This window comes from Pseudomonas sp. (assembly GCF_030683065.1).
GTDB lineage: Bacteria > Pseudomonadota > Gammaproteobacteria > Pseudomonadales > Pseudomonadaceae > Aquipseudomonas.
Window position 1 is genome coordinate 1 of the sequence record NZ_JAUXMX010000031.1, and the last position, 115,343, is coordinate 115,343.

General features: G+C 61.2%; 89 protein-coding genes, 4 tRNA genes and 4 pseudogenes (1 of these 97 running past the window's edge). 68 read left to right on the forward strand and 29 right to left on the reverse strand.

What is annotated here, in order from left to right:
* The first annotated feature begins 217 nt into the window (after window positions 1-217).
* The 6 genes from Q8K09_RS09155 (at window position 218) to Q8K09_RS09180 (ending at window position 6,213) form a co-directional block, all read left to right on the forward strand.
* Entirely contained in the window at window positions 218-1,306 is a 1,089-nt protein-coding gene (locus Q8K09_RS09155; protein WP_305254663.1) for an ABC transporter ATP-binding protein, read from the forward strand.
* Window positions 1,306-2,418: an ABC transporter ATP-binding protein gene (locus Q8K09_RS09160; protein ID WP_305254664.1), complete on the forward strand. Its 1,113-nt coding sequence runs from the start codon at window positions 1,306-1,308 to the stop codon at window positions 2,416-2,418. Before Q8K09_RS09155 ends, Q8K09_RS09160 begins: the two co-directional genes overlap by 1 nt.
* On the forward strand, window positions 2,415-3,281 hold the full coding sequence (locus Q8K09_RS09165) for a carbohydrate ABC transporter permease (RefSeq protein ID WP_305254665.1): 867 nt from the start codon (window positions 2,415-2,417) through the stop codon (window positions 3,279-3,281). The genes Q8K09_RS09160 and Q8K09_RS09165 overlap by 4 nt, the downstream gene beginning before the upstream one ends.
* A 10-nt stretch (window positions 3,282-3,291) precedes the next feature.
* Entirely contained in the window at window positions 3,292-4,092 is an 801-nt protein-coding gene (locus Q8K09_RS09170) for a carbohydrate ABC transporter permease (protein WP_305254666.1), read from the forward strand.
* A gap of 12 nt (window positions 4,093-4,104) precedes the next feature.
* The gene (locus tag Q8K09_RS09175; protein ID WP_305254667.1) at window positions 4,105-4,377 is read left to right on the forward strand and encodes a DUF2160 domain-containing protein; all 273 of its coding nucleotides are present in this window, start codon (window positions 4,105-4,107) and stop codon (window positions 4,375-4,377) included.
* Between the two features lie 93 nt (window positions 4,378-4,470).
* The gene (locus Q8K09_RS09180; RefSeq protein WP_305254668.1) at window positions 4,471-6,213 is read left to right on the forward strand and encodes an ABC transporter substrate-binding protein; all 1,743 of its coding nucleotides are present in this window, start codon (window positions 4,471-4,473) and stop codon (window positions 6,211-6,213) included.
* A 136-nt stretch (window positions 6,214-6,349) separates the two neighbouring features.
* Here the strand turns inward: Q8K09_RS09180 and folD are convergent, their stop codons facing one another.
* On the reverse strand, window positions 6,350-7,204 hold the full coding sequence (gene folD, locus Q8K09_RS09185; RefSeq protein ID WP_305254669.1) for a bifunctional methylenetetrahydrofolate dehydrogenase/methenyltetrahydrofolate cyclohydrolase FolD: 855 nt from the start codon (window positions 7,202-7,204) through the stop codon (window positions 6,350-6,352).
* Window positions 7,205-7,474: 270 nt separating this feature from the next.
* Between folD and Q8K09_RS09190 the strand changes: the two genes are divergently transcribed.
* The 10 genes from Q8K09_RS09190 (at window position 7,475) to Q8K09_RS09235 (ending at window position 16,421) form a co-directional block, all read left to right on the forward strand.
* A tRNA-Arg gene (locus Q8K09_RS09190) sits at window positions 7,475-7,551 on the forward strand.
* Between the two features lie 33 nt (window positions 7,552-7,584).
* Window positions 7,585-7,660: transfer RNA gene (locus Q8K09_RS09195), tRNA-His, on the forward strand.
* Window positions 7,661-7,716: 56 nt separating this feature from the next.
* Window positions 7,717-7,801: transfer RNA gene (locus Q8K09_RS09200), tRNA-Leu, on the forward strand.
* 127 nt (window positions 7,802-7,928) lie between these two features.
* Entirely contained in the window at window positions 7,929-9,239 is a 1,311-nt protein-coding gene (gene tig, locus Q8K09_RS09205) for a trigger factor (protein WP_305254670.1), read from the forward strand.
* Between the two features lie 92 nt (window positions 9,240-9,331).
* Complete coding sequence (gene clpP, locus Q8K09_RS09210) at window positions 9,332-9,973, forward strand: ATP-dependent Clp endopeptidase proteolytic subunit ClpP (RefSeq protein WP_238041199.1); 642 nt, start codon at window positions 9,332-9,334, stop codon at window positions 9,971-9,973.
* A 109-nt stretch (window positions 9,974-10,082) separates the two neighbouring features.
* A complete protein-coding gene (gene clpX, locus Q8K09_RS09215) occupies window positions 10,083-11,363 on the forward strand; it encodes an ATP-dependent Clp protease ATP-binding subunit ClpX (RefSeq protein ID WP_305254671.1) in 1,281 nt (426 codons plus the stop codon).
* 152 nt (window positions 11,364-11,515) lie between these two features.
* Entirely contained in the window at window positions 11,516-13,912 is a 2,397-nt protein-coding gene (gene lon, locus Q8K09_RS09220; protein WP_305254672.1) for an endopeptidase La, read from the forward strand.
* 138 nt (window positions 13,913-14,050) lie between these two features.
* Entirely contained in the window at window positions 14,051-14,323 is a 273-nt protein-coding gene (locus tag Q8K09_RS09225) for an HU family DNA-binding protein (protein WP_079201857.1), read from the forward strand.
* 49 nt (window positions 14,324-14,372) lie between these two features.
* A tRNA-Asp gene (locus Q8K09_RS09230) sits at window positions 14,373-14,449 on the forward strand.
* 97 nt (window positions 14,450-14,546) lie between these two features.
* The gene (locus Q8K09_RS09235) at window positions 14,547-16,421 is read left to right on the forward strand and encodes a SurA N-terminal domain-containing protein (RefSeq protein WP_305254673.1); all 1,875 of its coding nucleotides are present in this window, start codon (window positions 14,547-14,549) and stop codon (window positions 16,419-16,421) included.
* A 277-nt stretch (window positions 16,422-16,698) separates the two neighbouring features.
* Here the strand turns inward: Q8K09_RS09235 and Q8K09_RS09240 are convergent, their stop codons facing one another.
* Both Q8K09_RS09240 and Q8K09_RS09245 read right to left on the reverse strand, forming a co-directional pair.
* On the reverse strand, window positions 16,699-18,285 hold the full coding sequence (locus Q8K09_RS09240) for an ABC-F family ATPase (RefSeq protein ID WP_305254674.1): 1,587 nt from the start codon (window positions 18,283-18,285) through the stop codon (window positions 16,699-16,701).
* Between the two features lie 116 nt (window positions 18,286-18,401).
* Window positions 18,402-18,680 carry a peptidylprolyl isomerase gene (locus Q8K09_RS09245; RefSeq protein WP_079202230.1) on the reverse strand — a complete coding sequence of 93 codons (279 nt, stop codon included), beginning with the start codon at window positions 18,678-18,680 and terminating at the stop codon, window positions 18,402-18,404.
* A 148-nt stretch (window positions 18,681-18,828) separates the two neighbouring features.
* Between Q8K09_RS09245 and Q8K09_RS09250 the strand changes: the two genes are divergently transcribed.
* Window positions 18,829-20,040, forward strand: a complete 1,212-nt coding sequence (locus tag Q8K09_RS09250; RefSeq protein WP_305254675.1) for a PilT/PilU family type 4a pilus ATPase — start codon at window positions 18,829-18,831, stop codon at window positions 20,038-20,040.
* Window positions 20,041-20,208: 168 nt separating this feature from the next.
* Here Q8K09_RS09250 and bglX read toward each other — a convergent pair whose 3' ends face one another.
* Window positions 20,209-22,503, reverse strand: a complete 2,295-nt coding sequence (bglX, locus tag Q8K09_RS09255) for a beta-glucosidase BglX (protein ID WP_305254676.1) — start codon at window positions 22,501-22,503, stop codon at window positions 20,209-20,211.
* Window positions 22,504-22,698: 195 nt separating this feature from the next.
* A complete protein-coding gene (locus tag Q8K09_RS09260; protein WP_305254677.1) occupies window positions 22,699-23,160 on the reverse strand; it encodes an isoprenylcysteine carboxylmethyltransferase family protein in 462 nt (153 codons plus the stop codon).
* A gap of 236 nt (window positions 23,161-23,396) precedes the next feature.
* On the opposite strand from Q8K09_RS09260, the gene hemN reads away from it, so the two are divergent.
* The 5 genes from hemN (at window position 23,397) to Q8K09_RS09285 (ending at window position 30,692) form a co-directional block, all read left to right on the forward strand.
* Window positions 23,397-24,785: an oxygen-independent coproporphyrinogen III oxidase gene (hemN, locus tag Q8K09_RS09265; protein ID WP_305254678.1), complete on the forward strand. Its 1,389-nt coding sequence runs from the start codon at window positions 23,397-23,399 to the stop codon at window positions 24,783-24,785.
* A 501-nt stretch (window positions 24,786-25,286) separates the two neighbouring features.
* Window positions 25,287-26,645 (forward strand): coproporphyrinogen III oxidase, encoded by a 1,359-nt coding sequence (locus tag Q8K09_RS09270; RefSeq protein WP_305254679.1) that lies wholly within the window; start codon window positions 25,287-25,289, stop codon window positions 26,643-26,645.
* Between the two features lie 209 nt (window positions 26,646-26,854).
* A complete protein-coding gene (gene moaB, locus Q8K09_RS09275) occupies window positions 26,855-27,412 on the forward strand; it encodes a molybdenum cofactor biosynthesis protein B (protein WP_305254680.1) in 558 nt (185 codons plus the stop codon).
* Window positions 27,409-28,641, forward strand: coding sequence for a gephyrin-like molybdotransferase Glp (glp, locus tag Q8K09_RS09280; protein ID WP_305254681.1), 1,233 nt, complete (start codon window positions 27,409-27,411; stop codon window positions 28,639-28,641). The genes moaB and glp overlap by 4 nt, the downstream gene beginning before the upstream one ends.
* A 455-nt stretch (window positions 28,642-29,096) precedes the next feature.
* Complete coding sequence (locus Q8K09_RS09285; protein WP_305254682.1) at window positions 29,097-30,692, forward strand: methyl-accepting chemotaxis protein; 1,596 nt, start codon at window positions 29,097-29,099, stop codon at window positions 30,690-30,692.
* A gap of 76 nt (window positions 30,693-30,768) precedes the next feature.
* Here the strand turns inward: Q8K09_RS09285 and Q8K09_RS09290 are convergent, their stop codons facing one another.
* A complete protein-coding gene (locus Q8K09_RS09290) occupies window positions 30,769-31,446 on the reverse strand; it encodes a Crp/Fnr family transcriptional regulator (protein WP_305254683.1) in 678 nt (225 codons plus the stop codon).
* 195 nt (window positions 31,447-31,641) lie between these two features.
* On the opposite strand from Q8K09_RS09290, the gene can reads away from it, so the two are divergent.
* Window positions 31,642-32,268, forward strand: a complete 627-nt coding sequence (gene can / locus Q8K09_RS09295) for a carbonate dehydratase (RefSeq protein WP_305254684.1) — start codon at window positions 31,642-31,644, stop codon at window positions 32,266-32,268.
* Window positions 32,269-32,375: 107 nt separating this feature from the next.
* On the opposite strand, the gene narL is transcribed toward can, so the two are convergent.
* Together narL and Q8K09_RS09305 are read right to left on the reverse strand one after the other, a co-directional pair.
* A complete protein-coding gene (gene narL, locus Q8K09_RS09300) occupies window positions 32,376-33,014 on the reverse strand; it encodes a two-component system response regulator NarL (RefSeq protein ID WP_305254685.1) in 639 nt (212 codons plus the stop codon).
* Entirely contained in the window at window positions 33,011-34,810 is a 1,800-nt protein-coding gene (locus Q8K09_RS09305; protein ID WP_305254686.1) for a HAMP domain-containing protein, read from the reverse strand. Before Q8K09_RS09305 ends, narL begins: the two co-directional genes overlap by 4 nt.
* A 236-nt stretch (window positions 34,811-35,046) precedes the next feature.
* Here Q8K09_RS09305 and Q8K09_RS09310 point away from each other — a divergent pair, with 236 nt between their 5' ends.
* The 23 genes and pseudogenes from Q8K09_RS09310 to Q8K09_RS09420 all read left to right on the forward strand — a co-directional run bounded on the left by Q8K09_RS09310 (window position 35,047) and on the right by Q8K09_RS09420 (window position 63,953).
* The gene (locus tag Q8K09_RS09310; protein WP_305254687.1) at window positions 35,047-36,330 is read left to right on the forward strand and encodes a nitrate/nitrite transporter; all 1,284 of its coding nucleotides are present in this window, start codon (window positions 35,047-35,049) and stop codon (window positions 36,328-36,330) included.
* Between the two features lie 2 nt (window positions 36,331-36,332).
* Window positions 36,333-37,748: a NarK family nitrate/nitrite MFS transporter gene (locus Q8K09_RS09315; RefSeq protein ID WP_305254688.1), complete on the forward strand. Its 1,416-nt coding sequence runs from the start codon at window positions 36,333-36,335 to the stop codon at window positions 37,746-37,748.
* Window positions 37,749-37,817: 69 nt separating this feature from the next.
* On the forward strand, window positions 37,818-41,603 hold the full coding sequence (locus tag Q8K09_RS09320; RefSeq protein ID WP_305254689.1) for a nitrate reductase subunit alpha: 3,786 nt from the start codon (window positions 37,818-37,820) through the stop codon (window positions 41,601-41,603).
* An 11-nt stretch (window positions 41,604-41,614) separates the two neighbouring features.
* A complete protein-coding gene (gene narH, locus Q8K09_RS09325; protein ID WP_305254690.1) occupies window positions 41,615-43,153 on the forward strand; it encodes a nitrate reductase subunit beta in 1,539 nt (512 codons plus the stop codon).
* A gap of 2 nt (window positions 43,154-43,155) precedes the next feature.
* A complete protein-coding gene (gene narJ, locus Q8K09_RS09330; RefSeq protein ID WP_305254691.1) occupies window positions 43,156-43,911 on the forward strand; it encodes a nitrate reductase molybdenum cofactor assembly chaperone in 756 nt (251 codons plus the stop codon).
* Window positions 43,904-44,704 carry a respiratory nitrate reductase subunit gamma gene (gene narI, locus Q8K09_RS09335; protein ID WP_305254692.1) on the forward strand — a complete coding sequence of 267 codons (801 nt, stop codon included), beginning with the start codon at window positions 43,904-43,906 and terminating at the stop codon, window positions 44,702-44,704. Before narJ ends, narI begins: the two co-directional genes overlap by 8 nt.
* Window positions 44,705-44,795: 91 nt before the next feature.
* A pseudogene (locus tag Q8K09_RS09340) lies at window positions 44,796-45,768 on the forward strand (peptidylprolyl isomerase).
* Window positions 45,769-45,952: 184 nt separating this feature from the next.
* A complete protein-coding gene (moaA, locus tag Q8K09_RS09345; RefSeq protein WP_305254694.1) occupies window positions 45,953-46,945 on the forward strand; it encodes a GTP 3',8-cyclase MoaA in 993 nt (330 codons plus the stop codon).
* A 254-nt stretch (window positions 46,946-47,199) separates the two neighbouring features.
* Window positions 47,200-47,355 (forward strand): annotated as a pseudogene (locus tag Q8K09_RS09350) (CopG family transcriptional regulator); the annotation flags it as partial.
* Window positions 47,355-47,630 (forward strand): type II toxin-antitoxin system RelE/ParE family toxin, encoded by a 276-nt coding sequence (locus Q8K09_RS09355; RefSeq protein WP_305254695.1) that lies wholly within the window; start codon window positions 47,355-47,357, stop codon window positions 47,628-47,630. The pseudogene Q8K09_RS09350 and the gene Q8K09_RS09355, both read left to right, overlap by 1 nt.
* A gap of 301 nt (window positions 47,631-47,931) precedes the next feature.
* A pseudogene (locus Q8K09_RS09360) lies at window positions 47,932-50,148 on the forward strand (ribonucleoside triphosphate reductase); the annotation flags it as partial.
* A gap of 14 nt (window positions 50,149-50,162) precedes the next feature.
* The gene (locus tag Q8K09_RS09365) at window positions 50,163-50,861 is read left to right on the forward strand and encodes an anaerobic ribonucleoside-triphosphate reductase activating protein (protein WP_305254696.1); all 699 of its coding nucleotides are present in this window, start codon (window positions 50,163-50,165) and stop codon (window positions 50,859-50,861) included.
* A 41-nt stretch (window positions 50,862-50,902) separates the two neighbouring features.
* Entirely contained in the window at window positions 50,903-51,343 is a 441-nt protein-coding gene (locus Q8K09_RS09370; RefSeq protein WP_305254697.1) for a CopD family copper resistance protein, read from the forward strand.
* Between the two features lie 253 nt (window positions 51,344-51,596).
* Window positions 51,597-52,844 (forward strand): acyl-CoA dehydrogenase family protein, encoded by a 1,248-nt coding sequence (locus Q8K09_RS09375; RefSeq protein WP_305254698.1) that lies wholly within the window; start codon window positions 51,597-51,599, stop codon window positions 52,842-52,844.
* A 471-nt stretch (window positions 52,845-53,315) separates the two neighbouring features.
* Window positions 53,316-55,475, forward strand: a complete 2,160-nt coding sequence (nosR, locus tag Q8K09_RS09380) for a transcriptional regulator NosR (RefSeq protein ID WP_305254699.1) — start codon at window positions 53,316-53,318, stop codon at window positions 55,473-55,475.
* Between the two features lie 101 nt (window positions 55,476-55,576).
* Window positions 55,577-57,463: a TAT-dependent nitrous-oxide reductase gene (gene nosZ, locus Q8K09_RS09385; RefSeq protein WP_305254748.1), complete on the forward strand. Its 1,887-nt coding sequence runs from the start codon at window positions 55,577-55,579 to the stop codon at window positions 57,461-57,463.
* A 122-nt stretch (window positions 57,464-57,585) separates the two neighbouring features.
* Complete coding sequence (locus Q8K09_RS09390) at window positions 57,586-58,860, forward strand: nitrous oxide reductase family maturation protein NosD (protein ID WP_305254749.1); 1,275 nt, start codon at window positions 57,586-57,588, stop codon at window positions 58,858-58,860.
* Window positions 58,857-59,783: an ABC transporter ATP-binding protein gene (locus tag Q8K09_RS09395; RefSeq protein ID WP_305254700.1), complete on the forward strand. Its 927-nt coding sequence runs from the start codon at window positions 58,857-58,859 to the stop codon at window positions 59,781-59,783. Before Q8K09_RS09390 ends, Q8K09_RS09395 begins: the two co-directional genes overlap by 4 nt.
* Window positions 59,780-60,610, forward strand: a complete 831-nt coding sequence (locus Q8K09_RS09400) for an ABC transporter permease (protein WP_305254701.1) — start codon at window positions 59,780-59,782, stop codon at window positions 60,608-60,610. Before Q8K09_RS09395 ends, Q8K09_RS09400 begins: the two co-directional genes overlap by 4 nt.
* Before the next feature lie 81 nt (window positions 60,611-60,691).
* Window positions 60,692-61,234 (forward strand): nitrous oxide reductase accessory protein NosL, encoded by a 543-nt coding sequence (locus Q8K09_RS09405; RefSeq protein ID WP_305254702.1) that lies wholly within the window; start codon window positions 60,692-60,694, stop codon window positions 61,232-61,234.
* 47 nt (window positions 61,235-61,281) lie between these two features.
* Window positions 61,282-61,455 carry a twin-arginine translocase TatA/TatE family subunit gene (tatA, locus tag Q8K09_RS09410; protein ID WP_305254703.1) on the forward strand — a complete coding sequence of 58 codons (174 nt, stop codon included), beginning with the start codon at window positions 61,282-61,284 and terminating at the stop codon, window positions 61,453-61,455.
* A 432-nt stretch (window positions 61,456-61,887) separates the two neighbouring features.
* A complete protein-coding gene (locus tag Q8K09_RS09415; RefSeq protein ID WP_305254704.1) occupies window positions 61,888-63,078 on the forward strand; it encodes an NnrS family protein in 1,191 nt (396 codons plus the stop codon).
* 131 nt (window positions 63,079-63,209) lie between these two features.
* Window positions 63,210-63,953, forward strand: coding sequence for an SDR family NAD(P)-dependent oxidoreductase (locus Q8K09_RS09420; RefSeq protein WP_305254705.1), 744 nt, complete (start codon window positions 63,210-63,212; stop codon window positions 63,951-63,953).
* Between the two features lie 90 nt (window positions 63,954-64,043).
* On the opposite strand, the gene Q8K09_RS09425 is transcribed toward Q8K09_RS09420, so the two are convergent.
* Window positions 64,044-64,358 (reverse strand): c-type cytochrome, encoded by a 315-nt coding sequence (locus Q8K09_RS09425; RefSeq protein ID WP_305254706.1) that lies wholly within the window; start codon window positions 64,356-64,358, stop codon window positions 64,044-64,046.
* A gap of 372 nt (window positions 64,359-64,730) precedes the next feature.
* Between Q8K09_RS09425 and Q8K09_RS09430 the strand changes: the two genes are divergently transcribed.
* The 6 genes from Q8K09_RS09430 to Q8K09_RS09455 all read left to right on the forward strand — a co-directional run bounded on the left by Q8K09_RS09430 (window position 64,731) and on the right by Q8K09_RS09455 (window position 70,325).
* Window positions 64,731-65,510 (forward strand): CbbQ/NirQ/NorQ/GpvN family protein, encoded by a 780-nt coding sequence (locus Q8K09_RS09430; RefSeq protein WP_305254750.1) that lies wholly within the window; start codon window positions 64,731-64,733, stop codon window positions 65,508-65,510.
* Window positions 65,494-66,081, forward strand: coding sequence for a cytochrome c oxidase subunit 3 (locus Q8K09_RS09435; protein WP_305254707.1), 588 nt, complete (start codon window positions 65,494-65,496; stop codon window positions 66,079-66,081). The genes Q8K09_RS09430 and Q8K09_RS09435 overlap by 17 nt, the downstream gene beginning before the upstream one ends.
* A 14-nt stretch (window positions 66,082-66,095) precedes the next feature.
* Complete coding sequence (locus Q8K09_RS09440) at window positions 66,096-66,353, forward strand: cytochrome C oxidase subunit IV family protein (RefSeq protein WP_305254708.1); 258 nt, start codon at window positions 66,096-66,098, stop codon at window positions 66,351-66,353.
* A gap of 164 nt (window positions 66,354-66,517) precedes the next feature.
* Entirely contained in the window at window positions 66,518-66,958 is a 441-nt protein-coding gene (locus tag Q8K09_RS09445) for a cytochrome c (protein WP_305254709.1), read from the forward strand.
* Window positions 66,959-66,961: 3 nt separating this feature from the next.
* Entirely contained in the window at window positions 66,962-68,392 is a 1,431-nt protein-coding gene (locus Q8K09_RS09450) for a cbb3-type cytochrome c oxidase subunit I (protein WP_305254710.1), read from the forward strand.
* A 91-nt stretch (window positions 68,393-68,483) separates the two neighbouring features.
* Complete coding sequence (locus tag Q8K09_RS09455; RefSeq protein ID WP_305254711.1) at window positions 68,484-70,325, forward strand: nitric oxide reductase activation protein NorD; 1,842 nt, start codon at window positions 68,484-68,486, stop codon at window positions 70,323-70,325.
* Window positions 70,326-70,421: 96 nt separating this feature from the next.
* Here the strand turns inward: Q8K09_RS09455 and Q8K09_RS09460 are convergent, their stop codons facing one another.
* The 7 genes from Q8K09_RS09460 to Q8K09_RS09490 all read right to left on the reverse strand — a co-directional run bounded on the left by Q8K09_RS09460 (window position 70,422) and on the right by Q8K09_RS09490 (window position 75,465).
* Complete coding sequence (locus Q8K09_RS09460; protein ID WP_305254712.1) at window positions 70,422-70,613, reverse strand: DnrP protein; 192 nt, start codon at window positions 70,611-70,613, stop codon at window positions 70,422-70,424.
* A gap of 30 nt (window positions 70,614-70,643) precedes the next feature.
* Window positions 70,644-71,327, reverse strand: a complete 684-nt coding sequence (locus Q8K09_RS09465; RefSeq protein WP_305254713.1) for a Crp/Fnr family transcriptional regulator — start codon at window positions 71,325-71,327, stop codon at window positions 70,644-70,646.
* 133 nt (window positions 71,328-71,460) lie between these two features.
* Window positions 71,461-71,973, reverse strand: coding sequence for a DnrO protein (locus Q8K09_RS09470; protein WP_305254714.1), 513 nt, complete (start codon window positions 71,971-71,973; stop codon window positions 71,461-71,463).
* A 202-nt stretch (window positions 71,974-72,175) separates the two neighbouring features.
* On the reverse strand, window positions 72,176-72,622 hold the full coding sequence (locus Q8K09_RS09475) for a putative zinc-binding protein (protein WP_305254715.1): 447 nt from the start codon (window positions 72,620-72,622) through the stop codon (window positions 72,176-72,178).
* A 92-nt stretch (window positions 72,623-72,714) separates the two neighbouring features.
* A complete protein-coding gene (locus Q8K09_RS09480; RefSeq protein ID WP_305254716.1) occupies window positions 72,715-73,392 on the reverse strand; it encodes a Crp/Fnr family transcriptional regulator in 678 nt (225 codons plus the stop codon).
* Window positions 73,393-73,536: 144 nt separating this feature from the next.
* Window positions 73,537-74,907 carry a 4Fe-4S binding protein gene (locus Q8K09_RS09485; RefSeq protein WP_305254717.1) on the reverse strand — a complete coding sequence of 457 codons (1,371 nt, stop codon included), beginning with the start codon at window positions 74,905-74,907 and terminating at the stop codon, window positions 73,537-73,539.
* Window positions 74,908-74,931: 24 nt separating this feature from the next.
* On the reverse strand, window positions 74,932-75,465 hold the full coding sequence (locus Q8K09_RS09490) for an iron transporter (RefSeq protein ID WP_305254718.1): 534 nt from the start codon (window positions 75,463-75,465) through the stop codon (window positions 74,932-74,934).
* Window positions 75,466-75,742: 277 nt separating this feature from the next.
* Here Q8K09_RS09490 and Q8K09_RS09495 point away from each other — a divergent pair, with 277 nt between their 5' ends.
* The 3 genes from Q8K09_RS09495 (at window position 75,743) to Q8K09_RS09505 (ending at window position 77,509) form a co-directional block, all read left to right on the forward strand.
* On the forward strand, window positions 75,743-75,961 hold the full coding sequence (locus tag Q8K09_RS09495) for a hypothetical protein (protein WP_305254719.1): 219 nt from the start codon (window positions 75,743-75,745) through the stop codon (window positions 75,959-75,961).
* Window positions 75,962-76,139: 178 nt separating this feature from the next.
* A complete protein-coding gene (locus Q8K09_RS09500) occupies window positions 76,140-76,817 on the forward strand; it encodes a phosphoribosyltransferase (RefSeq protein ID WP_305254720.1) in 678 nt (225 codons plus the stop codon).
* A gap of 26 nt (window positions 76,818-76,843) precedes the next feature.
* Window positions 76,844-77,509, forward strand: a complete 666-nt coding sequence (locus tag Q8K09_RS09505) for a dienelactone hydrolase family protein (RefSeq protein WP_305254721.1) — start codon at window positions 76,844-76,846, stop codon at window positions 77,507-77,509.
* A gap of 24 nt (window positions 77,510-77,533) precedes the next feature.
* Here the strand turns inward: Q8K09_RS09505 and fnr are convergent, their stop codons facing one another.
* Entirely contained in the window at window positions 77,534-78,289 is a 756-nt protein-coding gene (fnr, locus tag Q8K09_RS09510) for a fumarate/nitrate reduction transcriptional regulator Fnr (protein ID WP_305254722.1), read from the reverse strand.
* Between the two features lie 246 nt (window positions 78,290-78,535).
* Between fnr and cfa the strand changes: the two genes are divergently transcribed.
* A complete protein-coding gene (gene cfa, locus Q8K09_RS09515) occupies window positions 78,536-79,708 on the forward strand; it encodes a cyclopropane fatty acyl phospholipid synthase (RefSeq protein ID WP_305254723.1) in 1,173 nt (390 codons plus the stop codon).
* 58 nt (window positions 79,709-79,766) lie between these two features.
* Here cfa and Q8K09_RS09520 read toward each other — a convergent pair whose 3' ends face one another.
* The 3 genes from Q8K09_RS09520 to Q8K09_RS09530 form a co-directional block, all read right to left on the reverse strand.
* Window positions 79,767-80,891, reverse strand: a complete 1,125-nt coding sequence (locus Q8K09_RS09520) for a CapA family protein (RefSeq protein WP_305254724.1) — start codon at window positions 80,889-80,891, stop codon at window positions 79,767-79,769.
* Window positions 80,892-81,080: 189 nt separating this feature from the next.
* Window positions 81,081-82,046 (reverse strand): ribose-phosphate pyrophosphokinase, encoded by a 966-nt coding sequence (locus Q8K09_RS09525; RefSeq protein WP_305254725.1) that lies wholly within the window; start codon window positions 82,044-82,046, stop codon window positions 81,081-81,083.
* 19 nt (window positions 82,047-82,065) lie between these two features.
* Window positions 82,066-83,088 (reverse strand): phosphotransferase, encoded by a 1,023-nt coding sequence (locus Q8K09_RS09530; RefSeq protein ID WP_305254726.1) that lies wholly within the window; start codon window positions 83,086-83,088, stop codon window positions 82,066-82,068.
* A 319-nt stretch (window positions 83,089-83,407) separates the two neighbouring features.
* On the opposite strand from Q8K09_RS09530, the gene Q8K09_RS09535 reads away from it, so the two are divergent.
* Entirely contained in the window at window positions 83,408-84,307 is a 900-nt protein-coding gene (locus Q8K09_RS09535; protein ID WP_305254727.1) for a universal stress protein, read from the forward strand.
* Window positions 84,308-85,000: 693 nt separating this feature from the next.
* On the opposite strand, the gene Q8K09_RS09540 is transcribed toward Q8K09_RS09535, so the two are convergent.
* Complete coding sequence (locus Q8K09_RS09540; protein ID WP_305254728.1) at window positions 85,001-85,543, reverse strand: Hsp20/alpha crystallin family protein; 543 nt, start codon at window positions 85,541-85,543, stop codon at window positions 85,001-85,003.
* A 193-nt stretch (window positions 85,544-85,736) separates the two neighbouring features.
* On the opposite strand from Q8K09_RS09540, the gene fdhF reads away from it, so the two are divergent.
* The 10 genes from fdhF to Q8K09_RS09590 all read left to right on the forward strand — a co-directional run bounded on the left by fdhF (window position 85,737) and on the right by Q8K09_RS09590 (window position 104,454).
* Entirely contained in the window at window positions 85,737-87,830 is a 2,094-nt protein-coding gene (gene fdhF, locus Q8K09_RS09545; RefSeq protein WP_305254729.1) for a formate dehydrogenase subunit alpha, read from the forward strand.
* The gene (locus tag Q8K09_RS09550; protein ID WP_305254730.1) at window positions 87,817-88,836 is read left to right on the forward strand and encodes a 4Fe-4S dicluster domain-containing protein; all 1,020 of its coding nucleotides are present in this window, start codon (window positions 87,817-87,819) and stop codon (window positions 88,834-88,836) included. Before fdhF ends, Q8K09_RS09550 begins: the two co-directional genes overlap by 14 nt.
* Window positions 88,833-89,672 (forward strand): FAD/NAD(P)-binding protein, encoded by an 840-nt coding sequence (locus Q8K09_RS09555; RefSeq protein WP_305254731.1) that lies wholly within the window; start codon window positions 88,833-88,835, stop codon window positions 89,670-89,672. The genes Q8K09_RS09550 and Q8K09_RS09555 overlap by 4 nt, the downstream gene beginning before the upstream one ends.
* Before the next feature lie 32 nt (window positions 89,673-89,704).
* A complete protein-coding gene (gene acsA, locus Q8K09_RS09560; RefSeq protein WP_305254732.1) occupies window positions 89,705-91,468 on the forward strand; it encodes an acetate--CoA ligase in 1,764 nt (587 codons plus the stop codon).
* Window positions 91,465-92,463, forward strand: coding sequence for a pyruvate dehydrogenase (acetyl-transferring) E1 component subunit alpha (pdhA, locus tag Q8K09_RS09565; protein ID WP_305254733.1), 999 nt, complete (start codon window positions 91,465-91,467; stop codon window positions 92,461-92,463). The genes acsA and pdhA overlap by 4 nt, the downstream gene beginning before the upstream one ends.
* Window positions 92,460-93,434, forward strand: a complete 975-nt coding sequence (locus tag Q8K09_RS09570; RefSeq protein ID WP_305254734.1) for an alpha-ketoacid dehydrogenase subunit beta — start codon at window positions 92,460-92,462, stop codon at window positions 93,432-93,434. Before pdhA ends, Q8K09_RS09570 begins: the two co-directional genes overlap by 4 nt.
* 54 nt (window positions 93,435-93,488) lie before the next feature.
* Window positions 93,489-94,649, forward strand: a complete 1,161-nt coding sequence (locus Q8K09_RS09575) for a dihydrolipoamide acetyltransferase family protein (RefSeq protein WP_305254735.1) — start codon at window positions 93,489-93,491, stop codon at window positions 94,647-94,649.
* An 11-nt stretch (window positions 94,650-94,660) separates the two neighbouring features.
* A complete protein-coding gene (locus tag Q8K09_RS09580; RefSeq protein WP_305254736.1) occupies window positions 94,661-94,918 on the forward strand; it encodes an acyl carrier protein in 258 nt (85 codons plus the stop codon).
* A gap of 108 nt (window positions 94,919-95,026) precedes the next feature.
* Window positions 95,027-96,046 carry a universal stress protein gene (locus tag Q8K09_RS09585; protein ID WP_305254737.1) on the forward strand — a complete coding sequence of 340 codons (1,020 nt, stop codon included), beginning with the start codon at window positions 95,027-95,029 and terminating at the stop codon, window positions 96,044-96,046.
* Window positions 96,043-104,454 (forward strand): GH36-type glycosyl hydrolase domain-containing protein, encoded by an 8,412-nt coding sequence (locus tag Q8K09_RS09590; RefSeq protein ID WP_305254738.1) that lies wholly within the window; start codon window positions 96,043-96,045, stop codon window positions 104,452-104,454. Before Q8K09_RS09585 ends, Q8K09_RS09590 begins: the two co-directional genes overlap by 4 nt.
* Window positions 104,455-104,692: 238 nt before the next feature.
* Here Q8K09_RS09590 and Q8K09_RS09595 read toward each other — a convergent pair whose 3' ends face one another.
* The 6 genes and pseudogenes from Q8K09_RS09595 to gorA form a co-directional block, all read right to left on the reverse strand.
* Window positions 104,693-105,253: a phosphoribosyltransferase family protein gene (locus tag Q8K09_RS09595; protein WP_305254739.1), complete on the reverse strand. Its 561-nt coding sequence runs from the start codon at window positions 105,251-105,253 to the stop codon at window positions 104,693-104,695.
* 22 nt (window positions 105,254-105,275) lie between these two features.
* Entirely contained in the window at window positions 105,276-107,081 is a 1,806-nt protein-coding gene (gene ftsH / locus Q8K09_RS09600) for an ATP-dependent zinc metalloprotease FtsH (RefSeq protein WP_305254740.1), read from the reverse strand.
* Window positions 107,082-107,405: 324 nt separating this feature from the next.
* Window positions 107,406-108,698: a site-specific integrase gene (locus Q8K09_RS09605; RefSeq protein ID WP_305254741.1), complete on the reverse strand. Its 1,293-nt coding sequence runs from the start codon at window positions 108,696-108,698 to the stop codon at window positions 107,406-107,408.
* Between the two features lie 167 nt (window positions 108,699-108,865).
* A pseudogene (locus tag Q8K09_RS09610) lies at window positions 108,866-109,230 on the reverse strand (VOC family protein).
* Window positions 109,231-109,232: 2 nt separating this feature from the next.
* Window positions 109,233-109,856, reverse strand: coding sequence for a trimeric intracellular cation channel family protein (locus Q8K09_RS09615; RefSeq protein ID WP_305254742.1), 624 nt, complete (start codon window positions 109,854-109,856; stop codon window positions 109,233-109,235).
* A gap of 7 nt (window positions 109,857-109,863) precedes the next feature.
* Window positions 109,864-111,225 (reverse strand): glutathione-disulfide reductase, encoded by a 1,362-nt coding sequence (gene gorA / locus Q8K09_RS09620; RefSeq protein ID WP_305254743.1) that lies wholly within the window; start codon window positions 111,223-111,225, stop codon window positions 109,864-109,866.
* A gap of 94 nt (window positions 111,226-111,319) precedes the next feature.
* Here gorA and Q8K09_RS09625 point away from each other — a divergent pair, with 94 nt between their 5' ends.
* A complete protein-coding gene (locus tag Q8K09_RS09625; protein ID WP_305254744.1) occupies window positions 111,320-111,742 on the forward strand; it encodes a VOC family protein in 423 nt (140 codons plus the stop codon).
* Between the two features lie 45 nt (window positions 111,743-111,787).
* On the opposite strand, the gene galU is transcribed toward Q8K09_RS09625, so the two are convergent.
* Window positions 111,788-112,627, reverse strand: coding sequence for a UTP--glucose-1-phosphate uridylyltransferase GalU (gene galU, locus Q8K09_RS09630; RefSeq protein ID WP_305254745.1), 840 nt, complete (start codon window positions 112,625-112,627; stop codon window positions 111,788-111,790).
* Window positions 112,628-112,841: 214 nt separating this feature from the next.
* Window positions 112,842-115,343, reverse strand: the 3' portion of a protein-coding gene (locus Q8K09_RS09635) for a bifunctional diguanylate cyclase/phosphodiesterase (protein WP_305254746.1). It continues 438 nt past the right edge of the window; 2,502 of the gene's 2,940 nt are visible here — the last part of the coding sequence; its start codon lies off the right edge, out of view — the gene reads right to left on this strand; its stop codon occupies window positions 112,842-112,844.

Sequence of the window (115,343 nt, forward strand, 5' to 3'; positions counted from 1 at the left end):
GCGGGCCGTGGGCGCGCACTTCGTCGAGCAGTTCGGTGTGGCGGGGGTTGAGGTTCATCGGAGGTAGCGGAAAACGGGGCTACCCGAACATAACGGAATTCTTTTTGGCCTCGATCAGGGTAAATACCGAATAAAAACGAACATAAACGAACAATAAAATCCAGCAAACGAAATGCCATCCGATCATGGGTGTGCGGTTTTTCACGCTGGGAGTCGAATGCAGTTGTCTCTGGAGCAGGTGGGCAAGACCGTTGGGCCCGCCGTGCACCTTTATCCCCAAAGCCTGAGCCTGGTGAGCGGCGCAGTCACTGTGTTGCTGGGCGCCACGCAGGCCGGCAAGACCAGCCTGATGCGCGTGATGGCGGGCCTGGACGTGGCCACCACCGGCCGTGTGCTGGTGGACGGTGCGGACGTGACGCGCATGTCGGTGCGACAGCGCAACGTGGCCATGGTCTACCAGCAGTTCGTCAACTACCCGTCGATGACGGTGGCGCAGAACATCGCCTCGCCCATGCGCCTGCGGGGGGACCGCGATGTGGACCGAAAGGTGCGCGACATTGCTGCCCGCCTGCACATCGACATGTTCCTGGACCGCCTGCCGGCCGAGCTCTCGGGCGGGCAGCAGCAGCGCGTGGCGCTGGCGCGTGCGCTGGCAAAACAGGCACCACTGATGCTGTTCGACGAACCTTTGGTGAACCTGGACTACAAGCTGCGCGAAGAGCTGCGCCAGGAAATGCGCGAGCTGTTCAAAACCCGCCATACCATTGCCATTTACGCTACCACCGAGCCTAACGAGGCACTGGCACTGGGCGGCACCACCACCATTCTCCACGAAGGTCGGGTGATTCAGAGCGGCAAGACGGCCGAGGTCTACCACCGTCCAGAGCAGATGCTGGCAGCCGAACTGTTTTCCGAGCCGGCGATCAACCTGATGGACGGGCGGATCAGTGACACCGAGGTGAGTTTCGAGGACGTTGTGCACTTTCCGCTCAACCAGGACCTGCGCGTGCTGGGCGAGGGCGCTTACCGTTTCGGTGTGCGCCCCAGTCATATCGGTTTAGTGCCGTCCAACGACGATGACCTGGAGCTGGCCGTGACAGTGGAGCTGGCGGAAATCAGCGGCTCGGAAACGTTTCTACATGTGCGCAATGAGCATTTTGTGCTGGTGTTGCATCTGCCAGGGGTGCACGAGTACGACGTCGACGCCTCCATCCTGATCTATATCCCGACCCACAAGCTGTTCGTCTTTGACGCCCAAGGCCGGCTGGCCCAGGCGCCCAGCAGGCGTCTGGCGAGGAGCGCCTAATGGCCGAGATCCGTCTGCAGAACCTGGCGCACAGCTATAGCGCCACGCCAAAGGGCCCTGAGGATTATGCGATCCGGGCCATGACCCATGTCTGGGAGCAGGGCGGGGCCTATGCTCTGCTAGGCCCCTCGGGCTGCGGAAAGTCGACCCTGCTCAATATCATCTCCGGCCTGCTCAAACCTTCCGAAGGCCAGGTGCTGTTCGATCAGCGCGAGGTCAACGACTTGTCACCGCAGCTGCGCAATATCGCCCAGGTGTTCCAGTTTCCGGTGGTCTACGACACCATGTCGGTGTTCGACAACCTGGCCTTTCCGCTGCGCAATCAGGGTATGACCGAGGCCAAGATCCTCAGCAAGGTGCACGAGATCGCCGAGGTGCTGGAGTTGCATCCGTTGCTGCACAGACGGGCCAGCAACCTGACCGCCGACGAGAAACAGAAGGTTTCCATGGGCCGCGGCCTGGTGCGCGATGACGTGTCGGCGATCCTCTTCGACGAGCCGCTGACGGTTATCGATCCACACCTCAAGTGGAAGCTGCGGCGCAAGCTCAAACAGATTCACGAGCAGTTCAATATCACCATGGTCTATGTCACCCACGATCAGTTGGAGGCCTCCACCTTCGCCGACAAGATTGCGGTGATGTACGGCGGCCAGATCGTCCAGTTCGGCACCCCACGCGAGTTGTTCGAGCGACCCAGCCACACCTTTGTCGGCTATTTCATCGGCAGTCCCGGCATGAACCTGATCGAGGTGCAGGCCTGCCCCGGCGGCGTGCGCTTCGGCGACACCGTGCTGCCCCTGAGCGATGGCCTGAACCGTCGGCTCGCTGCTCTGACAGGTAAGTCCCTGAAGGTCGGCATCCGTCCGGAGTTTGTGCATGTCTGGGATGCCCCCAACGAAGACGCACTGTGCTGCGAGGTGAGCCACCTTGAGGACCTGGGCACCTACAAGATTCTCACCCTGAGCCTGGGTCAGCAGATCATCAAGGTGCGCTTGCAGGAGGACCATGCGGTACCGCAAAAACAGGCGCATATCAGCTTTCCAGCGCAGTGGCTGATGCTTTATGCCGATGAGTACCTGGTCGAAAGCGTCCAGCCGGAGGTGGTGGCATGAACAAGGTCTACAACAACAAGGCCTGGTGGCTGGTACTGCCGGTGTTTTTGCTGGTGGCCTTCAGCGCCATCGTGCCGATGATGACGGTGGTCAACTATTCAGTGCAGGACATCTTCGACCAGTCGACCCGTACCTTCGTCGGCTTCGAGTGGTACAAGCAGGTGCTGCAGGACACGCGGTTGCACGACTCACTGCTGCGCCAGTTCATCTTCTCCGGTTGCGTGCTGCTGATCGAGATACCCCTGGGGATAGCCATCGCCCTGACCATGCCGACCAAGGGTCGCTGGGCCTCGCTGATTCTGATCGTCATGGCCATTCCGCTGCTGATTCCCTGGAACGTGGTGGGGACCATTTGGCAGATATTCGGTCGCGCCGACATCGGCCTGCTGGGTTGGGGCCTGAACGAGCTGGGGATCGACTACAACTATGCGTCCAATACCCGTGATGCCTGGGTCACGGTACTGGTGATGGATGTCTGGCACTGGACCTCGCTGGTGGCGCTGCTGTGTTATTCGGGGCTGCGGGCGATTCCCGATGTGTACTACCAGGCCGCACGAATCGATCGCGCCTCGGCTTGGGCGGTGTTCCGGCATATCCAGCTGCCCAAGCTGAAAAGCGTGCTGCTGATCGCCGTGTTACTGCGCTTTATGGACAGTTTCATGATCTACACCGAGCCCTTCGTACTCACTGGCGGCGGGCCGGGCAATGCCACCACCTTCCTCAGTCAGACCCTGACGCAGATGGCCATCGGGCAGTTCGACCTGGGCCCGGCCGCAGCCTTCTCGCTGGTGTACTTCCTGATCATTCTGCTGGTGTCCTGGCTGTTCTATACCGCCATGACCCATGCCGACAAACAGCGCTGAGGAGTTGGTCATGACACTGCGTAAACAGATAGTGCTAGGACTGTACCTGCTGTTCCTGCTGGTACCGATCTACTGGCTGCTGAACATGTCGTTCAAGAGCAACACCGAGATTCTTGGCGGCCTGACGTTCTGGCCACGGGATTTTACCCTGGCCAATTACCGGGTGATCTTCACCGATCCCAGTTGGTATACGGGCTACCTCAACTCGCTGTACTACGTGTGCCTGAACACCATCATCTCCCTGGCAGTAGCTCTGCCGGCGGCCTATGCGTTCTCGCGTTACCGCTTTCTGGGCGATAAGCACTTGTTCTTCTGGCTGCTGACCAACCGCATGGCACCGCCAGCTGTGTTCCTGCTGCCGTTTTTTCAGCTTTACTCCTCAATCGGTCTGTTCGACACCCATATTGCCGTGGCCCTGGCCCATTGCCTGTTCAGCGTGCCGCTGGCGGTGTGGATCCTGGAAGGCTTTATGTCCGGGGTGCCGAAGGAAATCGACGAGACGGCCTACATCGACGGCTACAGTTTTCCGAAGTTCTTCGTGAAGATTTTTATCCCGCTGATCGGCTCCGGCATCGGCGTCACCGCCTTCTTCTGCTTTATGTTCTCGTGGGTCGAGTTGCTGCTGGCGCGCACCCTGACCTCGGTCAACGCCAAACCCATCGCGGCGGTGATGACCCGTACCGTGTCGGCCTCGGGTATCGACTGGGGAGTGCTGGCCGCTGCAGGGGTGCTGACTATCCTGCCGGGCATGCTGGTGATCTGGTTCGTTCGCAATCATGTGGCCAAGGGCTTTGCCCTCGGTCGCGTCTGAGGAGGTAAGACAATGGACTGGATGGCTTGGACCCTGCCCACGGCGCTGTTTTTCGGCGTCATTGCCCTGGTGCTGGTGAGCATGACGGTATGGGAGCTGCGCTCGCCCTGCGCCGAACGCCGGGGATTTTTGCCGATCACCACCACCCGTGGTGATCGGCTGTTTATCGGCCTGCTCGGTAGCGCCTACCTGCACCTACTGGTGGTGGGTGTGACTGATTGGCACAGCTGGACCGCCTCTCTGGTATCCGTGCTGTGGCTGGTTGCAGTAATGCGCTGGGGTTGAGCGATGCGCACGGCTTTTAACGGTTGTTGCAGCAAGGGTGTCGCGTGGTCTGCCGAACACCGATACCCATTTAAATCATCAAAGGAGATGTCTATGTTCAACAATAACAACAAGACCCGACATAGCACGGCACTGGCCGCCTTGTTGGCCCTGTCCGGGCTGAGTGGCGCTGCCTGGGCCGATGCCTATGAAGACGCCGCGAAGAAATGGGTAAGCGCCGAATTCGCCCCCTCAACCTTGACCCCCGAGCAACAGCTCGCCGAGTTGCAGTGGTTTATCAAGGCGGCCGAACCCTTCCGCGGCATGGAAATCAACGTCGCCTCGGAAACCATCGCCACCCACGAGTACGAGTCCAAGGTGCTGGCAAAAGCCTTTAGCGAAATCACCGGGATCAAGCTCAAGCACGACCTGATGCAGGAAGGCGATGTGGTCGAGAAGCTGCAAACCCAGATGCAGTCCGACAAGAACATCTACGACGGCTACATCAATGACTCCGATCTGATCGGCACCCACTTTCGCTACGGCAAGGCCGTGGCGATCAGCGACATGATCGCCGGCGACGGCAAGGACTTCACCTCGCCAACCCTCGATCTACCGGACTTTATCGGTCTTTCCTTTACCACTGGGCCGGACGGCAAGCTCTATCAGCTGCCTGACCAGCAGTTCGCTAACCTCTACTGGTTTCGCGCCGACTGGTTCGAGCGCCCGGAGCTTAAGGCCAAATTCAAGGAGCTCTATGGTTACGAGCTGGGCGTGCCGGTCAACTGGTCTGCCTATGAAGACATCGCCGAGTTCTTCTCGGAAAAGGTCAAGGAAATCGATGGCAAACGTATTTTCGGCCATATGGATTACGGCAAGAAGGACCCGTCCCTGGGGTGGCGCTTCACCGATGCCTGGTTCTCCATGGCCGGTGGCGGCGACAAGGGTCTGCCCAACGGTTTGCCGGTGGACGAGTGGGGCATTCGCGTCGATGGCTGCCGTCCAGTGGGTTCAAGCGTTTCCCGTGGCGGCGATACCAACGGCCCGGCAGCGGTCTATGCGACCACCAAATACGTCGACTGGATGCGCCAGTTCGCGCCGCCGGAAGCGCAGGGCATGACGTTCTCCGAGGCCGGCCCGGTGCCAGCTCAGGGCAGTATCGCCCAGCAAATATTCTGGTACACCGCCTTTACCGCCGACATGACCAAGCCCGGTCTGCCGGTAGTCAACGAAGACGGCACGCCTAAATGGCGTATGGCGCCGTCGCCCAAAGGCCCGTATTGGGAAGAAGGCATGAAGCTGGGCTATCAGGATGCGGGTTCCTGGACCTTCCTCAAGTCCACCCCCGATAAGCAGCGCCTGGCGGCCTGGCTCTACGCCCAGTTCGTCACCTCCAAGACCGTGTCGCTGAAGAAGACCCTGGTGGGATTAACGCCGATTCGCGAGTCGGACATCAATTCTCAAGCCATGACCGACGCCGCGCCAAATCTCGGCGGCCTGGTGGAGTTCTACCGCAGTCCTGCCCGGGAGCAGTGGACTCCTACAGGCACCAACGTACCGGACTACCCACGCCTGGCGCAGCTTTGGTGGCAATTCATCGCCGAGGCAGCCAGTGGCGACAAGACTCCACAGCAAGCGCTTGATGGTCTGGCGGCCGCACAGGACACCATGATGGGTCGCTTGGAGCGTTCGGGCGTGCAGGGCGATTGTGGGCCTAAGCTAAATGAGGCGCGTGATCCGCAATACTGGCTAGATCAGCCTGGAGCGCCTAAGCCGAAACTGGCTAACGAGAAGCCGAAAGGCGAAACCATCAATTACGAGGAGCTATTGAAATCCTGGGAGCAGGCGCGCAATTGAGGTGATCGATCGGTGACGAGAAGCTGTGTTGCCGGGTTGATGGGTATGTCGAGCGCCCCACGGTGCGCTCGATAACTAACGGCGCATAGGCATAAAAAACGGCACCCTCGGGTGCCGTTTTGTCTTGTGGTCGCTTTTATTGATGCAGGTGTTCCGCCGCATGCAGGGTATTTTCCAGCAGGCAAGCGCGGGTCATGGGGCCGACGCCGCCAGGTACCGGAGTGATCCAGCCGGCACGGGGCAGGGCGGCGTCATACTCGACGTCGCCAATCAGTTTGCCGTCCGCCTGGCGGTTGATCCCGACATCAATGACGATGGCGCCTGGCTTGACCCACTCGCCTTTGACCAGTCCTGGTTTACCTGCAGCCACCACCACAATGTCGGCCTGCGCCACATGGTTGGCCAGGTCCTTGGTGAAGCGATGAGTGATGGTGACGGTGCAGCCCGCCAGCAGTAACTCCATAGCCATAGGGCGGCCGACGATGTTCGAGGCACCAACTACCACGGCATGCAGGCCATAAAGATCCACGCCAGTGCTGTGCAGCAGAGTCATGATGCCTTTAGGTGTGCAGGGGCGCAGCAGCGGCATGCGCTGAGCCAGGCGGCCTATATTGTAGGGGTGGAAGCCGTCGACATCTTTGTCCGGACGGATGTGCTCCAGTAATAAAGAAGCATCCAGGTTTTCCGGCAGCGGCAACTGCACAAGAATGCCATCAATGCTCGGGTCATCGTTCAGTCGCTCGATCAGTGCCAGAAGCTCGCCTTGGCTGGTGCTGGCGCTGAGGTCATAGGCTTGGGAAACGAAGCCGACTTCTTCGCAGTCTTTGCGCTTGTGCGAGACGTAGACCTGAGAGGCAGGGTCGCTGCCGACCAGAATCACCGCGAGGCCGGGGGCGCGCAGGCCTTGCTGGCGCCGTTCGGCGACCCGTTTGGCGATCTGCTGGCGGAGGCTGGCGGCGATCGCTTTACCGTCGATCAGTTGTGCGGTCATTGCGCTTGGTTAACCATTACAAAGGGGTGAAAAAGAAGGCGCATTCTCGCATGGCGGAACCCCGGGGCAAAGGCGCACTCGAGGGTTTTCGCGTAACTCCTTTATATAACTCAATTTTTTTAGCTTTCCCTGTTGACGTGCTGGCGGCACCTCTATAACATTCGCCCCGCTTGTCGAGCACAGCCAGTCGCTGGGTAAGACGGAAAACGCAGAAGTCGTAAGGCCTCTGCTGAAGCCGAAAGCTTTAAATCTGCTTATGCAGATGGATAGGTGCCCGTAGCTCAGCTGGATAGAGCATCCGCCTTCTAAGCGGATGGTCGCAGGTTCGAGTCCTGCCGGGCGCGCCATTTGGCAGCTTTGGCACAAGTAAAAGCAATATGGTGGGCGTAGCTCAGTTGGTAGAGCGCAGGATTGTGACTCCTGTTGTCGTGGGTTCGATCCCCATCGTCCACCCCATATTAAGAAAGGCGCCAGGTCCAAAGCCTGGCGCTTTTGTTTGAAAGCCTTACCACGCGGACGTGGTGGAATTGGTAGACACACTGGATTTAGGTTCCAGCGCCGCAAGGTGTGAGAGTTCGAGTCTCTCCGTCCGCACCATCTTTTAGCTCCCTCCCGTTTGCCGCTAGCATCTAGGGTGACTTCTGCAAATTGACCCTCTAGAATGCATGCCCTTGATTCGGGGCCGGTAAACGGCCGGCCTATGTCTGTGCAACGAGGATTACCCATGCAAGTTTCTGTTGAAAGCACCTCTGCTCTTGAGCGTCGCATGACCGTCGGCGTCCCCGTCGAGCGCATCGAGACTGAAGTCAACAAGCGTCTGCAGCAGACTGCCCGCAAGGCTAAAGTTGCTGGCTTCCGTCCTGGCAAAGTACCGATGAGCGTCATTCGCCAGCGCTACGAAGACGCCGCTCGCCAGGAAGCCTTGGGCGATCTGATTCAGGCTACCTTCTACGAAGCCGTAGTTGAGCAGAAGCTCAATCCGGCAGGTTCTCCGGCCGTTGAGCCGAAAACCTTCGAGAAGGGCAAGGACCTGGAATACGTCGCAACTTTCGAAGTCTTCCCAGAATTTCAAGTGGCCGGTCTAGAGACGATTGCCATTGAGCGCTTTCAGGCTGACGTAGCTGATGCCGACCTCGACAATATGCTGGAAATTCTGCGCAAGCAGAACACCCGCTTCGAAGCAGTTGAGCGCGCGGCCGAAAATGGCGACCAGCTGAATATCGATTTCGTCGGCACAATCGACGGCGAAGCCTTCGCTGGCGGCTCTGCCACTGGCTCCCAGCTGGTCCTCGGCTCCGGTCGTATGATTCCTGGCTTTGAAGACGCCCTGGTTGGCGCCAAAGCGGGTGACGTGAAGGTCATCAATCCGGTCTTCCCGGAGGATTACCAGAACTTGGACCTGGCAGGTAAAACTGCTGAGTTCACCGTCACCGTGAACAGCATTTCCGCCCCTCAATTGCCTGCGCTGAATGACGAGTTTTTCGCTCAGTTCGGCGTCAATGAAGGTGGCTTGGAAGGCTTCCGCGCTGAAGTTCGCAAGAATATGGAGCGCGAGCTGCGTCAGGCTATCAAGTCCAAGGTGAAGAATCAGGTGATGGACGGCTTGCTGGCTGCCAATCCGATCGAAGTGCCAAAGTCCTTGATCGGCAACGAAGTCAACCGTCTGCGCGTGCAAGCCGTGCAACAGTTCGGCGGTAACATCAAGCCCGAGCAACTGCCGGCGGAGCTGTTCGAAGAACAAGCCAAGCGTCGCGTGGTGCTGGGTCTGATCGTTGCAGAGGTGGTCAAGCAGTTCGAACTCAAGCCTGACGACACCCGCGTGCGTGAAATGATTCAGGAAATGGCTTCGGCTTACCAAGAGCCTGAGCAGGTTGTAGCCTGGTACTACAAAAACGACCAGCAAATGAACGAAGTCCGTTCGGTTGTGCTGGAAGAGCAAGTTGTAGATACTGTTTTGCAGAAGGCTAACGTGACCGATAAATCGGTCTCTTACGAAGAAGCTGTCAAGCCGGTAGAAGCTCCGCAAGCCGACTGATTTCTTTACCTCGTTCGAGCACACCATAAGCCAGCCACCGTGCTGGCTTATGCGTATTTGATACATGACTGTTTAGGGAGCGAGTGCAAGAAATGTCCCGCAATCCTTTTATGCAACAAATGCCAGACATTCAAGCCGCTGGCGGCTTGGTGCCCATGGTCATCGAACAGACAGCCCGCGGTGAGCGTGCTTATGATATCTATTCGCGCCTGCTTAAGGAGCGCGTGATCTTCCTGATTGGTCCAGTCGAAGACTACATGGCCAACCTGGTAGCTGCGCAGCTGTTGTTCCTTGAGGCGGAGAACCCGGACAAGGATATTCATCTGTACATCAACTCGCCTGGGGGTTCAGTAACCGCCGGCATGTCGATCTACGACACCATGCAGTTCATTCGGCCAGATGTGTCGACTATCTGCATCGGTCAAGCGTGCAGTATGGGTGCCTTGCTGTTGACGGCGGGCGCTGCGGGCAAGCGTTTCTGCCTGCCGCATTCGCGGATGATGATCCATCAGCCATTAGGTGGTTTTCAGGGGCAGGCCTCGGATATCGAGATCCATGCCCGTGAAATTCTGACTATTCGTGATCGCCTGAACAATGTGCTGGCCAGTCATACCGGTCAGCCGCTGGATGTAATTGCCCGCGATACTGATCGCGACAATTTCATGAGCGGTGAAACGGCAGTTGCCTATGGCCTTATCGACAAGGTTCTCGATAAACGCCTGGCTTCCAGCTAATTATTGCTGATCGCGCGCGGCCGACATGCAGTCGGTCGCATTGCGGGCTTGAAAATGCTCGCATTTGCCTCCATCTTGTTTTTCAAGCCTATCGTATTGGATTGATCGAATGACTGACACCCGCAATGGCGAGGACAACGGCAAGCTGCTTTATTGCTCCTTCTGCGGCAAAAGCCAGCATGAAGTACGCAAATTGATTGCCGGCCCCTCGGTCTTTATCTGCGACGAGTGCGTCGACCTGTGCAACGACATCATCCGCGAGGAGGTGCAGGAAGCCCAGGCCGAAAGCAGCGCACACAAGCTGCCTGCGCCAAAGGAAATCAGCACCATCCTCGATCAGTATGTGATTGGTCAGGAGCGGGCTAAGAAAGTCCTGGCGGTGGCGGTATACAACCACTACAAGCGTCTTAATCAGCGCGAAAAGAAGGACGATGTCGAGCTTGGCAAGAGTAATATCCTGCTGATTGGTCCCACCGGTTCGGGTAAAACCCTGCTGGCAGAAACCCTGGCGCGCTTACTCAATGTTCCGTTCACTATCGCTGACGCTACCACGCTGACCGAAGCCGGTTATGTAGGTGAGGACGTCGAGAACATCATCCAGAAGCTGCTGCAGAAGTGCGATTACGATGTGGAGAAGGCCCAGATGGGCATTGTCTATATCGACGAAATCGACAAGATTTCGCGCAAGTCTGACAATCCTTCTATTACCCGCGATGTATCGGGCGAAGGTGTGCAGCAAGCCCTGTTGAAGCTGATCGAGGGCACTGTTGCCTCGGTTCCTCCGCAAGGGGGCCGCAAGCATCCTCAGCAGGAGTTCTTGCAGGTCGATACGCGCAATATTCTGTTTATTTGTGGTGGTGCTTTTTCCGGTTTGGAAAAAGTCATCCAGGGTCGCTCCACCAAGGGTGGTATCGGTTTCAATGCCGAGGTGCGCAGCAAGGATCTGGGTAAGAAAATCGGCGAGTCTCTGCGCGCCGTTGAGCCGGATGATTTGGTCAAGTTTGGCTTGATTCCGGAGTTCGTTGGCCGGCTGCCGGTTATCGCCACCCTCGACGAGCTGGACGAAGCTGCGCTCATGCAGATTCTGACTGAGCCGAAAAATGCGCTGACCAAGCAATACGCCAAGCTTTTCGAGATGGAAGGTGTCGACCTGGAGTTCCGTCCCGATGCACTGCGGTCTGTTGCACGCAAGGCTTTGGAACGGAAGACAGGCGCTCGTGGTTTGCGCTCGATCCTTGAGGGGATTCTGCTTGATACCATGTTCGAAATTCCCTCGCAGTCGGAAGTCAGCAAGGTTGTTATCGACGAGAGCGTGGTGGACGGTACGTCCAAGCCCTTGTTGATTTACGAGAACAACGAACCTGCTGCAAAGGCTGCACCTGACGCTTAGGTCTGCCTGTTACATGTTGAAAGCAAGGGGCCTGCGGGCCCCTTTGCTTTTGCTGTCGAAACGCTTGTTTTTTGCTGGGGCTGCCCCCATCTTAGGGTTAAGGGTTATCCCATCTATCTAAGGCCTGACAGGCCGCTGTAGAGCCAGAAATCATGAAGACAACCATCGAATTGCCACTCCTTCCGCTGCGCGATGTCGTGGTCTACCCGCACATGGTCATTCCGCTATTTGTTGGCCGAGAGAAATCCATCGAAGCCCTTGAGGCCGCGATGACCGGTGAGAAGCAGATTCTGCTAATCGCCCAGAAAAATCCTGCCGACGATGATCCGGGTGAAGACGGGCTGTACCGCATTGGTACCGTCGCCACGGTATTGCAATTGCTGAAGCTACCCGATGGCACCGTAAAGGTGTTGGTCGAGGGCGAGCAGCGCGGTGAGGTCGAACGGTTTATTGAGGTGGATGGTCACTGCCGCGCTGAAGTGCAGCTGATCGACGAAGTCGATGCGCCTGGGCGTGAGTCCGAAGTATTTGTCCGTACCCTGCTCAGCCAATTCGAGCAGTACGTGCAGCTAGGCAAAAAGGTTCCGCCAGAAGTACTTTCCTCGCTCAACAGCATCGATGAGCCGAGTCGCTTGGTCGACACGATGGCAGCGCATATGACGCTGAAGATCGAGCAGAAACAGGAAATCCTTGAGATCACTGATCTGTCGGCGCGGGTTGAGCATGTGCTCGCACTGCTGGATGCTGAGATCGATCTGTTGCAGGTCGAAAAGCGCATCCGTGGCCGGGTCAAGAAGCAGATGGAGCGCAGCCAGCGCGAGTACTACCTGAATGAGCAGATGAAGGCCATTCAGAAAGAGCTCGGCGACAGCGAGGAAGGTCACAATGAACTCGATGAGTTGAAGAAACGCATCGAGAACGGTGGGTTGAGCAAAGAGGCCTATGCCAAGGCCCAAACCGAGCTCAACAAGCTCAAGCAGATGTCGCCGATGACGGCAGAAGCCACGGTGGTGCGTTCCTATATCGACTGGCTGGTGAATGTGCCATGGACCGCGCGGAGCAAGGTGCGCCTGGATCTGGCACGCGCCGAAGCCATTCTGGATGCGGATCACTATGGGCTCGATGAGGTCAAGGATCGTATCCTCGAGTACCTCGCTGTGCAGAAGCGAGTGAAGAAGATCAAGGGGCCGGTACTGTGCCTGGTCGGGCCGCCGGGCGTGGGCAAGACTTCGCTGGCAGAGTCCATCGCTCATGCCACCAATCGCAAGTTCGTACGCATGGCACTTGGCGGCGTGCGCGATGAAGCCGAAATTCGTGGTCATCGTCGTACTTACATTGGTTCTATGCCGGGTCGTCTGATCCAGAAAATGACCAAGGTAGGCGTGCGCAATCCGCTGTTCCTGCTCGATGAAATCGACAAGATGGGGCAGGACATGCGTGGCGATCCTGCTTCCGCGCTGCTTGAGGTGCTCGATCCAGAGCAGAATCATAATTTCAATGACCATTATCTGGAGGTCGATTACGATCTTTCGGATGTAATGTTTCTGTGCACTGCCAACTCGATGAATATCCCGGCAGCGTTGCTTGATCGCATGGAGGTAATTCGTCTCCCCGGCTACACGGAAGACGAAAAGATCAATATTGCCGTCAAGTACCTGGCGCCCAAGCAGATTGAGGCTAATGGGCTGAAAAAGGGTGAGCTTGCATTCGAGCGAGAAGCCATTCGCGACATCATTCGCTACTACACCCGTGAAGCCGGTGTGCGCAGCCTGGAGCGTCAGATTGCCAAGGTCTGCCGCAAGGCAGTCAAGGAGCACAGTCTAGAAAAACGTTTCGAGGTATTGGTAACGGCGGATTTGCTGGAGCACTTCCTTGGTGTGCACAAGCATCGTTACGGCTTGGCAGAACAGCAAGACCAGATTGGTCAAGTCACAGGACTGGCTTGGACTCAGGTAGGTGGTGAGCTACTCACCATCGAAGCCGCCGTGGTGCCTGGCAAAGGTCAGTTGATCAAGACGGGCTCGCTGGGTGACGTGATGCTTGAATCCATTACAGCAGCGCAGACGGTTGTACGCAGTCGCGCAAAGAGCCTGGGAGTCCCTCTGGACTTCTATGAGAAGCGCGACATCCATATCCATATGCCTGAGGGGGCAACCCCGAAAGATGGCCCGAGCGCAGGCGTAGGCATGTGCACGGCCTTGGTCTCGGCCTTAACTCAAATCCCGGTGCGCGCGGATGTGGCTATGACCGGAGAAATTACCCTTCGCGGTCAAGTGTTGGCCATCGGTGGCTTGAAAGAGAAACTGCTGGCCGCCCATCGCGGCGGAATCAAAACCGTGATCATTCCAGAAGAGAATGTGCGCGATTTGAAAGAGATCCCGGAGAACATTAAGCAAGACCTGCAGATTAAACCGGTTAAATGGATTGACGAAGTCCTGCAAATTGCGCTGCAATACGCCCCTGAGCCCTTGCCTGATGCGGCTCCGGAGCTAATAGCAAAGGATGACAAGCACGAGACTGATTCGAAGGAGCGAATTAGCACGCATTAGCTGTGAGGCTTCCTTGACACAATTTTAGAGCCCTTGTTATAAAGCGGCTCTTAATTGTGTCGGAAGGCTATTTCACACTCGTTTTGCCTACACAAAAAATCAAGAAACAAACTCAACAGAAATTTAAGGGGACTTAGAGTGAACAAGTCGGAACTGATCGATGCCATCGCTGCATCTGCTGATATCCCGAAAGCTGTTGCTGGCCGTGCGCTGGATGCAGTGATTGAATCTGTCACTGGCGCTCTGCAGGCTGGTGATTCCGTTGTACTGGTTGGTTTCGGTACCTTTGCCGTTAAAGAGCGCGCTGCACGCACTGGTCGCAACCCGCAAACTGGCAACCCGATCAGCATCGCTGCTGCCAAGATTCCAGGTTTCAAAGCCGGCAAGGCTCTGAAAGACGCCGTTAACTAAGCGTCTCTTAGGTATTGCCCCAGGTCAGCTTAATCGCTGACCTGGCAGCGGAGCGGTAGTTCAGTCGGTTAGAATACCGGCCTGTCACGCCGGGGGTCGCGGGTTCGAGTCCCGTCCGCTCCGCCAGTTACGAGAAGGCGCATCCTCGGATGCGCCTTTCTTCTATCCGGATTTTACCCACACTGCACGACTGCTTTTTTTGTACAGTCGTTCTGGGGGAAGCATGCTGCAAAACATCAGGGACAATTCACAAGGTTGGATTGCCAAAACCATCATTGGTCTCATCGTGGTACTTCTCGCGCTGACCGGTGTTGAAGCCATTTTCACTGGTACCAGCAATAGCCAGAATGCCGCTGAAGTCAACGGCGAAAAAATCACGGTCAACGACCTCGGCCAGGCTGTCGAGATGCAGCGACGTCAGTTGTTGCAGCAGCTTGGGCGCGATTTTGATGCTTCCTTGCTGGACGAAAAACTACTGCGCGAAGCTGCACTGAAGGGGCTGATAGAGCGCACCTTGTTGCTGCAGGGCGCCACTGATGCCAAATTTGCTTTTTCTTCGCAGGCACTTGATCAGCTGATTCTGCAAACACCCGAGTTCCTGGTGGATGGCAGGTTCGATGCCAGTCGTTTCGACCAGGTAATCCGTCAGCTCGGCTACACGCGTATTCAGTTCCGTCAGATGCTCGAGCAGGAAATGCTGATCGGTCAGTTACGCGCAGGTTTATCCGGTAGCGCCTTTGTGACGGACACCGAAGTAACCGCTTTTGCGCGACTGGAAAAGCAGACCCGTGACTTCGCAACCCTGACCCTCAACGCAGATAGCGATACGGTTCAGCTCAGTGATGACGACATCCAGGCCTACTATGCGTCACAGGCTAGCCAGTTCATGAGTCCCGAGCAGGTCGTGCTCGAATATGTCGAACTGAACAAGGATGCATTCTTCGATCAGGTTGAGGTCAGTGATGAGGACCTGCAGAACGCCTACGAAAATGAAATTGCCAATCTGGCTGAACAGCGTCAGGCCGCACACATTCTGGTCGAGGTAAGTGCTTCGCTTGACGATGAGCAGGCCAAGGCCAAGATTGATGAAGCGCAGCAACGCCTGCAGGCAGGCGAAGATTTTGCCGCGCTGGCCAAGGAGTATTCAGATGACCCGGGTTCTGCTGCCAATGGTGGCGATCTTGGGTATGCCGGTCCTGGCGTATACGACCCGGTCTTTGAAGAGGCGTTATATGCCTTGAGCGAAGGTCAGGTTTCCGCCCCAGTACGCAGTGATTTCGGCTGGCACCTCATCAAGCTGTTGGCTGTTCAGGCGCCAGAAGTACCGAGTTTCGTGAGCCTGCAAGACAAGCTGGTTCGCGATCTGAAGACGCGTAAGCTTGAGCAGCGGTTTGTCGAGGTAAGCAAGCAACTTGAAGATGCCGCGTTCGAAGCGTCGGACTTGATTCAGCCAGCTCAGGAGCTTGGCCTGGAGATAAAAGTCGCCGAGCCTTTTGGGCGTGAAGGGGGCGAGGGTCTGGCTGCTAACCGTCAAGTGATTCAAGCGGCATTCAGCGCCGAGGTGCTGGAGGACGGCAGTAACAGCAACGCCATTGAACTTGATCCGAATACCGTCGTGGTAGTGCGCGTCAAGGAGCACAAGAAGCCTGAACAGCTGGCACTCGAGCAGGTCCAAGAGGGCATTCGTGCGCAACTGACCACGGTTCGGGCTACTGAGGCTGCCAAGGCTGAAGGTGAGGCGCTTCTGACAAGCCTGAGTGATGGCAAGACGCCGATTGAGCAGGCAGGTTCGGAGCAGTCCTGGAAAGTGGTTGAGGCGGCTACCCGTAGTCAGGATGGGGTCGAGCCTGCCGTGCTGCAGGCTTTGTTCCGCATGCCCAAACCAGGTGCTGTAGGTCAGTCGACGTTTGCTGGCGTGAGTCTCGGCAATGGTGACTACGTGGTTGTGCGCCTTAATGGTGTCAGCGAACCTGAGGCGCCACTGGCGGATGAGGAAAAGCTCATGTACAGCCGTTTCCTTGCCTCGCGTAGCGGGCAACAAGACTTTGCCGCATTCCGCAAACGACTGGAAGCTGAAGCGGATGTAGAGCGCTTTTGATGGCTCGTTAGCACAGCACACCGATATTCGGCGGCCTTCGTAAAATTCAGTCGCCGAAAAATAAAATGCCCGTATCGAAAGATAGGGGCATTTTTTTGCATTGCACTCAAGGTCGCGTGGCTTGTTTACCGGCAGGCTGAGCTGCTCGTGGCACGCGTTGAATGATGGGGTAGCCAGGTTGTTTATACCCGTAAATGCAAACGCCCCAACTTAGTCGGGGCGTTTTTATTTATCTCGCGGTATCTACACAGTGTGCTTTTTGATGGGCGGCTGCTGGCTAGATTAAGCCTTGGCTACGCAGGTAGTCATCGTAGGTACCGCTAAAGTCGATTACGCCGCTGGCGGAAAGCTCGATAATGCGCGTGGCCAGGGAACCTACGAACTCGCGGTCGTGGCTGACGAAAATCAGCGTGCCCGGGTAGTTCTCCAGTGCCAGGTTGAGTGCCTCAATGGATTCCATATCGAGGTGGTTGGTCGGTTCGTCCATTACCAGCACGTTGGGCTTTTGCAGGATCAGCTTGCCGAATAGCATGCGCCCTTGCTCGCCACCGGAAATCACCTTCACCGACTTGAGGATCTCGTCGTTGGAGAACAGCATGCGGCCCAGTGTGCCGCGCACCAGCTGCTCGCCGCCTTGGGTCCAGCGGCCCATCCAGTCGAACAGGTTGCTCTCGTCTTCGAAGTCGGAGGCGTGATCCTGCGCGTAGTAGCCCAGCTCGGCGCTTTCGGTCCACTTGACGGTGCCGGCGTCCGGGTGCAACTCGCCGACCAGGGTGCGGAGCAGGGTGGTCTTGCCGATACCGTTGGGGCCGATAATTGCCACGCGCTCGCCGGCTTCAACTGTGAAACTGAAGCTCTTGAACAGTGGCTTGCCGTCGAAGCCCTTGGCCATGTTGTCGACTATCACCGCTTGGCGGTGCAGCTTCTTGTTTTGCTCGAAGCGGATGAACGGGCTGATCCGACTGGATGGCTTGACCTCGGCCAACTGAATCTTGTCGATCTGCTTGGCGCGCGAAGTAGCCTGCTTGGCTTTCGATGCGTTAGCCGAGAAGCGACTGACGAAGGACTGCAACTCGTTGATCTGGGCTTTCTTCTTGGCGTTATCCGACAGCAGTTGCTCGCGCGACTGGGTGGCCGCGGTCATGTATTCGTCGTAGTTACCTGGGAACAGGCGCAATTCGCAGTAATCCAGATCCGCCATGTGAGTACACACACTGTTGAGGAAGTGGCGATCGTGGGAAATGATGATCATGGTGCTGTTGCGCTGGGTCAGGATATTTTCCAGCCAGCGGATGGTGTTGATATCCAGGTGGTTAGTCGGCTCGTCGAGCAGCAGCACTTCTGGATTAGAGAACAGTGCCTGGGCTAGCAGCACGCGCAGCTTCCAGCCCGGAGCGACTTCGCTCATCGGGCCAAAGTGCTGGGCAACCGGGATACCGAGGCCCATCAGCAGTTCGCCAGCGCGGGACTCAGCGGTGTAACCGTCCATCTCTGCGAATTCGGTTTCCAGCTCGGCCACAGCCATGCCGTCGTCTTCGCTCATTTCTGGTAGCGAATAGATGCGGTCGCGCTCGGCTTTGACGGCCCAGAGTTCTTCATGGCCCATGATCACGGTATCGATCACGCTGAACTCTTCATAGGCAAACTGATCCTGGCGCAGTTTACCCAGGCGCACGTTCGGCTCCAGCATCACCTGGCCACCGCTTGGCTCCAGGTCGTCGCCAAGAATTTTCATGAAGGTCGACTTGCCGCAGCCGTTCGCCCCGATCAGGCCGTAGCGGTTGCCACCGCCAAACTTGACGGAAACGTTCTCGAACAGGGGTTTGGCCCCGAATTGCATGGTGATATTGGCGGTGGAGATCACGAATCGTTGTCCAGGAAGCGAGCGCGCGAGCGCGAAAGGGGCAAGATTGTACAGCTTTCTGGCCTGGCAAGGCAGCCGGGAGGACGGAAGGGATGGTTTTGCCAGGCGATCTGCTTTTAGTCGCGGTAAAACACCTGTACCAGGTGATAGCCGAACTGGCTCTTTACCGGGCCATGCACCTCGCGCAGCGGTTTCTTGAAAATGACTTGGTCGATCGCCCGGACCATCTGTCCGGGTCGCACCTCACCGAGATCGCCGCCGCGTTTGCCGGACGGGCAGGTGGAATACTGGCGCGCGAGCAGGTCGAAGGCTTCGCCGGCGGCGATGCGCTTCTTCAATGCGGCGGCTTCTGCTTCGGTTTTCACCAGAATATGGCGGGCCATTGCTTTTGCCATGACGAGTTCCTCATTTCTACCGGGCGCGTATTGTGCCAGTGTTTGCTGCGCCATCAGAATGACGTCACCTTGCAAGTTTGCTGATTCGCCAGGGACATGGACGAATCCTGACCTGACGTATTAAATCCAATCGACGGAAGCGCTGCTCATGGATATCCACTCAATGCTGAAAGTCCTGGCCAGCCAGGACGGTTCCGACCTCTATCTATCCACGGGCGCGCCGCCGTGCGCCAAGTTCAATGGCGTGCTCAAGGCGCTCAGCCAGGAGCCTTTGAAGTCCGGTGAGGTGGCCGCCATCGCCGACGCGGTAATGGACAGCGCGCAGCGTGAAGAATTCGAGCGCGAGCTGGAGATGAACCTGGCAATTTCCCTGGCCGGGGTCGGGCGCTTTCGCATCAACATTTTCAAGCAACGTAACGAGGTGTCGATCGTCGCGCGCAATATCAAGTTGGACATCCCCAAGTTCGAAGACTTGAAACTGCCCGAGGTGTTGCTCAGTACCGTGATGGAGAAGCGTGGCCTGGTGCTGTTCGTCGGCGGCACCGGCTCGGGTAAATCCACCTCCCTGGCGGCGCTGATCGACTACCGCAACCGCAATAGCGGTGGCCATATCATCACCATCGAGGACCCGGTGGAGTACGTCCATCGGCACAAGAAATCGATCATCAACCAGCGTGAGGTGGGGGTCGATACGCGCAGCTTTCACGCCGCGCTGAAGAACACCCTGCGCCAGGCCCCCGATGTGATCCTGATCGGCGAGATTCGTGACCGCGAGACCATGGAGCACGCCCTGGCCTTCGCTGATACCGGCCACCTGGCGATCTCCACGCTGCATGCCAACAACGCCAATCAGGCGCTGGACCGCATCATCAATTTCTTCCCTGAAGATCGCCGTCCACAGTTGCTCAACGACCTGGGTAACAACCTCAAGGCTTTCGTCTCTCAGCGCCTGGTCAAAACCATCGACGGCAAGCGCCGCGCTGCGGTGGAAGTGCTGCTCGGTACGCCAACCATTCGTGACCTGATCAAGCGCAATGAGTTTTCCGAAATCAAGGAAATCATGGAGAAGTCAAAGAACCTGGGTATGCAGACCTTCGACCAGGCGCTGATCGACCTGGTCAATGAAAACGTCATCGATGAAGAGGAGGCGGTGAAGAATGCCGACTCGGCGAACAATGTCCGCCTGAAACTCAAGCTGTATCGCGACGCTCCGGCGACATCCAGTCCGGCGCCAGTAATGCCAGCAGGGGCCATATCATCAGCGGTCAAAGCGGATGCCGGCGACTGGGGGCTGGAATTGAAGCTGGAAGAGATTGAAGTCGACTTACCTGCGGAAGACCCGGGCCGCCAAGGTATATGAGTTTACCGAGCACTTGGCTGCGCCTGCGGTAACGACTCACCTAAGCCGCTACCTCTATTAGATGGCCGAGCACATGCCACGCAGGGCGTTCGGGAGGGTAACTAAGGGCTCTCTTTTGACTGGAAAGCGGCGTACTCCTTCGCGAGTACGCCTTGGACACTGATCCCTCTAGCGCAGCTCAAACCGACGTGTCTGTACGGCTTGCGAATCCAGGCCGACCTGCACCTCGAACTCACCCAGTTCAGCGACGTGCTGCAACTGCGCGTTGAAGAACTTCAGGTCCTCCTGATTGATGCTGAAGCGCACCTGAGTTTGTTCGCCGGCTTTCAGCGTGACTTTTTCAAAGCGCTTCAACTCCTTGACCGGACGCACCACAGAAGCCGCGATGTCGCGGATGTACAGTTGAACGACAGTCGCGCCGTCACGCGCCCCGGTGTTTTTCAGGGTCAGGCTGACGTCGAGGGTGCCGTCGCGCGCCAGGCTGCGGCTCGAAAGCTGCAAATCGTCAAGACTGAAATCGGTGTAGCTCAAGCCATAGCCGAACGGATACAGCGGTCCGTTGGGTTCCTCGAAGTACTGCGAGGTGTAGTTTCCCGGATGACCCTCGACAAAGGGACGACCGAGCCGCAAGTGGTTGTAGTAGGTCGGAATCTGCCCGACCGTTCGCGGGAAGGTGATGGGCAGCTTGCCGGACGGGTTGTAATCACCGAACAACACGTCAGCAATCGCATTGCCGCCCTCGGTGCCACTGAACCAGGTTTCCACTATTGCGTCGGCATTGGCCTGCTCCCAGTTGAGGGCCAGCGGCCTGCCGTTCATCAATACCAGCACCAGCGGTTTACCGGTTTTCTTCAGCGCGCGCAGCAACGCCTGCTGGCTGGGGGGAATGTCCAGGCGTGTGCGGCTCGAGGACTCGTGTGACATGCCGCGCGCCTCGCCAACCGCCACGACAATCACATCGGCCTGTTCGGCGGCTTGCAGCGCTTCGGCAATCAGCTCGGCGGGCGGGCGTGGGTCCTGCACCACCACCGGTTTGTCCTCCTTGAGGAAGTTCAGGTAGTCGATGATGCGCTGATCATCGGTGACGTTCGCCCCGAGGGCATAGACCACTTGCGCGCGCTCGCCCAGCGCTGCGTTCAGGCCCTGGCGCAGGGTGACCGACTGCGCGGCGTTACCGGCTGCCGACCAGCTCCCCAGCATGTCGATGGGCGAATCGGCCAGGGGGCCAACCAGGGCAATGCGCGCGGTCTTTTGCAGCGGGAGGGTCTGCTGACGGTTTTTCAGCAAAACCATCGACTGGCGTGCCACGGCCCTGGCCTCGGCACGGTGCAGGCGGCTTTCGGCCTGGACGTCGGCCGGGTCTTCGGCAGCGATACCGATGCGCCGGTACGGATCATGGAACAAGCCCATGTCGTATTTGGCCCCGAGCACTTCGCGCACGGCATTGTCGATTTCCGCCACCCTGACCTCACCCGAGCGCACCAGTGCGGGCAGCTCCTGGCGATACAGCGAGTCGGCCATGCTCATGTCGATACCGGCCCTGATCGCCAGCTTGGCAGCCTCGCGTCCATCCTTGGCAATCCCGTGACTGACCAGTTCGGTGATCGCCCCGTGGTCGCTGATCGTGACCCCAGTGAAGCCCCAATCGCGGCGCAGCAGATCCTGCATCAGCCAGGTGTTGGCGGTGGCGGGCACGCCGTTGATCGTATTCAGGGCGACCATCAAGCCGCCCGCACCGGCGTCGATGGCAGCACGGTAGGGCGGCAGGTAATCCTGATACATGCGCATCGGGCTCATATCCACCACGTTGTAGTCGCGCCCGCCCTCGACCGCACCATACAGGGCGAAGTGCTTGACGCTGGCCATCACACTGTCGGCGGCGCTGGGGGTTGGTCCTTGCAAGGCCTTGACCATGCTGCGGGCAATCTGCGAAACCAGATACGGGTCTTCGCCAAAGCCTTCCGAGGTGCGGCCCCAGCGCGGATCGCGGGTGATATCGACCATCGGTGCGAACGTCATGTCGAGGCCGTCGGCGCTGGCCTCGATGGCGGCGATGCGACCGCTCAGGGCAATCGCCTGCAAGTCCCAACTCGACGCCAGCGCCAGGCTGATCGGGAAAATGGTGCGGTGGCCATGGATCACGTCGTAGGCGAAGAACAGCGGAATCTTCAGCCGACTGTTCTGCACCGCGGCGTCCTGCATGGGGCGGTTGTCGCTGCGCGTCACCGTATTGAAGGTGCCACCGATGTTGCCGGCGGCGATCTCCTCGAGGATACGCGGGCGCGGCATATCCCCGCCGATACTGATCAAGCGCAACTGGCCGATTTTTTCCTCAAGAGTCATCTGCGTCATCAAATCGGCGATGAAGGCCTGTTTATTGTCCAGCAGGGGGGGAGAAGTCCCGGCCAGAGTTGCGGTCGTCGCAAAGCAGGCTATGAGGCCAAGCAGATACAGCCTGTTCATTCGATGGTATTCCTGAGTGATGCATACATGGACGCTAGGGAGGGCAGATTGGCTGGGCTGTGCCCACGCCAGATGTTGGCACGGCTCAGGCGCCTGGCATGATTCGCGTAGGCTGCGCTGTGCGCACCGGCCAATAACGCCATGCCTGACCGGCCGGGCAACGGCAGGCTCCGACTGGCAGCCCGGCAGTATGGCTTACAACCAGCGGCGAACTCTGGATTTATAGTGATCAAACTCAGCGCCGAACAGTGCCTCAAGCGCACGTTCTTCGGCAGTAATCTGAAAACGGTTCATATAGAGAGCGAAGCCAAGCACTCCCGCCAGCGACCAGGGCGATGCAAGAAAGACCGCCCAGGCAACGAGAAACAGGACAAAGCCAAGGTACATAGGGTTGCGCGAAACTCGATAGATCCCCGAACGCACCAGCGCCGATGCTTTCTCCGGTTTCAGCGGATTGACCGTGGTCTTGGCCTGGCGGAACACCAGTACACCGGCCAGACAGAAGACCGCGCCAAGCGACAGCATGACCAGGGTGATGACTATGCGCAGCCAGTCGCTTACCTCGACATGTGGCACAGCGCGTGAAAGCGCCCACATAAACAGCGCGAACAGGGTCGCGACCAGTGGTGGTGGAATCCTCTTTTCAAGTGCGTGCATAGGGTGTCCTTGCAGTGGGTGGCAACGTGCGTGGCGGGGCTCATTCTGGTCCAGAAAAGCGTCGGCCCGCTACAGTGCCGAACCAGGTTGTGCGCGAGCATTGACCCTCGTCATGTGCTGCGCCCGCGCAGCACCCTACAATCGCGGCATTATTGCCGGCGACCGGCGCAGGCAAGGCGGGCGCTCCGCTAGCCGCAGCTGCGGTTTTCCTATTTATGCTATCGAGGTGGTCGAACATGGACCAATCGCTGAACTTCAATCGCGCGCTGGTCGAGAAGTATGATCGCCCAGGGCCGCGCTACACCTCCTATCCCACCGCGCCGCAATTCCATCAGGCGTTTGCCATGGACGATTATCAGAGCGCCGTTGCCGCGAGCAATCGGGCGGTCGCGCCCAGGTCGTTGTCGCTGTACATCCACATTCCGTTTTGCCAGAGCCTTTGTTACTACTGCGCCTGCAACAAGATCATCACCCAAAAGACCCATCGCGCCGTGGAGTACCTGAGCTATCTCAAGCGTGAAATCGCCATGCAGGGCGCGTTGTTCGACAGCACGCGCAAACTGACCCAGTTGCACCTTGGCGGCGGCACGCCGACCTACCTGACCAGCGAGCAGTTGGCCGATCTGATGGCTACCTTGCACCAGGCATTCAACCTGGATGACAGCGACGACCACGAATTCTCCATCGAGGTCGATCCACGGACCATCAGCATCGAGCAGATTCAGCACCTGCGTGCACTTGGTTTTAACCGCCTGAGTTTCGGCGTGCAGGACTTCGACACGCACGTGCAGGCGGCGGTCAACCGGGTGCAGAGCGAGGAACAGGTCTACGCGCTGGTCGCCGCCTCGCGCGAGGCGCGCTTCAAGTCGGTCAGCGTCGACCTGATCTACGGCCTGCCGCTGCAGACGGTGGCCAGTTTCGACGTGACCCTGAGCAAGATCATCGACCTGCGTCCGGATCGCATCGCCGCTTACAGCTATGCCCACCTGCCGGAAATGGTGCGCGCGCAACGGCTGATCCGCCGCGAAGACATGCCGCCGCCGGAGCGCAAACTGGAGCTGCTGGAACTGACCATCAAGCGCCTGACCGACGCCGGCTACGTGTATATTGGCATGGATCACTTCGCCCTGCCGGACGACGAACTGGCCTTGGCCCGCGCCAACGGCACCTTGCAACGTAATTTCCAGGGTTACTCCACCCATGCCGATCGCGACCTGATTGGCCTGGGTGTGTCCTCGATCGGCAACGTCGGCGACAGCTACAGCCAGAGCGTCAAGGAGCTCTCGCAGTACTATGCGCGCCTCGACCAAGGCATGCTGCCGGTGCACCGCGGTTACAGCCTGAACGCCGACGACTTGCTGCGCCGCGAAGTCATCAGCGCCTTGATGTGCCATGGCCGGATCGACTTCGCCAGTGTCGAAGCGCGCCACGGGATTAACTTCAAAGACTACTTCGCCGAATCCCTCTCTATGCTCAAGGAGCATGTGGCGGATCGTCTGGTGGAAATCCACGACGACGCCTTGGTGCTGTTGCCGCAGGGGCACCTGATGATGCGCAGCGTGGCTATGGCGTTCGATGCCTATCTGGGCGACGCGCAGAAAGGTCGCTTCTCACGCACGGTTTGAATTGTGCAGCCTCTTGCCCTGATTAACTCCGGGGTGCACGCACGGCGCCGCTGCGCAGCTGACGCGGAGCGCCGCTCCACCAACTGACATGAGTTGATCTGGCCAAGGCTGGAGGCACTGATACGTCTGGACTCAGCGATTCAGGGCAAGCCGCTCCACTCATGCGAGCCCTGGTCTTGGTTTTGTATGCTCTGTCAGTGACACGCAGCCTCGCCGGCATGTCCATTAGCCTCGCCTGCTCAAACTATACAGATGCAATTTGGCGGAGTTCTGGCGCTTGGCGAGTGTGCCGGATTGTCTGCTGGCTACACAGTGGACTGAGCGCTTGTGGAAACTCTCGCCTTATGGCTTTTGATTTTTTCACATCTGCTAAATCAACGAGAGCTTGAGCCAATCGGGTCGTTTCAGGCGCGCGGTTTTTCGTCGAGGTTGACTCAGGTCAATGAGGTTTGCTGGCTACCCCTCGACACTTATACCGATTGTCATTCAGGAGATAACCTGATGCGTGAAACCATCAACTGGGACCACAAATTGCTCGGTCGCTATGCCCACAGTGATGTTAGCCATGGTTGCTATCCCGATACCACCGCCTTCCATCGCGGTATTGGCTCGCTGGACCTGTTGCGCGCCTTGCGCGGCAGTCGGCAGGCCCAGCGCGCCCTATCGCTGGCGGTGCAGTTGCCAGCCAACCGTACCTTCGGTCAGCCGCGTGCGAGTTGTTCGCCAAGTGTCTTCACCACCTACCTGGAGCGCCTGAAGCGGGAGGTCGACACGATCAGTTGCCACCTGGGGGCTCAACAGCGCGTCGAGCAATTCCACCTGGCCGGCGGCAGTACGCCCAGCGCTGATCAGCTGCACGGGCTGATCAGTCATTTACGCCAACGCTGCAATTTTCTCGATTACGACGAGGGCGACTACAGCATCGATATCCAGTTGCCTCACTCGGATTGGGCAACCATGGGCCGGTTGCGCGAGCTGGGCTTCAACCACGTCAGTATCGGTGTGCCTGATATCGCCGCGGTCAGTAGCGCAGCGCAGGCCTGGCAGGACCCAAGGAAAATTCGCTCGCTGATCGATGCCGCCCGCACACTCAACTATCGCTCGGTGAATATCGACATCGGCTATGGCCGTGCCTGGCAAACCCGGGCAAGTTTCGCGCGCAAGGTGGCGGCCATCATCGAGCTGCAGCCGAACCGGGTGACGGTTTTCGACTATGCCGATCTGCCACAGCGCTATCGGCCGCTGGTGCGGTTGGCCGCTAGTGGCCTGTCCGACCGGGAGGACAGGCTGGCCATGCAGCGACAATACGTAGAGCAGCTCAGCCAAGCGGGCTATCGCTATATCGGTATGGGCTTGTTCGCCCTGGCGGATGACGACCTGGCCATCGCCCAGGAAACCGCCAGCTTGCAGCTCAACTGCCAGGGTTTCAGCCAGCACGCGGGCTGCGACCATATCGGTCTGGGGGTCGCGGCCATCAGCCAGATCGACGGCCTTTACGTGCAGAACAGCTGCGATCTTCAGGGCTATCAGGCGCAACTGGACAGGGGCCAGTTGGCGACTTGCCGCGGCTTTCGCTGCGGGCCTGACGACTGCCTGCGTGGCGAGGTAATCGAGCGCCTGATTTGTGACTGCAGCCTGGATATCCGCCGTATTGAGGCACGTTTCGGCCTGCTGTTTCGCGAGTATTTCGCCGATGCGTGGCCGGCCCTGGAGCAGATGCAGCGCGATGGTCTGCTCAGGTTCGATGAGGCCTCCATCGCCATTCTTCCCGCCGGGCGTTTGCTGGTGAACGCGGTGTGCCGGTTGTTCGATCGCTACAGCGGGGTGGCGCCTGTGCCATCCGTTTTTAAGGCGGTTTAGCAGGCTGTTTTTCTACGGCCAGCTAGTCGTGCGCAAGACACCTGCGACCCCGGGTCGCAGTCGCTGCATTAGCAGCGTAAAGCCCCTGGCCGTAGGGCTTGAAGCTTGTCCAGAGCGCCTTGCTGCCCGAGGCATACCTCCAACGAGGAATGGGCTGCAGCAACGTAGCGGTGCAGTCTGCAGCCAGACATTCTATGGAGGCTTCCAGCATGGCTCATCTGTCCAGTGCCGATTTCCAGACATTACGCATCGCTGTCCTGACCGTCAGCGACACCCGCAGTCTAGCTACCGATACCTCGGGGCAGACCCTGATCGAAGGACTGGAGTCGGCCGGCCACGCGCTGGTTGAGCGCGCCCTGGTGATCGATGATATCTGGCAGATCCGCGCGCGGGTCTGTGCCTGGATCGCCAACCCACTGGTGCAGGTGATACTGATCACCGGCGGCACCGGTTTCACCGCACGGGACAATACCCCGCAAGCCGTAGCGCCCTTACTGGATAAACTGGTCGATGGCTTCGGCGAACTGTTCCGCCAGGTCTCGCTGGCAGAGATCGGCACCTCATGCCTGCAGTCGCGTGCCGTGGCCGGGATCAGTAATGGCGTGCTGGTCTGCTGCCTACCCGGCTCGCCCAACGCCTGCCGCACGGCCTGGGAGAAGATCCTGCGCGAGCAACTGGACAGCCGCACTGGGCCATGCAACTTCGTCGCCCATCTCAAACGCCTGGCCGATCAGCCGCAGACCCTGCTCTGCGGAGCCCGCTCGTGAGCGCCTGCGGCTGCGACGGCAACAATCTGCGCCCTGTTGACCAGGCCATCGCTGAACTGCTGGCGCGTGCCCCCGCACCGCCACCTGTGGAACGTATCGGCCTGAGCCTGGCACTCGGTCGGGTGCTGGCCGAGCCATTAATCGCGCCGTTCGAGGTGCCAGCCTGGGACAACAGTGCGATGGACGGTTATGCCCTGCGCGCCGCCGATCTGCCAGCCGCCGGTGGTTACCTGCCGCTGGCTGGACGGATCGCGGCTGGCGATTCGGCGGCGCAGGTTTTGTCCGCCGGCCATGCGGTGCGCATTTTCACCGGCGCACCCTTGCCGCCGGGTGCCGACAGTGTGGTGATGCAGGAGCAATGTCGGCTTGAGGAGGGTCGGGTGTGGCTGCCGCCGGTCAGTGGTGGCGAGCATGTGCGCCGGCGTGGCGAGGAACTGGCCGCGGGTACTCAGGTGCTGAGCGCCGGGCAGCGCCTACGTCCCCAGGAGTTGGGTCTGCTGGCCAGTTGCGGCATCGACCAGGTGGCGGTATATCGGCGCCTGCGGGTCGGCTTGCTAAGCAGCGGTAATGAGTTGCGCGAGCCGGGTGAGGCGCTGCAACCCGGACAGATCTACAACGCCAACCGCTACAGCTTGGCTGGGGTACTGAGCAGCCTTGGTCTGGAGGTTCATGACTACGAGATAATGGCCGACGAATTGGCGGCCAGCCGCGATGCCCTGAGCCTGGCGGCTTCGGAGTGGGACATGCTGATCACCTCTGGCGGGGTGTCGGTCGGCGAGGAGGATCACCTCAAACAGGCAATCCGCGAGCTGGGCGAATTGCACCTGTGGCGCCTGGCGATCCAACCGGGCAAGCCGCTGGCCTTCGGCGAGGTGGGCGGCAAACCCTGGATCGGCTTGCCGGGCAATCCGGCGGCGGCCTTGATCACTGCGCTGGTGGTGGCGCGGCCCTTTTTGCTCCGCGCCCAGGGTTGCCAGGACGTAGTGCCGCAGGCCCTGCGCCTGCCCGCTGGTTTCGCCTGGCACAAGACTAATGGTCGTCGCCAGTACCTGCGTGCACGGCTGGAAGCGCGGGACGGACAGCTGCGCGTGTGCCTGCACCCGCGGCAGGGCTCGGCGATGCTCACTGCGGCCTGTTGGGCCGACGGCCTGGCGCTGGTCGAGGTAGGCCAGACCCTAGAAGAGGGCGATCTACTCGACTACCTGCCGTTCAGTGCGTTGCTGCATTAAGTGGTGTAGGAGCCAGCTTGCTGCGGCCCGGCGATCCGGCGATCCGGCGGCCCGGCGATCCGGTATGGCGACGATCCGCTATCTGAAAGTCGGCTATCAGGCCGCAGATCGCCAGCAAGGACTCGGTGTCCCCCGGTCTCTTACAAGTCAGGCGCTGTACTGAAGATTCGGCTCGACCAAGTAATCCAGGGTTGGACCGAGCGGTGCTCCGTTTTAGCCGACCAAGGCGCCAATTCAGCGGCGGTGGGCTAATTGGCTGGTCTGGCGAGCCGAGGCTTGTTGACCGTGATGACTCGTTGCAGCGCTTTGTTTCAGGGCCTCAGTCATCCGAACTTGGGTTAATCAGCTAACTGTACAGGCCGCTAGACGGCCCGCCGGGCGTCAAGTGGGATTGCAATGATGTTGCGCGCTTTTGACGATGATCAATTTAATTGCAAGAAGCAAAAGGACTCGATATGTCTGACACCTTGGCGCACGGAATTCAGCGGCTACTACGCGGTTTTGGCCTACGCACCCTCAACACCCAGTTCTTCTTTTCCTACAGCCTGATCTTTCTCTGCGCGGCACTTACTGCCGGGGTGCTGTTCACCTCCGACCAGGATGCCCGGCAGCTGGATATGGCCGGCGCGCAACGCATGCTCAGCCAGAAAATGGCCAAGGAGAGCCTGCTGGTCGCGCAAGGGGCGCTGCCGCTGGCGAGCCTGGAGGAGACCCTGCAACGCTTCGAACGTGCCCATCGCCTGCTGGTGCAAGGCGATTCGGGGCAAGGCGTCGCCGCGGTAGAACTGCCGTCTGCCCAGGAGCGTCTGCGTCAGGTCGATCAGGCCTGGAGCCGTTACCGTACCTTGGTGCTGGCTGTGGCCCAGGGCGACAGCGCGGCGTTGCCAACACTGGCCAGCGACTCGCAATCCCTGCTCGCGGCAAGCAACGAGGTGGTGCTGTTGATGTCGGCCGCGGCCAACCGCAGCGCCACGATACAGCTCTGGGTGGCGCTGGGCTCGACCCTGGCCATCCTGGTGCTGGTGATACTCGGGCGGGTGACCGGGATGAGCTGGCTGATGCGCCAGCTCGATGAACTGCGCGGCAGGCTCGAACGGGTCAGCCAGGGCGATTTCTCCCAGCCGTTGGCGGTGGGTTACGCCGACAATGAATTGGGGCAGATCTGCACCGCCTACAATCTATTGCTGCAACAGGTCGGCGACATGATTCGCGCGGTGCGCCTGGCCGCCAATCAGGCCGATGGTCACTGCAGTCACATGGCAGCGGTTGCCGGTGAAAGTGCGCGCAGCGTGGTCGGTCAGCAAGCCGAGATCGATCAGGTGGCCACCGCCATGCAGGAAATGCTTGCCACCGCCCAGGAGGTAGCACGCAGCACCGTGGCGGCTGCGACAGCGGCCGATACCGCCGACGACGAGACCAGCAATGGTCGCGAAGTCATGCGCAGTTCGGTCGCTGCCATTCGCGATCTGTCCGGGCATGTCGATGGATTATCCGAGCTGATGTTGCAGCTGGCCGCCGACAGTCAGGAAATCAGTCGGGTGCTGGAAGTGATCAGTGCGATTGCCGACCAGACCAATCTGCTCGCGCTGAATGCCGCCATCGAGGCGGCCAGGGCCGGTGAACAGGGCCGCGGCTTTGCCGTGGTTGCCGACGAGGTGCGCAGCCTGGCTGCACGAACCCAGAGCTCAGCCGGCGAGATCAGCGGCCTGATCGGCCGCCTGCAGCAGCAGACCGGACGCGCCGGTCGGGCCATGGACGAATCACGGCGGGGCAGCGACGCCACCTTGCTGCAGATCGAAGCCGCGCAGGGCGCGCTGGAAAACATCGTCGGTGCGGTGCAGACCATTCGCGGCATGACCAACCAGATCGCCACGGCGGCCGAGGAGCAGTGCCAGGTGGCCGACGACATGCACCGTTCGCTGACCCATATCGCTGGCGTCGCCGATCAGGCAGCGGTGTCCACCCGCGATACTGCGTCGACCAGCCAGGCGATCACCCGCAGCATGGATGGACTGCAAGCGTTGACCGGGCGTTTTCGGTTACAGGGTTGAGGGGGCGAACGATGGGCAGAGCACTCACGCCAAAGCGGTGATGGCGAATAGGCGGCAGATGATCCTGCGGCCTATTTCATTCGCAGTAGCTGGTCAATCTGAGTGTATTGATGATGCGAATGTTGCGCTGCTCCATGGCGATCAGCCCTGCATCAATCAGCCGATGCAGGATGCGCGAGAAGGTTTCCGGCTGGATCCCCAATTGCGAGGCGATCAGGCGTTTTGGCACGCTGAGCTTGATCTGCCCATTGCCGGCTGCCTGTTCCTGACAGAGGAAACGCACCACGCGGCGGCTGGCATTGGCCACGGCGAGGGTGTCGATTTCAGCCAGCCGCTGGTCAAGGCGGGTACTGAGGCTGGCCAGCAGTTTCAGGCAGATACTCGGTTGCACTTCAAGCAGGTGGCGGTAGTGGGCACCGTCGATGCTCACCAGGCAGCTGGGTTTCAGTGCGCTGGCGGTTACCTGATAGAGGCGGGTATCGCAGAACAGCAGGGACTCGGCAAAAACCTGCCCCGGCTGGATGACCTCGACCAGTTTTTCGTTACCCTCCGCCAGCACGCGGGTCAGGATGATCTGTCCTTCCAGTAGCAGATAGAAACGCTCCGCCAGATCACCCTGGTGGAAGAGAACGTCGAGGCTGTGCAAGCGTCGATGAATCGCCAGGTTGCCGACTTCCTGGAAAGCGCTGTCGGGCAGCCTGTCGAATAATTGGTGCTCGCGCAAAATGGCAAGGGTCGTAGAGTCGCTCAGCATAGGTCACCTCAGTAGGCACCATCTTAGGCGTGCCAGCCGAGCGGCAATATTCCTCCTCGGCACTACCTCTTTGGTGGCAGTTCGATGAAGAGGAGGCAGGCCGATACATTCTTGACCGCCGACAATTCTGCCCTGGGCGGAGCATGGCTATCCTTCGCCATGCCCTTGCCGTCGCCGGGGATATCGGGAGCTTCGATGGACGTTGAACAACTGTTGGCCAATAACCGTTTCTGGGCCGAGTCGCTCAAGGCCAGGGATCCCGAGTTCTTTGCCCGTCTGGCCCGGCAGCAGCGACCGGAGTTTCTCTGGATCGGTTGCTCGGACAGCCGGGTGCCGGCCAACGAGGTGGTCGGTCTGATGCCGGGTGAGCTGTTTGTGCACCGCAACGTGGCCAATATGGTGGTGGCCACCGACATGAATTTTCTCTCGGTGCTGCAATACGCAGTCGATGTGTTGCAGGTCAAACAGGTGATCGTCTGTGGCCACTATGGCTGTGGCGGGGTGCGCGCGGCCTTGGGGCATGAGGCGCTGGGGCTGATCGACAACTGGCTGCGCGCGCTCAAGGCGCTCTACCACCAGAATCTGGAACGTTTCCGCGGCTTGGAAGCCGAAGCCCGGGTCAATCTGTTGTGCGAGCTGAACGTGCAGCGCCAGGTGCGTAACGTCTGCCACACCACTATCGTGCAGAACGCCTGGAAGCGCGGCCAGCCGCTGGCAGTGCACGGCTGGATCTACGGGCTTACCGACGGTCTGGTGAATGACCTGGAGGTGACGGTCAACGGGGCGGATCAGCTCGACGACAGCTTTCTTTACGATCAGTGAACGTGGGGATGTTGGTGCGCACGGCGCACCCTACCTGGGGCCACTGCGGGCATGCTTCACGGGCCGCCTAGGCCGTGCGCACCAGGGGCATTAGGCGATACACAGGCTTAACGCAAATGCTCCATCGCCCAAACCGCGGCCTCGACCCGCGAGCGCAGGCCGAGTTTGTGCAGCAGGTTTTTCACGTGAACCTTGACCGTGCCTTCGGTGATGCCGAGCTTACGGCCGATAACCTTGTTGCTGTGACCGGCGGAGATGGTCTTCAGTACCTGACGCTCGCGGTCGGTGAGGTCGACTTGCGAGCTGGTGTGAGGTGAGCGTAGCGCCTGGGCAAGGATCCGGGTCAGGGTAGGGCTGACTACCAGGCTGCCTTGCAGAGCATCGCGGATAGACTGGATCAGCAATTCTGGCTCCATGTCCTTGAGCAGATAACCGTCGGCATCCAGGCGCATGGCGTCGCGGATGTCGTCCTCGGAGTCAGACACGGTAAAGATCAGGATCTTGCCAGTAAAATTCAGTTCGCGCAGACGTTTGAGTGTCTGCAGGCCGTTCATCTGCGGCATGTTGTTGTCCAGCAGGATCAGTTCGGGCTGGAGCTGGCCGACCATATCCAGAGCCTCTTGGCCATGCCCGGCTTCGCCGACGACTTCCAGGTCTTCCTCAAGTTCTAGCAGCTGGCGCATGCCACGACGCATCATCGGGTGGTCGTCGACCAGCAGAATACTGTGGCGAATCGGTGGCTTCATGCGGCACTACCTTCTTCTTGACGCCCGAGAAACTCGGGGCGGAACTGTAAATGGATGCGCGTGCCCTTGGGCGCACGGGGTTCGATGTCAAGGCGGCCCTGCAGGCTGCGGGCTCGTTCCTGCATGATGGTCAGGCCGTGGTGCTGGTGCGGATCGAAGCCCGAAACCAGGCCGCAGCCATCGTCTTCAATCGTCAGCTCGACCTGCTCGCCGTGCTGGCTCAGACGCAGCCAGGTGTGCTTGGCCTGGGCATGCCGGGCGCAATTGGACAGTGCCTCGCGGGCAATTTGTAGCAGGTGAATCTGCTCGCTGGCCGAGAGCTGAAAGGCCAGGCGGTCGATCTGCAACTCGGCACTGAAGTCGCCACGCTTGGCAAATTCCTGCACCGTGTCCTGAAGCTCCTGGTCGAGGCCGCCATCCTGGATCTGCAGGCGGAAGGTGGTCAGCAGTTCACGCAGTTGTCGGTAGGCGGTGTTCAGGCCGTCGCGCAGCTCGTCGCTGACGGTTTCCAGGGTTTGTGCGTTTTCACCGCGGCGAATCAGGGTCTGCAAGCGGCTGACTTGCAGCTTCATGTAAGACAGCGCCTGAGCCAGCGAGTCGTGTAACTCGCGGGCAATGATGGTGCGCTCGTCGAGCAGTAGCAGGCGATTCTCCTGCTCGCGCTGGCGCTTGAGTGACAGCGCCGTGCCGATCTGATTGGCCAGGGCCTGGATCAGTGCGGTTTCCCAGGCCTGCGGCTTATGCCCGTCACGGTAGTAGGCTTTCAGTTCGCCCAGGTCATTGCCCTGGTTGCTGATGCTGAAGGTGGACTGGCTGGGGTTGGTCTTGCGTTCGCAGGTATCGCAATCGCTGCGGGCGCAGATTTCCCGGGTTTCACTGCCATGCAGCGCCAGCAATTGCTCGGCGGGCGCATGCACATTGTCCTGCAGGCACAGGGTCAGGCGCAGGCCTGGCAGGCGCTGCTGGAAGCGGCTGATCAACTCGTCGAGGCGCTCGGCATTGGCCTGGCGGGTGGCCAGGCTGCGGCTGCTCTGGTAGAGCAGTTCCAGGGCGGCATTGGTTTGTGCCAGGGTCTGGGTCTTCTGCGCCACCCGGCTTTCCAGGGTGCGGTGCGACTCCTCGATGGTCTCGGCCATGGCGTTGAAGCTCTCGGCCATCTGCCCCAGCTCGTCAGCCGAGCGAAACTCGACCCGTGCACCGTGATCCCCGCTGCGAAAACGCTCGGCTGCCCTGACCAGCTCCTGCAGCGGGCTGATCACATTGAGCTGCAGTTCGTACATGCCCACCAGCAGGATGACCACGGTAATCAGCAGGGCCGCGCCCTGGATGCTCTGTTGCCAGCCCTGGCGGCGTTCGCTCTGCTTCTGCAGGAGCATGACGAAGTGCTCCAGTTGGGCGACGAAGCTCTCGCTGTGCTGCTGGAAAGCGACCTTGTCGCCGCGATCCAGGGCCGGGCGCAGCTGTTCCTGCCAGAGCAGATGAAGATCACGGTAGGCGCTGGGCAGCGGGGCGTTCGGGCCGCCGCTGAGGTGTTGTTGCAGGCTGCCGTCCAGCCGCAGCTGCAAGTCATCACGCAGTGCGGCGATGCTTTCCGGGGGCGCACCGGCCTCGAGTTGCCAGTTCAGTCGATAGGTGGCCATGCGCAGCGAGCCTGCGGTATTGATCGCCGCCGCATCGTCCTCGCTGAACCAGGCAATCAGGCCGGCGCTGAGGGAGCTGCCCAGGGCCAATATGGCAATCAGGGTCACTGCCAAACCGGCTCTGACCGGCAGTGAACTGCGCATCCATCTCAACATCGCACGGACTACCTCTAAAGAACTCGGACTGCCCGCAGTCTCGTGAGCAATGATTTTTAATATTTATAACTATATGTTTTTAAAGGCATTTTTAACATGAATAAGAACTACCACTTAAGGGGTAGACGGGGGGAGGGCAGGCCTGGGCCACTCTGAATTAATTGACCCAGGTCAAGTGAACCGCCCCCTTGCCTATCTAGTGTGCCGCCCATGGTTCAGGAATTAGGGGGTTCGCTATGGCAAGTCTGAGAGCACAACAGGGCCTGGTTCTGGGCATGAGCACCCTGGCGTTCACCATCTGCTTCATGGTCTGGATGATGTTCGCCGTACTCGGCGTTCCGATCAAGGAGTTACTGCAACTCAACGATACCCAGTTCGGCTTACTGGCCGCCACGCCGGTGCTCACCGGCTCCCTGGTGCGCCTGCCGCTGGGCATGCTCACCGACAGGTTTGGCGGGCGCATCGTGTTCTTCCTGCTGATGCTGGTCTGCGTGCTGCCGATCTACATGATCAGCATGGCCACCGAGTACTGGCACTTTCTGGTTCTTGGCCTGTTCGTCGGCCTCGCCGGTGGCTCGTTCTCGGTGGGTATCGCCTACGTCGCCAAATGGTTCGAGCGGCAGAACCAGGGTTTTGCCATGGGCATCTTCGGTGCCGGCAACGCCGGCGCCGCGCTGACCAAGTTCGTCGCGCCGGCGATCATCGCTGCAGCCAGCTGGCAGATGGTGCCCAAGGTCTACTCGGCGATCATGTTCATCACCGCGCTGCTGTTCTGGTTCTGCACCTACGAGAACAAGGGCCATCGGGTACGCAGCAACGTGTCCCTGGCCGATCAGTTGCGCACCTTGAAAGATCCCAAGGTGATGCGCTACTGCCAGTACTACTCGATCGTCTTCGGCGGCTACGTGGCCCTGGCCCTGTGGATGACCAAGTACTACGTCGAGGAATACGGCTTCAACCTGCAGAGCGCTGCCTTGCTGGCCGCCTGCTTCTCCCTGCCGGGCGGCATCCTGCGGGCCATGGGCGGCTGGATGTCGGACAAGTGGGGCGCGCAGAGCGTGACCTGGTGGGTGATGTGGGTGAGTTGGGTGTGCCTGTTCCTGCTGTCCTACCCGCAGACCGAACTGATCGTGCAGACCATCAACGGCCCGCAGACCTACAACATCGGTCTCAATGCCTGGGCCTTCACCGTGCTGCTGTTCATCGTCGGCATCGCCTTCGCCTTCGGCAAGGCCTCGGTATTCAAGTACATCTCCGATGACTACCCGGACAACATGGGCGCCATCTCCGGCATCGTCGGTCTGGCCGGCGGCCTCGGCGGCTTCATCCTGCCGATCATGTTCGGCGTTCTGGTCGACCTGACCGGCGTGCGCTCCTCCAGTTTCATGCTGATGTACGGCGTGGTCTGGGTCTCCCTGATCTGGATGTACTTCAGCGAAGTTCGCAAAACTCCCGTTATGGGTCTGACGACTCCAGAAAAGTCCAAGGCTCCTGCTTTCCTGCCGCTTGAAGGAGAATGAGCATGTCCGCAACCAAGAATCCCCCTGTCGCCGGACAGCCTAGCCAGGGGCCGGTTATTCACGACTGGCGCCCGGAAGATCCGCATTTCTGGGGCAGCACCGGCAAGCAGGTTGCAACACGCAACCTGTGGATCTCGATCCCCGCGCTGCTGTTGGCTTTCGCTGTGTGGATGGTCTGGAGCGCGGTGACCGTGCGTCTGAACAGCATCGGTTTCACCTTCACTAACGACCAGTTGTTCTGGCTGGCGGCGCTGCCGGGGTTGTCCGGGGCCACCCTGCGGATTTTCTACTCGTTTATGGTGCCGATCTTCGGTGGCCGTAGATGGACCGCCCTGAGCACCGCCTCATTGCTGCTACCGGCCCTGTGGATGGGCTTCGCCGTGCAGGACACCAGCACCACCTACAGCGTGTTCGTGATCATTGCGCTGCTGTGCGGCTTTGGCGGCGGCAACTTCGCCTCAAGCATGGCCAATATCAGCTTCTTCTATCCCAAGTCGCAGCAGGGTACGGCCCTGGGCCTGAATGCCGGCCTGGGCAACCTCGGCGTCTCGGTGATGCAGTTCAGCGTGCCGCTGGTGATTGGCGTCGGCCTGTTCGGCGCAGTCGGCGGTCAGGCCCAGGAACTGGGCGAAGGCAGCCAGCTGTGGTTGCAGAACGCCGGCTTTATCTGGGTGCCGTTCATCATTGCGGTGGCCGTGGCCGCCTGGTTCGGCATGAATGACCTGAGCAGCGCCAAGGCCTCCTTCAGCGAGCAGGCGGTGATCTTCAAGCGTAAGCACAACTGGTTGATGTGCTGGCTGTACCTGGCCACCTTCGGCTCCTTTATCGGCTTCGCTGCCGGCTTCCCGATGCTGATCAAGACCCAGTTTCCTGGCGTCGATCCGCTGCAGTTCGCCTTCCTCGGCCCTCTGGTCGGTGCCCTGGTGCGCCCATTGGGCGGCTGGCTGGCAGACAAGCTGGGCGGCGCGCGGGTCACCCTGTGGAACTTCGTACTGATGATCGCGGCGGTGTTCGGCGTACTCGCCTTCATCCCGGTTGCCGGCACCGAAGGCAACTTCTACGGCTTCCTGGCCATGTTCATGTTGCTGTTCGTCACCACCGGCATCGGCAACGGCTCCACCTTTCGCATGATTCCGGTGATCTTCCGCACCCTGCATGAGCGCGGCAGCATCGGCCAAACCGCAGCGGTCAACGAGCAGGCGATCAAGAACGCCGGCAAGGAAGCGGCCGCGGTACTGGGCTTCAGTTCGGCGGTGGCGGCCTACGGCGCCTTCTTCATCCCCAAGTCTTTCGGCACCTCGATGGCGCTGACCGGCGGCCCGCAAATGGCCCTGTACGTGTTCATCGGCTTCTACGTCAGCTGCATCGGGGTGACCTGGTGGTGGTACTCGCGCAAAGGCGCGGAAGTCCCCTGCTAACCGGCAAAAAATTCGAATCATTGCGTGTGCGGGACGCAGATCCCGCAGCAAGCCTGAGAGGAAAAAGAGATGAGTCATCTACTCGACCAATTGCGTTTCTTCAACCGTAAGCAGGGTGAGTTCGCCGAGGGTCATGGCGAAACCCGCATCGAGTCGCGCGATTGGGAGAACGTCTACCGTTCGCGCTGGCAGTACGACAAGATTGTGCGTTCCACCCACGGTGTGAACTGCACTGGCTCCTGCTCGTGGAAGATCTACGTGAAGAACGGCCTGATCACCTGGGAAACCCAGCTGACCGACTACCCGCGTACCGGCAACGACCTGCCCAACCACGATCCGGGCGGCTGTCCGCGTGGTGCCAGCTACAGCTGGTACATCTATAGCGCCAACCGCCTTAAATACCCCAAGGTGCGCAAGCCGCTGCTCAAGCTCTGGCGTGAAGCGCGGGCCAGTCTGAATCCGGTCGAGGCCTGGGCGAGCATTGTCGAGGATCCGGTCAAGGCGGAGTCCTACAAGAGTAAGCGCGGCATGGGTGGCTTCATTCGTTCTAACTGGAACGAAGTCAACGAGATCATTGCCGCAGCCAACGTCTACACGGTCAAGGAGCACGGCCCGGACCGCGTGGTTGGCTTCTCGCCGATCCCGGCCATGTCGATGGTCAGCTACGCGGCAGGTAGCCGTTACCTGTCGCTGATCGGCGGCGTGTGCCTGAGCTTCTACGACTGGTATTGCGACCTGCCACCGTCCTCACCTCAGGTGTGGGGCGAGCAGACCGACGTGCCGGAATCGGCCGACTGGTACAACTCCAACTACATCATCGCCTGGGGCTCCAACGTGCCGCAGACGCGCACACCCGATGCGCACTTCTTCACCGAAGTCCGCTACAAGGGCACCAAGACCGTGGCCATCACCCCGGATTACTCCGAGGTGGCCAAGCTGACCGACCTCTGGCTGAACCCCAAGCAGGGCACTGATGCGGCGCTGGCCCAGGCGTTCAACCACGTCATCTTCAAGGAATTCCACCTCGACAAGCCGAGCGCCTACTTCACCGATTACGTGCGCCGCTACACCGACTTCCCGGTGCTGGTGCTGCTGAAAGATCACGTCGGCGCCACGCCTGAACTGAACGGCTACCAGCCGGATCGCTTCCTGCGCGCTGCGGATCTTGCCGACAACCTCGGCCAGGAAAACAACCCCGAGTGGAAAACCATCGCCCTGGACAGCGAAACCAATCAACTGGTCTCGCCACTGGGTTCGATCGGCTATCGCTGGGGCGAGAAGGGCAAGTGGAACATCGAGGCCCGCGAGGGCGGTGACGGCCGTGAGGTCAAGCTGCAGCTGAGCCTGATCGGAGAGGATGTGGCCGAGGTGGCCTTCCCGTACTTCGGTGGGCAGACCCACGAGCACTTCCAGCATGTCGCCGGTGAAGCCGTGCAGCTGCGTCGCGTACCGGTGCGCAGCATCACCCTGGCTGACGGCACACAAGCCAAGGTCGCCACCGTATTCGACCTGTCGGCGGCCAACCTCGCCATCGACCGCGGCCTGGGTGGCGGTAACGTCGCCAAGGACTACGACGACGCCACTGTGCCGGGCACCCCGGCCTGGCAGGAACTGATCACCGGCGTGTCGCGCGAGAAGGCGATCCAGATTGCCCGTGAATTCGCCGACAACGCCGACAAGACCAAGGGCCGTTCCATGATCATCGTCGGTGCGGCGATGAACCACTGGTACCACATGGACATGAACTACCGCGGCCTCATCAATATGCTGATGATGTGCGGTTGCGTCGGTCAAACCGGCGGCGGCTGGGCCCACTACGTCGGCCAGGAAAAACTGCGTCCGCAGTGCGGCTGGCTGCCCCTGGCGTTCGGCCTGGACTGGAGCCGTCCACCACGGCAGATGAACGGCACCAGCTTCTTCTACGCCCACTCGTCCCAGTGGCGTCATGAAAAGATGAGCATGCACGAACTGCTGTCGCCGCTGGCCGACAAGTCGCAGTTCCCCGAGCACGCGCTGGACTACAACATCCGCGCCGAACGCGCCGGCTGGTTGCCGAGCGCCCCGCAGATGAACCGCAACCCGCTGCAGATCACCCGTGACGCCAAGGCCGCCGGCATGTCGCCAGTGGATTACGTGCTCAAGTCGCTGCAGGACGACTCCCTGCGTTTCGCCTGCGAGCAGCCGGACAACCCGGCCAACTTCCCGCGCAACATGTTTATCTGGCGCTCCAACCTGCTGGGCAGCTCGGGTAAGGGCCACGAGTACATGCTCAAGTACCTGCTCGGCACCAAGAACGGCGTGATGAACGAAGACCTCGGCAAGCGCGGCGGCTTCAAACCGAACGATGTCGACTGGGTGGACGAAGGCGCGATCGGCAAGCTCGATCTGGTCACCACCCTGGACTTCCGCATGTCCTCTACCTGCGTCTACTCGGACATCGTTTTGCCGACGGCGACCTGGTATGAGAAGGACGACATGAACACCTCGGACATGCACCCCTTTATCCACCCGCTGTCCGCGGCTATCGATCCGGCTTGGGAATCGCGTTCCGACTGGGAAATCTACAAGGGCATCGCCAAGGCCTTCTCCGAGATGTCGGTCGGTCAACTGGGCGTCGAGCAGGACCTGGTCACCGTACCGATGCTGCACGACAGCCCCGGCGAACTGGCCCAGCCGTTCGGCGGCATCGACTGGAAAACCGCCGGCGAAACTCCGGTGCCGGGCAAGAACTGCCCGAACATGACCGTGGTCGAGCGCGACTACCCGAACGTCTACAAGAAGTTCGCCTCCCTCGGCCCCTTGCTCGACAAGCTGGGAAACGGCGGCAAGGGCATCAACTGGAACACCGAGCATGAGGTCGAATTCCTCGGCGAGCTGAACCACAAGGTCAAGGCCGAAGGCGTCAGCCAAGGTCGGCCACAGATCGAATCGGCCATCGATGCCTGCGAGGTGATCCTCACCCTGGCCCCGGAAACCAACGGCCATGTGGCGCTCAAGGCCTGGGCGGCGCTGTCCGAGTTCACCGGCCTGGATCACAGCCACCTGGCGATCAGCAAGGCGCACGAGGCGATTCGCTTCCGCGATATCCAGGCGCAGCCGCGCAAGATCATCTCCAGCCCGACCTGGTCGGGTCTCGAAGACGAGAAGGTCAGCTACAACGCCGGTTACACCAACGTTCACGAGTTCATCCCGTGGCGCACCATCACCGGCCGCCAGCAGTTCTACCAGGATCACCCGTGGATGCAGGCGTTTGGCGAGCAGATGATGAGCTACCGGCCGCCGATCAACACCCGCACCATTGATTACGTCAAAGGCAAGCGGCCCAACGGCAACACCGAGATCGTCCTCAACTGGATCACTCCGCACCAGAAGTGGGGCATTCACAGCACCTACTCGGACAACCTGATCATGCTCACCCTGAGCCGTGGCGGGCCGATCATCTGGCTCTCGGAAAACGACGCCAAGCGCGCCGGCATCGAGGACAACGACTGGGTCGAATGCTTCAACGCCAACGGCGCCCTGACCGCCCGTGCGGTGGTCAGCCAGCGGGTCAAGGACGGCATGGTGATGATGTACCACGCCCAGGAACGCATCGTGAACGTGCCCGGCAGCGAGACCACCAAGACCCGCGGCGGCCACCACAACTCGGTAACCCGCGTGGTGCTCAAGCCCACCCACATGATCGGTGGCTACGCCCAGCAGGCCTACGGTTTCAACTATTACGGCACGGTCGGTTGCAACCGCGACGAGTTCGTCGTGGTGCGCAAGATGGACAAGGTCAACTGGCTTGACAGCACCGATGTCGGCGGCCTGGGCGACGAAGCCCTGCCACAACCCCTGCCACAAGACATTTGAGGAGCATTGCCATGAAAATTCGTTCGCAAGTCGGCATGGTCCTCAACCTGGACAAGTGCATCGGTTGTCACACCTGTTCGATCACCTGCAAAAACGTCTGGACCAGCCGCGAAGGCATGGAATACGCCTGGTTCAACAACGTCGAGACCAAGCCCGGGATCGGCTACCCCAAGGAGTGGGAAAACCAGGAGAAATGGCGCGGCGGCTGGATCCGCAACAAGGACGGCTCGATCAATCCGAAGATCGGCGGCAAGTTCCGTATATTGGCGAACATCTTCGCCAACCCGGACCTGCCGACCATCGACGACTACTACGAGCCGTTCGATTTCGACTACCAGCACCTGCACACCGCGCCGCTCGGCGAGCACCAGCCGGTCGCACGGCCGCGTTCGGTGATCACCGGCAAGCGCATGCAGAAGATCGAGTGGGGTCCGAACTGGGAAGAAATTCTCGGCACCGAGTTTGCCAAACGGCGCAAGGACAAGAACTTCGACCAGATCCAGGCCGACATCTATGGCGAGTATGAAAATACTTTCATGATGTACCTGCCGCGTCTGTGCGAGCACTGCCTCAACCCGACCTGCGCGGCGGCCTGCCCGAGCGGGGCGATCTACAAGCGCGAAGAAGACGGCATCGTCCTCATCGACCAGGAAAAATGCCGCGGCTGGCGCATGTGCATCAGCGGCTGCCCGTACAAGAAGATCTACTTCAACTGGAAGAGCGGCAAATCCGAGAAGTGCATCTTCTGCTACCCGCGTATCGAGGCCGGCATGCCGACCGTGTGTTCGGAAACCTGCGTCGGTCGGATCCGCTACCTCGGCGTGTTGCTGTATGACGCCGACCGCATCCTTGAAGTGGCCAGCACGCCGAACGAGCAGGACCTGTACCACAAGCAACTGGAGATCTTCCTCGACCCCAACGACCCGCAGGTCATCGCCCAGGCCCTGGCCGACGGCGTGCCGCAATCGGTGATCGACGCCGCGCAGAAATCCCCGGTGTACAAACTGGCGGTCGACTGGAAGCTGGCGCTGCCGCTGCACCCGGAATACCGCACCTTGCCGATGGTCTGGTACGTGCCGCCACTGTCACCAATCCAGAACGCCGCGACCGCGGGCACCGTGGGCATGAACGGGGTGATCCCGGATGTCGACAGCCTGCGCATACCGCTGCGTTACCTGGCCAACCTGCTGACCGCTGGCGACATCATTCCGGTCAAGTTGGCACTCAAGCGACTGCTGGCCATGCGCGCCTACAAGCGTTCCGAGCAGGTCGACGGCGTGCAGGACCTGCAAGTGCTGGCCGATGTCGGCCTGAGCGTGGCCCAGGTCGAAGACATGTACCGCTACCTGGCCATCGCCAACTACGAAGACCGCTTCGTCATCCCCAGTGCGCACCGCGAGGAGGCGAGCAGCGATGCCTTCGCCGAGCGTTCCGGCTGTGGCTTTAGCTTCGGCAGCGGTTGCAGTGGTTCCTCCGACACCAACATGTTCGGGGCGAAGAAGGCCAACCAGCGCGACATTCTTAAAACCGTACAGTTGTGGGAGGACTGAGCATGCAAATTCTCAAGGTGATTTCCCTGTTGTTGGATTACCCGACCGAGCAGTTGCTGGAGGGCCGCGACGAACTGGCCCAGGCCATCAGCGCCACTCGCGAGATCAGCCCGCAGCAACGCAGCGCGCTGCACGAACTGCTGGCGCTGATCTGTGACAACGACCTGATGGACGGCCAGGAGCACTACGGCGCGCTGTTCGGTCGTGGTCGCTCGCTGTCGCTGCTGCTGTTCGAGCATGTGCACGGCGAGTCGCGTGACCGTGGTCAGGCCATGGTCGACATGATGGCGCAGTACGAAGAGGCCGGTTTCGCCATCGGCATCAAGGAACTGCCGGACTATATCCCGCTGTACCTGGAGTTCCTCTCCACCCGCGAAGACCTAGAGGCCCGCGAGGGCCTGGCCGATGTCGCACACCTGCTGGCGTTGTTGGCCACTCGTCTGGATGAGCGTGAAAGCGCTTACGCCAGCTGCTTCCGCGCGCTGTTGCAGATTGCCGGCGTCGAGCCGCAGGTGGCCATGGCCGAGGTGCGCGAACAGGTTGCCGCCGAGGTGCGCGACGACTCGCTCGAAGCCCTCGACAAGATCTGGGAGGAGGAGGCCGTGGACTTCCTCCAGGCCGAGCAGCAAGACCGCTGCCCGAGCCAGACCACTTTGCCGGGCAAGGCCCGTGAAGAGTCGGCGGTGCCGCTGCACTGGGTTGATTTCAATCAGGATGGGTTAGCCACCGAGCTGATCCAGGAGGTGCGCAATGTCTAACATCAATCTGTTGGCGTTCGGGGTGTATCCCTATGTTGCCCTGGCCATCTGCATCATCGGCAGCTGGGCGCGTTTCGATCTGTCGCAGTACAGCTGGAAGGCCGGTTCGAGCCAGATCTTCGCCCGCTCGGCGTCCGAGCAGCGCTACATGCGCATCGCCAGCAACCTGTTCCACGTCGGCGTGCTGTTCGTCCTGGCCGGTCACTTCGTCGGCCTGCTGATGCCCGAGGCGCTCTACCACTCGGTCATCAGCACGCAGAACAAGCAGCTGCTGGCCATGGTATCGGGGGGCTTCTTCGGCGTGCTCTGCCTGATCGGTTTGCTGATGCTGCTCAAGCGCCGCCTCGGCGATCCACGGGTGCGGGCCAGTTCCAGCACCTCGGACCTGCTGGTGCTGGTGGTGCTGCTGGTGCAGCTGGTCCTGGGCCTGCTGACCATCGTTGCCTCGACCAGCCACATGGATGGTTCGGTGATGGTGATGCTGGCCAACTGGGCGCAATACACCGTGACCCTGCAACCGATGGCAGCCGCTGCGGCCATCGAGCCGGTGGGCCTGGTCTACAAGCTGCACGTATTCCTCGGCCTGAGCCTGTTCGTGCTGTTCCCCTTCACCCGCCTGGTGCACATCATCAGCGCACCGGTGTGGTACCTGGGGCGGCGCTACCAGATCGTTCGGCAGAAGGGTGTGCAACGGCCGCAGGTTCGTCCGCTGGCCCAGCCTGTGCGTGAGAAACCTGTGCCAGCACCGCAGCCTGGCTATGCCATGGGCGCGGTCAAGGCCAAGGATATTTAAGCGGTCAGTGGTGGGCCGGGCGGCGATCCGTTTTAGCCCACCACGTACCGGCACTTGAATGAATGATTCAAGCATTAACGAGGAACTTGTCATGGGATGCGGATGTGGTGGTGGCAATGCAGGGCAGGGTGGTTGCGGCGCAGAGAAGCCGCCAGTCGACCTGATGGTCGACGCACCTGGCGTACAAGAGGTAACTCCGGAGTCGCGGCCCTCGGACGATGAGCCAGAGGCACTCGCCGAGCAGCTCGAGTCAGCTCCCACGCTGATTGCCAGCAGCGAGCAGGAGTGGCCACGGGTCACGGTCAACGGCGTGACTATCGCGCCTGAGGCCATGGCCCAGGAGCTGCAATATCACCCGGCGGGCAGTCGCGAGGAAGCGGTGTTTCTTGCCGCCCAGGCCCTGGTGATTCGTGAGTTGCTGCAACAGCGCATCGTCGAGCTGGGCTTGTCGGTGCAGGTCGAACCTGGCGAAAGCGCGGAGGAGGCCGCCACCCGCCAGCTGATCGAGCTGGAAGTGGCCCTACCGGAGTGCGACGAGCAAAGCTGTCAGCATTATTACCAGAGCAACCGGGCGCGCTACGTCACCGCGCCCTTGTTGGCGGCGCGGCATATTCTGCTCGAGTGTGCCCCGGACGATGGCGAGGCCCGCAGCCTGGTGCGCGAGAAAGCCGATCAGTTGCTTGAGCTGCTGCGCGTCGATGGCGGTCGCTTCGCCGAATTGGCCATGGCCCACTCGGCCTGTCCGTCCAAGGCCCAGGCTGGCGCGTTGGGGCAACTGAGCAAAGGCCAGACCGTGCCCGAGTTCGAGCGGCAACTGTTCAAACTGCCTGCCGGGTTGGCCGGCCAACCGCTTGAAAGCCGCTACGGCTGGCATGTAGTCAGCGTCGACCAACGCATTGAAGGCAAGCAATTGCCCTACGACGTGGTCGCCGGCTCGATCCGCACCCTGCTGCAACAAGGCGTATGGCAGAAGGGGGTGGCGCAGTACCTGCAAACTCTGATTGGCGCGGCGGATATCGTCGGCATCCGCTTGCAAGGCGGCCGATTCACCGTTGCTGCAGTAGAGCGCAGCAAGCGAAGAGCACTCGGGCTACGGGAGCGCACGCCGCCTGTAGGAGGGGCCTTGGCCGCGATTAATGTTCCCACCGTCCGCGTGGGAACCCAGTGGCTGAGGCTCTAGGGCCGAGCGAACCATGGACGCAGAGGGTGGGCACGACCGAAAATAGGTCGCCCGTTATCGGAGGAATGATGGACACACAACTGCAGGATGGCTTCGGCCGCACTATCGATTACCTGCGCATGTCGGTCACCGACAGATGTGATTTTCGCTGTGTCTATTGCATGGCCGAAGACATGACCTTCCTGCCGCGTCAGCAGGTGCTCGGGATCGAGGAGCTGTACCGGCTGGCGGCGCTGTTCGTCGGCCTGGGCGTGAAGAAGATCCGCCTGACGGGCGGCGAACCGCTGGTACGCAACGGTATCGTCGAGCTGTGCCAACGCATCGCCGCCTTGCCCGGCCTGCGCGAGCTGGTGATGACCAGCAACGGCTCGCAACTGGTCAAGCTGGCCAGGCCGCTGGCCGACGCCGGGGTCAAACGCCTGAACATCAGCCTCGACAGCCTGGATGCCGGCAAATTTCGTGGCATCACCCGTACCGGCAGCCTGCGCCAGGTGCTGGACGGCATCGAAGCGGCGCGCGATGCCGGCTTCGAGCGGATCAAGCTCAACGCGGTGGTGATGAAAGGGCGCAACTTCGACGAAGTGCTCGACCTGGTCGATTACGCCATCGCCCGGCAGCTGGATATCAGTTTTATCGAAGAAATGCCCTTGGGCGATGTCGGCCGTTCACGCGGCGAGTCGTACTGCTCCAGCGAAGAAGTACGCAACCTGATCGCCACTCGGCATGCCCTGCTCGACAGCGCCGAGCACAGCGGCGGGCCGGCGCGCTACGTGCGCCTGAAGGAACATGCGGCTACCCGCATCGGCTTTATTTCACCGAATTCGCACAACTTCTGCAGCACCTGCAACCGTGTGCGCCTGACCGTCGAAGGCCGCCTGCTGTTGTGCCTGGGCCACGAAAACGCCATCGACCTACGCGCCCTGGTGCGCCGCTACCCGCTGGACGATCAACCGATCATCGACGCGGTGCAGCAAGCCCTGCAACGCAAACCACTGCGCCATGAATTCAGCTCCGACGGTGAGGTGAAGATCCTGCGATTCATGAACGCCAGTGGCGGCTGAAGTCGTGTTTGCGCTGTTCCTTCGAAAAGCTCCGTTTACCCCCATGCAAGTGCACGTTCCTCTGGCGTGATCTGCAAGCGGGTCATACAGAGGACGAGTCCTCGCACCCCAGCCAGCGTCCAGGTCGACGTGAGAAACACGGCCCAGACCGCGAGAAACAGGACAAAACCAGGTACATAGGGTGGCGAGAAACCCGGTAGATCCCCGAACTCACCAGCACCGATGCCGTCTGCAGCTTCAGCGGCTAGACCATGGCTCTGGCCGCCTGGATCGACCAGGAAGAAGAACGCCGCCGCTTGACCCGCGAAGCACTGGCCGATGTTGATGCCGGCCAGGTCATCGATCATCAAGCCGTTCAAGCCTGGGCCGAAAGCCTCGGCAGCGACACTGTGCTACCGGTCCCGCGCTAATGGAGTTGAAGTGGACCAGCAAGGCGCTCAATGACTTGGCCAGGCTCTACGAGTTTCTGGCCAGCGTGAACAAGCCTGCCGCCGCGCCCACGGTTCAACAGCTCACTGCCGCGCCGATAACCCTGCTGAGCAACCCGCGTCTTGGCGAACGGCTGGAAGAATTCGATCCGCGCGAAGTGCGACGTATCCTGGCCGGGCACTATGAGATGCGCTACGAGATCCAGGAATCCACCCTCTACCTGCTGCGCCTGTGGCATACCCGCGAGAGTCGATAGCAGAATCAATGGGGCCCACGCGCAACAAAAAATCCCTGACTCGGCGATATGGCTTCGTAAGCTGTGCCGTGCGCACCGATTGCCTGTGGCGCTGGGTGCGCGCGGCGCACCCCACGGGTTAGGTGTCCGGCTGAGCTATGGGGTCTGTTGTCAGCGCTGGAGTTGGCCGTATCTAGCGTTGTGGCAGGTCGTTGGTGGATCTTGATCGAGGTCAATCCCGTACTGACGTTTCTCGGGTAACTTTCACTGCATATTGTGGTTATAGATAAATAAATATCTATATGTAGTGTCAGGAGGCGACATGCTCAGCCCGGTTAAAGCCCTTCATCCTCAGCAGTTATGCAAGCGCGATGGCAGCATCGCGGCGTTCGATCTCGGCAAGATCCGTCTGGCGATCTACGCGGCGGGGGAGGTCAGTGGTGAATTCGACGAGGCTCTGGCGGGGGAGTTGGCCGAAGCGGTGCTGCTGCGCCTGCAGGACTTGCCCAGTATCGATATCGAGCAGGTGCAAGACCGCGTCGAGCGGGTGTTGATGGAGGCCGGTTTCTATCAAACTGCGCGCGCCTATATCGTCTACCGCGAACGTCATGGCCGGCTGCGTCGTGACCGCAAGGCGCTGGTGGATGTGGCCGCGTCGATGAACGAATACCTGTCGCGCGAGGACTGGCGGGTGCGCGCCAACGCCAACCAGGGTTATTCCCTTGGCGGGCTGATTCTCAACGTGTCAGGCAAGGTCACCGCCAACTACTGGCTGGACGAGGTGTACAGCGAGGCCATCGGCCAGGCCCATCGCGAGGCCGATCTACATGTTCACGATCTGGACATGCTCGCCGGTTACTGCGCCGGCTGGTCACTGCGCAGCCTGCTCAATGAGGGTTTCAACGGTATTCCCGGGCGGGTCGAGGCGGGGCCGCCCAAGCACTTGTCCAGCGCCCTGGGGCAGATGGTCAACTTTCTCGGCACCTTGCAGAACGAGTGGGCCGGCGCTCAGGCCTTCAGCTCCTTCGATACCTACCTGGCGCCCTATGTGCGCAAGGACAACCTGGGTTTCGCCGAGGTGCGTCAGGCGATCCAGGAGTTTATCTATAACCTCAACGTGCCGTCGCGCTGGGGCACCCAGACGCCCTTCACCAACCTGACCTTCGACTGGGTGTGCCCGGAAGACCTGCGCGAGCAGATTCCCTATATCGGCGGCGTGGAAATGCCGTTTGCCTACGGCGATCTGCAGGCCGAGATGGAGCTGATCAACCGCGCCTATATCGAGGTGATGCAGGCCGGCGACGCCATGGGCCGGGTGTTCACCTTCCCGATTCCGACCTACAACATCACCCATGACTTTCCCTGGGACAGCGAGAACGCCGACCGCCTGTTCGAGATGACCGCGCGTTATGGCCTGCCGTATTTCCAGAACTTCCTCAATTCGGACATGCAGCCCAATCAGGTGCGCTCGATGTGCTGCCGCCTGCAACTGGACGTGCGCGAACTGCTTAAGCGCGGTGGCGGCCTTTTCGGTTCGGCCGAGCAGACCGGCTCCCTGGGGGTGGTGACGATCAACTGCGCGCGCCTCGGCTATCTGTACAAGGGCGACACCCAGGGTCTGCTCAAGCGCCTCGATCAGTTGATGGAGCTGGCAATGGAAAGCCTGGAGGTCAAGCGCAAGGTGATCCAGCACCATATGGACGCCGGCCTCTATCCCTATACCAAGCGTTACCTGGGCACCCTGCGTAATCACTTCTCGACCATCGGCCTGAACGGCATGCACGAGATGCTGCGCAATTTCACCGGTGACCAGGAAGGCATGCACACGCCGAAGGGCCGCGAATTCGCCTTGCATTTGCTCGACCATGTCCGCGCCACCCTGATGCGTTTCCAGGAAGAAACCGGGCAGATGTACAACCTCGAGGCGACGCCGGCCGAGGGCACCACCTACCGTTTCGCCAAGGAAGACCGCAAGCGCTACCCGGACATTCTCCAGGCCGGCAGTGCCGAGGCGCCGTACTACACCAACTCCTCGCAATTGCCGGTGGGCTTCACCGACGACCCCTTCGAGGCCCTGGAACTGCAGGACGAACTGCAGTGCAAGTACACCGGCGGCACCGTGCTGCACCTGTATATGGCTGAGCGAATTTCCTCGATCCAGGCCTGCAAGCAACTGGTGCGCAGCGCCCTGGGCCGTTTCCGCCTGCCGTACCTGACGATAACCCCGACCTTTTCCATCTGCCCGGTGCACGGCTACCTGGATGGCGAACACGAGTTCTGCCCGAAATGCGACGAGGCGCTGCTGCACAAGCAGCAAGGCTGCGCCGCCACAAACGACGCCTCTTGAATACCTAGGATTCCCCCTTTACCCACAGCAAGGAGCGACACCATGCAAAACACTCAGCAACTCCCAGAAGCACAACGCCAACGCTGCGAAGTCTGGACCCGGGTGATGGGCTACCACCGCCCGGTCACTGCCTTCAATCCAGGCAAGCAATCCGAGCACCGCGAGCGTCAGCACTTCACCGAAGCGGCGGCGCGAGTCAGCGCTGCGTGAGTAGAGTGCTTCGGGTCGGGGGCATGGTGCCCCTGACCACCCTCGACTATCCCGGGCTGCTGGCCTGTGTGCTGTTCTGTCAGGGCTGCGCCTGGCGTTGTCGTTATTGCCACAACCCGGACCTGATCGCGGCCCGTGGCGAGCATGAAATCCCCTGGTCGCAGGTGCTGGACTTCCTCCAGCGGCGCCAGGGACTGCTGCAGGCCGTGGTCTTCAGTGGCGGCGAGGCGACCTTGCAAGGCGGCCTGGTGCCGGCGATGGAGCAGGTGCGTCAGCTGGGTTTTCGCGTCGGCCTGCACAGCGCCGGGATCAAGCCCTGGGCCTTTGCCTGGGCGCTGCAAGCGGCGGACTGGGTCGGTTTCGACATCAAGGCCCTGGCCGAGGATGCCGAGCTGATCACCGGGGTCAGCGGCAGTGGCAAGGCCAACTGGCGTAGCCTGGAACACCTCTTGGTCAGCGGCGTGGCCTACGAGTGCCGCACCACCGTGCATTGGCACCTGCTGGATGTGGACAAGCTCTGGCGCATCGGCCAGCGCCTGCATGCCTTCGGCGTCGAACACTTCGCCGTGCAGCTGGTGCGCAGCGCACGCATGCTCGACCCGGAGCTGCCCATGACCGCGACACCCAACGAGGCGAGCGAGCTGTGGCTGCGTCTGGCACAACTGTTCCCGCATTTCGAATTGCGTGATCACTGATCGCCAGCAAGCTGGGCTCCTACGATCATTAGGATCTTGTTATGAGCTATTCACTGCTGCATGTCGTGCACCTGCTGGCGGCGATTGCCTTTATCGGCACGCTGTTCTTCGAGGTGATCATCCTCGCCAAGGTCAAGCCGCAACTCGCCCCTGGCGCGCGGGTCGAGCTGGAGCAGGCCCTCGGTAAACGCACGCGCACGGTGCTGCACTGGGTGGTGTTGCTGGTCTACGGTGCCGGCTTCGGCCTGGCCTGGTATCACCGCCAGGCCCTGAGTAACCCCTTCGCCAGCAGCTTCGCCACGCTGCTGAGCCTGAAAATAGTGCTGGCCGTCAGCGTATTTCTCAGCTTCGGCCTGGTTGCCATGCTGCTGCGCTCCGGGCGCATGAACCCGAGCCTCTACCGCAAACTGCACTGGGCGGTACTGGCGCAGATGCTCGGCATCGTGCTGCTGGCTAAGGGCATGTTCTATATCCAGTGGTGATCGAAGCCAAGGCCGCGATCCCGTAGACCGGATGAAATCCGGGGAGCTTTGGCGCGTGCAACACCGCTCCCGGATTGCATCCGGGCTACAAAAGCCCTAACAGCTTTACCACCTTCGCTAATGATCCCGGTCAAGGTTCGTGGCCTGCTGCGCGGCTGTGATGGGCAGCGATTCAGGTGCTCGAAGATCCTGGGTTTCTCCTGTTTTCCGGCCTAACGTGAAACCTCAAGCCATTATCAATTCGAGGTTCGCCATGCACTTCGCCTACAGCCCACGCACCGAAGCGCTGCGTCAGCAGCTGCACAATTTCATGGACGTATATGTGGTGCCGCGCATCGGCGCCTGGCACCAGGCCGTCGGCGCAGGGCAGTTTCCGGTGCCCTTTATCGCCGATCTCAAGGCCCTGGCCCGCAGCGAGGGGCTGTGGAACCTGTTCTTGCCGTCGTTGCAGGCTGATGAGCCAGGCACCCGCCTGAGCAACCTGGAATACGCGCCGCTGGCGGAGATTATGGGCCGTGTGCATTGGGCTTCGGAGGTGTTCAACTGCAGCGTGCCGGACACCGGCAATATGGAGCTGCTGCACCTGTTCGCCAGCCCCGAGCAGCGTGAACGCTGGCTGTTGCCGCTGCTCGATGGTGCGATCCGTTCGGCCTTTGCCATGACCGAGCCGGATGTGCCGTCTTCGGATGCCAGCAATATCCAGACCCTGATCCGCCGCGACGGCGCCGAGTACGTGATCAACGGGCGCAAGTGGTTCATCACCAATGCCTCGCACCCCGACTGCAAGCTGCTGATCGTCATGGGCAAGACCGACCCGGATGCCGACGCGCACCAGCAGCAGAGCATGGTTCTGGTGCCGTTCGATACGCCCGGCGTCGAGCTGTTGCGCAATATCCCGGTGATGAACCACATCGCCCCGGAAGGCCATAGCGAGCTGCTGCTGCGCAATGTACGGGTGCCGGTCGGCAACCTGCTGGTCAAGGAGGGCGCGGGCTTCATGATGGCCCAGGCGCGTCTCGGCCCCGGCCGCGTACACCACTGCATGCGCTCGATCGGCATGGCCGAGCTGGCCCTGGAATTGATGGTCGAGCGCTGCCAGGAACGCAAGGCCTTCGGCAAGCACCTGCACCAGTACGCCAATATCGGCGACTGGATCGCCGAGTCGCGTATCGAGATCGAGCAGGCGCGACTGCTGGTACTGAAGACCGCCTGGATGATTGACGAAGTCGGGGCCAAGGCCGCGCGCAAGGAAATCGCCATGATCAAGGCGCTGGTGCCCGGCATGCACACCCGCGTGGTCGACCGCGCCATGCAGGTCTACGGGGCCATGGGCCTGACCCCGGACACGCCCCTGGCCGACATGTGGACCACCGGCCGCGCCCTGCGCTTCGCCGACGGCCCGGACCAGGTGCACCTGCGCAGCATCGCGCGCATGGAACTCAAGGCCAGCGAGGCTTCGCGTGGGGCGAGCGCTGTGTATCTGACCCCTCACGGTAGCTAACGTGACGTTGGTTGGATCGGGTCACGTTGATCGGATCACGTTGATCGGATCACGCTGATCGGGTCACGCTCACCGCGGCAGGTTGGCTGAGCCTGCGCACTCAGGGCGGGTGATGCCCGCCGAGACACCCCGTAGCCCGGATGCAATCCGGCACCCACAAAATCGCTCCCGGATTGCATCCGGGCTACGAGACTGGACTCGGTGCGCGCGGCGTAAGGTCCGGGTAGGGTGCGCCGTGCGCACCGATGCCCGGATGCGTTAGCCCGGCCGACTGCAATGGTGGGCCGCCATTGAACGTGCAATGCAATGGACGACGAGGCAGGCGCCTAACCCTGCCTACGGGTCTGCGGCGGTTTTTCGCAACTTGATTGCGGTCAAGGGCAGTACGAGGAGGCATCCCTACCATAACCGCACAATCCCGCTGCATAAGCCGAACCGCCAATGATCCGCCACCTGCCGATGACCTCTCGCATGCCACACTCATGGGCTGTGCGGCTGCTGATCCTGCTGGGGCTGCTGTTCGCTGCCCTGCAGGGCGTGCAGGCAAAAAGCTACGGCGAGAGCGAGCAACAACGCATCGATCTGGTTTTTCCCCAGGCCGATAGCCCCTCCGAGCCGCAAGGCGAGTTCAAGGTACGCACCCTGTCGAGTGGCGACGAGGTGCTCGGCTATGTGTTCCAGAGCCTGGATGTGATCGATATCCCGGCCTACTCCGGCAAGCCGATCAACATGCAGGTGATCCTCGACACCGCCGGGGTGATTCAGGACGCCTACGTGCTCGAACACCACGAGCCGATCCTGCTGATAGGCATTCCCGAAGCCAAGCTGCATGCCTTCAACGCCAAGTACCAGGGCATCAAGGTCAACCAGCGGGTGGTGGTTGGCCGTTCCAGTGATCCTAATGCGGTGACCGTCGATGCGGTGACCGGCGCCACCGTCACGGTGATGGTGGTTAATGAGGTGGTGATGCGGGCCGCCCATACGGTGGCGGTAGCGCTCGGCTTGGTCGAGGATAATGCCGGCCTGGCGCAGAAGCCGGCGACGCTGCGCGAGGATCTCTATCAACCGGCCGACTGGGCTCAGCTCACCGGTAATGGTGCCATCCGCCGCCTGCACCTGACCCGTGGCAAGGTCGACGAGGCGTTCAAGGGCAGTGAAGCCGAGGGCGTTGAAGAGGCCAGCGCCGAGCAAGTCGACGACACCTTCATCGACCTCTACACCACTCACCTGAATGCGCCGACCATCGGCCGCAACCTGCTGGGCGACAACCAGTACCGCCTGCTGATGGCCTCACTCAAGCCCGGCGAGCAGGCGATTGCCGTACTGGGCAGCGGCGACTATTCGTTCAAGGGCTCAGGTTATGTGCGCGGAGGCATCTTCGATCGGGTGCAATTGCGCCAGTTCGGCACCACCATCAGTTTCCACGACCGCGATTTTGAGCGCCTGAGCGATGTCTACGCCGAAGGCATGCCGGACTTCGGCGAGATGGCGATCTTTATCGTGCGTGAGCCGTATGGCTTCGATCCTGGCTCACCCTGGACCCTTGAACTGCTGGTCAAGCGCCAGACCGGCCCGATCAGCGGCATCTTCAGCAGTTTCGAACTGGCCTATCAGATGCCCGAGGAGTACCTCGAGCGGCCGCAGCCCACCGCCGCCGAGCTGGCTGCCATCGAGGAGGCCAACCGGCCGCTGTGGCTGAATATCTGGTACCAGAAGAGCTTCCAGATCGGCGTGATACTCATCGCCTTGCTGCTGCTTACGATGATCCTGTTCCTCCAGGACAAATTCACCCAGCGCCCGCATTTCCTGCATTGGCTGCGGCGTGGCTACCTGATGTTCACCGTGGTGTTTATCGGCTGGTACGCCTTGGGCCAGTTGTCGGTGGTCAACGTGCTGACCTTCGTGCATGCCCTGGTGCAGGACTTCCGCTGGGAGCTGTTTCTCACCGACCCGATCATTTTCATTATCTGGACCTTCACCGCGGCCAGCATCCTGCTCTGGGGCCGTGGCGTGTTCTGCGGCTGGTTGTGCCCCTTCGGTGCGTTGCAGGAGCTGATCAACGAGGCCGCGCGCAAACTGAAAATCCCCCAGTACGAGCTGCCCTTTGCGGTGCATGAGCGGCTGTGGGCGATCAAGTACATCATCCTCTTGCTGCTGTTCGGCCTGTCCCTGGAATCGCTGTCCACTGCCGAGCGCTTCGCCGAAGTGGAGCCGTTCAAGACCGCCATCACCCTCAAGTTCGACCGCCAGTGGTGGTTCGTGCTCTACGCGGTGCTGCTGCTGGTGATCAACATCTTCACCCGCAAGGTCTACTGCCGCTATGTCTGCCCGCTGGGCGCGGCGCTGGCCATCCCGAGCAAATTCCGCCTGTTCGACTGGCTCAAGCGCCGCAAGGAATGCGGCAATCCGTGCCAGCTGTGTGCCAAGGAATGCGAGATCCAGGCGATCCACCCCGACGGCCATATCAATGCCAACGAGTGCCACTACTGCCTCGATTGCCAGATGACCTATCACAACGACGACAAGTGCCCGCCGCTGATTCTCAAGCAGAAGAAACGCAGCAAGAAGGCGCCTGTCAGCGCCGAGTTGATACCTGTAGTGCAAGTAGTCGTCCCTGAACGAACCCGTTAACCGCGTGAGCGCGGCCGTATTTATCCAGTCAAGGAGCAGAACCCGTGAGCGATAAAGAACCGAAGAACACGCTGGTGATCGATAGCCAAGAGCAGGCGCAAATGCTGGAGAAAGCCGGGTTGAGCCGCCGCGGCTTCCTCGGCGCCAGCGCCATGACCGGCGCAGCTCTGGTCGGCGCGACAGCGTTGGGCAGTGCGGTAATGACCCGGGAATCCTGGGCCGCAGCGGTCAAGGAGTCGACATCGAAGATCCATGTCGGTCCCGGCGAGCTGGATGACTACTACGGTTTCTGGAGCGGCGGTCACCAGGGCGAAGTGCGGGTGATGGGCGTGCCCTCGATGCGCGAGTTGATGCGTATCCCGGTGTTCAACGTCGACTCGGCCACCGGCTGGGGCCTGACCAATGAAAGCAAGCACATCATGGGTGACAGCGCCAAGTTCCAGAACGGCGACTGCCACCACCCACACATCTCGATGACCGACGGCAAATACGACGGCAAGTACCTGTTCATCAACGACAAGGCCAACAGCCGGGTCGCGCGTATCCGTCTGGATATCATGAAGTGCGACAAGATGCTCACCGTGCCCAACGTGCAGGCCATCCACGGCCTGCGTCTGCAGAAGGTGCCCTATACCAAGTACGTGTTCGCCAACGCCGAGTACGTCATTCCGCACCCCAACGATGGCAAGGTTTTCGACCTGCAGGATGAAAACAGCTACACCATGTACAACGTCATCGACGCCGAGAAGATGGAAATGGCCTTCCAGATCATCGTCGACGGCAACCTCGATAACACCGATGCCGACTACAGCGGCCGCTATGCCGCAGCCACCTGCTACAACTCGGAGAAGGCCTTCGACCTCGGCGGCATGATGCGCAACGAGCGCGACTGGGTGGTGGTATTCCATATCGAACGCGCCGAGGCAGCGGTCAAGGCCGGCAAGTTCATCACCCTGGGCGACTCCAAGGTGCCGATACTCGACGGGCGCAAGAAGGGCGACAAGGACAGCGCGTTCACCCGCTACATCCCGGTGCCGAAGAACCCGCATGGCCTGAATACCTCGTCCGACGGCAAATACTTCATCGCCAACGGCAAGCTGTCGCCAACCTGTTCGATGATCGAGATCGCCAAGCTCGACGACCTGTTCGACGACAAGCTCAAGGACCCGCGCGACACCATCGCCGCCGAGCCGGAACTCGGTCTTGGTCCGTTGCACACCACCTTCGACGGCCGCGGTAACGCCTACACCACGCTGTTTATCGACAGCCAGGTGGTCAAGTGGAACATGGCGGAGGCCGTGCGCGCCTACAAGGGCGAGAAGGTCAACTACATCAAGCAGAAGCTCGATGTGCACTACAACCCGGGGCACAACCACGCGTCCCTCTGCGAAACCAGTGACGCCGATGGCAAATGGCTGATTGTGCTGAGCAAGTTCTCCAAGGATCGCTTCCTGCCGGTCGGCCCGCTGCACCCGGAGAACGATCAGCTGATCGATATTTCCGGCGATGAAATGAAGCTGGTGCACGACGGCCCGACCTTCGCCGAACCGCATGACTGCATCCTGGCGCGCCGCGACCAGATCAAGACCAAGAAGATCTGGGACCGTGACGATCCGTTCTTCGCACCGACCGTCGCACGGGCGAAGAAGGACGGCATCAACCTGGAAGCCGACAACAAGGTGATCCGCGAGGGCAATAAGGTCCGCGTGTACATGACCTCGATGGCGCCGTCCTTTGGCCTCACCGAGTTCAACGTCAAGCAGGGCGATGAAGTCACCGTGACCATCACCAACATCGACCAGATCGAAGACGTATCCCACGGCTTCGTCATGACCAACCACGGTGTGAGCATGGAGATCAGCGCCCAGCAGACCTCGTCAATCACCTTTATCGCCGACAAGCCCGGCCTGCATTGGTACTACTGCAGCTGGTTCTGCCACGCCCTGCACATGGAAATGGTCGGACGCATGCTGGTCGAACCGGCGTAACGACACGGCCTCCTGTAGGCGCCAGCTTGCTGGCGATCCAACCCCGTAGCGCGGATTGCATCCGGGCTACGGACTCACCGCTAAATGGCTCAAGGTAAACCGCCGTGTTAAACACCCAGGCAATGGCATGGCTGCACGCCAGCGCACTATTGCTGCTTATTCTCTGCGGCGCTGCTCAGGCGGCGCCGCTACCCATCACCGCGCTGCCGCTACAGGCGGAGGGCGACAACCGCTGGCGCCTGCCCGCCGGCGAGTATCAGGGTTCGTTCAGCGTCGATCAGCCGATGCATATCCGCTGCGAACCGGGCGCCGTGTTGCAGGGCCAAGGGCAGGGTAACGGCCTGATCATCAGCGCGCCCGAGGTGACCATCGAGGGCTGCACGCTGCTCGATTGGGGCCGCGATATGACCGCCATGAACGCCGCCATATTTATCCAGCCCAAGGCCCATGGCGCGCTGATCAAGAACAACCGCTTGCAAGGGCCGGGCTTCGGCATCTGGGTCGATGGCACGGCGGACGTCAGCCTGATCGGCAACAGCATCCAGGGCGATCCGAGCATCCGTTCCCAGGATCGCGGCAACGGCATTCACCTGTATGCAGTGCACGGCGCCAAGGTCATCGGCAACCAGGTGCGCGATGCTCGCGACGGTATCTACATCGATACCTCCAACGGCAACCTGCTCGAAGGCAATACCCTGGAGGACCTGCGTTACGGCGTGCACTACATGTTCGCCAACGACAATCAGCTGCTTGGCAACACCACCCGGCGCACCCGCACTGGCTATGCGCTGATGCAGAGTCGCAAGCTGACGGTGATCGGCAATCGCTCCGAGCAGGACGAGAACTACGGCATCCTGATGAACTACATCACCTATTCGACCATCCGCGACAATTTTGTCAGCGACGTGCGCAGTGGCTCGACCGGCGACAGCATGATCTCCGGCGCCGAAGGCAAGGCACTGTTTATCTACAACTCGCTGTTCAACAGCATCGAGCATAACCACTTTGAACGCAGCGCCCTGGGCATTCACCTGACCGCCGGCTCTGAGGACAACCGCATCGTCGGTAACGCCTTTGTCGACAACCAGCAACAGGTCAAGTACGTCGCGGTGCGCACCCAGGAATGGTCCCGCAACTACTGGAGCGACTACCTGGGCTGGGATCGCAACGACGACGGCCTGGGCGATGTTGCCTACGAACCCAACGACAACGTCGACCGTCTGCTGTGGCTGTACCCGCAGGTGCGCCTGTTGATGAACAGCCCGAGCATCGAACTGCTGCGCTGGGTACAGCGCGCTTTTCCGGTGATGAAATCCCCTGGCGTGCAGGACAGCTACCCACTGATGCAGCTGCCCACCGCCGATCTGCTGCAAAACCGCCAGGAGCCAACCCCATGAATGCCGTCGAAATCGAAGGCGTCAGCCAGCAGTACGGCAACATGAGCGTGCTGCACGACTTGAACCTGAGCCTGGGCGAAGGCGAAGTACTCGGTCTGTTCGGCCACAACGGCGCCGGCAAGACCACCTGCATGAAACTGATTCTCGGCCTGTTGCAGGCCAGCAGCGGCCGGGTGCAGGTGCTCGGGCGCAGTCCGAACGATGCACTGGTGCGTCAGCAGCTCGGCTACTTGCCGGAGAACGTGACCTTCTACGCCCAGCTCAGCGGCCGCGAAACCCTGCGCCATTTCGCCAGGCTCAAGGGCGCGCCGCTGAGCCAGGTAGACGAACTGCTGGAGCAGGTCGGCCTGGCCGAGGCCATGGAACGCCGGGTCAAGACCTACTCCAAGGGCATGCGCCAGCGTCTCGGCCTGGCCCAGGCATTGCTCGGCGCGCCGCGGCTGCTGTTGCTGGATGAGCCCACGGTCGGCCTCGATCCCATCGCTACCCAGGACCTCTACCAACTGGTCGACCGCCTGCGCCAGCAGGGCACCAGCATCATCCTTTGCTCCCATGTGTTGCCGGGGGTCGAGGCGCATATCAACCGCGCGGCGATTCTCGCCCATGGTCGCCTGCAGGCAGTCGGCAGCCTGGCCAGGCTGCGCGAAGACGCCGGCCTGCCGGCGGTGATCCGCGCCAGCGGGCTGAAACAGAGCGCACAGCTGTTGCAGCGCTGGCACGCTGACGGCCATCAAGCCCGTTCGGTCGGCGTCGATGGCGTCGAAGTGGTGGCGATCAACGGCCATAAGCTCGGCCTGCTGCGCCAGTTGCTCGGCGAGGGCGAGGCGCAGGACATCGAGATCCACCAGCCTTCGCTGGAGGATCTGTACCGGCATTACATGGACAAGGCCCAGAGTATTCAGGCCGGGGAGGGCGTGGCATGAGCCAAATCTGGAATATCGCGCGCAAGGAACTCAGTGACGGCCTGCGCAACCGCTGGCTGCTGGCCATCAGCCTGCTGTTCGCGGTGCTGGCGGTGGGCATCGCCTGGCTCGGCGCGGCGGCCTCCGGGCAACTGGGCTTCACCTCGATCCCGGCGACCATCGCCAGCCTGGCCAGCCTGGCGACCTTTCTGGTGCCGCTGATTGCCTTGCTGCTGGCCTATGACGCCATCGTCGGCGAGGACGAGGCCGGCACCCTGATGCTGTTGCTGACCTATCCCCTGGGCCGCGGCCAGTTGCTGCTGGGCAAGTTCGTCGGCCACGGTTTGATCCTCGCGTTGGCCACCCTGATCGGATTCGGCTGCGCGGCGCTGGCCATCGCCGTGCTGGTCGAGGACGTCGAACTGGGCCTGCTGGCCTGGGCCTTCGGCCGCTTCATGCTGTCCAGCACCTTGCTCGGTTGGGTGTTTCTGGCCATGGCTTATGTGCTGAGCAGCAAGGTCAGCGAGAAATCCAGCGCCGCCGGCCTGGCCCTGGGCGTGTGGTTCCTCTTCGTGCTGGTGTTCGACCTGGCCCTGCTGGCGCTGCTGGTACTGAGCCAGGGCAAGTTCAACCCGGATCTGCTGCCCTGGCTGTTGCTGCTTAACCCCGCCGACGTCTACCGGCTGATCAATCTGTCCGGCTTCGAGGGCGGCGGTAGCGCCGTCGGCGTGATGGCCCTGGGCGGAGACCTGCCGGTTGGCAGCGGTTTGCTCTGGCTGTGCCTGCTGCTGTGGGTTGGCGCGCCGCTGCTGTTGGCCTATTGGCTGTTTCTGCGGCGGCCGACGTGATTCTTGCCTGCGCCGCGCCGGCGTTTGCCCTGGTGCGCACGGCGCACCCTACGAGATCTTTTTAAGCATTAAGGAGTAACCATGAAAACCCTGTTTAAAACCCTTTTGACGTTAGTGATCGGTCTGGCGCTGCTGGCCTGCAGCGAGCCTGAAAGCGAGCAGCAGAGCCTTGCCCCGGTGGCTTTTCACGACACTGACGAGTGTCACGTGTGCGGCATGATCATCACCGATTTCCCCGGGCCAAAAGGTCAGGCGATGGAGAAGGCCAGCGTCAAGAAATTCTGTTCCGCCGCCGAAATGCTCGGCTGGTGGCTGCAACCGGAAAATCGCATCGGCACTGCCAAGCTTTACGTGCACGACATGGGTCGTAGCGAGTGGGCCAAGCCCGACGACGGCAACCTGATCGATGCCACCAGCGCCTTCTACGTGGTCGGCCTCGGCGATAGCGGATTGAAAGGCGCCATGGGCGCGGTGCTGGCCTCGTTTGCCGATGAGCAGGCGGCGCGTAAACTGGCCGCCATCCACGGCGCTCGGGTGTTACGCTTCGACGAGATCGACCAGGACGTGCTGCAACAGGCCGCCGCTACCCAGCATGTGGGTATGCACGGGCGAGCCACGCATTGAGTGCAGGTCGTAAAGGTTTGCCATTATTCGCAAGGTAGGAGCTCAAAATGGGTATCAGCATCTGGCAACTTCTGATCATTCTGCTGATCGTGGTCATGCTGTTCGGCAGCAAGCGATTACGCGGGCTGGGCTCCGATATTGGCGGGGCGATCGGTGGCTTTCGCAAATCGATGGGCAGCGACGATGCGCCGCAACAGCCGGAATCGACCAAGCAGCCGTAGCCTGTTGCTCCCGGTCTGCCAAATAGCCCGGCCCGTATCTTATTGATTTTATGGGTTATGACATTTCCCGTAGGAGCCAGCTTGCTGGCGATCCGGCGATCCGGCGATCCGGCGTCCCTCTGGCTCCTACCCAGTTTGCTACGCGACAGTGCTCCGTCGAAGATGGTGCGGTTGTTCCTATGGCCTACGTTTGCCTGAAGTAGCGACCCTGACCGCTATGAGCCTCCATTCGAAGTCCCTGGCGATGGACGCGACCCTCGCGTTCGCTCAGCGCGATCTATGTGCCTGGCGCGCAAAGCTGATCGCGGTCAAGTCGCCAAAGCCCTTCCTCCCTGTAAAAAGAACCTAACGGCTGCCGCTTTCCTTGCAGCTGAAATGCCCCGGCTGGCCGCTGCTTGCCGGGCGCTTGATGACCTTTTCAGGAGCCTTGCCATGCACGTTCTCGACCGGCGTACCGCCCTGAGTATCCCGCCCATCTGGCGTCTTGCCTTTCGCCCGTTCTTCCTTGCCGGCAGCCTGTATGCGTTGCTCGCCATTGTTCTCTGGGTGCTGGCCTGGAGCGGCCACGGGCCCGGCTGGCAGCCCGCCGGTGGCTGGCTCGCCTGGCACCGCCACGAAATGCTGTTCGGCTTCGCCGCCGCCATAGTGGCGGGTTTTCTGCTCACCGCGGTGCAGACCTGGACCGGTCAGCCGGGCCTGAGTGGCACGCGTTTGATGCTACTCGCCGGGCTGTGGCTGGCCGCACGACTGGGCTGGTTGTTCGACTTGCCGTCGCTGCTGCTGATTCCGCTCGACCTCAGTTTTCTGCTCGCAGTAGCTGCCCTGATGGCGCGCATGCTCTGGGTGGTACAGCAGAAGCGCAACTACCCGATCGTTGTGCTGTTGTGCCTGTTGGCTGCAGCCAATGCCTTGCTCTTGGCCGGCCTGGCCCAGGGCGACGATGAGTTGCAGCGGCGTGGCGTGTTGGCGGGCTTGTGGCTGGTCGCGGCGCTGATGGGCCTGATCGGTGGCCGGGTGATTCCCTTCTTCACCCAGCGCGGCCTGGGTCGGCTCGATGCGCTTAAACCCTGGCTGTGGCTGGACATTGCCTTGCTGCTCGGCACCGGCCTGATCGCCGCGCTCTACGCCAGCGGTGTAGCCCTGCAGGCCCAGCCATTATTGGCCGGGTTGTTTCTGGCGCTGGCGGCGGGGCATCTGCTGCGCCTGGCACGCTGGTACGACAAGGCGATCTGGACGCTGCCGTTGCTGTGGTCGCTGCACCTGGCGATGCTCTGGCTGGTCGTTGCCTGTGTCGGCCTGGCGCTGTGGCATGCCGGTCTGTTGGCCACGTCCAGCCCGGCCTTGCATGGCCTGACCATGGGCGCCATGAGTGGGCTGATTCTGGCCATGCTCGCCCGCGTGACCCTGGGGCATACCGGGCGGCCATTACAACTGCCGGCCGGCATGGCTGCGGCCCTGGTGGTGTTCAATTTGGCTTGCGTGGCGCGGGTCTTGGTGTATCCGCTCTGGCCGCAGGAAGGGTTGTGGCTATCGGCCGGTGGTTGGTCGTTGGCGTTGGCCATTTATGCCTGGTGCTATGGGCCGATGCTGGTCAGGCCACGGGTCGATGGTCACCCGGGCTGAGAGCCTGTTCGCCGCCCGTCTGCTCATGCAGTAACGCGTGCACCGCGCTGTCTGGTCATTGATATCCGCTCGCCTGTGCCTTGCGCATGGGCGGCCTTGCCGCTCGGCACTGCCGGGCATCGGAGAAGCTGATGAAAACCGAATTTCAAGATCGTTTGGCCGTCGTCACCGGCGCCAGTTCAGGTATCGGCCTGGCACTATGTGCCGCTTTGCTGCAAAGCGGCGCCAGGGTGCTGGCCATGTCGCGCAGCCTGGGCGGCTTGCAAGACCTGCAGGTAAGCTATCCCGAGCGCCTGGTCTGGCATGCCGGTGATGTCACCTCGAGCGGAGACCTGGCCAGCCTCGGCCAGCGCGCCGCGCAACTGGGACAGGTGGACTATCTGGTGCCCAACGCGGGCATCGCCGAACTGGCCGATAGCCTCGACCTGACGGCATTCGATCGACAGTGGGCAGTCAATGGGGCAGGCGCATTGAATACCCTGGCGGCGCTGCGCGACACGCTAGCGACGCCCAGTTCGGTGGTGTTCATCAGCAGCTTTCTCACCCGCACGACGTTTCCCGGCCTGGCCGCCTATATCGCCAGCAAGGCGGCACTTAGCGCCCAGGCGCGCACCCTCGCGGTGGAAATGGCGCCAGTCGGTGTGCGCATCAATCTGGTTTCTCCCGGACCTACGGCAACTGCGATCTGGGGCAGCCTGGGGTTGAGCGACGAGCAGTTGGATGAGGTCGCCGACAGCGTCAGCAAACGCCTGCTGCCGGGCCACTTTCTCGATGCGGCGGCTGTCGCCAGCGTGATCCTGTTCCAGTTGTCGGCCGGTGCGCGCGGTGTCTATGGCCAGGATTGGGTAGTCGATAACGGCTACGGCTTAAGCTGAGCCATGGTCAAAACTGTCGGAGCCAAAGGGCTCCGACAGTTAGAGAAGGCGGGCAGGGGAAACGCCAGGAGTCTGGCGCCCTGCAGCAGGTTACTTGAGGCTCAGCACCCACTCGGCGAGGATCTTCGCTTCTTCGTCGGTGACCGGGTTAGCCGGCATCGGCATCGGTCCCCAGACGCCTTGGCTGCCATTCTTGATATGACCGGCCAGCAAGTCGACAGCGCCTTCGGTGCCGGCGTACTTGGCGGCAACTTCCTTAAGTGCCGGGCCGACCATCTTCATGTCTACGTTATGGCACGCCGCACAGGGCTTGCTCTTGAACAGCGCTTCAGCGTCAGTGGCGAAGACGGGCTGCACGCTCAGCGCGGCCCCCAGGACGAGCAAGGGGAGCAGGATTTTCTTCATGACGATTATTTCCTCAAGGCTATAGAACGCAGGGCACAAGCCCTGCCAATTTGCGCTGCAATTTCTGTTATGCGTCTTCTTCTGGCGCGGCCTACACCGCTTGCAGCAGGTGCTGATTGATGCCCCATCAACAAGCACCGACAGCAGCAGTTGCAGGGCAGGGATGTGAATCGGTCAGGTCCAGCGAGCGGTCAATTTAGCGCTACGGGCAGCATAACCAAGCGGATTGCCGATGGGCTTGACCGCAATCAAGAGTGGCCCGCACGCGGCTTGAGGGCAGCGGCTGGTCGCGGGTAGCGTGCAGGCATGATTAATCACCTCGCTGAGGTACTGACTGTGAATGCACCTGTGAAACTCGTCGACACGGCGGCCGTGCTGGATGCGCCGTTCTACCAACCGCTGGGCAATGAACAAGTGCTGTTCGAACAGGCCTGGCAGCACGGTATGCCGGTGCTGATCAAGGGCCCGACTGGTTGCGGCAAGACCCGCTTCGTCCAGTACATGGCGCACCGCCTGCGTTTGCCGCTGTACACCGTGGCCTGCCATGACGACTTGAGCGCCGCCGACCTGGTCGGTCGCCATCTGATCGGCGCCCAAGGCACCTGGTGGCAGGACGGTCCGCTGACCCGCGCGGTGCGCGAGGGCGGCATCTGCTACCTGGACGAAGTGGTCGAGGCGCGCCAGGACACCGCCGTGGTTCTGCATCCGTTGGCCGATGACCGGCGCGAGCTGTACCTTGAACGCACCGGCGAGGTGTTGCGCGCGCCACCGGGTTTCATGCTGGTGGTGTCCTACAACCCTGGGTACCAGAACCTGCTCAAGGGCATGAAGCCGAGTACCCGCCAGCGTTTTGTTGCCTTGCGTTTCGCTTATCCGCCGGTGGCCGAGGAAGAACGCATTGTCGCCAACGAGGCGCGGGTCGGTGCCAAGCTGGCCGCGCAGGTGGTCAAGCTCGGGCAGGCGCTGCGCCGACTGGAACAGCATGATCTGGAGGAGGTCGCCTCGACCCGCCTGCTGATCTTCGCCGCACGGATGATCGGCGCCGGCATGAGCCCCCGTGATGCCTGCCTGGCCTGCCTGGCCGAGCCGCTGTCGGATGATCCGCAGACCGTCGCCGCGCTGATGGATGTAGTCGATGTCCACTTCGCTTGAACGTGTCGCCAGCCCGGCTCGGCACCTGCCGGGCGACCTGGCGATGTGGTTCTTCATCCTCGCCGAGTTGACGGTGTTCGCCCTGCTGATCCTCACCTTCGCGGTGGCCCAGGCCTTGCAGCCGCAGCTGTTCCACGACAGCCGCCTGCTACTCGACAGTTCCACCGGCCTGGCGCTGACCCTGAGCCTGCTTACATCCGGCCTGTTCGCCGCGCTGGCCCAGGAGCAGGTGCGCCAGGCGCGAGCGCGGCGTGGCGCATGGTTGCTGCTGGCGGCACTGCTGTCGGCCAGCGTCTATGTGTGGCTGAAGCTCGGCGAGTACAGCCATCTGGCCGGGGCCGGGCTGGGCATGGAGCACAACACCTTCTTCACCCTGTACTGGATCCTCACCGGCTTTCATTTCGTCCATGTGCTGCTCGGCTTGGTGATTCTTGGTTGGCTGGCCGAACGTTGTCGGCGCCGGCTCTATGGGCCGGGCAATTGCAGCGCACTGGAGTCCGGGGTGCTCTATTGGCACATGGTCGATCTGGTCTGGGTGCTGCTGTTCCCGCTGGTCTATGTCCTGAATTGACCAAGGAGGTCGCCATGTCCGCTTCGACTACCCTGATCGCCTGCTGGCTGGCCCTGGCCGTGCTGTCCGTGACCAGCGTGCAGCTGGGCAATAGCGGGGCGACCCTGTTGGTGGCCAGTGCTGTGTTGTTCGCGGCCCTGGGCAAGGCCTGGCTGATCACCGACGGCTTTATGGAGCTGCGTCATGCGCCGCGCCTGTGGCGCTGGCTGCTGCTGGCCTGGCCGCTGACGATGGCATTGGGCGTGTTGCTGGCGTTGCAGTTGTCCTCGTAGCCCAATGACGGACAAGCCTTCTGCATGTCCGGCCTGCGTCTCAGCCTGCGAATACTCGCTTGCGCTATATCCGACCGATTTGATAGGGCTTTCTTGATCGCCATCAAGCAGATTTCGTTAGCAAGCTTTCTAGAATGGTCACGCCAAGCAAAGAGGAAGTGACCATGTCAGAGACCTTCACCAAGAGCATGGCCAGGAACATCTACTTTGGGGGGAGCGTGTTCTTCTTCCTGGTGTTCCTGGCCCTGACCTATCACACAGAGCAGACCTTTCCGGAACGCACCAATGCCTCGGAGATGAACGAGTCGGTGGTGCGCGGTAAAGCAGTCTGGGAAAACAACAACTGCATCGGCTGCCACAGCCTGTTGGGCGAGGGTGCCTACTTCGCGCCTGAACTGGGCAATGTATTCACTCGGCGTGGCGAGGACGCGGCCTTCAAGCCCTTCCTGCATGCCTGGATGAAGGCGCAACCGCTGGGTGTCCCAGGCCGCCGGGCGATGCCGCAATTCAATCTGACCGAGCAGGAAGTGGACGATATGGCGGAGTTCCTCAAGTGGACTTCGAAGATCGATACCAACGACTGGCCGCCAAACAAGGAGGGCTGATAGATGACCATTGCCAATCCCCATCTGAAATTCGCCTCGCAAGCCGTGGCCAAGCCGTACTTTGTGTTTGCCCTGATGCTGTTCGTCGGCCAGGTTCTGTTCGGTCTGATCATGGCCCTGCAGTATGTGGTCGGTGACTTCCTGTTCCCGCTGATTCCCTTCAACGTGGCGCGCATGGTGCACACCAACCTGCTGATCGTCTGGCTGCTGTTCGGCTTTATGGGCGCGGCCTACTACCTGATTCCCGAGGAGTCCGACCGCGAACTGCACAGCCCGCTGCTGGCGATGATCCTGTTCTGGGTGTTCGCCGCCGCCGGCGTGCTGACCATTCTCGGTTATCTGTTCGTGCCTTATGCGGGGCTGGCGGAGATGACCTACAACGAGCTGCTGCCGACCATGGGCCGGGAGTTTCTCGAGCAACCGACTATCACCAAAATCGGCATCGTGGTGGTCTGCCTGGGCTTTCTCTACAACATCGGCATGACCATGCTCAAGGGCCGCAAGACCACCATCAGCATGGTCATGATGACCGGCCTGATCGGTCTGGCGGTGTTCTTCCTGTTTGCCTTCTACAACCCGGAAAACCTGGCGCGCGACAAGTACTACTGGTGGTTCGTGGTGCACCTGTGGGTGGAAGGGGTGTGGGAATTGATCATGGGTGCGATGCTCGCCTTCGTCCTGATCAAGGTCACTGGGGTGGATCGTGAGGTGGTCGAGAAATGGCTGTATGTGATCATCGCCATGGCCCTGATCACCGGCATTCTCGGCACCGGTCACCACTTCTTCTGGATAGGCGCGCCCGAGGTCTGGCTGTGGGTCGGCTCGATCTTCTCGGCGATGGAGCCGATACCCTTCTTCGCCATGGTGCTGTTCGCCTTCACCATGGTCGGTAATCGGCGTCGACAACACCCCAACCGCGTAGCCACCTTGTGGGCCAAGGGCTGTACCGTGACCGCGTTCTTCGGCGCTGGCGTGTGGGGCTTCCTGCATACCCTGGCCCCGGTGAACTTCTACACCCACGGTACGCAACTGACGGCGGCCCATGGTCACCTGGCGTTCTATGGTGCCTACGCGATGATCGTGATGACCATGATCAGCTACGCCATGCCGCGCCTGCGTGGGCTTGGCGAGGCATCGGACGAGCGGGCGCAGAGCATCGAGATCTGGGGCTTCTGGTTGATGACCCTGTCGATGGTGGCGATCACCCTGTTCCTCACCGCTGCCGGCGTGGTGCAGATCCAGTTGCAACGTTTACCGATGGATGGCACAGCCATGTCGTTCATGAACACTGTCGACCAATTGGCCGTGTTCTTCTGGTTGCGGCTGGTGGCTGGGGTGGTGTTCCTGATCGGCTTGATTTGCTACCTGTACAGCTTCAAGCAGCGCGGTCGGGCCACCGCCCGTGATGAAGCCGCCTTGGTCGTTTCGGCTTGATAGCTGAGCGCTAGATAAGTCACGGCCCGGCTAATACAGCGGGCCGTTTTTGCATTTGGCTCTGCGGAGCATAGCGAACAAGGTGAAACAGATGGCGTTTACCGTCGAACTGGAAGAGTGGGTGGGCAGCGTCTGGCACCGCTTTATCACCCGCCGCGCCAGTCCGGATTTTCCCGAGGCACGGGTCGAGCTGGCCAGCATGCAGCGGCCCCTGGCGTTGCTGTTCCGCGCCATGGGCGGTGCCAGCGGGGTCGGGGTGCAGGCCGCCAGCCCGCGCGACCTGATGTTGCGGCGCAGTGTGCTGCAACAGGTGGCCGGCACCTGCAAGCAACTACCGGTGGCCTGGTGTGATGCCAACAACCTGCGCCTGCCGCCAAGCCTGGCGGTGTACCCCGAGGTCGCGCTGAATCAGGATCTCTATCGCTGGCTGGCGCTGTTGGCTGCGCAAGCGGGGGAGATGCGCCACTGGGCGCGCGATAACCAGCGCTGGACCCGGCAACTACTGGAAGCCTACCCGGCCTTGCGCCCGCGCTACCAGCGCCTGGTCGAGGCCCATCTGCAGGTGCGCCCGGACCTCGCGTCGTTGGGTAAGGGCGAGGCCGAGCTGGAGATCGCGCTCTGTCAGGCCCTGCGCGAGCCGGGCAGTGTCGAGCACTTCCCACGCAGCGAGCTGGCCCCCTGGCCATTGCCGCTGTGGCTGTACCCGGCGGAAAACCTCGGCGAACCCCAGGCCTGCGAGCTGGGCGAGGACAGTGAGGGCAATCTGCTGACCCCGCCGGGCGAAAGCAAGGGCGGCCCCAAGCGCGCCAAGCGGGTCGAGGAGAGCACCCGCAAGGGCGGCCTGATGATCTTTCGCCTGGAAAACCTGTTCAGCTGGTCCGAGCATATAGAGCTGGATCGCTGCACCGACGACAGCGAAGACCTGGACGCCGCACGGGTCGCCGAGGATCTCGACGAACTGGCGCTGTCCAAGCAGCGCCTGCGCAAGGGCGGCGGGCTCAAGCTGCACCTCGATCTGCCGCCGGCGGATGTCGACGACATTCCGCTGGGCGAGGGCATCAAACTGCCGGAGTGGGACTATCGCCAGCACAGCCTGCGCGAGGACTTCGTCAACCTGCAGATGATGGTGCCGCGCGGCAGCGAAGCGCAGCCCTTGCCGCCGCGCCTGGCACCATTGGCCAAGCGCCTGCGCCGGCAGTTCGAGCACCTGCGCAACGACCGTCAGTGGCTGCGTCAGCAACCCCAAGGCTCGGAGCTGGATATGCAGGCCTGGCTGGATTTTCATGTCGAGCGCCAGCATAGCCAGTGCGCCGAGCGCGGCCTGTTTATGGAGCAACGGCCAACCCGGCGCGACCTGGCCTGCCTGCTGCTGGCGGATGTGTCGATGTCCACCGATGCCCATCTGGACGATCAGCATCGGGTGATCGAGGTGATCAGCGACAGCCTGCTGTTGTTCGGCGAAACCCTGTCGGCGTTGGGTGACGATTTCGCCCTCTACGGCTTCTCGTCCCTGCGTCGCCAGCAGGTGCGCATGCTCGAACTGAAATCCTTCAAGCAGCGCTACGACGACAATACCCGCGGGCGCATTCAAGCCCTCAAGCCCGGCTATTACACCCGGATGGGCGCGGCCATCCGCCAGGCCAGCGTGCTGCTCGGTGCCTGCAAGCAGCGGCGCAAGCTGCTGTTGTTGGTGACCGATGGCAAGCCCAATGATCTGGATCTCTACGAGGGCCGTTACGGCGTGGAAGACACCCGCGAAGCGGTGCTGCAGGCGCGGCGCCAGGGCCTGTTGCCGTTCTGCATCACCATCGACAGCCAAGCCGGCGATTACCTGCCGTACATGTTCGGCGCCAATGGCTACACCCAGATCCGCCAACCGCAACAATTGCCGCTACGCCTGCCGCAGTTATATCGGCAATTGACCCAGGCGTAGCCAATCGCGGCCAAGGCCCCTCCCACAGGAGTGCTGCGTTGCTCTTGTAGGAGGGGCCTTGGCCGCGATTATCGAAGCGTAAGTTGGCTCGTAAGGTCAGGCGATGCTGCGCGGCAACCAGACGACCATCACTGCGCAAAATACCGTCAAGCCGATGCAGAACCACATAAACCGCCGTTGCCGACGTTCGCCCGCGCCGTCGGCAAGCGCCGGCAGCGGCATGCCGCAATTGCCGCACTCGGCTTGCTGGGGGGGATTGTCTTGTTGGCAATACAGGCATTTAGGCATGCTGACTGCTCACTGCTGAAGACCGAGGCTTCACTCGAACTGCTCCAGGCACAGGCGATCGAGAATCACGATCTGCCGACCTTCCTGGGTAATGATGTCCTCGTCGATCAGGCGGCGCATGATCCGTGAGAAGGTCTCCGGCTGGATCGACAGGTGCCCGGCAATCAGCTGCTTGGCCATTGGCAGTTCGAAGCTGTTGCTCGCGTCCGGCTGGCGCGCGAGCTGGGTGATCAGGTAACGCACCACGCGGTGGGTGGCGTTTTTCAGCGACAGGGTTTCGATCTCGTTGACCCGCTGGTGCAGGCGCACGCAGAGCTTGCCGAGCAGGGCAAAGGTCAGCCGGCTGTTGCTCTGCAGCAAGCGCATATAGGTGCTGTTGGCGATGCGGTAGAGCTGGGTAGGACACACCGCCTCGGCCGAGGCGACGTAATTGGGCGTGTCCATCAGCATCATGGCTTCGGCGAAGGTTTGCCGATTGCCTATGACCTCGAACACCTTCTCCTGCCCGTCCGGCGTGAGGCGGTAGATCTTCACCGCGCCGGCGATGACGAAATAGAACGAATGGGCCGGCTCGCCCTGGCGAAACAAGGGCTCGCCCTTGTCGAGGCTGAGCAGCTGGCTGGTGCTCATCAGTTCATCCATCTGCTCTTCATTCAACGGCTCGAACAAATGATGACTGCGAAGAATCTGGTGATGAACGCGATGAAGCACCATAAAGGACATCCTGATTGTGTGGCGTGAAGGTCGGCCCTGGGCGACCTGGAGTCTGGCCTGTCAACGTGACGGGGCAGGCTCGGTCTTGCGTGGTACGAGGTACTAGACAACCCGGATGGCGGGCTGTTGTAACTCAATGCTGCTCGGGCACGGCCAGCGCTTGCCAAGCAGGATCGTCGAACAGCTGCGGATAGCGGTTGAGTGTCACCAGTAAATGCAACATGGCCTGTTTACGGTCGGCATCAGCACGCAAGGCTTCGCTGCCTTGCAGCAGTTCACCGAGCAGGCCGTGCAGCGTCGCATCGGCTTTTTCCGGCAGGGTGCAGTGGCTGATCATCGAGGCAACCTCGGTTTCTATGGCCTGTGACAGCTCGGTGGCCTGGGCATCACTGATGGGCGCCTGACTTATCGGCAACGCCTGCTCAAGCGCTTTACGGATGTGCGCCATGCCCTCACGCAAGGGTGCATCGGTGGCCCATTTCTGCCCTGGCGGCGGCAGTGGCAGATGCTCGCTGGCACCGTGATGGTGGTCGATGCTGGCGGCCAGGGCCATGTTGGTGACGACGCTCAGGGCGATGCCACTGGCCATGGCCACTACCGAGGTCAGGACCAGGTACCAGGCTAGTGGTTGCAGAACTTTTTTCATGGAGACTCCCGGTATGGTGGTCATGCAACTCATGTCGCGGTCATGGAGAACCATCCATGCTTATCCTTCTATAAACCGCGCGCAATATGCAAGTTATTGAATTTAAAGGTTTAATTGCTGTAAATTATGAATGTGACGGCGCCATTGCAGGGTTGTAAATACCAGCCGGGGCGCTTTAACCATAAGGCCAGTGTCGAGCCGCTCACTTCGACGCTTGGGTGTCTGCGGCTCGATTCGGCAGTGCCTGGTGCGCCGCAAATCCGGCTTGCGCGCCCCCCGGTTGGTCGAGACCGCTGGCGATGATGCGGCTCATGTCCTCGAACAGCGCGTCGGCTTCTGCCGTGCTGCAATCTTCCCGGTAGCGTTTGCGCAGGCCATAGCAGCTCAGGGTGATATGTACGTCGGCGCCGATGCCGTGCTGGGCCAGGCAGGCGCTGGCGCAATGCAGGGGACAGCCGTCGATGGCCAGGATCGGTCGGCCCGAGCGGGCCTTGTTCACCAGCGCCTGAACATGGCCACCGACGCCTGCGATGCAGGACATCTCCGCCAGACCTGCACGATCCAGGCGCACGGCGACGGTATTGGCCAGCTGTGCCACGTTGGAGCAGCCCGAGCAGGCGTAAACCAGGGGGAGAGTTGTCTTGGACATTACGCACGCCCTCCAAGCGTCAAAAGTCTGCTTAGTCTGAACCACGTGCGGCAGCTGACGTTGACCAGAGTCAATTCTGGATTTGTGGCCTACTAGTCTTCGTAATTGCTCAGCCCCTGCAGGTCGATGATCTCGATGCGTCGACGCTGTACGGCAATCACACCCGAGTCGATCAGCCGATGCAGGATGCGCGAGAAGGTTTCCGGTTGGATGCCCAGCTTGGAGGCAATCAAGCGCTTCGGTACATCGAGCATGATCACCCCGTTACCTTCTTCCTGGGCCTGGGCCAGAAAACGTCTAACCCGGTGGCTCGCATTGGCCAGGGTCAGGGTGTCGATTTCGTTCAGCCGCTGGTGCAGGCGAATGCTCAGGGTGGCGAGAATATCCAGGCAGATACTCGGATGCTCTTCCAGCAGCCGCCGGTACTGTGCGCCGTGCAGGCTGGCGATCTGGCAAGTCTTCAGTGCAGTGGCGCTGACCGGGTAGTGCGGCACGCCAGTGAACAGCAGCGCCTCGGCAAAGGATTCACCGGCGCGGATGATTTCAACCAGTTTTTCCTGACCGTCGCAGACCACTCGATGCAGTTTCACCTGGCCGCTGAAGACAACGTAGAAACGATCGGCCTTGTCGCCCTGGTGGAACAGCGAGGCCCCCGCAGGCAATCGCTTGAGATTGGCCGCGGCGCACACATCCTGCAGTGCCGCCTCCGGCAGCCTGCTGAATAAATGATGGCGGCGCAACGCTGCGACTAGTGATGGTTCGGTCAGCATGGTCTCGCCCTCAACTCAGCGGGGGATTGCTCGGGCTTGCATGCTAGAGGCTCGATAGCCGCGGCTTCCTTGATTTCAAACAAGTCCAGATGCTGCGTGCCGGCAGGACGAGAGGAGGGTGCGTTCGGCGGCTGTCGATACCGCTCAACTCCAGCCCCAGAACTGCAACCACCAGCCATAGCCGACCCATGCCGAGGCCAGCAGCAGGCAGGTAAAAGCCGCGAGCCGGTTCAGCCCGCAGGCAGCATGCCGGCCAAGCACCTGCCAGCCGAGCCACAGGCTCCAGGCAATCGCGCCGACGAGCAGAGCGGCGCGGGTCGGTTGCGCCCAGGCCAGCGCCAGCCCCTCATAACGCAGCAGCTTGACGGTGGTGGCGCTAAGACCGAGAAACAACCCGCATGCGCCCAGCGGAATCAAGCTTAGCGCCAGGTGCTCGAAGACATTCCCGCTGCGCCCCACCACGTAGGCTGCCGCCCGCAACAACAACCACAGGCCGCCGCCGAGCAGCAACGTGCTGGCGCTGAGGTAAGTGAGGATCAGCAGGCCGTCGAGCCAGTTGAACAGGTCGTTGGCCTGCGGGTAATGGGTCAGCAGCCACCAGGGTGCATCGGCCTGTAGCGGCCAGTAGATGTCGCGTTCGACCAACCAACTGGCCGTTGCCTGCTTGAGCGCGATAAACCAGGGGCTGACCGTCCACTGGAAAGCGCCCATGGCCAGGCCAATCACGCCAAACAACAGCAGGCGGCTGTCCCAATGGCCGGCATGGCGGACGCCGACTATCAGCACTTCGTCGTTTACCGAGCGCACACTCAGACGCACTGCATCGCGTTGTCCGCTGCAGCGTCCGCAGGCATGGCAATCGGCGCCGCCTTGCATGCGGCGAATATCCAGCAGTGGCGCGCAGTTGGGCGGCGGTTGGCGGGGTGGCGGATTGTCCAGCCAGCGCTGTTCGTCGACCTTGTAGTGCAGCGGCGCCAGGCGGGCGAGGAGGGCGAACACACCGCTGACCGGGCACAGATAGCGGCACCAGACACGCTTGCCGCGGCCATAGAGAAAACCCACCAGCATCGCCGCCACGGTCGAGCCGCCAAGAATCAGCAAGGCCGCCTGGGCATAGTCGTAGACGCTGATCAACTGGCCATAAACAGTGGTGAGGATAAACGCCAGGGTCGGCCAACCGCCCCAGCGGATCCAACGCGGCGTGCCACGGCCCAGGCCACGCCAGCTGATCCACTCGCTGAGCGCGCCTTCGGGGCAGAGCACGCCGCACCAGAGCCGACCGAACAGCACGACTGAGAGCAGCACGAAGGGCCACCAGAGACCCCAGAAAATGAACTGGGCGAGCAGGGTCAGGTTGTCGAAAATGCGTGCCTGGCTGTCCGGCAGAGGCAGCAGCGCCGGGGTGACCAGTAGCAGACCATAGGCGACTATCACCGCCCACTGCAGGCCGCGGATCAGCCGGCCATGTCGGCGCAAGGCGTCGCCAAAGCCCCCAATCACAGTGTTCACAGACATCGCGATCTCCCAGACGCGCTCGACTCAATAACCGCCTTTTTTGCCGATACCGGCGTAGGTGAACGCGTAGTGCAGTTCGCAGCGCTCGAACCAGGGCGCCACACCGGTTTCCTTGTCGGTGTGCCGGCCAAACATGGCGTGCGCGCCACCCGGCGGCAGGATGCTGTAGGTCAAGCGGTACTTGCCGGGGCCGAATAGCTTGAGGTTATCGCCGTAGTGCGGGCCGTCGTTGGCGACCATGGGGTGAAAGTCGCCCTTGAGTTCTTCGTCGCTACCGACCTTGCGCAGCACAAAGGAGACATTCAGGTAGGGCACGAAGCTGCCTTCCTGAAAGCCGTGGGGATTGTTCTTCAGGGCGCTGATATCGGCTTCCAGGTGCACGTCGGAGTCGGCGCTGGGGCGCATCATGCCCGGAGGGTCCATTTCTATCGGTTGCAGGTACACGGCTCCCACCGCCATACCGGCGCATTGCTGGGGCTCGCCGATGGTGTATTCCTTGGCCTGGGCGAGTGTCGCTACCAGTAGCAGGGCAAGTGAGAAGGGCAGTTGGGCGCGCATTGACGTTTTCCTCTGAGCGTTGGCTTGGTTGCGGCCTAGCTTAGGTCTTCACGAATTAATGATAATGATTAGCGTCAAGATTCGGGCTTATGCAGGCAAGGTAGTTGAGCCAGATCAACGTTGTATGGAGTACCAATCAAGAGGTATGGCGACGGGCCTGCAGTTGCTAGAACCTGGCAACCTGTCAACCATGCGCCCCTCGCTGCAGGCCCAGCCTGCGAGCTGTCGATGCTGGACCGCCAATCGATAGGGGCTGCCACCGAAGCAGGAACCGCATATGCACCACAAACAACTTACAGCCTCGACTCTGGCTCGCCTGCATCAGAACCAGGTCGCTCTGGGGGAAGCCGTCTGGCAGCTGGCCAAGTGGATCGAGCAGCGTGGCTCAACGGAGGTGGCCCAGGGCGTGCGGGCGCAACTGCTGTTAATGACGCAGAACTCGGCATTGATCAACCAGGCGCTCAGCGAGCTGATCGAGAGTCAGCTCGACACATGAGTCGCACAGGGTCCGTGTGCACCTGAGGTTTGGATCATTGCAGTCGAGGCAATGCACAAGGGGGCATTCGCCAGGGGAAGAGGGCGGGCACTTATCGTGCGAACTACCCATCGAGATCAAAGACACTGCAGAAACTCCGGCGCATGGTTGATCCAGGCGCGCAAGCTGGAGCATGACAATGACTCGCGACGAAATACTGGAAATCCCCATCCGCGACAGAGTAAGCGCTGGCCAGGCGCTGGCACGCCTGCTGGGCGCTTATCGTCGGCGCCCTGACGTGATCGTGCTGGCTTTGCCGCGCGGTGGTGTGCCCGTGGCGTACGAGATCGCCAAGGCACTGCAGCTGCGTTTGGACCTGATGCTGGTGCGCAAACTCGGCGTGCCCGGTCACGCCGAGCTGGCCATGGGTGCCATCGCCAGTGGTGACGTGCGGGTGCTCAATCGCGATGTGCTGGCAGCGTTGCATATCGATGGCGCCACCGTCGACGCCGTGGCCGCCAGGGAAAGCCTGGAGTTGCAGCGCCGTGACCGTGCCTACCGCGGCGAGCGACCGCCTCCGCTGCTGGATGGGCAGCAGGTAATTCTGGTCGACGATGGTCTGGCTACCGGTGCCACCATGCACGCTGCGGTCGAGGCGGTACGCCAGCAATCGCCCGCGCGGATTGTAGTTGCCGTACCCGTGGCGCCGCCCGACAGCGTGGCGCTGCTGCGTCGGCAGGTCGATGAAGTCATCTGCCCGTTCATGCCCGAGTCGTTCACCGCCATTGGCCGCTGGTACGTGGACTTTTCCCAGACCTCGGATCAGCAGGTACAGAGCCTGCTGCACCAGGCCTGGCAGCGCGAGCAAGAACAATAATTGCAGCAGCGAAGGAGGCTAACGCCATGCAAGCAATAGTGTCGCGAACCTTGACGCTGCCCGTGAGCGATGCCGAATTGACCGCCGATTTGCTGCTGCCGGCCGAAGCCATCGGCCTGGTGGTGTTTGTCCATGGCAGCGGCAGCAGTCGGCTCAGTCCGCGCAATCTGCAGGTCGCGCATTATTTCAATGACCTGGGCTTGGCGACCCTGCTGTTCGACTTGCTGACTGCACAAGAAGAACGCGTGGATCGACTCAGTGCCGAGTATCGCTTCGATATCCCGCGCCTGAGTCAGCGCTTGGTTGGGGTAGTCGACTGGCTTACGGGCAATGCCGACTTCGCCGCCCTGCGCATCGGCCTGTTTGGTGCCAGCACCGGCGCAGCGGCGGCACTGATTACAGCTGCGCAACGACCCCAGGCAGTGCATGCCGTGGTCAGCCGTGGCGGGCGCAGCGACTTGGCCGGTGAGGCGCTAGCGGGGGTGAGGGCAGCAACCTTGCAAATTGTGGGGGGCGCAGACCCGCAAGTAGTGCGTCTGAATCGTAAGGCAGCTCAGAAACTGCGTTGTGAGCAACAATTGGCAGTGGTACCGAGGGCTACACACCTGTTCGAGGAGACGGGTACGTTGGAACAAGTAGCCCTGCTGGCAGGTGACTGGTTCTGTCGACACCTACGCAAGAGTGGTCAATGACGCACAAGCATTAAGCGTGTCTGTTCACATGGTTTGTTGCTGCACCTCGATCTTGCCCAATCGATTCAAGGCCGTAGGTTGCATCAGGTGTAATTCGCGGCCCTTGATTTGCAGCAGGCCCAGCTGGCGAAAACGGCTAAACAGACGGCTGATTGTCTCGGTGGTCAAGCCCAGATAGTTGCCGATTTCGCCACGACTCATCGACAGGATGAAGCTCGTTGCCGAGAGGTTGCGCCGACTGTAGCGTTGCGAGAGGTTGAGCAGAAAAATGGCCAAGCGCTGCTCGGCACTCTCCCGGCTATGGCTGTAGTGCTGCTGCTCTTCATGCAGCTCACGGCTCAGGGTCTTCAGCAGCTGCTTTCTGAGGCTGGGAATGCTGCCCGCCAACTCTTCCAGGTCGGTTAGAGGAATGGTGCATACCAACGATGTCTCCAAAGCCACGGCATAGCTGGGGAAGCAGTGATTGCCAAAGGCATCCAGACCGACTAGCTCGCCGGGCAGGATAAAGCCGGTGATCTGCTCGCTGCCATCCTGATCCAGCAAGTAGGTTTTCAGTGCTCCCGAGCGCAGGGCATAGACCTGTTGCATGGCGTCGCCGGCCCGGAATAAGTGCTCGGCTTTGTGCAGGGGGCGATTGCGTTTAACGATACTTTCCAGCAACTCGACCTCACTGTGCGCCAGGCAACTGGGCAGACAGAGCCGGTTGAGGGTGCAGTCATGGCAATTCATCTGGATCTTTAATGCGGAGGTAAAGATGCTGTGACGACCATTGGCTGACATGATTCCATCCTTATATTTTTTTAAAAAACTGTTCTACATCAATGACTCTAGCTTTCTAATTTATTTATGCAGGAATTTAGTCGGATATTTGACTATCTTCAGCAGGCAGAGTGAAGGGCTACCTTCTGAAATCAGACCAAAGGTTGCAGTCGCGTTCATCGAGTGGTTCTGGGCACCGTGCGAGCAACAGGGGGTTCAGCGATATGGGGGGGGAGAGTTGCTGGGCGACCGTCGTGAGGATGAGTTATGGATCAGAGCAAGCTGCCGCTGCACACCGATAAAATCACCTCCCCAGGAGATGAAATCCATCGGGCTAGAGGCAAGATTGAGCATTTGCTGGAGCGTGCAGGAATCGGCCTCAATGGCAGCCAGCCGTGGGATGTGCGCGTGCTTGATCCGCGCGCTTATCCGCGCATTTTGTCCCAGGGCAATCTTGGGCTCGGCGAGACCTACATGGACGGCTGGTGGGAGTGCGAGCAGCTCGACGAATTTATTCATCGGGCGTTGCGTGCCAATCTCGAGGCGCAGGTCAGCGTCAGTTGGCAAGAAGCCTGGCAACTGTTGAGCGGCTTGCTGGCCAATCTGCAGTCCAAGGCTCGTGCCTACATGGTTGGCGAACGCCACTATGATCTTGGTAATCAGCTTTATCAGTGCATGCTCGATTCACGCATGACCTATACCTGCGGCTATTGGCGCAACGCTGCCGACCTCGAACAGGCGCAGGCCAACAAACTCGACCTGGTCTGCCGCAAGATCGGTTTGCAGCCTGGCGACCGCGTGCTCGATATCGGTTGCGGCTGGGGCAGTTTTGCCGAATTCGCAGCGCGCAATTATGCCGCCGAGGTGGTTGGCATCACCATTTCTCGCGAGCAAGCCGAGCTTGCCCGGCAGCGTTGTAGCGGTTTGCCTGTGGACATTCGCCTGCAGGATTACCGCGACCTGCGTGAAACCTTCGACCACATCGTTTCGCTCGGCATGTTCGAGCACGTGGGCTGGAAGAATTACCGCACGTATATGCAGGTCGTGCAGCGCTGCCTGCGCGACAAGGGCTTATTCCTGCTGCACAGCATCGGTGCTAACCAGAGCGGCCTGCACAGCGATGCCTGGATCAACCGGCATATTTTCCCCAATGGCGGCTTGCCGTCGATCGCACAGATCGGCAAGGCCATCGAACCCGATTGGGTGATGGAGGACTGGCATAATTTTGGCGCCGACTACGACCTTACCCTGATGGCCTGGTATGCCAATTTCGAGCAGCACTGGGCCGAACTGGCGCCGCACTATGACCAGCGCTTCTATCGTATGTGGCGCTATTACCTGCTGACCTGCGCAGGGGCATTCAGGGCGCGCAACCTTCAGCTGTGGCAGATCGTTCTGTCCAAGGGCGGCGTGGCAGACGGCTATCGTTCGCTGCGCTGAACGGAACAACCGCTGCTCTAAGGAAGACGCCAGGGAACCGCCATTTCCGGGCTGACCCTCAGTGTGACCTGGGCCAAACCAGCGCAAAGCTGCTCTCGCTGGTGGGGCGTACGGTGCAAGCGAATTGCGCCGACTCACGCTGCAGGGTGTCCTGCAGCCACTGGCGATCCATGCCTTTGGCCCGATGGATACTCAGCTGGCGCTGACAGATCGGCAACAATTCCAGCGCCAGCAGGCGGCCATCTCTAGCCAAGTCGGCAAAATACAGCAGGCCCAGATCGCCACGGTAAGCCGCGTGACCATCAATACCTTCATAGTCATTTAGCAGGTCGCCACAGCCATAGATAATCAGACGCTGACGGTAAACTTCCAGGCCCTTGATGTGGTGCGACGAATGGCCATGCACCAGATCTACCCCGGCTTCGTCAATCAGCCCATGGGTAAAGCGTTGTTGCGCAGGCGCCACGGCAAACCCCCAGTTACCGCCCCAGTGCAGGGAGACCAGCACTCGGTCACCGGGTTGTTTGAACGCCCGAATGTGCTGGGCGATGCGCTGCACGCTGCGCGGCGACAGGTCGTCGAGGCGCGCAACCCCGGGGCGCTGCTCGCTGGCCGCCCAGTCCGGCGGCACCCCGCAGTCGCCTGTGGCATAGGCGAACACCAGCAGGCGCCCGTCATCGGCCAGCGGCACAATCGCAGGCGCCAAGGCGCTGGCCAGGTCGAGACCGGCACCGGCATGCCGCAAGCCATGACCATCAAGGCTGGCCAGAGTCTCGGCCAAGCCGGCTTCGCCCCAGTCCAGCACATGGTTGTTGGCCAGCACGCAGCAGTCGATCCCGGCCACTTCGAGTACCGGCAGATTGGCCGGATTCATTCGGTAGTTGATGCCTTTGGGCTGCGGCCAACCGTTGCAGGTGACTGCGGTCTCCAGGTTGACCAGGCGCACATCCGGGCGGCGCTGCCTGAGCGCCTCCAGAACCATGCCCCAGACATAGGCATAATCCACCGGCTGGGGTATCACACCGTTACGCCGCTCTGCCAGTCGCACATAGTCCCGAGCATCCTTAACGTAGGCTTCAGAAATATGAGGGTCGCCAGGGTGCGGCAGAATTTGGTCGATGCCGCGGGCACACATCAAGTCACCCGCCAGAAACAGCCGCACAGCAGAGGGGTTGCCAGGCATACGGACCTCCAATTCCGATAAGTCCTGCACGCTATAGCTGGGCGCATGGGCGGGTCTTGATCTGGATCAGGCGGCGGCGAGGCGTACAGTCTATTCCTCCACAAGGCCACCGCTAGGCGCTGCAAAGCTGGCGGGTTGTCGCTGCTCGCCGAACAGAACGCAGGACGGGCGAGGGCTTTGCACCATCGCTCATCCTTGCAGAACATAGTGCTCGGCCAGCATGGCCACCACCGCTGCGCTGCTGTCGATGATCTGCAGCCGCCGGGCAGCCAGCGTGGGCTCCAGACGAAACGGTGGCACGCTGTCGCAGATGACAATGGCTTCCAGCAGGGGGCTGTCGAGCAGTGCGCTGCCGCCGGTAAACAGACCGTGCACCGCGGCGGCGAAGATCCGTGTTGCGCCGGCAACCTCGCAGGCCTGGGCGGCGCGCAGCAGGGTGCCACCGGTACTGATCAGGTCATCAACAATGATCGCGGTCTTACCACCCACGTCGCCGACCAGCAGGGCGCCAGTGACCACATCATTACTGCGGTATTTTTCCATGTAGGCGCTACCCACCGCTCGACCGATGCGTCGTTGCAAGGCCTGGCGAAATTGCTCGGCGCGCTTGGCCCCACCAGCATCCGGGGACACGGCCACCACTTGCTCGCCGGCACCAAGACGCTCGGCGAAGTGCTCGGCAAACAGTTCGGCACCTTGCAGGTGCTGGGTGGGGATGCGAAAGGCGTTGTCGAAGGCTGCGTCGTTATGTACTTCCAGGGCCAGCAAGCGGTCGACGCCACAAGCCTCCAGCAGTGTGGCGACATAGCGACTGATGATGGGGTCCTGGGGCTGGGTGCGGCGTTCCTTGCGCGCATAGCACAGGTAGGGCGTGACCAGGTGTACCTGACGAGCGCCGGCATCTTTCAATGCACCGCAGAAGAACAACAGGCGGCAGAGCTTGTCGTTGACGCTGTACTCGGCATCACCGTAGAGCGAATGAAACACCAGCACCTGGCGGCCGTCGACCGGTTGCAGCGGACGACTCTTGTGCTCGCCATCCTCAAACGATCGTTCTTCATGGGCCGCCAGTGGGTAACCGAGTCGCTGGGCTACACGGGCGGCATATTGCTGGCTGCCATCCAGGGCGAACAGCAGGGGACTCTCTCTAGGCATGAGCCTGTGCTCCTGAACGTCAGTCGTTGATCCGGCGGCGGCGCGGCGCGTGCAGATAAGCCTTGGCTTGCAGGAGCAGCGCCTGCGCCTGCTTGGCTTTTGCCGCACGCATGTGCGCCTCGGGCAGGCGCACGGCGCTGCAGGCCAGGGTGAAACAGCGGGTGGCTGCGCGCAGCGAGAGAAATAGCGGCAGCAGGCGGCAGTCTTCGGCCAGGGGGCTGTGCTCCAGATAACTGTGCAACAGCCTGTCGGCATGACCCGCCAGGTCATGCTGACGCAGATCCATCAACACAAACGCAAGGTCGTAGAGCACGTCGATGCACGCGATCTGCTCGCTGAATTCGATACCGTCGAAAAGGGTCGGTTGGCCCTTGTACAGGCAGATATTGGCCAAACGCAGATCACCGTGACAGCAGCGCACCCGACCCTCGCGGCGGCGTTGCTCGAGGATTCCAGACAGTTCATCGAGGGCGGCTAACGAGGCATCGTGCACGTCGTGCACCGTAACCGGGTCGAGCAGTGCCTGGTAGTGGCTCAGCTCACGGTGATTGTCCTCAATAGCCTGGCGGATACCTGCCACGCCGCCAAAGGCATGAGTCAGTTCGGCACTGGCATGAAAACGGGCGATCTCCGCTCCCAAACTGTCCATCAGCGCCAGGGTCAAGCGCCCATCCAGCGCCATGCGTTCGAGCAGCGCATCCTGGGCAAAGCGGCGCATCACCACCACCCAGTCGAGTACCTGGCCACCGCCATTGAATCTCAGGCCCCCGTCGGCAGCACGGTTGATCGAACGTACCTCAAGATAGAGCTCAGGAGCGGTGCGCCGGTTGAGGCGCAGTTCGGCTTGGCAGGCACGTTCGCGGCTGTCCAGGCTGAGAAAGTCGAGGGCCGCATAAGCGATAGCGCGTTTGAGTTTGTAAGCACGCTGGCCGTGCAGAAAAATCAGCGAGCCGTGAGTCTCGATCAGCTCCACCACATTCCCAGGCGCGCCATAGCTCTCCGGACGAGAGAGAAAAGCGATGACTTCCTGCTGAGCATTCATCGGCACCTCGATACGATCAACGCGGTCAACGGCTGTGTGCAGTCGTCTGCCAGCCAGGCAAATACCCTTGAATACGGTTTAAGCCAGCAGCATGCGCGCCTGGATAGCCGGTCGATATTGATATTGATCAAGCCGCAAAAGGTTCATGGCCGGCAGGTGACTGCGGCAGACGGTCAGCTCAGAGCGCTAACGAGGCGCTTTGATGTAAATCAAAGTGGCCGTGATGCGCGCGGCGCACTTTGTCGTACAGCAGGCTGTGGCTAGGCGCAGTCAACACCTGCAATCACGCGCATAAAAAGCCAATTGTTTGGAGGTGCTCATGGGGCAATATCAACGTCTGTTTCTCATCGCCGACCGGGAAATGCGTCATTCGTCCGGGCTTCAGCGTGCTGCCGCATTGGCCATCGCCAGTGGCGCCGCGTTGCATATCGCCGCCTTCGTCGAGCCCTTTTCCACCCTCGCGCTACTGGACAAGAGCATCCAGGAGAAAACCCGCGAGAGCTATTTGCAGGAGCACCGCGAATGGCTCAAGGATGAAGCCGAGTTGCTGCGCAGCAAAGGCATCAAGGTCACCACCGAAGCGGTGTGGACCAACCATGCACTGGAGGAAATCCTCCTGCACGCAGCAGAAATTCAGGCGGATCTGCTGATCAAGGACCTGCAGCACGAACCGGCGCTTAAGCGTGCGTTTATCACCCCGCTGGACTGGCGCCTGCTGCGCGACTCGCCGATGCCGGTGCACCTGGTCAGCACGCTCGGCAATCCGCTGCCACGCCGGGTGGTCGCCGCAGTCGACCCATCGCGCGCTGAAGCGCAGGAAAGCGGCCTCAACCAACGGATAATCGAGGCCGCCAATGGCCTGGCCCTGCAATGCGATGCCGAGTTGCACGTGCTGCATACCTACGACCCTTCGCTGGCTTATCTGACCAACGTGGTAGCGGGCAGCGTGTCGCGCGGCGGGGATCTGGCGGCAGAATTACGCAGCAAACTGCAAACCGGTTTCAATGCGTTGGCCGACGATTACAGTGTGCCGGCTGAGCGCCGCCATTTCATTATCGGCTCGCCAATCAGTGCCATCGCCGACTTCGCCCGGTTAAATGAGACCGACGTAATCGTCATGGGCACTGTCCAGCGCAAAGGGCTCGACAAGCTGATCGGCAGCACTACCGAACATATCCTTTATCAAGTGCCGTGCAGCATTTTGGCGGTCAAGGCTTAACCACGCGGGGGGATTGGTCTCTTGTAGGATGCGGTTGAGCGCAGCGATACCCATCGTGTCACTGCGTAGCGCGATCGCCTGCACTTGCCCCGCGGCCCAACGGCAGGTGGCTATGGGTGGTGATGGGTATCGCTGCGCTCAACGCCATCCTACGGGGCTGTGCGCAAGCAGCTCAGCGCGGTGGTCTGGACAAGCTGATCGGTAGCACCAAGGAACATATCCTTTATCAAGTGCCGTGCAGCATTTTGGCGGTCAGGGCTTAACCACGCGGGGGATTGGTCTCTTGTAGGATGCGGTTGAGCGCAGCGATACCCATCGTGTCACTGCGTAGCGCGATCGCCTGCACATGCCCCGCGGGCCAGCGGCAGCTGGGTATGGGTGGTGATTCAACGCCATCCTACGGGGCTGCGCGCAAGCCGTTTTAACCAAAAAAAGGGCTATGTCCCAATAGCGTGTTGCATGGGAGATTCAGGCCTAAGCCCTTTTCGCACAGCTGGCAACGGGTAGGGTGACGCGGGGCCGCCCAGGCCGTGCGCACCAACGCAGGCAACGAACACTGGTGCGCACGGCGCACCCTACAGACCCAGACCACCTCAAATGCTGTGGCGATAACTGAACGCAACACGCTATTGGTACATAGCTAAAAACAAGCCCCTGCGCGTTGCCGCCAGGGGCTTCGGTCATTGCCAGCACTCAGCTGACTTTTATGTCGATGTGCTTTTCCGGTTTTATAGCTTCTGGCTTCTTCGGCAGGCTGATGGTCAAGACACCCTTGCTGAAATGCGCCTCGATTTTTTCGGCATCGACGCCCTTGGGCAGGTTGAAGATGCGTTCGAAGGAGCCGTAGTGCCGCTCGGAGAGGTAGTAGTCCTTCTTTTTCTCCTCGGTTTGTTCCCTCTTCTCGCCCTTGATCACCAGGTTGCCGTTGGACAGTTTGATCTCGATGTTCTTCTCATCCATACCGGGCAATTCGGCGGTGATTTCGAAGCTTTTCTCCTTTTCCGCGATATCCACGGCAGGGATGCCATGGCCCATCAGCTCGCGTCTAAAGAATGGCTCGACGTCGAGCATCCTGCGGCCGAAGGGCAGCTGCAGCGGGCTGTGGGAGAAGTCCTCGAACAGATGATCAATCTGCTGACGCAGGTTGGCCAATGGGTGCCAAGGCTTCGCCAACGCCGAGCGCTTGCTCTGCGTGTCATCGGCGGTTACCGGCATTTTCTTTTCAGAACTGGGCATTTCATTCCTCCTGAAGGTCGTCCGGGAGCGGACAAAATCGATTCTGCGAGCGCTCAAGGCCAGCAACTTTGATCTTGATCAAACCGACGCCCTTGCTTGCGGACACTGCACCGCGAATCGTTGATCTTGATCAAACGTGCGGCACGATCGGCGGCCTAGCCTGAATTGATAAGAGCCAATTCTGGAGATCGGCATGCGCGTGGTACCGAGTATTTGCACGTTCTGCGGGGTAGGGTGTGGCCTTGGGTTACGCATCGAGGAGGGTCGCGTCATCGGCGTCGAGCCACAACCCGGGCACCCGGTCAGCCAGGGCCAACTCTGCGCCAAGGGCTGGGCCACCAGCTTCGCGATTGACCCCTACAAGCGGTTGACCCAGCCGATGATCAAGGAGCATGGACGCTTCCGTCCTGCCAGTTGGGGCGAAGCGCTGGGGCGGGTCGCCGAGGAATTTCGCGCCGTACTGGATGAGCAGGGGCCGGGTGGCGTTGGTGTGATCAGCTGCGCGCGGGCCACCAACGAAGATAACTACGCCGCACAGAAGTTCGCCCGCGCGGTGCTCAAGACCCACAACATTGATCACTGCGCGCGGATCTGCCACAGCCCCTCGGTGGCGGGCTTGGCACGCACTCTGGGTTGCGGCGCGATGACCAACAGCATTGCCGATATCGACGTGGCTGACTTGATTCTGGTGATCGGCGCCGATGTCACCGAGAACCACGCAATGATCGCTGCACGCATGCTCAAGGCCCAGGCGCGTGGCGCTACCCTGGTGGTGGTCGATCCACGCAAGACCCGCTTGGCACGCCTGGCGGACATCCACCTGCAAATACACCTGGGTAGCAATATCGCGCTACTCAACGGTTTGCTGCAGATCATTCTCGACAACGGCTGGGAGAATCAGGCTTTTCTCGAGAGCCGCTGCGAGGACATTCAGCCATTGCGGCAGCACCTCGCCGGGCTGACCCCGGAGCAGACCAGCGCAGCCACCGGCGTCGCGGTGGCCGAGTTACAACGCCTGGCCTTTCTCTACAGCCATGCCAAGGCGGCTTTCACCGCCTATGGCATGGGCATCACTCAGTTTCAGAGCGGCACCAACAATGTAATTGCGGTCTCCAACCTGGCGCTGGTCTGCGGCCAGATCGGCCGCCCCGGCACTGGCATCAATCCGCTGCGCGGGCAGAACAATGTGCAAGGCGCCTGCGATATGGGCTGCCTGCCGAACGTCTACCCCGGCTATCAGGATGTCAGCGACCCGGCGGTGCAGGCCACGTTTGCCGCAGCCTGGGCTACCGAGCTGGCGCAAACGCCCGGCCTGACTTCACAAGGTATGCTCAAGGCCGCGCAGCATGGCGAGCTGCGTGCGTTGATGATCATGGGCGAGGATCCGCTACTGACCGATCCGAATCAGAACCAGGTGGCCCGCGCCCTCGCAGCCCTGGATTTTCTGGTGGTGGTCGAACTCAGCCTGACCGAGACGGCCAAATGCGCCGATGTGTTGTTACCGGCCGCCGCGTTCGCCGAGAGGGACGGCACCTTCACCAACTGCGAAAGGCGCGTGCAGCGCATCCGCCAGGCCATTGCCGCGCCAGGACTGGCGCGCAGCGATTGGCAAATACTGGCTGAGCTGGCCCGGCTCATGGGTTATCCGGGTATGGCCTGGGCCGATAGTGAGGCGCTGTTCGTCGAGATGGCGGGCTTGACCCCGATTTATTCCGCGATGAGTTACCCCGCGCTGGATCTCCATCATGGCCTGCAATGGCCCTGTGATGCCGCCCACCCGCAGGGTACGGCGATTCTCCACGAGCAGCGCTTCCCCCGTGGCCGTGGGCGCCTGCTGCCGGTGACTCAGGTGGCGCCGGACGAATGCCCGGACGCGGACTTTCCCTTTGCGTTCACCACCCACCGCCTGCATTTTCACTACGGCAGCGGCTCGATGACCCGCAAGTCGCCGCTGCTCGAACGCGAGACACCGGCCGGGCTGCTGATCATGCACCCGGCCGACGGGGTCAAACTGGGGCTGCACGATCACCAGGGGGTGCGCGTGAGTTCGCGCCGCGGTTATCTGGAAACCCGCGTGCAGCTCAGCGATGACGTGCCTGCAGGCACCCTGGCCATGCCGTATCACTTTCATGAAGCGCCCTGTAACCGCCTGACCAACGACGCCGAAGACCCGACCAGCAAAATGCCTGAGCTAAAAGCCTGCGCAGTGAAGGTCGAGCCACTGCCGCCTGGACAGGCGCCCTGCATCCAGGCCGGTAGCCACGAGGTTCGTCATGCAAGCCTATAGCCTGGATCAACCGGAGCGCCTGCGTGCGCACCTGGCGCTGCAACACCGCGTGTATGAAGTACGCGGTGATGGCCAGGGCGGGCAACACTGGCAAGTGGTCAGCGCCAAGGATTTTGCGCCATTCGAACCCTTGGCCGAACCGCCGCCGTTTTCCGCCAAGAGTTTTTTCTTCGCCGAGCGCGAGTTGCTGTTTCGCTTCGACGGCGGGCAGTTCTACTCGGCGCTGCCAGCGGTGGTGCCACAGGTGCTGTTCGGCCTGCACGCCTGTGACCTCAAGGCCGTGGTCTACCAGGATCGTTTCTTTGCCGAAGACCCGCATTACCAGGCGCGCCGGCGCGCCACGTTGCTGGTGGGCGTCGATTGCCTGCACAGCTGCGTTGGCGGTTTCTGCAGCATTGTTGGCAGCGGCCCGACGGTAGGCGAGCACACTGCCGACCTGATCCTGTTGCCACGCCAAGACGCTGCGGCTGACTGGTTGCTGCTGGTCGCCAGTGAGGCCGGTCACGCCGCCTTGCGCGGCCTGCGCTTGCCGGCTGCAGGCAATGACTGGCAAACAGAACGTCGCGCCAACGAGGTCTGCGTGGCGGCTGAACAGGGGCCGCAGCAGGAGATAGTCGACGGCATCGTATCGCTCAATGCCGGGCGCATCGACGCCGATACCTGGGAGGCGCTCGGGCTGCGCTGCCTGGGCTGCTCCGGTTGCACGACGGTGTGCCCGACCTGTTCCTGCTACGCCCCGCTGGAGCGGCTCAATGCGCCAGACGCCATGCAGCACGAACGGGTCTGGGACTCCTGTCTGTATCAGGGCTTCCAGCAGGAGGCGAGTGGCCACAACCCCAGCGCGACTGCAGGCCAGCGGGTGCAGCGCTTCTGGTCGCACAAGTTCGGTGATGGCTTCAAAGCACAATTCGAGGCTTATGGCTGTGTCGGCTGCGGTCGCTGTGACCGTGTCTGCCCAGGCGGTATTGGCGTACATGGCGTTATGCAGAGGGTAAACCCGAGATGATCGATTCGACGCCACGCACGCTGCGCCTGCTTGATCATTACGCAGACGGTGAGGAGGCGCGCCACTTCAGCTTGCGCCTCGATAAGCCACTAGCCAGTGATATGGCAGTAATTCCCGGTCAATTCTTCATGCTCGCGGTACCAGGCTTTGGCGAGGCACCGTTCACCTACCTCAGCCTGCCCGACCAGCAAGGTCGCTTCAGCGCCCTGGTGCGGCGCATGGGCACGCTCACCCAGGCCTTGTTCGAGCAGCCGGTAGGCGCTGTGCTGGGTTATCGCGGCCCCTTCGGCAAGGGCTGGCCGCTGTTTTTTTGTGCGCGTCGGGTGCTGGTGGTGGCCGGTGGCTGCGGCCTGGCACCGCTGGCTGGGGTGATCGATGAAGCCAGCTGCAATCGCCTGCCGGTGCGACTGAACATCATCTATGGCGCGCGCAACAGCGCGGCTCAGGTACTGGGGCGCGAGCGCAAACGCTGGCGCCAGACCATGTCCTTTATCGAGACTTGCGATGAGGCCACGCCCGGCCAGCGCCAAGGCTCGCCACTCGATCATCTCGACGAACTATTCGCCGCACAGCCGCCCGATGCGGTGCTTTGCTGCGGCCCCGAGGCGCTGATGCTCGCCACCGCCGAGGCCTGCCTGCAGCGCGGCATCGCCGCCGACAAGATCTGGCTCTCGCTGGAACGGCGCATGCACTGTGCGGACGGCTTGTGCGGGCATTGTTACCTGGGTACCAGCTACGTCTGCAAGGACGGCCCAACTTACCGTTATGACCGTTATCTGCAGCTGCAGGCCGGTGGTCATCAAACGCGTATTGCGCAAGATCAACGGCCTTGTTGAGTCGTCAGTGCAGTGAACCTGGAGAGAAGTCTATGCGCCCGACCATCATCGAAAAAACCGCTGCTGAACTGCGCGTCAAACCCAACTGGGACGACAGCCTCAAGGCCCGCAAGGGCTTTTCCTGGCAGGCCCAAGCCGCAGGGTTGGCAGGCCTGCCCAACGGCGGGCTGAACCTGGCATACGAAGCCGTCGACCGGCATGCCCAGGGGCGGCACCGGCGGCATGTCGCACTGCGCATCCTGGACCGTAATGGCGGCCATTGTTCGATCAACTATGCGCAGTTGAGCAGCTTGAGCAATCGCTTTGCCAATGTGTTGCAGGGCCTTGGCATCGGTGCGGGGGCGCGCCTGTTCGTGCTCTGCGAGCGCGGCCTGGAGCTTTACCTGGGGGTGCTTGGCGGCTTGAAAAATGGCTGTGTGGTCTCTCCGATGTTCTGCGCCTTCGGTCCCGAACCGCTGGAAACGCGCCTGCGCCTGGGCGAGGGCAGTGTCTTGCTGACCAGTGAGAGCCTCTATCGGCGCAAGATTGCCGGCATCCGCGAACGACTGCCGGCGCTCAAGCATGTGCTGTTGTATGACGAGAACGGTGGCACCAGCACCCCGCCAGAAGGCACCCTGAGTTTGCATAAACTGCTGGCCCAGGCCGCTGAAGACTTCACTATTGCCCCAACCACGGCTGACAGCCCGGCCTTGCTGCACTTCACCAGCGGCACCACGGGCACGCCCAAGGGCGCCTTGCATGTGCACGGCGCGGTTCTGACCCACTACGTCAGCGGCAAGTACGCCCTCGACCTGCATCCCAATGACATCTATTGGTGCAGCGCCGACCCCGGCTGGGTCACAGGCACCTCCTACGGTATTCTCGCGCCGCTGTTAGTGGGTGTGACCAGCGTGGTGGACAGCGGCGAGTTCGATGCCGAGCGCTGGTACAGCATCCTCGAAAGAGAAAAAGTCAGCGTCTGGTACACCGCGCCCACCGCCATTCGCATGCTGATGAAGGCCGGACCGGAGCTGGCCAAACGGCATAATTTCGCCCATTTGCGCTTTATCGCCAGTGTCGGTGAGCCACTCAATCCGGAGGCTGTGTGGTGGGGTAAGGAGGTCCTCGGCCGGCCGATCCACGACAACTGGTGGCAGACCGAGACCGGCGGCATCATGATCGCCAACACGTTGGCCATGCCAATCAAACCAGGGTCAATGGGCAAGCCGCTACCAGGCGTCGAGGCGGCCATCGTCACTCGCAGCGAGGACGGCAGCCTGCAACTGCTGGCGGACGAGCAGGTCGGCGAACTGGCGTTGAAGCAACCCTGGCCGGCGCTGTTTCGCACCTACCTCGGCCAGGAAGAGCGCTACCGGCGCTGCTTTGTCGGCGACTGGTACCTGAGCGGCGACCTGGCCCGGCGCGATGCCGACGGTTACTACTGGTTCGTTGGCCGCGACGACGATGTGATCAAGTCGGCCGGCCATCTGATCGGCCCGTTTGAGGTGGAAAGTGCCCTGATGGAACACCCGGCGGTGGCCGAAGCCGCGGTAATCGGCATCCCCGATGCGCTGCTCGGTGAGCTGGTCAAGGCCTTCGTTTCGCTGAAGAGCGGCTTCATCGCCAGCCAGGCGCTGCACGACGATCTGCTCGGTCATGCGCGCAAGCGTCTTGGCGCCGCAGTGGCGCCCAAGGCGCTGGCGTTCCTGCCGAGCCTGCCACGCACCCGCAGCGGCAAACTCATGCGCCGTCTGCTCAAGGCCCGCGAATTGGGCCTGCCCGAAGGCGATACTTCGACTCTGGAGAACCCGACATGAACGCGCCCGTGCCGTATGCGCGTGATTTCGCCCTGGTGTTGCTGCGCGACATGCTGCGCATCCGCCGGCTGGAGGAGCGCGCGGCCGAGTTGTATGGCCAAGCCAAGATCCGTGGCTTCCTGCACCTGTATATCGGCGAGGAGGCGGTGGCGGTCGGCGCCCTGCATGCCCTGGCGTCCGACGATGCAGTGCTCGCCACCTACCGCGAGCACGCCCATGCGCTGATCCAGGGCGTGCCGATGACTACGATCATGGCCGAGATGTACGGTAAGCAGGAGGGCTGCTCGCGCGGGCGCGGCGGCTCGATGCACCTGTTCGATGCCAAGACCCGCTTCTTCGGCGGCAACGCCATCGTTGCCGGCGGCCTGCCGTTGGCTGTCGGCCTGGCCCTGGCCGAACGCATGCAGGGTGGCACGCGGCTCTCCGCTTGCTTCTTCGGCGAAGGCGCGATGGCCGAAGGCGCCTTCCATGAGGCACTCAACCTGGCTGTGCTTTGGCAACTGCCGGTGTTGTTCTGCTGCGAGAACAATCTCTACGCCATGGGCACCGCCCTGGCCCGTTCGCAGTCGCAGACCGACCTGTGCGCCAAGGCTGGCGCCTATAAAATCACCACTCTGGCGGTGGATGGCATGGACGTGGTCGCCGTGCACCAGGCCACCCGCGTGGCGGTCGAGCAGGTGCGCGCCGGGCAGGGGCCGTATTTTCTCGAATACCAGACCTATCGCTTCCGCGCCCACTCGATGTTTGATCCGGAGTTGTACCGCGATAAAGCCGAAGTCGAGCAGTGGAAAGAGCGTGGGCCTATCCACAGTTACAGCGCGCGGCTAAAGGCCCAGGGTCTGCTGGACGAGCAGGGCTTCCAGGCCATTGCTGCCGAGGTGGAGCAGGAGGTGGAAGCCGCGGTGGCCTATGCCGAGGCCGGCAGCCTGGAGCCGCTGGAAGACCTGTGCCGCGATGTCTACACACCGGCGGCCGGAGTGGAGGGCAGGCCATGAGCCAGCGCATAACCTACCGCGAAGCGCTGCGCGAAGCCTTGCGCGAGGCGCTGCAACGCGATCCGCGGGTGTTTCTGATGGGTGAAGACGTCGGCCGCTATGGCGGCACCTATGCGGTAACCAAAGGCTTGCTGGAGGAATTCGGCGAGCAACGAATCCGCGACACGCCCTTGTCAGAGCTCGGTTTTGTCGGTGCCGGCATCGGTGCAGCGCTGGGCGGCATGCGGCCAATTGTCGAGGTGATGACGGTGAACTTCAGCCTGCTCGCCCTCGACCCGATCATCAACACCGCCGCCACCCTGCGGCATATGTCCGGCGGTCAGTTCTCGGTACCGCTGGTGCTGCGCATGGCCACCGGTGCCGGGCGTCAGCTGGCAGCCCAGCATTCGCATAGCCTGGAGGGTTGGTTCGCGCATATTCCCGGCCTGAAGATCCTCGCCCCGGCAACCCTGGAGGATGCCCGCGGCATGCTCTGGCTGGCGCTGGAGGATCCCGATCCGGTGCTGATCTTCGAGCATGCCCAACTGTACAACCTTGAAGGCGAGCTGGATGAAAGCGAGCCGCTGGACATCTGTTCGGCCAAGGTGCGCCGCGAAGGCCGCGACCTGACGCTGATCACCTACGGCGGCACCCTCGGCAAAGCCCTGGCGGCGGCTGAGCAACTGGCCGGGGAGGGCGTCGCCGCCGAGGTCATTGACCTGCGCGTACTGCGCCCGCTGGATGATGCGACCATTCTCGCCTCGCTGCGCAAGACCCGTCGCGTGCTGGTGGTCGACGAGGGCTGGCGCAGCGGCAGCCTGGCCGCCGAGATCATTACGCGGATTGTCGAGCAGGCTTTCTACGAGCTGGATGCGCCGCCGATGCGGGTATGCAGCGCCGAGGTGCCGATGCCCTACGCCAAACACCTGGAATACGCGGCGCTGCCGCAGGTACCGGCAATCGTCGCCGCAGCCCATGAGCTGTGCGGCTAGTTGTAGGGGCGGGGGAGACGCGCTCGCCCAGAATCGGTTCGACAGGAGCGACACATGATCGATTTCAAACTGCCGTCCCTCGGCGCCGACATGGACGAGGGCACCCTGCTGGAGTGGCTGATCAAGCCTGGCGACGCGGTCAAGCGCGGTCAGGTGATTGCCGTGGTCGATACCGCCAAGGCTGCAGTCGAGGTGGAATGCTGGCAAGCAGGCCAGGTCTTCGAGTTACTTATTGAGCCTGGCGCCAAGGTGCCGGTGGGTACGCCGCTCGTCAGCTTGCTGCAAGCCGGGGAAAGCGCCAAAACCGCGCGGCGTCAGGTGTCGCGCAAACCGCCTGCCGAGCAGGCAGCGCCAGCACCAGGCATGCCGTCCCAAGCAGTGCCAGCGACCAGCCGGCCACGGATTTCCCCGGCGGCGCGCAAGCGTGCCGGCGAACTGGGCCTTGACCCAGCCACGCTGACGGGCAGCGGGCCACATGGCGTGGTCACCCTGGAAGATGTCGAAGCCGCCAGCCAGACGTCGACGCCAGCCGAACGCGGGCCGACCGATCGCCAGGCCGCCATGCGTCAGGCCATCGGCGCGGCCATGAGCCGCTCCAAGCGCGAGATTCCGCATTACTACCTCAGCCAAACCATCGCCCTGGGCCCGGCCATGACCTGGCTGCAGGTGCGCAATGCCAACACCACGCCAGCGGATCGACTGTTGCCCGGCGTGCTGCTGCTCAAGGCAGTGGCGCTGGCGCTGCGCGAGTACCCGCAGCTCAATGGTTTCTGGCACGAGGGCGCCTTCCAACCGGCCGCTGACATCCACCTCGGCGTGGCCATTGCCCTGCGCCAGGGCGGCCTGATTGCGCCGGCGCTGCACGCGGTTGCCGACAAATCGCTGGAGCAATTGATGGGCGAACTCGCCGACCTGGTGCAGCGCACCCGCAGCGGCTCGTTGCGCAGCTCCGAGCTGAGCGACGCCAGCCTAACCGTCACCCAGCTCGGCGATCAGGGCGTGGACACGGTGTTCGGGGTGATCTACCCGCCACAGGTAGCCCTGGTCGGCTTCGGCAGCATCGCCGAGCGGCCCTGGGTCGATGCGGGCAAGCTGTGCGTGATGCCCTGTGTGGTCGCCAGCCTGGCCGCCGATCACCGGGTTAGCGACGGTCACTATGGCGCACGCTTTCTCGGTGAAGTGCAACGCCTTCTGCAACGCCCCGACAGCCTCTGAGGAACATGACCATGGATCAACAACTGCTGCGCCAGCAGGTGCTCGAAGAGTTGCAGCATATCGCGCCGGAACTTGAGCCAGAGGCGTTACGCAGCGACCGGCCGCTGCGCAATGAGGTCGACCTCGACTCAATGGACTGGCTGCGTTTTCTCGGCGCTTTGCATCGGCGCCTGGGGGTGAATATTCCCGAAGCCGATTATCACAAACTGGACAGCCTCGACGCGCTGATCGTGTATCTGCAGCCGCGACTGGCCGCTTCGTCACCCTGAGGCAATGGCCACAGCGGCACTTGATCTGCATCAAACCGTCGCCCGTCGCGGCTGGCTAGGGTGAAACCCTTGGGTAATTGCCTAGCAGCGCCGGAGGAAACCCTTCGCATGATGACTGACATCGTTTCTCCTCAGCCGCCTCAAAACAGCGGAGCAGCACCTGCCAGAGGCTTTAATCGGGTGGTGGCGTGCATTGGCACGGGTGAGCAGCTCAGCCGGGTGATCCTGCATGCCATTGCGATGGCCAATAGCCTGGCTGTTCCGCTGTTGTTGCTGCGGGTATTCGTCACGCGTCCAACCGGCGAGGAGTGCCAGGACCCACTCGACTGGGAGATTCGCCGGCGCGAGGCCCACGGCTTGGTCGAGAGCCTGGTCGAGCAGTATCGTCACTTGTGTGCGGCCATCGAGGCCGACGTTGTCGAGGGGCAGGCGGCCGAGCAAATCAGCTTGTGGGCGCAGAGGCATCCCAACGAACTGACTGTCCTGGGCACCCACGGCGATTGGCGGCCGCAAGGCTGGGGGCTGGGTGATACGGCGCGCGAAGTGGTCGATCATGCGCCGGGGTCACTGCTGTTAATCCCCTGCTCAGCAACCAATAAGCCGCAGACGGCTTATCGCCGCCTGCTGGTGCCGCTCGACGGCTCCTGCCGGGCCGAAAGTGTACTGCCCTTTGCCATGCACCTGGCCAAGGCGCAGCACGCCGAGCTGCTGCTGGTGCATGTGGTGCCGCCTAGCAACTTGACCGAGGTAGGGCCGGCCGAAAGTGAAGATGTCGAATTATGCGAACGTCTGTCGCGGCGCAACCAACGGGTTGCCCAGCAGTACCTGGCGCGCTTGCAAACGCGCGCCAGCGAACACGGTCTTGTAGTACGCGCCAGTGTGCTCTGTGAAGACGTACGCAGCAGCTTGATGCGTATTTCTGCCCAGGAAGGCATCGATCTGATTGTGCTCTCCGCACACGGTCGCAGCGCACGCCTGGATATGCCCTATGGCAACGTCACCAGCTTTCTCATGACACATATCTGTCAACCCATGCTGGTCATGCGTCAGCAACCGTCGTTCAACGCATTCGAGGATGACGGAGGCGGTCAGCTGGAGTTGCATTTTTCCTCGCCGAGGGTACGGTGAGCCTGACAGAACCTAGCCTCCCCAAGGGGTTACTCGACAGGGTGGCCAGCCAGTTGCGCGAGCGCCATCTGCTGGTCGCGGGGCAGCCAGGCGATTTGCCGGTATGGCTGCATATCGACACGCTCGACACATGGTTGCAGGCTGCACAGCGACTCTGCCTCGATCCGCCAGCGGAGGTCGCCAAAGCTGCCGAGTGGTTGCTCGACAATGACTACCAGGTGCAGCGCGCAGCACGGCAAATCAGCGAAGATCTACCACGCGATTTCTATCAGCGCCTGCCGTGCCTGACCAATCCGGGTGAGGAGGGCGTTCCGCGAATTTTCGCCATTGCGCAAGGCTATCTGCACGCCTCGCGCCTGCAGTTGTCGCTGCCCAGTGCGGTGCAGTTTGTCAGCACCTACCAGGCGGCCACGCCCTTGACCATCGCCGAGTTGTGGGCGTTCCCGACCATGCTGCGCCTGGCCTGTGTGGAAATTCTGGTCAGCGCATTCGGCCGCTTGCTGCCGCAGCTACGTGCGCCCTTCGAGCCGACCCGACATTGCGTCGAGTTGGCCGCCTTCGATGACACTGAATGTGTGGCGCGCGCCCTGGCTAACCTGGGGATTATTGCGGCGATTCCCTGGAAGGATTTTTTTGAACAAAGCAGTCGCGTCGAAGCGGCGTTGCGCACTGACCCTGCGGGCGTCTATCCGTACATGGACTTCGATACCCGAGACCGCTACCGCAAAGCACTCGAGGAACTCGCCGCGGGCGCGCAGTGCAGCGAGACGGAGGTGGCCGAGCAGGTGCTGCAGCACGCTCTGGCGGGTAACCCGGCAGATGCCTGTGGGCATGTCGGCTACTGGCTGATTGGTCCGGGGCGCGAACACTGCGAGAGTGGTCTGGGTTATCAGCCAGGCTTGGCAGCGGCGTGGCGGCGCTGGCTGTTTGGCCATGCCGGGCAGTTCTACGCCGCAGCGCTCAGCCTGGCCGGGGGCGTCGCCTTAGTACTGCCAGCCTGGTATCTGGCACTGGCCGGTGCGAGTCCAACGGCGTGGCTTGTGGGCATCATGCTGGCCGTGCTACCGGCCTCGGTGCTGAGCATTACCTTGGTGCACTGGCTGGTCACCCTTAACCTGCCGCCACGGGTGCTGCCCAAGCTCGACTTCAGCAAGGCCATCGCTCACAACTGCGCCACGGCCGTTGTGATACCGGTGCTACTGGGCAGCACCGATGAAGCCTTGGAGGTGCTCGAACAGCTGGAAATGCACTACCTGGCTAACCCGGACCCGCTGTTGCGCTTCGTCCTGCTCAGCGATCATGCCGATGCGCCGGCGCAGCACATGCCCCACGATGCAGAGTTGGAACAGTTGCTGGTGCAGGGTATTCGCCGACTCAACCTGCGCCATACCGACAACAACGACGGGCCGTTTCACCTGCTGCAGCGCCCGCGCTTGTACAACCCCGGCGAGGGTTGCTGGATGGGCTGGGAACGCAAGCGCGGCAAACTCGAACAGTTCAATCACCTGGTGCTGGGAGCCGAGGACGGCGCCTTCAATCTACATGAAGGGGCTCCTGCGGGATTGCGCGGCATCCGCTTCGTGGTCACGGTGGACGCCGATACCGGCTTGCCCGCCGGGACGGTCGCGCGCCTCGTCGGCACCCTGGCCCATCCGCTCAATGGCGCTGAGTTCGACCCCCTGAGTGGCCGGGTACTGCGCGGTTACACGGTGCTGCAGCCGCGGGTGGAAATCGCCCCGGAGCGTGGCAACCGCTCGCTGTTCGCGCGGTTGTATACCGGCGACACGGCCATCGACATCTATACCCGGGCAGTTTCCGACGTTTATCAGGATCTGTTCGGCTCCGGCATCTTCGTCGGTAAAGGCATCTACGAGGTCGCGCCTTTCCAGCGCAGCCTCGAAGGACGCATCCCGGAAAACAGCCTGGTCAGCCACGACCTGTTCGAAGGCATCCACGGCCGTGCCGGGCTGGTCAGCGATATCGTGCTCTACGAGGGTTTCCCCGCGTCGTATCTCGACTACGCCCGTCGACAGCACCGCTGGCTGCGCGGCGACTGGCAATTATTACCCTGGTTGCTGCGCAGGGTGCCGGCCAGTGATGGCTCCAGACTGAGCAATCGCCTGCGCCCGCTTGATTGCTGGAAGATTATCGACAACCTGCGCCGCAGCCTGATTCCGCTGTCACTGGTCGCGTTGGTGAGCGCTGGTTGGTTGTGGTTGCCCGGTTCACCCTGGGTCTGGACACTCCTGGCCGTCGCCGCACCGGGTGCCTATCTGTTCACCGACCTGGTCACAGGCTTGGCCGCCGGCCGCCGACGCGGTGCTGTAAGAGGCATGTTGAGGCGCTTGCGTGACCATGCCGGACGCTGGTTTTTGGCATTGGTGTTTCTGCTTAACGATGCGCTGATTGCACTCGACGCACTGGGCCGCACCCTCTGGCGGCTGACGGTGTCGCGCCGTCACCTACTCGAATGGACCACTGCTGCGCACCAGGCCCGGATGCTCGCCGAGCGCGGTTCGCGGGCTTATTTCTGGCGGCACATGTGGGGTTCGCCAGTCTTGGCGACGCTGCTGGGCAGCCTGCTGGCGCTGCTCAATCCAGGCGCATTGCTACCCGCCACGCCGTTGCTGCTGCTCTGGCTGCTGGCCCCGGAAATCGCCCTGGGTATAGCCAAACCACGCCGACCGGCCGCGATCGAACTGGATAAGACCCAGCGCGCCTTTCTCCGCCAACTGGCGCGACGTACCTGGCTGTTCTTCGAAACCTTTGTTGGCCCTGACGACAACTGGCTGCCCCCGGATAATTATCAGGAAGAGCCCTACAGTGAGATCGCCCACCGGACCTCGCCGACCAATATAGGCATGCTGTTTCTGTCGACCCTGGCGGCTGCGGATCTGGGCTATATCGGCGCCAGCGACTTGTCGGCGCGAATCCGCCGTGGCCTGGACACCCTGCAACAACTCGAACGCTACCGCGGCCACTGGCTCAACTGGTACGACACACGTCTGTTGAGTCCGCTGGAGCCACGCTACGTCTCGACCGTCGACAGCGGTAACCTGGCGGTATGCCTGCTGACCTTGCAGCGTGGCTGCCTCGAACTCGCCTCCGGTCCAGCGCTGCGTGAACAACGCTGGACCGGCCTGATGGACACGGTCGAACTGCTGCGCGCAGCCCTGAGCATGGTCGAGCATGCTCAGGTGAAGGAATACGTGGCGGCCTTTGTCATCGCGTGTCAGCACGCCAGTGACGCTGCGCACAGCCTGGACGCACTGCAAGAACAGGAAAGCGCGCTGCGTGTAGCGATAGCCCAGGCCATCACCCGGCAGCGGGGCCTGAGCGTGCAGCAGCTCAAGGAGATCCAGTGCTGGCTGGAGCGCATCCATCATCACCTGCTCGATATGCGTCGCGACCGCGAGCAGCTGCAGCCCTGGCAGAGCCTGCTGCAAGCGCCACTGCACGGGCGCAGGTCGCTGGTAGAACAACTCGCCGCCTGCCTGCCGACGAGCCTGAACATGAGCGAAGTTGCCACCGCCTGCGTTGAGGCCCAGGCCTTGCTAGCCGGCTTCGTCGCCACCGATGAGGCTGACGAACGCTGGCAAGGTGAACTCAAACAGGCACTGGAAGACGGCTGTCAGGCGCAACTATTACTCCGTCAAAACCTGCTGGATGAAGCCGCACGGGCCGAGTCGATGGCCTTGGGCATGGACTTCAGACCGCTCTACGATGAGCAGTCACGGCTGTTTCACATTGGCTACAACCTGAGTGCCGATCGCCTCGATATTCACCATTACGACCTGCTGGCGAGCGAGGCGCGGCTGGCCAGCTATTTCGCCATCATGAAAGGCGACGTGCCGTTGGAACACTGGTTCTTCCTCGGTCGGCCCCTGGCGCAGATGGCTGGCGGGCTGTCTTTGCTGTCCTGGAATGGCTCGATGTTCGAGTACCTGATGCCGCCCTTACTGCTGCCCAGTCATGCCGGTTCGCTACTCGGCCAGAGCGAGCGCGCCGCCGTCGAGGTGCAGCGTCAACATGGCCGCGACAAGGGTGTGCCCTGGGGCATCTCCGAATCGGCCTTCGCTTCGCGCGACCCTGAGCACCGCTACCGTTACCGGGCATTCGGGGTGCCCGGGCTGGGCTTGCGCCGCGAGCAGGCGCATGACCTGGTGGTGGCGCCTTACGCAACGGCGTTGGCGCTGGCGGTCAACCCCGCTGCAGCACTGGATAATCTGCTGGAGCTGCAACGTCTCGGCCTGATCGGCAGCTACGGACTCTACGAGGCGGCAGACTATAGCGTTGAGCGGGTTGCCAGTGGCCGGCGATTCACGGTGGTGCACGCATTCATGGCCCATCACCAGGGCATGATTCTCGCGGCGCTGGACAACGCCCTCTGCGCTGATGTGCTGGTACGGCGTTTTTGCGAAGAACCGCGGGTGCGGATCATGGAGCTATTGCTGCATGAGCGCATCCCCCAGGAGCTGCCTGCACAAACCCAGCGGCTTGAGGCACGGCAAGTGTCTGTCAGCAGTCGGGTGGCACCACCGCATGCCTGGGTGCCCAAAAACGCCGAACTGTTCCCCCAGGTTCATGTACTCGGCAATGGACGCCTGTGCAGTTGGATATCCACGGCTGGCGGAGGCGGGCTGAGCTGGCATCAGCACGCGCTGACACGCTGGCAGGGCGATGCCACTCGCGACAGTCAGGGCTTGTGGATCTACCTGCGCGACGAGCAGAGCGGGGCGCTGTGGTCGGCCGGCCGACAGCCAACCGGCGTATTTTCCGAACATGAACAGGTGGTTTTCCATCCGCACATGGCGGAATTCCAGCGTTACGACCATGGCATCCGCCTGCGCATGGAAGTCGCCGTCGCCGCTGCCGACGACCTGGAAATTCGCCGCCTGACCCTGAGCAACGAGAGCGATCGACCGCGTACCCTGCAACTGACCAGCTACGGCGAAGTGGTGCTGGCGCCGCCGCTCGATGACGAGCGGCACCCCGCGTTCAGCAAGTTATTTGTCGGCAGCGAGTATCTCCCGCACCTGCATGCTTTAGTGTTTACCCGGCGCACGCGCCATCCCGGGGAAAAGTCGCCGCTGCTTCTGCATCGCGTGGTGATCGATGACCCACGCACGGCCTGCGTGACGTTTGACAGCGACCGGCAGAGCTTCCTCGGTCGTCACGGCGATGAACGCCAGCCGCCAGGCGTCCTTCATGGGCTGGGGGGCAACAGCGGCTGGACGCTAGACCCGATAATGGCCCTGCAGGTGCGTTTGGTGCTCGAACCCGGAGCGCATCAGCAACTGGCTTTCCTGACCCTGGCTGGTGGCTCACGGCAGTCGCTGCTTGAGCACGCTGAGCGCTACTCCACCCTGGCCGCGCTGCAATGGGCTTTCGCCGATGCGGCCAGCGAGGCCAGTCGCGAAGCCCGCCAGCTGGAGCTGGAGCCCGCCTGGTTGATGGAGTTGCAACTGCTTGCATCCTTAATGTTGCACCCGCATCCAACCCTGCGCGGTGCTGCATCGACCCTGCTGGCCAACCGCCTGGGTCAACCGCGTCTTTGGGGGATGGGCATCTCTGGCGATCGGCCAATGCTGCTATTGCGTATCGGTCATGGCCAGGATACCGGCTTGCTGCGTACCTTGGTGCGTGGTCAGCGTTTCTGGCGGCGTCATGGCCTGCATGTCGATCTGCTGGTATTGCGCCTGGGGGCCTCCAGCTATGCAGAGCCGCTGCGCGAGCAGTTGCATGCGCTGCTGCAGGAAGTCGGGGTGCAAGATGAGTTGCCCCTGCACAGCGGCGGGGTGCACCTGTTGTTCGCCGATCAACTAACCGCCGATGATATCGGCTTGCTCGAAAGTGCCGCGCGGGTGGTGCTCGACGAGACTGCCGGCACGCTCGCCGAGCAACTGCAGGCGGCCATGTTGCCGCGCCCGTCGCTGCCGCTGTTTAGTGGTACTGGTCTGCCGTTAGACGACATCGCCAGGCCCTTGTCCCGACCGACCGATCTTCGCGAGGACAACGGCTTGGGCGGTTTCAGTGCCGACGGCTGTGAATACCTGATCCATCTTGAAGCGGATCAGTGCACCCCGGCCCCGTGGTGCAACGTGCTGGCCAATCAGGACTTCGGCAGCATTGTCAGCGAGGCCGGCCTGGGTTTTAGCTGGGCGCTGAACAGCGGTGAGAATCGCCTGACCCCTTGGAACAATGACTCTCTCGCCGACTGTGCCGGCGAAGCGCTGTATCTGCGCGACGAGGAAACCGCAGCAGTGTGGACCACCACGCCATTGCCGGCAGGCCAGGGCAGTGCCTGCCAGATTCGCCACGCTGCGGGCTACAGCAGCTGGCGGCGCAACAGTCAGGGCCTGGAACAAGAGGTGCTGGTCTTTGTCGCGCAGGAAGACCCGGTGAAGGTCATTCGCCTGCGTCTGCACAACGTCAGCACCCGCCCGCGACGGATCACGGCCACTTATTACGCCGAATGGCTGCTCGGGGCGCTGCGCAGCACCGCGAGAACCCATGTGGTCTGTGAGTACGAGCGCGACAGCCATTCACTACTGGCCCGCAACCCGTGGAACCCGGAGTTTGCCGAGCGAGTGGCATTCCTCAGCGCCAACCGCCCCCCTCACAGCCTGACCACCGACCGTCAGGATTTTCTCGGTATGGCCGGCCATCCGAGCAGTCCCGCCGGGCTGCAGCGCTGGGCGCTGGGTGGACGAATCGAACCCGGCGATGATCCCTGCGCCGCGTTTCAGGTGCACCTGGATATCGCCGTTGGCGCCACTGTCGAGGTGGTGTTCCTGCTCGGTCAGGGCAGTGATCGCGAGCAGGCTACGGCATTGTCCCGCTACTGGCAGCAGGAGGGGCAGGTCGAGCACGCCCTGACTCAGGTCACCCAGCACTGGGATCGCCTGCTGGGCACCGTTCAGGTACAGACGCCCGACCCAGCCTTCGATTTGATGGTCAATCGCTGGCTGCTCTATCAGACCCTCGCCTCGCGCATTCTGGCCCGCGCCGGCTTCTATCAGGCCGGTGGCGCCATCGGCTACCGCGATCAGTTGCAGGACGTACTCGCCCTGTTGCACGCCGAACCGCAACGCGCCCGTGCGCATATTCTCGCGTGCGCCGCCCACCAGTTCGAGGAGGGCGATGTACTGCACTGGTGGCATCCACCGCAGGATCGTGGCGTGCGCACGCGGTGTTCGGATGACCTGTTGTGGTTGCCCTACGTCACCAGCCAGTACGTCGAGGCCACCGGTGACCGCAGCATCCTCGACGAGCAGCTGGCTTTTCTCCAGGCGCCGCCGCTGGCCGCCGACGAGCATGATCGCTACGCGCGCTACCTGCCTGGCAGCCAGCTTTACTCACTCTATGAACACTGCAAGCGCGCGTTGCAGCAGGGCATCACCCGGGGCAGCCATGGCCTGCCGTTGATCGGTGGCGGCGACTGGAACGATGGCATGGATCGTCTTGGCCGCGAGGGCCGCGGTGAAAGTGTCTGGCTCGGCTGGTTCGCCGTGGCGACGATGAAAGGCTTTTCCGGCCTTGCAGAACGCCAAGCCTGCTTCGATGAGCAGATCTACTGGATCAAATCGGCTCAGGCGCTGACACAGCAAATCAACCAGGTGGCCTGGGATGGCAACTGGTACTTACGCGCCTTTGACGACGACGGTCGCCCTCTGGGCAGCCACACGGATGATGAGTGCAACATCGACTCGATCTCGCAGTCATGGGCGGTGCTGTCCGGCGGGCATGCCAACTCAAGGCCCAGGCACGCCGTCGAACACGCTGCCCGCGAGTTGATCAGTGAGCAGCACCGACTGATTCGCCTGCTCTGGCCACCGTTTGCCAATACCCGACGGGAACCCGGCTATATAAAAGCCTATCCACCCGGTATCCGCGAAAATGGCGGCCAGTACAGCCACGCCGCTGCCTGGCTGGGCATGGCCTTTGCGGAACTTGGCGATGCTGGAGAGGCGTGGCGGGTTTTTCAGTTAATGAACCCGATTCACCAGGCCGACAACGCCGAACGGCTGGCGCGTTACCGGGTCGAGCCTTATGTACTGGCGGCCGATATTGCCAGCGTCGCCCCCCATTGCGGGCGCGGTGGCTGGACCTGGTACAGCGGCTCGGCAGCCTGGACCTGGCGACTGGGTGTGGAATCAATCCTCGGCCTGCGCCTGCGTGAAGGGCGGCTCTCGATCTCACCTTGCCTGCCGCCAGGCTGGCCAGGTTTCAGCGCGCAGATCCAGGGCGCACAGGGCACGTTGCGCATCGTTGTTGAGAAAATTATCACCAGCGAGACGCAGACCGCATGGCCGCGCATGACCCTCAATGGCCAACCGCTGCTGGAGGAAACCGTGGCGTTCCCCTGCGACGGCTCCACGGCTGAGGTCAGGGTCTGGCTGTACTAGGAGGGCCCACATAGTTCGGAAGAATCGATAAGCGCAGCGATCACTGCGCTTACCGATTTGCCTGCGGCAGGTGGGCATAGGCGCATCGATGGTCGATGGGTATCGCTGCGCTCAACGCCATCCTACAAAAGGGTCGCGGGCTCAGTCGCGCTGCCAGTGGATGCTGACTGCGACAGGCAGGTACCCGTTATCTGTGCTGACAGGCGGTGCGTTGTAGCGCTGCCGAGAGGGCATCCATTCAGCCGCCGTGGCGTAGCACCTCGATGCGAAATGCCTGCTCGTAAGGCGGCACGTTGCATTCGATGATGTCGCCTGGGGCGATCTGCAGGCGCACACCGACGATATCGGCATGCACCGGTTGCGTGCAGACGCAGCGATCGACCAGCACCGCCGCACGCACCCGCTGGGCTCCGAGGCGCGACAGGTAGGCGCAGGTGCGCAATAGCGAGTGGCCTTCATAGAGCACGTCATCGACCACCAGCAGGGTGGTGCAAGACAAGTCCAGCGCAGCCAGTTCGGGGTTCTCGGTCAGTGCAGTCTGTGCATGCAGCAGGCTGAGGTCATCGGCGTAGCGTTTGACCTTGAGCGCATACAGGGGCAATTCGGCTTGCCCGGTAAGTTGCGCCAGTTGCTGTTGCAGCAGGCGCGCCAATGGCTCGCCGCGGCGCAGAATGCCCACCAGCGCGCTCTGCCCGGGCGGTAACAGGGCCGCAGCCTGGCGGGCCATGCTGCGCACAATGGCGGCGAGTTCTTCGCTGTTGTACAGGCATAGCCGCTGCCCGGTGGATTTTCTCTGCATTGGGATTGCCTCCATCTGAACGCTAGACAGGCAGCGGACGCAGCGCCGGGAACTCCTCGGGAGTCAGGGTTTCCTTTTCCAGCAGCAACTGAGCACCTTGTTCCAGCTCGGCGCGGCGACTCTGCAGCAGAGCCTTGGCCCGCGTATAGGCGACATCGATCAAGGCCCTGACACTCAGGTCGACTTCGCGCGCGGTCTCCTCCGAGTAGTCTTTCTCACGCAAACTGATTGCCTGCTCGCCCAGGTAACTGGCGCTTTGCCGCTCCAGCACGGCTTGGCCGAGTTCTGCGGTCATGCCGAAGCGGGTGACAATCTGTCGGGCGATATCGGTAACCTTGGCCAGGTCGTCGGCGGCGCCGGTGGAAATCTCGTTGAAGATCAGGTCTTCCGCGGCGCGTCCTGCAAGCAGCACCACCATGCGGCTTTTCAATTCTTCCAGGGTAATCAGGAAGCGATCTTCGGTGGGCCGTTGCAGGGTATAGCCGAGCGCACCGACCGAGCGCGGGATGATCGAGACCTTGTGCACCGGGTCCATGCCCGCCAGGCTGGCGGCTGCTAGGGCGTGGCCCATTTCATGATGGGCCACCACCTCGCGTTCATGGGGTTGGAGCAAGCGCCCACGGCGTTCGCTGCCGATCACGATACGCTCAACCGCGGCGGTGAAGTCGAGCATGCTCACGGCATCGGCGCCGCGGCGGGTGGCGAGAATCGCGGCCTCGTTGACCAAATTGGCCAGGTCGGCACCGGAGAACCCCGTGGTGATCCCAGCAATACGCTCCAGGTCGAGGTCAGCGGTGGCGCGGATGCGCTTGGCATGCACCTTGAGAATGGCCACCCGGCCGCCTCGGTCCGGGCGGTCGATGACGATCTGCCGGTCGAAACGCCCAGCGCGCAACAGGGCCGGGTCGAGGATCTCGGGGCGGTTGGTGGCCGCCAACAGGACCACGCCTTCGCGGGTATCGAAACCGTCCAGTTCGGCGAGCAACTGGTTGAGGGTCTGCTCCTTTTCGTCGTTACCACCGAACGCGCCAACGCCACGGGCCTTGCCCAAGGCGTCCAGTTCGTCGATGAAAATGATGCAGGGCGCGGCCTTGCGCGCCTGCTCGAACAAGTCGCGCACGCGTGCGGCGCCAACCCCGACGAACATCTCGACGAACTCCGAGCCGGAGATGGAAAAAAACGGCACGTTGGCCTCGCCGGCCACTGCTTTCGCCACCAGGGTCTTACCGGTGCCGGGTGGGCCGACCAGCAAAATGCCCTTGGGAATCCGCGCGCCGAGGCGACTGTACTTGGGCTGGTCTTTAAGGAAGGACACTACCTCGAGCAGCTCGGACTTGGCTTCGTCGATACCGGCCACGTCGTCGAAGGTCACCCCGGTATCGCGCTGGACGAACACCTTGGCCTTGGACTTGCCAACATTGACCATGCCGCCAAAGCCCTGTTTCTCGGCAAGGCGCCGGAACAGGAACGACCAGAGGGCGAAGATCAGAATAAACGGTAACAACCAGCTCAGCAGGTTGCTAATCAGACCGCCCTGACGGGTGCCGCTGAAGGTTACCTGCGACTGCGCCAAGGCCTCGGCCAGATCGGGTTCAACCCGCACGGTGACAAATTGGCTGCGGTTATTGATCGGTTCCTTGAGTTTGCCGCTGATCTGTTGCTGCTCGATGCGCAGGTCGCTCAATTTCTCCTCCTTGAGCAGGCGCATGAACTCGCTGTAGGGCAGGGGTTCGACCGCGCTGCGCGTGCCCCACCAGTCCTGAAACACCAGGAGCAGGCTGAAGGCGACGAGGAAGAACCAGAGGTTCCATTGATGCTGCTTTTCCATGAGGCCGGCTCTCGGTGGAATGGTTCGACGTTATGTTTACCCTCAGCAACCAGACAGCGTATTGATGCCTATCAAGGCGCTATCGGTTATAGCCGCTGACGCCAAACTAAACAGCACCAAGCCGAGAGCCATGCCCACCAGCAGTTCGCGGGCAAAATCATCCAGCGCGGAACAGGAACACTTGGCCCAGCGGGCCCACACGAAGCGATCAGCCGCAACCGGGCGGCCAGGGAATTACCTGGAGGAAGCCGTCAACGGGGCAGGGCGGTGGCACGCGAATCTAGCGTGCCGAGGCAAGTCGTTAAAGCGGCTCGACTGTAGCCACTAATCCTTGATGCGCAGATTTTTTACCGAATGCGCGCGCTGCTCATCGAGCGAGTTGTAGTAGGTATTCTGCGTGGTGCTCAGGCTGTTGTGCCGCAGGTCGGCCTGTAGGTCCTTCATGTCCCGGCGCGGTGCATCAAAAGTCGCCGAGGTATGGCGTAGCCAGTGCAGCGAGGCAGAGCGCAAATGGTCGACTTCGTCGTCACTCCAGCCTTCGTCGACCATCCGTTGCAGGGCTCGATCAAAGACCTGCTGCAGCAGCAGGCGCAGGTGGCGATCGGAAAGACCCGCACGGCCTTTAAGGGTCGATAACAGTGGCTGGGTTTCATGGGCTGAGGGCAGGGCAGACAGCCCCAGATAACGCCGGTAGCGTGTCAGATACGTCTGGATATAGTCATCGCGCACGCTGATCTTGGCGGCTTTGTTACCCTTGCCGACCACATGAAACCACCAATTACCGGCGGTATCCCGGCGGAAATCGCCCATGGTCGGTTCCCAGTTGTCACGACCGACCAGGTCGGAGACTCGCAAGTACATGGCAAACAGGGTGGTCAGGATGAACAGCGTGCGTTCGTGCAATTCATCTTCGTCAGCCATTTCTTCAGCAGTTTCAATCACATAGCCCCATTGCAGCGGGTTGAGCGAGCGACCAGCAACGTCCAGCGTATTGCGCTGTTTGTAGATGGACTTTTGTTTAACTGCACGAAACGGATTGACCTCAGTCAGGCCTTCATCGATTGCATGCTGGAAAAAGCTGCCACACACGGCAAATACCTGGGCCACCGAGCCTTGGGACATCTTGTACGGGCGGTTCGTGATGTCCTGCAGGCCTGTTTCAGCAAGCGATCGGCTGCGTTTGGGCAAGGTAACGCTGAATGGTCGCCAGGCTTCATTGACCTGATAGCTATCTGACTCAAGTTTCTTGCGTCCGCCGATCCGTACAAACCGCGATTTGACCATCGGCCCAACCCAGTCCTTTGGCGGCCGCAGGCAAAATTCCATAAATGCTTCGGCATCACGGCGGCGTAATTCGAGCAGTGGCTTGTTCGCGATCAGCAATGCCCACAACAACAGACGCTCGACGTGGGTGCGGTAAGAATTGAAGGTGGTGTCGTTGCCGGCGTATGACTTCAGAAAGCCTCGAACCGCTTGATAGCCATCAAGCGCATTCAGTTCAGCCGCGAAGCTGGCCAGGTAATCGCGGACTATCGGTAACTCTTCGCTGAGCTGCTGAAAGTTCAGCTCCTGGAAGCGACCATAGGTCTCGAACAACGGGCACGGGGCTGTAGGCATAAAAAACACTCGAGCGTGGACGTATCTATAAAAGCGGCCAAGCGACGACCGCAGGCAGCAAAAACGCAGTATATACAATATCCGGGTCTGGTGATTATCGGATATTACATATGGGTAAAGCGCCTCCTGATGCCTGTACCCGATGAATCCTCCTGCCTGACTCGACCTCAGAGATAACGGCTCACCTCGATCAGATTGCCGTCAGACACCGACTCGATTGGACCAACTGCACCGGTGCGTTTTACCGGGCCTTGCTCGACGGCAACGCCTTGTTCAGCCAAGTGCTTGAGCACTGCATCGGTCGACCAGTTTGTGATCAGGCACAGGTCAATCGCCCCAGGCGTCGGTTGGCGGGCTTTGGGTTCGAATTCGTTGCCGTACTGATGCAGGTTGAATTTCTGCTGGCCAAATACCAGAGCGCTACGGCCTTGGCCAAAGACCTCATGCTGCATGCCCAGCACCCGTTGGTAAAAAGCGGCCGTGCGGGGAATATCGGCAACGGTCAATACAGGTGGTCCAGGCTTTCGATCATGCTCAATCCCGATCCAGCAAGTGGAATCGTGGTAGCGAGAAACGCCAGCGGATGGCCGCCAGGCGGATAAACAACACGGTAAGCATGGCCACACTGGTGTCCAGCCAATGTGGCGTATCCAGCGCACGCAGGCCGATAAACACCAAGGCGCCGGCAATACAGGCGGTGGCGTAGATTTCCTTCTGGAAGATCAGCGGGATTTCATTACAGATCACGTCACGCATGACACCACCGGCGACGCCGGTCATAACACCCATGATCACCGCGGTACTCAGCGGCACGTTGTGCTGCAAGGCGACTTCTGTGCCGATCACGGTGAACACCGCCAAGCCGAAGGCATCGGCGATCAGCAGGCCTTTTTCATGGATTGGCTGGGTAAAGCGCACCCATACCACGGTGCCGATAGCCGCCAGGGATGCGATGACGATATAGATGTCGTCACGTATCCAGCTAACCGGGTGATTGTCGAGGATCACATCGCGCAAGGTTCCACCGCCCAGCGCGGTGATGACGGCAATCACCAGTACGCCGAACAGGTCCATGGATTTACGACCGGCCATCAAGGCACCGGTGATAGCGAATACGGCTACGCCGAACAGGTCGGCCAGGTAGAAAAGTTGTGGCATGGTTTTTTCAGGTAGTCACAGGGACACGCATGGTAACAAACTCCTCAGCAGCCGTCGGGTGCACGCCAATGGTCTCGTCGAAAATCTGTTTGGTCGCGCCTGCTTTCAACGCTACGGCAAGACCCTGGACAATTTCCCCCGCCTCGGGGCCAACCATATGGCAGCCCAATACGCGGTCGCTGTCTGCATCTACAACCAGTTTCATCAAGGTGCGTTCCTGGCATTCGGTGAGCGTCAGCTTCATCGGCCGGAAACGACTCTCATAGACGTCGACCCGATAGCCCTGCGCCCTCGCCTGCTCTTCGCTAAGACCCACAGTGCCAATATTCGGCAGGCTGAAAACCGCGGTCGGGATCGTCTGGTAGTCGACCTTGCGGTACTCCTCGGGCTTGAACAGTCGCCGCGCCACTGCCATGCCTTCAGCCAGCGCCACTGGCGTCAACTGTACTCGGCCGATCACATCGCCCAGCGCCAGAATCGACGGCTCCGTGGTCTGATACTGCTCGTCAACCTTGATATAGCCCCGCTCATCAAGCTCGACCCCGGTATTTTCCAAGCCCAGGTTATCCAGCATCGGACGCCGGCCGGTGGCATAGAAAATACAGTCGGCGGGCAGTTCGCGGCCGTCCTTGAGGGTTGCGAGCAAGCTGCCATCGGGCTGTTTATCGATGCGCTGGATATCGCTGTTGAACTGCAGATCCAGACCGCGCTTGCTCAGCTCTTCGTGCAGGTGCTTGCGCACTGCACCGTCGAAGCCACGCAGGAACAGTTCACCACGGTACAGCAATGAAGTCTGGGCACCGAGACCGTGAAAAATAGAAGCAAACTCTACGGCGATATAGCCACCGCCGACCACCAGCACACGCTTGGGCAGTTGCTCGAGAAAGAACACTTCATTCGAGCCGATGGCATGTTCATGCCCTGGGATTTGCGGGATATGCGGCCAGCCACCGGTGGCGATGAGGATGTGTTTGGCGCTATAGCGCTGCCCACCCAACTCGACGCTGTGCGCATCGAGCAGGCGCGCGTGCCCCTCAAGCAGGGTCACCCCGCTGTTTACCAGCAGATTGCGGTAGATGCCATTGAGGCGCTCGATCTCACGGTTCTTGTTGGCGATCAAGGTGGGCCAATCAAACGTTGCTTTAGCCGACAGCGACCAACCAAAACCCTGAGCCTGTTGGAAGTCTTCAGCAAAGTGCGCGCCATACACCATCAGCTTTTTCGGCACGCAGCCGACATTGACGCAGGTGCCACCCAAGTAACGGCTTTCTGCTACGGCCACGCGGGCACCATAGCCGGCGGCAAAGCGCGCGGCACGCACGCCACCGGAACCGGCGCCGATTACAAACAGGTCGAAGTCATAGGTCATGGTCAGTCTCCTTGGCAGGTCGCAAGCATAACCCAGTTGTACCTCGTCCCTGTGTTAGGCCTAAGCTTGAAACATCGCCAAGAGGAGAAACGCCATGCGCCCTACCCTTACCCATTTGGCTTTGCATGTGCCAGACCTGGATGCCTGCGTGGCCTTCTACAGCGAATTTTGCGGCATGCAGGTGATCCATCAGCGTGAGGGTAAAGGCTCACGTATTGTCTGGATGGCCGAGCCGGGCAAGGAGCACCTGTTTATTTTCGTGATCATGCCTGGCGGACAGCCTAGGCAGTTGGCCGCAGACGATTACAGCCATGTGGGGTTTGCCGTGGACAGCCGCGAGCAGGTCGACAGCATCGCCGCTCTTGCGCACAAGGCTGGCTGCCTGGTCTGGGCGCCACGTGATGAGCCCTACCCTGTCGGCTATTACTGCGGTTTACGTGACCCAGCAGGCAATTATGTCGAGTTCAGCTACGGCCAACCACTGGGTCCTGGATCGGAGGCGATGCCGATCCCCTGACGTTAAAAAGCCACCCGAAGGTGGCTTGTGTACAGCACTACTGGCTCATGAAACCTTGCCGGCCTTGTAGAAGTTCTCGAAACAGAAATTAGTCGCGTCGATATAGCCTTCCGCGCCGCCGCAGTCGAAGCGCTGCCCCTTGAACTTGTAGGCCAGCACGCAGCCATTCTGGGCCTGTTTCATCAACGCATCGGTGATCTGGATTTCGCCACCCTTGCCCGGCGGAGTGTCTTTGATGATGTCGAAGATATCCGGGGTGAGGATGTAACGACCGATGATTGCCAGATTGGACGGAGCATCTTCGGGCTTGGGCTTTTCGACCATGCTGTTTACCCGGTAGATGTCGTCGCGAATCATCTCGCCAGCGATCACGCCATATTTGTGGGTCTCCTCTGCGGGGACTTCCTGAATGGCGACAATCGAGCAACGGAACTGGTTGTACAGTTTGACCATTTGGGTCAATACGCCGTCGCCTTCAAGGTTCAGGCACAGGTCATCGGCCAGTACCACGGCAAATGCCTCGTCGCCGATCAATGGCTGTGCGGTGAGAATCGCATGGCCAAGACCTTTCATTTCAACCTGGCGGGTATAGGCGAAGGTGCACTCGTTGATCAGGCGACGGATACCAGTGAGGTATTTTTCCTTGTCGGTATCGCGAATTTGTTGCTCAAGTTCGTAGCTGATGTCGAAGTGATCTTCCAGTGAGCGCTTGCCACGGCCGGTGACCATGGAGATCTCCGTCAGCCCAGCTTCAAGCGCCTCTTCGACGCCATACTGGATCAGTGGCTTGTTCACTATCGGCAACATTTCCTTGGGCATGGCCTTGGTTGCAGGTAGAAAGCGCGTGCCGTAACCGGCTGCTGGGAACAAGCATTTCTTGATCATGGGACTCCTTGAAAATGAAAAAATACAAAATAAGTCTATCAGGCTGACCTTGGAGGCAGTGAAAAAACTCCCTTTTGCTGCGGACGCCTCGACGCGTTTACCGCTGACCCTGGCCTAAATGCGCGGCTGAAAATCTGCCCCTGCGCGCCATGTAGAGGACGCCTCGCTGGGGCGACGCTCGGTGTAGCGCACACCAGCTGCCGTCTCCGAGCGCTCAAGACAGCGCGTTCAATTGCTCGAGCAAAGCATCCTGCAAGTCATGAAGATTGCCGAGCTTTGCCTGTACCTGCGCGCCTCGCCCCTTGGCATGCAGCTCGCAGAGCTCGCTGGTCAACGTATAAATCTGCGCATGCAACGCGGTGATAGCCGCAAAGGATGGATGAGTGAGATGACAACCGTGGCCATCGCCTTGCAGCCACTGCGCGAAGTAGCTCTGCTGCCTGTCCAGTGACGGCGAGGTTGCACGTTCACCCTTGAGGTAGTTGTCAGTGGACTTGAACCAGGCGCGCAGTTCGACGCGGGCAATCAATCGCGATAAATCCTCCTTGCTTGCCAAAGGCAGATTGCACCAACCCGAACGCTGCCACCAGGTCGCAACCCAACTGGGCAGTTCATCTGCAGGCATCGGTGGGGCGATGCCGAACCCTTGGGCCTGCTCGCAGCCCAGTTGCAGCAACAGGGCGCCATGCTCCTGGCTTTCAACCCCCTCGGCAATTACCTTAAGGCGGAATGCGCTGGCCAGACCCACCACGCCCTTGAGAATCGACAGATCATCCGGGTCGTCAAGCATGCCGAGAACAAAACTCTGGTCGATTTTCAGCATGGCCACCGGCAAATGCTTCAGGTAGGTGAGCGAGGAATAACCTGTTCCAAAATCATCCAGTGCGAACATCACACCGAATCCGCGGCACGCCTCGATCACCTGAAATACGTGGGCGACGTCTTCCAATGCGCTGGTTTCCAGAATCTCCAGCTGCAGGCGTGCAGGGCTGACCTGCGGGTGCGCCTGAAGAATGGCTCGCAAACGCTCAACGAAATTCTTCTGCTGCAGCTGGCGCGCACCAATATTGACACTGACTTCCATGTCCAGCCCGACCTTGAGCCAGTCTTCCATTTGGCTCAGGGCTCGATTTATGGCCCACTCTCCGATCTCGATGGCCAGTAGGTGATCCTCAATCACCGGTAGAAATATCGCAGGGGCCAGCAGCCCTCGTTGAGGGTGCGACCAGCGGATCAGCGCCTCAACACCGATGACTTCACCGGTGCGCATGTTCACCTTGGGTTGGTAATGAAGGACGAACTCGCGCTCGGCCAATGCCCGGCGAATGTGTTCCAGGCTCTCATGATGGCCACGCACACAACGATCCTGCTCGACATCGAAAAAGTGCAGGCGGTTCTTGCCCGATAACTTAGCTTGGTACATCGCCTGATCGGCTTGACGCAGGAGCTGGTCCGCGTCGACCTCTTCCTGTTGCGGACAGAAGGTCACGCCCATGCTGGCGGATACCTGCAGCGTCAGATCACCTACACGGACCACTTGTGCCGCCGCCGCGAGCAATCGGCTGAGCATCGGCATACTGGTTGCCACATCCGGCAGGTCGACCAGCACCGCAACGAATTCGTCACCACCAATGCGTGCAAGGGTGTCGCACTCACGCAGGGCCTGTTTCATGGTGGCAGACAAGGCAATCAGCAGCTTATCGCCAGCCTCGTGGCCGTGCGTGTCATTAATTGCCTTGAAACCGTCGAGGTCCAAGTAAACGACTTCCAGCAGTTGGCCTCGCCGCTGCGCCTGGACAATGGCATGCCGCAAACGGTCGGCCAATAGCACGCGGTTGGGCAACGAGGTCAGTGCATCGTAGTGTGCAATATGTTCGAGCCGGCTCTGGTGCGCCTTGATTTCGGTGATGTCAGAGAACAGCGCAACGTACTGCACAACGTCGCCGTTGGAGTCGCGCACGCTGCTGATTGTTTGCATTTCTGCATAAATTTCGCCGTTTTTACGCCTATTCCATATCTCACCGTACCAGTGGCCTTTTTCACTCAAGCTCTGCCACATAGACTCGTAAAACTCACCGGGGTGACGGCCCGAACTTAGAAAGTGCGGGGTTTTCCCTACGGCTTCCTCGCGGCTATAACCGGTGATCCTGGTAAATGCGGCATTGACGTTAATGATGTTGCCGTCGGCCGCGGTAATCATGATGCCTTCACGCGAATGCGAGAACACGCTGGCTGCAAGCTGGAGTTTCTCTTCGGCTTGTTTACGCTTGGAGATATCCCGTACAAACACAAAAACCTGTCCGCCGGCTGCATCGCGAAACGTGCTGCTAACCTCGACCTGCCAGGGAGAACCGTCCTTACGACGATGCACGGACTCGAACTGTCCGTGACCGGTTTCTATGAGGCTAAGGGTCTGTTTTGCCGTGGCTGCCGCGCACTCGGCCAACTCCAGGTCGATAATGTTCATCTTCAGCAGTTCTTCGCGGGTATAACCCGAAAGTTCGCAGTACGCAGGATTCACATCGAGAATGTTGCCGTGGATATCGACGCGCCAAAAACCATCGAGGGTCGCGTCCAGAATGCTCTGTAGTGCCTGATAACTCTCCTGCAACGCATCTTCTGCAGACTTGCGCGCACTGAAGTCACTCACAACAAGGCGCAGCGCCGGCGCACCGCTTTCATCTTCTGATTTGGTTGCATCCAGGTGTGCCCACAG

What these genes read in the sequence shown, in the direction of transcription:
- Q8K09_RS09155 (WP_305254663.1), top strand. Translation starts at nt 218, where the DNA reads ATGCAGTTGTCTCTGGAGCAGGTGGGCAAGACCGTTGGGCCCGCCGTG.
- Q8K09_RS09160 (WP_305254664.1), top strand. Translation starts at nt 1,306, where the DNA reads ATGGCCGAGATCCGTCTGCAGAACCTGGCGCACAGCTATAGCGCCACG.
- Q8K09_RS09165 (WP_305254665.1), top strand. Translation starts at nt 2,415, where the DNA reads ATGAACAAGGTCTACAACAACAAGGCCTGGTGGCTGGTACTGCCGGTG.
- Q8K09_RS09170 (WP_305254666.1), top strand. Translation starts at nt 3,292, where the DNA reads ATGACACTGCGTAAACAGATAGTGCTAGGACTGTACCTGCTGTTCCTG.
- Q8K09_RS09175 (WP_305254667.1), top strand. Translation starts at nt 4,105, where the DNA reads ATGGACTGGATGGCTTGGACCCTGCCCACGGCGCTGTTTTTCGGCGTC.
- Q8K09_RS09180 (WP_305254668.1), top strand. Translation starts at nt 4,471, where the DNA reads ATGTTCAACAATAACAACAAGACCCGACATAGCACGGCACTGGCCGCC.
- folD (WP_305254669.1), bottom strand. Translation starts at nt 7,204, where the DNA reads ATGACCGCACAACTGATCGACGGTAAAGCGATCGCCGCCAGCCTCCGC.
- tig (WP_305254670.1), top strand. Translation starts at nt 7,929, where the DNA reads ATGCAAGTTTCTGTTGAAAGCACCTCTGCTCTTGAGCGTCGCATGACC.
- clpP (WP_238041199.1), top strand. Translation starts at nt 9,332, where the DNA reads ATGTCCCGCAATCCTTTTATGCAACAAATGCCAGACATTCAAGCCGCT.
- clpX (WP_305254671.1), top strand. Translation starts at nt 10,083, where the DNA reads ATGACTGACACCCGCAATGGCGAGGACAACGGCAAGCTGCTTTATTGC.
- lon (WP_305254672.1), top strand. Translation starts at nt 11,516, where the DNA reads ATGAAGACAACCATCGAATTGCCACTCCTTCCGCTGCGCGATGTCGTG.
- Q8K09_RS09235 (WP_305254673.1), top strand. Translation starts at nt 14,547, where the DNA reads ATGCTGCAAAACATCAGGGACAATTCACAAGGTTGGATTGCCAAAACC.
- Q8K09_RS09245 (WP_079202230.1), bottom strand. Translation starts at nt 18,680, where the DNA reads ATGGCAAAAGCAATGGCCCGCCATATTCTGGTGAAAACCGAAGCAGAA.
- Q8K09_RS09250 (WP_305254675.1), top strand. Translation starts at nt 18,829, where the DNA reads ATGGATATCCACTCAATGCTGAAAGTCCTGGCCAGCCAGGACGGTTCC.
- bglX (WP_305254676.1), bottom strand. Translation starts at nt 22,503, where the DNA reads ATGAACAGGCTGTATCTGCTTGGCCTCATAGCCTGCTTTGCGACGACC.
- Q8K09_RS09260 (WP_305254677.1), bottom strand. Translation starts at nt 23,160, where the DNA reads ATGCACGCACTTGAAAAGAGGATTCCACCACCACTGGTCGCGACCCTG.
- hemN (WP_305254678.1), top strand. Translation starts at nt 23,397, where the DNA reads ATGGACCAATCGCTGAACTTCAATCGCGCGCTGGTCGAGAAGTATGAT.
- Q8K09_RS09270 (WP_305254679.1), top strand. Translation starts at nt 25,287, where the DNA reads ATGCGTGAAACCATCAACTGGGACCACAAATTGCTCGGTCGCTATGCC.
- moaB (WP_305254680.1), top strand. Translation starts at nt 26,855, where the DNA reads ATGGCTCATCTGTCCAGTGCCGATTTCCAGACATTACGCATCGCTGTC.
- Q8K09_RS09285 (WP_305254682.1), top strand. Translation starts at nt 29,097, where the DNA reads ATGTCTGACACCTTGGCGCACGGAATTCAGCGGCTACTACGCGGTTTT.
- Q8K09_RS09290 (WP_305254683.1), bottom strand. Translation starts at nt 31,446, where the DNA reads ATGCTGAGCGACTCTACGACCCTTGCCATTTTGCGCGAGCACCAATTA.
- can (WP_305254684.1), top strand. Translation starts at nt 31,642, where the DNA reads ATGGACGTTGAACAACTGTTGGCCAATAACCGTTTCTGGGCCGAGTCG.
- narL (WP_305254685.1), bottom strand. Translation starts at nt 33,014, where the DNA reads ATGAAGCCACCGATTCGCCACAGTATTCTGCTGGTCGACGACCACCCG.
- Q8K09_RS09305 (WP_305254686.1), bottom strand. Translation starts at nt 34,810, where the DNA reads ATGTTGAGATGGATGCGCAGTTCACTGCCGGTCAGAGCCGGTTTGGCA.
- Q8K09_RS09310 (WP_305254687.1), top strand. Translation starts at nt 35,047, where the DNA reads ATGGCAAGTCTGAGAGCACAACAGGGCCTGGTTCTGGGCATGAGCACC.
- Q8K09_RS09315 (WP_305254688.1), top strand. Translation starts at nt 36,333, where the DNA reads ATGTCCGCAACCAAGAATCCCCCTGTCGCCGGACAGCCTAGCCAGGGG.
- Q8K09_RS09320 (WP_305254689.1), top strand. Translation starts at nt 37,818, where the DNA reads ATGAGTCATCTACTCGACCAATTGCGTTTCTTCAACCGTAAGCAGGGT.
- narH (WP_305254690.1), top strand. Translation starts at nt 41,615, where the DNA reads ATGAAAATTCGTTCGCAAGTCGGCATGGTCCTCAACCTGGACAAGTGC.
- narJ (WP_305254691.1), top strand. Translation starts at nt 43,156, where the DNA reads ATGCAAATTCTCAAGGTGATTTCCCTGTTGTTGGATTACCCGACCGAG.
- narI (WP_305254692.1), top strand. Translation starts at nt 43,904, where the DNA reads ATGTCTAACATCAATCTGTTGGCGTTCGGGGTGTATCCCTATGTTGCC.
- moaA (WP_305254694.1), top strand. Translation starts at nt 45,953, where the DNA reads ATGGACACACAACTGCAGGATGGCTTCGGCCGCACTATCGATTACCTG.
- Q8K09_RS09355 (WP_305254695.1), top strand. Translation starts at nt 47,355, where the DNA reads ATGGAGTTGAAGTGGACCAGCAAGGCGCTCAATGACTTGGCCAGGCTC.
- Q8K09_RS09370 (WP_305254697.1), top strand. Translation starts at nt 50,903, where the DNA reads ATGAGCTATTCACTGCTGCATGTCGTGCACCTGCTGGCGGCGATTGCC.
- Q8K09_RS09375 (WP_305254698.1), top strand. Translation starts at nt 51,597, where the DNA reads ATGCACTTCGCCTACAGCCCACGCACCGAAGCGCTGCGTCAGCAGCTG.
- nosR (WP_305254699.1), top strand. Translation starts at nt 53,316, where the DNA reads ATGCCACACTCATGGGCTGTGCGGCTGCTGATCCTGCTGGGGCTGCTG.
- nosZ (WP_305254748.1), top strand. Translation starts at nt 55,577, where the DNA reads ATGCTGGAGAAAGCCGGGTTGAGCCGCCGCGGCTTCCTCGGCGCCAGC.
- Q8K09_RS09390 (WP_305254749.1), top strand. Translation starts at nt 57,586, where the DNA reads ATGGCATGGCTGCACGCCAGCGCACTATTGCTGCTTATTCTCTGCGGC.
- Q8K09_RS09395 (WP_305254700.1), top strand. Translation starts at nt 58,857, where the DNA reads ATGAATGCCGTCGAAATCGAAGGCGTCAGCCAGCAGTACGGCAACATG.
- Q8K09_RS09400 (WP_305254701.1), top strand. Translation starts at nt 59,780, where the DNA reads ATGAGCCAAATCTGGAATATCGCGCGCAAGGAACTCAGTGACGGCCTG.
- Q8K09_RS09405 (WP_305254702.1), top strand. Translation starts at nt 60,692, where the DNA reads ATGAAAACCCTGTTTAAAACCCTTTTGACGTTAGTGATCGGTCTGGCG.
- tatA (WP_305254703.1), top strand. Translation starts at nt 61,282, where the DNA reads ATGGGTATCAGCATCTGGCAACTTCTGATCATTCTGCTGATCGTGGTC.
- Q8K09_RS09415 (WP_305254704.1), top strand. Translation starts at nt 61,888, where the DNA reads ATGCACGTTCTCGACCGGCGTACCGCCCTGAGTATCCCGCCCATCTGG.
- Q8K09_RS09420 (WP_305254705.1), top strand. Translation starts at nt 63,210, where the DNA reads ATGAAAACCGAATTTCAAGATCGTTTGGCCGTCGTCACCGGCGCCAGT.
- Q8K09_RS09425 (WP_305254706.1), bottom strand. Translation starts at nt 64,358, where the DNA reads ATGAAGAAAATCCTGCTCCCCTTGCTCGTCCTGGGGGCCGCGCTGAGC.
- Q8K09_RS09435 (WP_305254707.1), top strand. Translation starts at nt 65,494, where the DNA reads ATGTCCACTTCGCTTGAACGTGTCGCCAGCCCGGCTCGGCACCTGCCG.
- Q8K09_RS09440 (WP_305254708.1), top strand. Translation starts at nt 66,096, where the DNA reads ATGTCCGCTTCGACTACCCTGATCGCCTGCTGGCTGGCCCTGGCCGTG.
- Q8K09_RS09445 (WP_305254709.1), top strand. Translation starts at nt 66,518, where the DNA reads ATGTCAGAGACCTTCACCAAGAGCATGGCCAGGAACATCTACTTTGGG.
- Q8K09_RS09450 (WP_305254710.1), top strand. Translation starts at nt 66,962, where the DNA reads ATGACCATTGCCAATCCCCATCTGAAATTCGCCTCGCAAGCCGTGGCC.
- Q8K09_RS09455 (WP_305254711.1), top strand. Translation starts at nt 68,484, where the DNA reads ATGGCGTTTACCGTCGAACTGGAAGAGTGGGTGGGCAGCGTCTGGCAC.
- Q8K09_RS09460 (WP_305254712.1), bottom strand. Translation starts at nt 70,613, where the DNA reads ATGCCTAAATGCCTGTATTGCCAACAAGACAATCCCCCCCAGCAAGCC.
- Q8K09_RS09465 (WP_305254713.1), bottom strand. Translation starts at nt 71,327, where the DNA reads ATGGTGCTTCATCGCGTTCATCACCAGATTCTTCGCAGTCATCATTTG.
- Q8K09_RS09470 (WP_305254714.1), bottom strand. Translation starts at nt 71,973, where the DNA reads ATGAAAAAAGTTCTGCAACCACTAGCCTGGTACCTGGTCCTGACCTCG.
- Q8K09_RS09475 (WP_305254715.1), bottom strand. Translation starts at nt 72,622, where the DNA reads ATGTCCAAGACAACTCTCCCCCTGGTTTACGCCTGCTCGGGCTGCTCC.
- Q8K09_RS09480 (WP_305254716.1), bottom strand. Translation starts at nt 73,392, where the DNA reads ATGCTGACCGAACCATCACTAGTCGCAGCGTTGCGCCGCCATCATTTA.
- Q8K09_RS09485 (WP_305254717.1), bottom strand. Translation starts at nt 74,907, where the DNA reads ATGTCTGTGAACACTGTGATTGGGGGCTTTGGCGACGCCTTGCGCCGA.
- Q8K09_RS09490 (WP_305254718.1), bottom strand. Translation starts at nt 75,465, where the DNA reads ATGCGCGCCCAACTGCCCTTCTCACTTGCCCTGCTACTGGTAGCGACA.
- Q8K09_RS09495 (WP_305254719.1), top strand. Translation starts at nt 75,743, where the DNA reads ATGCACCACAAACAACTTACAGCCTCGACTCTGGCTCGCCTGCATCAG.
- Q8K09_RS09500 (WP_305254720.1), top strand. Translation starts at nt 76,140, where the DNA reads ATGACTCGCGACGAAATACTGGAAATCCCCATCCGCGACAGAGTAAGC.
- Q8K09_RS09505 (WP_305254721.1), top strand. Translation starts at nt 76,844, where the DNA reads ATGCAAGCAATAGTGTCGCGAACCTTGACGCTGCCCGTGAGCGATGCC.
- fnr (WP_305254722.1), bottom strand. Translation starts at nt 78,289, where the DNA reads ATGTCAGCCAATGGTCGTCACAGCATCTTTACCTCCGCATTAAAGATC.
- cfa (WP_305254723.1), top strand. Translation starts at nt 78,536, where the DNA reads ATGGATCAGAGCAAGCTGCCGCTGCACACCGATAAAATCACCTCCCCA.
- Q8K09_RS09520 (WP_305254724.1), bottom strand. Translation starts at nt 80,891, where the DNA reads ATGCCTGGCAACCCCTCTGCTGTGCGGCTGTTTCTGGCGGGTGACTTG.
- Q8K09_RS09525 (WP_305254725.1), bottom strand. Translation starts at nt 82,046, where the DNA reads ATGCCTAGAGAGAGTCCCCTGCTGTTCGCCCTGGATGGCAGCCAGCAA.
- Q8K09_RS09530 (WP_305254726.1), bottom strand. Translation starts at nt 83,088, where the DNA reads ATGAATGCTCAGCAGGAAGTCATCGCTTTTCTCTCTCGTCCGGAGAGC.
- Q8K09_RS09535 (WP_305254727.1), top strand. Translation starts at nt 83,408, where the DNA reads ATGGGGCAATATCAACGTCTGTTTCTCATCGCCGACCGGGAAATGCGT.
- Q8K09_RS09540 (WP_305254728.1), bottom strand. Translation starts at nt 85,543, where the DNA reads ATGCCCAGTTCTGAAAAGAAAATGCCGGTAACCGCCGATGACACGCAG.
- fdhF (WP_305254729.1), top strand. Translation starts at nt 85,737, where the DNA reads ATGCGCGTGGTACCGAGTATTTGCACGTTCTGCGGGGTAGGGTGTGGC.
- Q8K09_RS09550 (WP_305254730.1), top strand. Translation starts at nt 87,817, where the DNA reads ATGCAAGCCTATAGCCTGGATCAACCGGAGCGCCTGCGTGCGCACCTG.
- Q8K09_RS09555 (WP_305254731.1), top strand. Translation starts at nt 88,833, where the DNA reads ATGATCGATTCGACGCCACGCACGCTGCGCCTGCTTGATCATTACGCA.
- acsA (WP_305254732.1), top strand. Translation starts at nt 89,705, where the DNA reads ATGCGCCCGACCATCATCGAAAAAACCGCTGCTGAACTGCGCGTCAAA.
- pdhA (WP_305254733.1), top strand. Translation starts at nt 91,465, where the DNA reads ATGAACGCGCCCGTGCCGTATGCGCGTGATTTCGCCCTGGTGTTGCTG.
- Q8K09_RS09570 (WP_305254734.1), top strand. Translation starts at nt 92,460, where the DNA reads ATGAGCCAGCGCATAACCTACCGCGAAGCGCTGCGCGAAGCCTTGCGC.
- Q8K09_RS09575 (WP_305254735.1), top strand. Translation starts at nt 93,489, where the DNA reads ATGATCGATTTCAAACTGCCGTCCCTCGGCGCCGACATGGACGAGGGC.
- Q8K09_RS09580 (WP_305254736.1), top strand. Translation starts at nt 94,661, where the DNA reads ATGGATCAACAACTGCTGCGCCAGCAGGTGCTCGAAGAGTTGCAGCAT.
- Q8K09_RS09585 (WP_305254737.1), top strand. Translation starts at nt 95,027, where the DNA reads ATGATGACTGACATCGTTTCTCCTCAGCCGCCTCAAAACAGCGGAGCA.
- Q8K09_RS09595 (WP_305254739.1), bottom strand. Translation starts at nt 105,253, where the DNA reads ATGCAGAGAAAATCCACCGGGCAGCGGCTATGCCTGTACAACAGCGAA.
- ftsH (WP_305254740.1), bottom strand. Translation starts at nt 107,081, where the DNA reads ATGGAAAAGCAGCATCAATGGAACCTCTGGTTCTTCCTCGTCGCCTTC.
- Q8K09_RS09605 (WP_305254741.1), bottom strand. Translation starts at nt 108,698, where the DNA reads ATGCCTACAGCCCCGTGCCCGTTGTTCGAGACCTATGGTCGCTTCCAG.
- Q8K09_RS09615 (WP_305254742.1), bottom strand. Translation starts at nt 109,856, where the DNA reads ATGCCACAACTTTTCTACCTGGCCGACCTGTTCGGCGTAGCCGTATTC.
- gorA (WP_305254743.1), bottom strand. Translation starts at nt 111,225, where the DNA reads ATGACCTATGACTTCGACCTGTTTGTAATCGGCGCCGGTTCCGGTGGC.
- Q8K09_RS09625 (WP_305254744.1), top strand. Translation starts at nt 111,320, where the DNA reads ATGCGCCCTACCCTTACCCATTTGGCTTTGCATGTGCCAGACCTGGAT.
- galU (WP_305254745.1), bottom strand. Translation starts at nt 112,627, where the DNA reads ATGATCAAGAAATGCTTGTTCCCAGCAGCCGGTTACGGCACGCGCTTT.